At 47.5% G+C, this 115,343-nt stretch carries 100 protein-coding genes and 1 tRNA gene (2 of these 101 running past the window's edge); 46 read left to right on the top strand and 55 right to left on the bottom strand.

All coding sequences use genetic code 11. The features are described 5' to 3' along the window. From RQM65_RS12870 to RQM65_RS12860, 3 genes are all read right to left on the bottom strand, one after another. A protein-coding gene (locus tag RQM65_RS12870) for an acyltransferase family protein (RefSeq protein ID WP_314015572.1) crosses the window boundary here: on the bottom strand, positions 1-484 show its 5' portion. It extends 617 nt beyond the left edge of the window; only the first 484 of its 1,101 coding nucleotides appear in the window; it begins with the start codon at positions 482-484; its stop codon lies beyond the left edge, outside the window. Between the two features lie 22 nt (positions 485-506). Continuing rightward, a complete protein-coding gene (locus tag RQM65_RS12865; RefSeq protein WP_314015570.1) occupies positions 507-1,157 on the bottom strand; it encodes an ankyrin repeat domain-containing protein in 651 nt (216 codons plus the stop codon). Positions 1,158-1,324: 167 nt separating this feature from the next. Next, on the bottom strand, positions 1,325-1,459 hold the full coding sequence (locus RQM65_RS12860) for a hypothetical protein (protein WP_314015568.1): 135 nt from the start codon (positions 1,457-1,459) through the stop codon (positions 1,325-1,327). A gap of 389 nt (positions 1,460-1,848) precedes the next feature. Here RQM65_RS12860 and RQM65_RS12855 point away from each other — a divergent pair, with 389 nt between their 5' ends. Both RQM65_RS12855 and RQM65_RS12850 read left to right on the top strand, forming a co-directional pair. After that, positions 1,849-3,894, top strand: a complete 2,046-nt coding sequence (locus RQM65_RS12855) for a helix-turn-helix domain-containing protein (RefSeq protein WP_314015566.1) — start codon at positions 1,849-1,851, stop codon at positions 3,892-3,894. A gap of 263 nt (positions 3,895-4,157) precedes the next feature. Continuing rightward, entirely contained in the window at positions 4,158-6,056 is a 1,899-nt protein-coding gene (locus RQM65_RS12850; protein ID WP_314015564.1) for a tetratricopeptide repeat protein, read from the top strand. A gap of 63 nt (positions 6,057-6,119) precedes the next feature. Here the strand turns inward: RQM65_RS12850 and RQM65_RS12845 are convergent, their stop codons facing one another. Further along, the gene (locus tag RQM65_RS12845) at positions 6,120-7,697 is read right to left on the bottom strand and encodes a thiol-activated cytolysin family protein (protein WP_314015562.1); all 1,578 of its coding nucleotides are present in this window, start codon (positions 7,695-7,697) and stop codon (positions 6,120-6,122) included. Between the two features lie 1,000 nt (positions 7,698-8,697). Between RQM65_RS12845 and RQM65_RS12840 the strand changes: the two genes are divergently transcribed. The 5 genes from RQM65_RS12840 to RQM65_RS12820 all read left to right on the top strand — a co-directional run bounded on the left by RQM65_RS12840 (position 8,698) and on the right by RQM65_RS12820 (position 12,757). Further along, positions 8,698-8,832, top strand: a complete 135-nt coding sequence (locus RQM65_RS12840; protein WP_314015561.1) for a hypothetical protein — start codon at positions 8,698-8,700, stop codon at positions 8,830-8,832. Positions 8,833-9,260: 428 nt separating this feature from the next. Further along, a complete protein-coding gene (locus RQM65_RS12835; RefSeq protein ID WP_314015558.1) occupies positions 9,261-10,064 on the top strand; it encodes a helix-turn-helix domain-containing protein in 804 nt (267 codons plus the stop codon). A gap of 84 nt (positions 10,065-10,148) precedes the next feature. Continuing rightward, positions 10,149-10,694 carry a cupin domain-containing protein gene (locus RQM65_RS12830; RefSeq protein ID WP_314015557.1) on the top strand — a complete coding sequence of 182 codons (546 nt, stop codon included), beginning with the start codon at positions 10,149-10,151 and terminating at the stop codon, positions 10,692-10,694. A 159-nt stretch (positions 10,695-10,853) separates the two neighbouring features. Then, positions 10,854-11,492: a SanA/YdcF family protein gene (locus tag RQM65_RS12825; protein ID WP_314015556.1), complete on the top strand. Its 639-nt coding sequence runs from the start codon at positions 10,854-10,856 to the stop codon at positions 11,490-11,492. An 11-nt stretch (positions 11,493-11,503) separates the two neighbouring features. Next, positions 11,504-12,757, top strand: coding sequence for an NRAMP family divalent metal transporter (locus RQM65_RS12820; RefSeq protein ID WP_314015554.1), 1,254 nt, complete (start codon positions 11,504-11,506; stop codon positions 12,755-12,757). Between the two features lie 146 nt (positions 12,758-12,903). Here RQM65_RS12820 and RQM65_RS12815 read toward each other — a convergent pair whose 3' ends face one another. The 6 genes from RQM65_RS12815 to RQM65_RS12790 form a co-directional block, all read right to left on the bottom strand. Continuing rightward, complete coding sequence (locus tag RQM65_RS12815; RefSeq protein ID WP_314015553.1) at positions 12,904-14,841, bottom strand: OmpA family protein; 1,938 nt, start codon at positions 14,839-14,841, stop codon at positions 12,904-12,906. After that, positions 14,842-15,825, bottom strand: a complete 984-nt coding sequence (locus RQM65_RS12810; RefSeq protein ID WP_314015552.1) for a PorP/SprF family type IX secretion system membrane protein — start codon at positions 15,823-15,825, stop codon at positions 14,842-14,844. A 43-nt stretch (positions 15,826-15,868) separates the two neighbouring features. Next, the gene (locus RQM65_RS12805) at positions 15,869-19,945 is read right to left on the bottom strand and encodes a T9SS type B sorting domain-containing protein (RefSeq protein ID WP_314015551.1); all 4,077 of its coding nucleotides are present in this window, start codon (positions 19,943-19,945) and stop codon (positions 15,869-15,871) included. 155 nt (positions 19,946-20,100) lie between these two features. Then, positions 20,101-20,988 (bottom strand): ACP S-malonyltransferase, encoded by an 888-nt coding sequence (gene fabD / locus RQM65_RS12800; protein WP_314015549.1) that lies wholly within the window; start codon positions 20,986-20,988, stop codon positions 20,101-20,103. 45 nt (positions 20,989-21,033) lie between these two features. After that, a complete protein-coding gene (locus RQM65_RS12795; RefSeq protein ID WP_314015547.1) occupies positions 21,034-21,549 on the bottom strand; it encodes a gamma carbonic anhydrase family protein in 516 nt (171 codons plus the stop codon). A 178-nt stretch (positions 21,550-21,727) separates the two neighbouring features. Then, positions 21,728-22,738 carry a PorP/SprF family type IX secretion system membrane protein gene (locus tag RQM65_RS12790; protein WP_314015545.1) on the bottom strand — a complete coding sequence of 337 codons (1,011 nt, stop codon included), beginning with the start codon at positions 22,736-22,738 and terminating at the stop codon, positions 21,728-21,730. Between the two features lie 118 nt (positions 22,739-22,856). On the opposite strand from RQM65_RS12790, the gene RQM65_RS12785 reads away from it, so the two are divergent. The 4 genes from RQM65_RS12785 (at position 22,857) to RQM65_RS12770 (ending at position 27,406) form a co-directional block, all read left to right on the top strand. Continuing rightward, positions 22,857-23,759, top strand: coding sequence for a NifU family protein (locus tag RQM65_RS12785; protein ID WP_314015543.1), 903 nt, complete (start codon positions 22,857-22,859; stop codon positions 23,757-23,759). Between the two features lie 257 nt (positions 23,760-24,016). Next, positions 24,017-24,217 carry a dodecin family protein gene (locus RQM65_RS12780; protein ID WP_314015541.1) on the top strand — a complete coding sequence of 67 codons (201 nt, stop codon included), beginning with the start codon at positions 24,017-24,019 and terminating at the stop codon, positions 24,215-24,217. Between the two features lie 111 nt (positions 24,218-24,328). Next, positions 24,329-26,377, top strand: a complete 2,049-nt coding sequence (locus tag RQM65_RS12775; protein ID WP_314015539.1) for a thioredoxin domain-containing protein — start codon at positions 24,329-24,331, stop codon at positions 26,375-26,377. Positions 26,378-26,557: 180 nt separating this feature from the next. Further along, a complete protein-coding gene (locus RQM65_RS12770) occupies positions 26,558-27,406 on the top strand; it encodes a mechanosensitive ion channel family protein (protein ID WP_314015538.1) in 849 nt (282 codons plus the stop codon). A gap of 39 nt (positions 27,407-27,445) precedes the next feature. On the opposite strand, the gene tsaB is transcribed toward RQM65_RS12770, so the two are convergent. The 27 genes from tsaB to ruvB form a co-directional block, all read right to left on the bottom strand. Then, complete coding sequence (gene tsaB / locus RQM65_RS12765) at positions 27,446-28,117, bottom strand: tRNA (adenosine(37)-N6)-threonylcarbamoyltransferase complex dimerization subunit type 1 TsaB (RefSeq protein ID WP_314015537.1); 672 nt, start codon at positions 28,115-28,117, stop codon at positions 27,446-27,448. A 129-nt stretch (positions 28,118-28,246) separates the two neighbouring features. Beyond that, the gene (locus RQM65_RS12760; RefSeq protein WP_314015536.1) at positions 28,247-29,602 is read right to left on the bottom strand and encodes a TolC family protein; all 1,356 of its coding nucleotides are present in this window, start codon (positions 29,600-29,602) and stop codon (positions 28,247-28,249) included. A gap of 76 nt (positions 29,603-29,678) precedes the next feature. Then, positions 29,679-30,824 (bottom strand): efflux RND transporter periplasmic adaptor subunit, encoded by a 1,146-nt coding sequence (locus RQM65_RS12755; protein ID WP_314015534.1) that lies wholly within the window; start codon positions 30,822-30,824, stop codon positions 29,679-29,681. Positions 30,825-31,008: 184 nt separating this feature from the next. Then, positions 31,009-32,271, bottom strand: coding sequence for an ABC transporter permease (locus RQM65_RS12750; protein ID WP_314015532.1), 1,263 nt, complete (start codon positions 32,269-32,271; stop codon positions 31,009-31,011). A gap of 1 nt (position 32,272) precedes the next feature. Next, a complete protein-coding gene (locus RQM65_RS12745; RefSeq protein WP_314015530.1) occupies positions 32,273-33,502 on the bottom strand; it encodes an ABC transporter permease in 1,230 nt (409 codons plus the stop codon). Further along, complete coding sequence (locus tag RQM65_RS12740) at positions 33,495-34,196, bottom strand: ABC transporter ATP-binding protein (protein WP_314015528.1); 702 nt, start codon at positions 34,194-34,196, stop codon at positions 33,495-33,497. Before RQM65_RS12740 ends, RQM65_RS12745 begins: the two co-directional genes overlap by 8 nt. 123 nt (positions 34,197-34,319) lie before the next feature. Continuing rightward, entirely contained in the window at positions 34,320-35,429 is a 1,110-nt protein-coding gene (locus RQM65_RS12735) for an efflux RND transporter periplasmic adaptor subunit (protein ID WP_314015526.1), read from the bottom strand. A gap of 79 nt (positions 35,430-35,508) precedes the next feature. Continuing rightward, positions 35,509-36,765, bottom strand: a complete 1,257-nt coding sequence (locus RQM65_RS12730) for an ABC transporter permease (RefSeq protein ID WP_314015524.1) — start codon at positions 36,763-36,765, stop codon at positions 35,509-35,511. Between the two features lie 177 nt (positions 36,766-36,942). Further along, positions 36,943-38,190, bottom strand: a complete 1,248-nt coding sequence (locus RQM65_RS12725; protein WP_314015522.1) for an ABC transporter permease — start codon at positions 38,188-38,190, stop codon at positions 36,943-36,945. A gap of 132 nt (positions 38,191-38,322) precedes the next feature. Continuing rightward, entirely contained in the window at positions 38,323-38,556 is a 234-nt protein-coding gene (locus RQM65_RS12720) for a hypothetical protein (protein ID WP_314015520.1), read from the bottom strand. A 93-nt stretch (positions 38,557-38,649) separates the two neighbouring features. Then, positions 38,650-39,183 (bottom strand): DUF420 domain-containing protein, encoded by a 534-nt coding sequence (locus RQM65_RS12715; RefSeq protein ID WP_314015518.1) that lies wholly within the window; start codon positions 39,181-39,183, stop codon positions 38,650-38,652. Further along, the gene (locus RQM65_RS12710) at positions 39,183-39,908 is read right to left on the bottom strand and encodes an SCO family protein (protein WP_314015516.1); all 726 of its coding nucleotides are present in this window, start codon (positions 39,906-39,908) and stop codon (positions 39,183-39,185) included. Before RQM65_RS12710 ends, RQM65_RS12715 begins: the two co-directional genes overlap by 1 nt. A 2-nt stretch (positions 39,909-39,910) precedes the next feature. Then, positions 39,911-40,537 (bottom strand): hypothetical protein, encoded by a 627-nt coding sequence (locus tag RQM65_RS12705; protein ID WP_314015514.1) that lies wholly within the window; start codon positions 40,535-40,537, stop codon positions 39,911-39,913. A 359-nt stretch (positions 40,538-40,896) separates the two neighbouring features. After that, entirely contained in the window at positions 40,897-41,280 is a 384-nt protein-coding gene (locus RQM65_RS12700; protein WP_314015512.1) for a cytochrome C oxidase subunit IV family protein, read from the bottom strand. 98 nt (positions 41,281-41,378) lie between these two features. Then, positions 41,379-42,365 (bottom strand): cytochrome c oxidase subunit 3, encoded by a 987-nt coding sequence (locus RQM65_RS12695; RefSeq protein ID WP_314015510.1) that lies wholly within the window; start codon positions 42,363-42,365, stop codon positions 41,379-41,381. A gap of 108 nt (positions 42,366-42,473) precedes the next feature. Further along, positions 42,474-43,055: a cytochrome c oxidase subunit 3 gene (locus tag RQM65_RS12690; protein WP_314015508.1), complete on the bottom strand. Its 582-nt coding sequence runs from the start codon at positions 43,053-43,055 to the stop codon at positions 42,474-42,476. A 98-nt stretch (positions 43,056-43,153) separates the two neighbouring features. Beyond that, complete coding sequence (gene cyoE, locus RQM65_RS12685; protein ID WP_314015507.1) at positions 43,154-44,059, bottom strand: heme o synthase; 906 nt, start codon at positions 44,057-44,059, stop codon at positions 43,154-43,156. A gap of 162 nt (positions 44,060-44,221) precedes the next feature. Continuing rightward, positions 44,222-44,926 carry an energy transducer TonB gene (locus RQM65_RS12680; protein ID WP_314015505.1) on the bottom strand — a complete coding sequence of 235 codons (705 nt, stop codon included), beginning with the start codon at positions 44,924-44,926 and terminating at the stop codon, positions 44,222-44,224. 53 nt (positions 44,927-44,979) lie between these two features. Then, on the bottom strand, positions 44,980-45,381 hold the full coding sequence (locus RQM65_RS12675; RefSeq protein ID WP_314015503.1) for a VanZ family protein: 402 nt from the start codon (positions 45,379-45,381) through the stop codon (positions 44,980-44,982). After that, complete coding sequence (gene gcvH / locus RQM65_RS12670; protein WP_314015501.1) at positions 45,374-45,754, bottom strand: glycine cleavage system protein GcvH; 381 nt, start codon at positions 45,752-45,754, stop codon at positions 45,374-45,376. Before gcvH ends, RQM65_RS12675 begins: the two co-directional genes overlap by 8 nt. A gap of 141 nt (positions 45,755-45,895) precedes the next feature. Further along, positions 45,896-53,110 carry a T9SS outer membrane translocon Sov/SprA gene (gene sov, locus RQM65_RS12665; RefSeq protein ID WP_314015499.1) on the bottom strand — a complete coding sequence of 2,405 codons (7,215 nt, stop codon included), beginning with the start codon at positions 53,108-53,110 and terminating at the stop codon, positions 45,896-45,898. Between the two features lie 181 nt (positions 53,111-53,291). Continuing rightward, positions 53,292-53,873 (bottom strand): Holliday junction branch migration protein RuvA, encoded by a 582-nt coding sequence (gene ruvA, locus RQM65_RS12660; RefSeq protein WP_314015497.1) that lies wholly within the window; start codon positions 53,871-53,873, stop codon positions 53,292-53,294. 231 nt (positions 53,874-54,104) lie between these two features. Further along, positions 54,105-56,399 (bottom strand): NADP-dependent malic enzyme, encoded by a 2,295-nt coding sequence (locus tag RQM65_RS12655; RefSeq protein WP_314015495.1) that lies wholly within the window; start codon positions 56,397-56,399, stop codon positions 54,105-54,107. Positions 56,400-56,671: 272 nt separating this feature from the next. Then, on the bottom strand, positions 56,672-57,589 hold the full coding sequence (gene queG, locus RQM65_RS12650) for a tRNA epoxyqueuosine(34) reductase QueG (protein WP_314015493.1): 918 nt from the start codon (positions 57,587-57,589) through the stop codon (positions 56,672-56,674). 23 nt (positions 57,590-57,612) lie between these two features. After that, positions 57,613-58,989 carry a cytochrome P450 gene (locus tag RQM65_RS12645; RefSeq protein WP_314015491.1) on the bottom strand — a complete coding sequence of 459 codons (1,377 nt, stop codon included), beginning with the start codon at positions 58,987-58,989 and terminating at the stop codon, positions 57,613-57,615. A 172-nt stretch (positions 58,990-59,161) separates the two neighbouring features. Further along, positions 59,162-59,263 carry a DUF433 domain-containing protein gene (locus tag RQM65_RS18940; protein WP_432279848.1) on the bottom strand — a complete coding sequence of 34 codons (102 nt, stop codon included), beginning with the start codon at positions 59,261-59,263 and terminating at the stop codon, positions 59,162-59,164. Between the two features lie 76 nt (positions 59,264-59,339). Beyond that, positions 59,340-60,362, bottom strand: a complete 1,023-nt coding sequence (ruvB, locus tag RQM65_RS12640; RefSeq protein ID WP_314015489.1) for a Holliday junction branch migration DNA helicase RuvB — start codon at positions 60,360-60,362, stop codon at positions 59,340-59,342. Between the two features lie 129 nt (positions 60,363-60,491). Here ruvB and RQM65_RS12635 point away from each other — a divergent pair, with 129 nt between their 5' ends. Further along, the gene (locus RQM65_RS12635; protein ID WP_314015487.1) at positions 60,492-62,792 is read left to right on the top strand and encodes an acyl-CoA dehydrogenase family protein; all 2,301 of its coding nucleotides are present in this window, start codon (positions 60,492-60,494) and stop codon (positions 62,790-62,792) included. Between the two features lie 120 nt (positions 62,793-62,912). Here the strand turns inward: RQM65_RS12635 and RQM65_RS12630 are convergent, their stop codons facing one another. The 5 genes from RQM65_RS12630 to rplM all read right to left on the bottom strand — a co-directional run bounded on the left by RQM65_RS12630 (position 62,913) and on the right by rplM (position 67,387). After that, positions 62,913-63,734 (bottom strand): GIN domain-containing protein, encoded by an 822-nt coding sequence (locus RQM65_RS12630; RefSeq protein WP_314015485.1) that lies wholly within the window; start codon positions 63,732-63,734, stop codon positions 62,913-62,915. A 203-nt stretch (positions 63,735-63,937) separates the two neighbouring features. Then, a complete protein-coding gene (tsf, locus tag RQM65_RS12625; protein WP_314015483.1) occupies positions 63,938-64,762 on the bottom strand; it encodes a translation elongation factor Ts in 825 nt (274 codons plus the stop codon). A gap of 196 nt (positions 64,763-64,958) precedes the next feature. Next, positions 64,959-66,269 carry a 30S ribosomal protein S2 gene (gene rpsB / locus RQM65_RS12620; RefSeq protein ID WP_314015481.1) on the bottom strand — a complete coding sequence of 437 codons (1,311 nt, stop codon included), beginning with the start codon at positions 66,267-66,269 and terminating at the stop codon, positions 64,959-64,961. 276 nt (positions 66,270-66,545) lie between these two features. Continuing rightward, positions 66,546-66,932 (bottom strand): 30S ribosomal protein S9, encoded by a 387-nt coding sequence (gene rpsI / locus RQM65_RS12615; protein ID WP_314015480.1) that lies wholly within the window; start codon positions 66,930-66,932, stop codon positions 66,546-66,548. Then, positions 66,932-67,387, bottom strand: coding sequence for a 50S ribosomal protein L13 (gene rplM / locus RQM65_RS12610; protein ID WP_314015478.1), 456 nt, complete (start codon positions 67,385-67,387; stop codon positions 66,932-66,934). The genes rpsI and rplM overlap by 1 nt, the downstream gene beginning before the upstream one ends. Before the next feature lie 237 nt (positions 67,388-67,624). Between rplM and RQM65_RS12605 the strand changes: the two genes are divergently transcribed. Then, on the top strand, positions 67,625-68,113 hold the full coding sequence (locus tag RQM65_RS12605; RefSeq protein ID WP_314015476.1) for a hypothetical protein: 489 nt from the start codon (positions 67,625-67,627) through the stop codon (positions 68,111-68,113). 83 nt (positions 68,114-68,196) lie between these two features. Here RQM65_RS12605 and RQM65_RS12600 read toward each other — a convergent pair whose 3' ends face one another. The 3 genes from RQM65_RS12600 to RQM65_RS12590 all read right to left on the bottom strand — a co-directional run bounded on the left by RQM65_RS12600 (position 68,197) and on the right by RQM65_RS12590 (position 72,771). Continuing rightward, complete coding sequence (locus RQM65_RS12600; protein ID WP_314015474.1) at positions 68,197-68,544, bottom strand: T9SS type A sorting domain-containing protein; 348 nt, start codon at positions 68,542-68,544, stop codon at positions 68,197-68,199. A 229-nt stretch (positions 68,545-68,773) separates the two neighbouring features. Further along, positions 68,774-71,611, bottom strand: coding sequence for a DNA polymerase I (polA, locus tag RQM65_RS12595; protein ID WP_314015473.1), 2,838 nt, complete (start codon positions 71,609-71,611; stop codon positions 68,774-68,776). A 170-nt stretch (positions 71,612-71,781) separates the two neighbouring features. Next, positions 71,782-72,771 carry an isoaspartyl peptidase/L-asparaginase family protein gene (locus RQM65_RS12590; RefSeq protein WP_314015471.1) on the bottom strand — a complete coding sequence of 330 codons (990 nt, stop codon included), beginning with the start codon at positions 72,769-72,771 and terminating at the stop codon, positions 71,782-71,784. Between the two features lie 38 nt (positions 72,772-72,809). On the opposite strand from RQM65_RS12590, the gene RQM65_RS12585 reads away from it, so the two are divergent. The 3 genes from RQM65_RS12585 to RQM65_RS12575 all read left to right on the top strand — a co-directional run bounded on the left by RQM65_RS12585 (position 72,810) and on the right by RQM65_RS12575 (position 75,243). Continuing rightward, a complete protein-coding gene (locus RQM65_RS12585; RefSeq protein ID WP_314015470.1) occupies positions 72,810-73,532 on the top strand; it encodes a copper homeostasis protein CutC in 723 nt (240 codons plus the stop codon). A 48-nt stretch (positions 73,533-73,580) separates the two neighbouring features. Next, on the top strand, positions 73,581-74,804 hold the full coding sequence (locus tag RQM65_RS12580; RefSeq protein WP_314015469.1) for a metallophosphoesterase: 1,224 nt from the start codon (positions 73,581-73,583) through the stop codon (positions 74,802-74,804). 142 nt (positions 74,805-74,946) lie between these two features. Then, a complete protein-coding gene (locus RQM65_RS12575) occupies positions 74,947-75,243 on the top strand; it encodes a thioredoxin family protein (RefSeq protein ID WP_314015468.1) in 297 nt (98 codons plus the stop codon). Between the two features lie 342 nt (positions 75,244-75,585). On the opposite strand, the gene RQM65_RS12570 is transcribed toward RQM65_RS12575, so the two are convergent. Further along, positions 75,586-78,972, bottom strand: a complete 3,387-nt coding sequence (locus RQM65_RS12570) for a protein O-mannosyl-transferase family (RefSeq protein ID WP_314015466.1) — start codon at positions 78,970-78,972, stop codon at positions 75,586-75,588. 390 nt (positions 78,973-79,362) lie between these two features. Between RQM65_RS12570 and RQM65_RS12565 the strand changes: the two genes are divergently transcribed. Beyond that, positions 79,363-79,434, top strand: a tRNA-Gln gene (locus RQM65_RS12565). Between the two features lie 781 nt (positions 79,435-80,215). Here RQM65_RS12565 and RQM65_RS12560 read toward each other — a convergent pair. Then, the gene (locus tag RQM65_RS12560; protein WP_314015465.1) at positions 80,216-80,845 is read right to left on the bottom strand and encodes a DUF998 domain-containing protein; all 630 of its coding nucleotides are present in this window, start codon (positions 80,843-80,845) and stop codon (positions 80,216-80,218) included. A gap of 632 nt (positions 80,846-81,477) precedes the next feature. Here RQM65_RS12560 and RQM65_RS12555 point away from each other — a divergent pair. Genes RQM65_RS12555 through RQM65_RS12545 form a run of 3 tightly spaced genes read left to right on the top strand, consistent with a single transcriptional unit; the run spans position 81,478 to position 87,982 of the window. Beyond that, the gene (locus RQM65_RS12555; RefSeq protein WP_314015463.1) at positions 81,478-82,017 is read left to right on the top strand and encodes a DUF4347 domain-containing protein; all 540 of its coding nucleotides are present in this window, start codon (positions 81,478-81,480) and stop codon (positions 82,015-82,017) included. 11 nt (positions 82,018-82,028) lie between these two features. Next, entirely contained in the window at positions 82,029-87,077 is a 5,049-nt protein-coding gene (locus RQM65_RS12550) for a T9SS type B sorting domain-containing protein (protein WP_314015461.1), read from the top strand. Positions 87,078-87,094: 17 nt separating this feature from the next. After that, entirely contained in the window at positions 87,095-87,982 is an 888-nt protein-coding gene (locus RQM65_RS12545; protein ID WP_314015460.1) for a PorP/SprF family type IX secretion system membrane protein, read from the top strand. 114 nt (positions 87,983-88,096) lie between these two features. Here the strand turns inward: RQM65_RS12545 and RQM65_RS12540 are convergent, their stop codons facing one another. From RQM65_RS12540 to RQM65_RS12530, 3 genes are all read right to left on the bottom strand, one after another. Beyond that, positions 88,097-89,272 carry a uracil-DNA glycosylase family protein gene (locus RQM65_RS12540; RefSeq protein ID WP_314015458.1) on the bottom strand — a complete coding sequence of 392 codons (1,176 nt, stop codon included), beginning with the start codon at positions 89,270-89,272 and terminating at the stop codon, positions 88,097-88,099. Positions 89,273-89,339: 67 nt separating this feature from the next. After that, positions 89,340-90,218, bottom strand: coding sequence for a pirin family protein (locus RQM65_RS12535; RefSeq protein ID WP_314015457.1), 879 nt, complete (start codon positions 90,216-90,218; stop codon positions 89,340-89,342). A 200-nt stretch (positions 90,219-90,418) separates the two neighbouring features. After that, positions 90,419-90,625: a hypervirulence associated TUDOR domain-containing protein gene (locus RQM65_RS12530; RefSeq protein ID WP_314015455.1), complete on the bottom strand. Its 207-nt coding sequence runs from the start codon at positions 90,623-90,625 to the stop codon at positions 90,419-90,421. A gap of 148 nt (positions 90,626-90,773) precedes the next feature. On the opposite strand from RQM65_RS12530, the gene RQM65_RS12525 reads away from it, so the two are divergent. From RQM65_RS12525 to lplA, 14 genes are all read left to right on the top strand, one after another. Then, a complete protein-coding gene (locus tag RQM65_RS12525) occupies positions 90,774-91,208 on the top strand; it encodes an RrF2 family transcriptional regulator (protein WP_314015453.1) in 435 nt (144 codons plus the stop codon). Between the two features lie 153 nt (positions 91,209-91,361). After that, entirely contained in the window at positions 91,362-93,167 is a 1,806-nt protein-coding gene (locus tag RQM65_RS12520; RefSeq protein WP_314015451.1) for a cbb3-type cytochrome c oxidase subunit I, read from the top strand. 12 nt (positions 93,168-93,179) lie between these two features. Continuing rightward, complete coding sequence (locus tag RQM65_RS12515; RefSeq protein WP_314015449.1) at positions 93,180-94,193, top strand: cbb3-type cytochrome c oxidase subunit II; 1,014 nt, start codon at positions 93,180-93,182, stop codon at positions 94,191-94,193. 273 nt (positions 94,194-94,466) lie between these two features. Next, positions 94,467-94,751, top strand: a complete 285-nt coding sequence (locus tag RQM65_RS12510; protein WP_314015448.1) for a hypothetical protein — start codon at positions 94,467-94,469, stop codon at positions 94,749-94,751. Next, positions 94,738-95,160 carry a cytochrome C gene (locus RQM65_RS12505; RefSeq protein WP_314015447.1) on the top strand — a complete coding sequence of 141 codons (423 nt, stop codon included), beginning with the start codon at positions 94,738-94,740 and terminating at the stop codon, positions 95,158-95,160. Before RQM65_RS12510 ends, RQM65_RS12505 begins: the two co-directional genes overlap by 14 nt. Next, positions 95,160-95,549 carry a group III truncated hemoglobin gene (locus tag RQM65_RS12500; RefSeq protein ID WP_314015446.1) on the top strand — a complete coding sequence of 130 codons (390 nt, stop codon included), beginning with the start codon at positions 95,160-95,162 and terminating at the stop codon, positions 95,547-95,549. Before RQM65_RS12505 ends, RQM65_RS12500 begins: the two co-directional genes overlap by 1 nt. Beyond that, complete coding sequence (locus RQM65_RS12495; RefSeq protein ID WP_314015444.1) at positions 95,546-95,983, top strand: hypothetical protein; 438 nt, start codon at positions 95,546-95,548, stop codon at positions 95,981-95,983. The genes RQM65_RS12500 and RQM65_RS12495 overlap by 4 nt, the downstream gene beginning before the upstream one ends. A gap of 3 nt (positions 95,984-95,986) precedes the next feature. Further along, on the top strand, positions 95,987-96,898 hold the full coding sequence (locus RQM65_RS12490) for a tryptophan 2,3-dioxygenase family protein (RefSeq protein ID WP_314015442.1): 912 nt from the start codon (positions 95,987-95,989) through the stop codon (positions 96,896-96,898). 1,162 nt (positions 96,899-98,060) lie between these two features. Then, complete coding sequence (locus tag RQM65_RS12485; RefSeq protein WP_314015440.1) at positions 98,061-98,249, top strand: hypothetical protein; 189 nt, start codon at positions 98,061-98,063, stop codon at positions 98,247-98,249. A 23-nt stretch (positions 98,250-98,272) separates the two neighbouring features. After that, complete coding sequence (locus tag RQM65_RS12480; protein WP_314016833.1) at positions 98,273-98,587, top strand: type II toxin-antitoxin system death-on-curing family toxin; 315 nt, start codon at positions 98,273-98,275, stop codon at positions 98,585-98,587. A gap of 166 nt (positions 98,588-98,753) precedes the next feature. After that, the gene (gene trhA / locus RQM65_RS12475) at positions 98,754-99,392 is read left to right on the top strand and encodes a PAQR family membrane homeostasis protein TrhA (RefSeq protein ID WP_314015438.1); all 639 of its coding nucleotides are present in this window, start codon (positions 98,754-98,756) and stop codon (positions 99,390-99,392) included. Between the two features lie 301 nt (positions 99,393-99,693). Next, a complete protein-coding gene (locus RQM65_RS12470; protein WP_314015436.1) occupies positions 99,694-100,005 on the top strand; it encodes a cupin domain-containing protein in 312 nt (103 codons plus the stop codon). 135 nt (positions 100,006-100,140) lie between these two features. After that, on the top strand, positions 100,141-100,866 hold the full coding sequence (ric, locus tag RQM65_RS12465; RefSeq protein WP_314015434.1) for an iron-sulfur cluster repair di-iron protein: 726 nt from the start codon (positions 100,141-100,143) through the stop codon (positions 100,864-100,866). A 237-nt stretch (positions 100,867-101,103) separates the two neighbouring features. Then, entirely contained in the window at positions 101,104-102,120 is a 1,017-nt protein-coding gene (lplA, locus tag RQM65_RS12460; RefSeq protein WP_314015432.1) for a lipoate--protein ligase, read from the top strand. Positions 102,121-102,132: 12 nt separating this feature from the next. Here lplA and RQM65_RS12455 read toward each other — a convergent pair whose 3' ends face one another. Next, positions 102,133-102,450 (bottom strand): hypothetical protein, encoded by a 318-nt coding sequence (locus RQM65_RS12455; protein ID WP_314015431.1) that lies wholly within the window; start codon positions 102,448-102,450, stop codon positions 102,133-102,135. A 182-nt stretch (positions 102,451-102,632) separates the two neighbouring features. Further along, positions 102,633-103,397: an exodeoxyribonuclease III gene (locus RQM65_RS12450; RefSeq protein ID WP_314015429.1), complete on the bottom strand. Its 765-nt coding sequence runs from the start codon at positions 103,395-103,397 to the stop codon at positions 102,633-102,635. A gap of 444 nt (positions 103,398-103,841) precedes the next feature. Between RQM65_RS12450 and RQM65_RS12445 the strand changes: the two genes are divergently transcribed. The 7 genes from RQM65_RS12445 (at position 103,842) to RQM65_RS12415 (ending at position 107,034) form a co-directional block, all read left to right on the top strand. Beyond that, the gene (locus tag RQM65_RS12445) at positions 103,842-104,189 is read left to right on the top strand and encodes a cupin domain-containing protein (protein WP_314015427.1); all 348 of its coding nucleotides are present in this window, start codon (positions 103,842-103,844) and stop codon (positions 104,187-104,189) included. 164 nt (positions 104,190-104,353) lie between these two features. Further along, entirely contained in the window at positions 104,354-104,770 is a 417-nt protein-coding gene (locus RQM65_RS12440) for an OsmC family protein (RefSeq protein ID WP_314015426.1), read from the top strand. A 22-nt stretch (positions 104,771-104,792) separates the two neighbouring features. Next, positions 104,793-105,101, top strand: coding sequence for a carboxymuconolactone decarboxylase family protein (locus RQM65_RS12435; protein ID WP_314015425.1), 309 nt, complete (start codon positions 104,793-104,795; stop codon positions 105,099-105,101). An 11-nt stretch (positions 105,102-105,112) separates the two neighbouring features. Then, positions 105,113-105,577: a hemerythrin domain-containing protein gene (locus RQM65_RS12430; RefSeq protein ID WP_314015424.1), complete on the top strand. Its 465-nt coding sequence runs from the start codon at positions 105,113-105,115 to the stop codon at positions 105,575-105,577. A 43-nt stretch (positions 105,578-105,620) separates the two neighbouring features. Continuing rightward, entirely contained in the window at positions 105,621-105,884 is a 264-nt protein-coding gene (locus RQM65_RS12425) for a hypothetical protein (protein ID WP_314015422.1), read from the top strand. Positions 105,885-105,917: 33 nt separating this feature from the next. Beyond that, positions 105,918-106,244, top strand: coding sequence for a 2Fe-2S iron-sulfur cluster-binding protein (locus RQM65_RS12420; protein WP_314015421.1), 327 nt, complete (start codon positions 105,918-105,920; stop codon positions 106,242-106,244). 244 nt (positions 106,245-106,488) lie between these two features. Next, positions 106,489-107,034, top strand: coding sequence for a DUF488 domain-containing protein (locus RQM65_RS12415; protein ID WP_314015420.1), 546 nt, complete (start codon positions 106,489-106,491; stop codon positions 107,032-107,034). Between the two features lie 42 nt (positions 107,035-107,076). Here RQM65_RS12415 and RQM65_RS12410 read toward each other — a convergent pair whose 3' ends face one another. Next, on the bottom strand, positions 107,077-107,517 hold the full coding sequence (locus tag RQM65_RS12410; RefSeq protein WP_314015419.1) for a DoxX family protein: 441 nt from the start codon (positions 107,515-107,517) through the stop codon (positions 107,077-107,079). A 41-nt stretch (positions 107,518-107,558) separates the two neighbouring features. After that, the gene (locus RQM65_RS12405; protein WP_314015418.1) at positions 107,559-108,230 is read right to left on the bottom strand and encodes an RNA polymerase sigma factor; all 672 of its coding nucleotides are present in this window, start codon (positions 108,228-108,230) and stop codon (positions 107,559-107,561) included. A gap of 134 nt (positions 108,231-108,364) precedes the next feature. Between RQM65_RS12405 and RQM65_RS12400 the strand changes: the two genes are divergently transcribed. The 4 genes from RQM65_RS12400 to infB all read left to right on the top strand — a co-directional run bounded on the left by RQM65_RS12400 (position 108,365) and on the right by infB (position 113,654). Beyond that, positions 108,365-108,757 carry a hypothetical protein gene (locus RQM65_RS12400; RefSeq protein WP_314015417.1) on the top strand — a complete coding sequence of 131 codons (393 nt, stop codon included), beginning with the start codon at positions 108,365-108,367 and terminating at the stop codon, positions 108,755-108,757. 344 nt (positions 108,758-109,101) lie between these two features. Next, positions 109,102-109,563 carry a ribosome assembly cofactor RimP gene (rimP, locus tag RQM65_RS12395; protein ID WP_314015415.1) on the top strand — a complete coding sequence of 154 codons (462 nt, stop codon included), beginning with the start codon at positions 109,102-109,104 and terminating at the stop codon, positions 109,561-109,563. Between the two features lie 13 nt (positions 109,564-109,576). Further along, positions 109,577-110,809 carry a transcription termination factor NusA gene (gene nusA, locus RQM65_RS12390; RefSeq protein ID WP_314015414.1) on the top strand — a complete coding sequence of 411 codons (1,233 nt, stop codon included), beginning with the start codon at positions 109,577-109,579 and terminating at the stop codon, positions 110,807-110,809. A 94-nt stretch (positions 110,810-110,903) separates the two neighbouring features. After that, on the top strand, positions 110,904-113,654 hold the full coding sequence (gene infB / locus RQM65_RS12385; protein ID WP_314015413.1) for a translation initiation factor IF-2: 2,751 nt from the start codon (positions 110,904-110,906) through the stop codon (positions 113,652-113,654). A 157-nt stretch (positions 113,655-113,811) separates the two neighbouring features. Here the strand turns inward: infB and RQM65_RS12380 are convergent, their stop codons facing one another. Beyond that, positions 113,812-114,183: an SPOR domain-containing protein gene (locus RQM65_RS12380; RefSeq protein ID WP_314015411.1), complete on the bottom strand. Its 372-nt coding sequence runs from the start codon at positions 114,181-114,183 to the stop codon at positions 113,812-113,814. 238 nt (positions 114,184-114,421) lie between these two features. Here RQM65_RS12380 and RQM65_RS12375 point away from each other — a divergent pair, with 238 nt between their 5' ends. Further along, positions 114,422-115,343, top strand: partial view of a cytochrome c3 family protein gene (locus RQM65_RS12375; RefSeq protein WP_314015409.1) — the 5' portion only. Its footprint extends 464 nt past the window's final position; only the first 922 of its 1,386 coding nucleotides appear in the window; the start codon lies at positions 114,422-114,424; the stop codon falls past the right edge of the window.

The following is a 115,343-nucleotide window of genomic DNA, read 5'->3' as shown; positions in this document are numbered from 1 at the left end:
ATGCGGACAACCCTTTTTTAAACCTTCCGTTCTCGTTTTTTTTTAGATAAAAAAACAACGGTAGTAAGAGCAGTACGTATGCAAAAATATTCCCCAAAAACCATAAATGCCCCGCATGCGGAAAATAGCCCAAGGGTATATCGTAATAGATCTGAAAAATAAACATATGTAAGGTGGTTATGGCCACAACGCCAAAGGCGAAGGGTAAAAGGATCCGCTTTGTTCTTTCTACAAGCAATTGCTTCCAGTTTCTTTTGCGCATGGCAAAATAGAGCCCCATACCGGATACATAGAACAATAACGGAATTCGCCAGACGTTGAGCATGGTCATGGGTTTCCATAAACCCTCTAGAAATTCATCACTCCTGATAAAGCCAATGAACATGGCCCACGGCTGAAAAGTTATGGCTATATGATAAATGAGTAGCAGACCAATGGCAATAACCCTGAGCCAATCGATATCATGTCTTCGTTCCGTTGTCATGGGAATATGGTTTTAAAAATTATTACTCCAACATCATTGCAATGACCGGTCTGGTTTTTTCGATTTCGTTCAGATCGATTTGCAAGCCCATGGGCCGTAATTGTTGCTGAAGCATTTCATAGATGGGCTTGATATCCGCAAAGGGTCCCATTACGGATTCCCGAGCCGTTGCACCAAAATTGTTCCGCGCGGATTTATCAACATTTGCGTCAATGAGCATTTGGACGATTTCAACCCTGCAAAAGAATGCAGCGGTATGTAAGGCTGTGGCCCCGTCATTATTTTTGGCGGTTAAATCCGCACCGGCATCGATTAGTTCTTGGGCCATCTTAATTTTTCCGAAACTTGCCGCGGTGATCAACGGTGTAGAACCGCTCATAGCATCTTTTTTATCAAGGTCGGTACCTGCCTTAATGTGTTGTTTCACGGCTTCAAGATTATCCGACAATATTGCCGCTTGGATGTCCATTTCTGGCCTATCGACTACCGACTTGGCTTCGGTACTACTATTTGCCTGTTCTTTTGTCTTAGTACCGGACTGCCCGCAAGCAGCTGCGAGTAAAAGAAGAACGAGTGACATGTTTGCTACTATTCTCATTGAATTAATTCTAGATGTTTTACTCAAGGCTTTGTTATTTAATTTTAACAAGTATTCGTGAATCTTCGATTTCATGATTTAAATTTTGAAATGATTTGTTATAATTATTGTTATTTCATGGGTTTTAAAAAACTTAAGGCAACCCGCTTGAACTATGCGGAAAACTATGTAAGTTGCTCTACATAGAAGGGATAGACTTTGATGAGGGCCTACCCCTTTCTCTCATCAGATGAAGTAAGATCTTAATGAAGGTAATTTCTGGATTCCGCCCAACGGATTCTCTTGCTGTCCTTCAAGTGGGTAAAAAAAGTGAACCTTCTAGATTCCGTTGGCGATTGCCCTGCCTGTCCGGTAGGCAGGTTGATGAATGGTTTCATGACTGTGATTTTTGATTAATTTTTATTTTAAACTGTGATTAGCGGTTAAAGTTTCTGTACTGCGCCCATTGGGTTCTCTTGCAATTCCTAAAGGATGAGAAGTACTGTCCTGTTTTAGATTCCGTTACTGTTGTTGTAATCGATGCTTTCATGATTTTTAATTTTAAATTGTTTTGTTATGATTTTTTGATGATACAAAGGTGCTGCATAGCTTGATGCAACACCTATGAGCTATGCAGCGGCCTATGTAAACTTTCAGGAGGGTATGAAAACTATGATGCAGGGATATAAATTATGGTGCAAACGATGAGTTTCGTGCAAAATATGAACCCGTTGACATAGCGGCTATTTCTTTATAATTATCTAATTTAGAGCCAGTAGAAAACATCATGTCCAACAGGTCAACCTTTATTGAACAAGCTGAGGCCATAATTCTTGAAAATTTGGCCAGTGAGCAATTTGGGGTATCCGAACTTGCGGACGCCATGCATATGAGCCGGTCTAACCTGCTTCGGAAAATCAAGAAACGGACACAGCTTTCTGCAAGCCAGTTCATTCGTAAAGTCCGTCTTCAAGAAGCAATGGCCTTGCTCAAGGAAACTTCCTCGACGGTTTCGGAAATCTCATATCAAGTAGGCTTTGGAAGTACTTCCTATTTCATCAAATGTTTTCGGGAACAATATGGATATCCGCCCGGAGAGGTTGGCAAAGCTGCTATAGAAGAAAAAACCGAACAGGTTAAGCCGAACTATTTGAAGATATACCGATGGCCTATTATCGCTGGCACATCCATAATATTGCTGATTATTGCATTTTTGCCTTTCCGTAAAAAGGATGCCGTACAGGAGCTGGAAGTTGAAAAATCCATCGCCGTGTTGCCCTTTAAAAATGAGAGTGCCGATTCCACCAATCTGTATTTTGTGAATGGGTTGATGGAATCCGCATTGAACAACCTTCAGAAAATTGAAGACCTGAGAGTAATCAGTAGAACCTCGGTAGAGAAGTACAGAAAGACCGACAAAGGCATCCCTGAGATAGCCGAAGAACTTCATGTGAATTACTTGGTAGAAGGTAGTGGCCAGCGCGTTGGCAATCAGGTTTTACTCAATGTTCAATTGATCGAAGCTTCATCGGATACACCCATTTGGGTGGAACAGTACAGTCAGGAAGTAACGGACGTCTTTGCTTTGCAAAACGATGTCGCAAAGAAAATTGCCAAGGCCATTAAGGCGGTCGTGACTCCGGCCGAATTGGAGCAAATCGAAAAAAGGCCTACTGAAAATCTGGTGGCCTATGATTATTACCTACAAGCACTTGATCTTCTTTATTCCCAGACTACCGAAGGCTTGGAAAAAGCCATTCCTTTATTTCAAAAGGCCGTGGAACAGGATCCAGAATTTGCGCTCGCCTATGCCAATCTTGCCATATCATATTATTACCTTGATATACACCGGAAACAGAAACGATACACAGATCTTATAAATAATTATTCGGATAAGGCCTTGCTATATGATTCCAAAAATGACGTTAGCCTAATCTCTAGGGCATTGTATTATATGCACACCGAGGAATACAGACTGGCATTGCCCCATTTGGAGAAGGCCCTAGAGTACAATCCCAATTCGGCCGATGTTGTTCAAGTACTTTCTATTTTGTATTACCGTTATATTCCTGATACCGCCGAGTATTTGAAGTATGCGTTATTGGGTATTCAGCTAGATATTGCCGCCAACGACTCGATTGCCAAAGGCTATATTTATTTAACCTTAAGCAACGCGCTGGCCCAAACGGGTTTTGTCAATGAGGCTTTTGAATACATTAACAAGTCGCTTGATTATGACTCAGCGAACGCTTTTGCGCCCTATTTGAAAGCCTACATCCAATACGCAAAGAATGGGGATATTGAGCAGACCAAAAATTCATTAATAAAAGAATTGGAAAAGGATACTACCCGTTTGGATATCTTGCAGGAAGTGGCAAAAATGCACTATTTTCAAGAGGACTACGATGGCGCTTTTAAGTACTACAAGAAATTTGTGGAAACCAGGAAAGACCGTAGCCTGAATATTTATCCCGAGGAAGACGGAAAGATCGCTCTGGTCTATGAGAAAATGGGGCTTAAAGAACAAGCAGCTGATTTTTTCAAGAGGTACGCTGAATATTGCGAACGAGACGAGTCTATTTATAAGAGCGCTAGCATGGCTCTCAAGTATGCATATGAGGGAAAGGTTGACCAAGGCATTGAGCAGCTCAACCATTTTGCTGTACAAGATCATTTTCAGTATTGGATACTGTTGTTCATTGAAATGGACCCCTTGATCAAACCTTTGAAAAAGCATCCGGAATATTCAGTGACTATCCAAAAAATCAAAGATAGGTTTTGGGAAAATCAAGCTAAGCTGAAAACGTCTCTAGAGGAGGAAGGGCTGCTATAATCCAATTACCCTCGCCACCAATTCTTTGTTTAAAGGATTTCAATATAAAAATTGGCCGAAATCCCCATCATTGATTGGAACTTCCAATAATAGGATACAAATCCTATTGCAGGCAAAGGATAAATACCTTGGGCTTTCAAGAGGGGACATCGATTACGACATGGTCATATAGAGAACTAACTGAAAACGTTTTCCAATCCTCCGAACCCGCAAAAAAATAGTACTTTAGACCTCACCCCTCCCCACTAACAAACCAAACCGAGATGAAAATCATTGTCAATGCATCGATTTGCCTTATCGTTCTTTTTCCTTTTTGTGGTTTATCCCAAAATTATAAGTACACCAAGTCCATAGACAGCCTTATTGAGATAACCAATAAAAGACCTGATGATTCGTTGAAGGTGGCTGGTTACGGCACGCTATATGAACAATTGATGTTCAGGGACCCCGACATGTCTTTTATCTATGCAAAAAAAGAATACGCACTATCGAAAAAAATAGGATATAAGCCGGGTATCGCAGCAGGGCAGTTACATTTTGCGGATTATTTTAAGGACAGAGGAAAGATAGACTCCGCCCGATATTATTATTTACAATCGATACAGGGATATACCGCTCTTAATAGTACCATCGGAATATTATTTGTGAACCATTCACTGGCATCTTTCGAAAAAAGTCTAGGGAATTACGATAGCGCTTTAGCTCTTGTGAACAGGAACATCGAAATTTATAAAAATCGCGATACTGTTTTTACCCAACATGGTGGAGCCTTCAATTTAATAGGTGCAGAATACGAACTTCTTGGCGGAATCCATCAAGAAATGGGAAATTATAGAATAGCTTTAAAAGAAACGCTGAATGCACTTAAGTTCTTTGAAGAAGAAAAAGACACGCTGAGACAGGCGGATGCATTGATGCAAATTGGGGCATTGGAACGAAATCTAGAAAATTTTGAATCAGCCTTGACACATACCAAAAAAGCGTATCATATTTATGGAAATTTTGAAGATAAACAATATAAATGTTATGCAGCCAACGGAATAGGTGACACCTATCTCAATCTGGGTAAACCGGAAGAAGCGCTCAACTATTTTGAGGATGCCCTAAAATTATCCCAAGAAATCAAAAATAGGGACATCGAGGGCAATTCATTGGTCAACCTGGGAATGGCCAATTCGGCAATTGGGAAAATAAATCGGGCTATCGACTTTTTTCTGAAAGGACTGACCATTCACGAGGAGCTCGGTTACCAAAAGGTAATTTCCATGGATCTCAATGGTTTGGCGGAGGCCCAAACAAAAGCGGGCAACTTTAAAGCGGCCCTTGATAATCTAAGTCGGTCCATCTCAATTGCCAAAGAAATAGGGGCCAAAGATAACCTTAGCGAAGCCTATAGTTTACGATATGCCGTGAACAAATCCTTGGGAAGCCTAGAGGATGCCCTAGCAGATCACGAAATGTTCAAAGCGGTCAACGATAGTATTTTCAACACGACAAAATCCCAGCAAATTCAGGAATTACGTACCATCTATGAAACGGAGAAAAAGGAACAGCAAATTGCCCTTCAAGAGAATGAAATAGTGTTATTGGAAGAAAAGCAACGAGCGGCGACACTTCAAAATACGTTACTCATTGTTGGGATTATAGCCATACTAAGTCTTTTTGGGTTGTTGTACTACGGTATCCGCCAAAAAATGAAGCGTAATAAAGTAGAAAAAGAAAAGGTAGATGCAGAACTGGCCTTCAAAAAGAAAGAATTGACCACCCACGCCTTGAACCTTGCCCGTAAGAACGAGACTTTGGAAAATCTTAAACTTAAAGCACAGGAATTTAAGGAAAAGGAAAATACGAGGGCTGGATACAATCAACTGATCCGTTCGATCAATTTCGATTTACAGGACGATAACAATTGGCAAAACTTCTCTCGTTATTTTGAAGAGGTACATAAAAATTTTAACAGAAATGTCAAGACAAAATATCCTAAAGTCACCTCAAACGAACTTCGTCTTCTGGCCCTTTTGAAAATGAATTTATCATCAAAGGAAATTGCCAGTATTTTGAATATTTCGGCTGAAGGAATCAAAAAAGCGAGGTATCGTCTTCGGAAAAAACTCAATATCACCACCGAAGATTCTTTGCAAGACCTGGTGCTAGGTCTATAAAATTAAAAGACCGAAATTTCTTCCGGTCTTAATATTATTCTCCACTAAAACGTTGTTACAATCTTACTTCAAGCGTTTTAAATAATACCCAACTTTAACCTCTCCGAAATCTACAATAAAAGTATTTCCTTCAAATGGGATATTCTTTAAAAGAATCTTGTCCGGAGTCGATCCAAAATCATCGTTGGCATCTGGCCAAACATCGTCTTCTTCCAATCTTCCACCAATAGCCACATGATCGGCATTATAATCCGGTCTATACAATTCTATCGGAGGTACCGTGAGGTTAACAAACCTTTTTTCATTTTTCTTAAGTTGAAACGTTGCACCTTCCTTGTAATCCCAAGCTACCTTACCTCCTTTTTGTGTTCCGTTACTAAACAATGTGGCCGTGAGCCTTCCAAAAAGTTCAGCTTCGCTTCCATCGCCATCTTGGCATCCTGTACATTCTAAATAATCAAGCTCAATACTAAAAACTGGGAACGCCAGATCACACTGTCTAACAGGATACTCCGAAGATAAAACCACCCGTGCGACAGGTGTACCTTGCTTAAGGTATCTTAATTTATAGGACAAGGGCGCCCCTGGAGAGTCTTTCGAGTAATCGCCACCGTTGGAAATATATTGATATACATCCGCAGGACCGTTAACCGTTTGGGCTGCATCACTGCCAGAGCCTCCGATTACAAGTGCTTCCACCTTAGACTCTGAAATAACATTTTCATATTCGGTATCAACACTTCCCTCATTTCCTGGGTCAAGCGCAGCCTTGAAAGCAGTATCGATTTCAGTTATTGAATAATTTGACTCTATGGTATAAATAACCATTCTTCCATAAGTGACCGTTGCAACATAAACCGGACTTGTGCTACCCAGCGAATTAATATCCGGTACACTGGTAAATAAATCACTTGGATTTTTGGGCGGGTCCATATCTATAGTATAATAAACTTGAAAATACTTAAGCACAAACTTATGTTGGTATGTAGATTTAGAAAAATCAAATGACCCCGAAACTTTTTGTACTGCTGATCTATAATTGACCCCGATTGCCAATTTTAAGTGTTCTTCACTATATACTTCAGAAATGGAAAAATTCACTTTTGCTGCCGTTGCACCGGTAACCTCTTGATCTAAAATTTGCGTTTTTATTCCTTCACGAACAGTTGACAATTTAGGATCTGTAATTTGTACAACTGGACTACCGCTAATATTGGTCAGCGATGCCGAAAGGGTTATTGGTGCCCTGTCAGCTACAATAGGAACGTACTCCCCTGTCGGAATAGTCTCGCCTTTCAAAATTGCTCCTGGAAAAATTACGTCAGTAGTGGGATCTAAGGCTAACATTTCATCAAATCCAGGAGCTGCCTTATAGTAATTTGTATAACACTCTAACGACGAGTCTTGTTCATCTTGAGCCGGTGGGATTGCTTTTTCTTCAACCTCCACTGGTTCGGAAACTTCTTCCGGTTGGGTGAAAGATGGCCTATTTGCCATTAGCACATTAAATTCATCGGCCTCTCCACCCGTAATAGATTGGGTGGGATCGGATATGTCATCTTTTTGACAGGAAAAAGTAACAAGCAGTACTATCGCGAACATACATGTTCTCCATAACATTTTAAAATCAAAAGTTTTCATAGTGCTATATTTTGTGGTTAAAATTTGTATTCGCTTTGAATGACCCACTCGGAAACGGTCTGCAGCCCTAACCGAGCAAGACACCACAAAACGGTTTGTCAACTTAATGACACAACAAACCTAAGCCACAGTTTCATAGAACAAAAAAAAGTATGGTGGACAAAAGGTGGACAGTGGCAAAATAATTAGCCAGGCGATATTCCTTTTTTCAGGGTCGATCTGCTATAAATCTATTGTTTATTATGCATCGCTGCCCTGACGATGTGTTGTACATAACAGGCATTTGCCCTTTCTATTATTGCCACAACCTATCATCATGAATCAAAGTGGCCATCCAACGGATCAAAAACCGATTTTGGGAAAATCAGTCCAAGTTAAGTCTATCCCCCGGAGGAGAAGGGACTTGTTTAACGGAACAAATTTATCGCTAACCACATCCGGAAAGCATTGCAAATTACTATGCCCGATAGTTGAAAATGTTGCGCTACTACCCTTTTCCAAGAATCCGTCAGCCTTCAGAATAGTATAATTCGAACCGGTACAGTTCAGGTTGCCAAAGCGGTGTAAATGTTAAATATGGCTTAAAACAGTACCTTTTTATACATAGTACTGTAGCAAAATGATTTATTTGTCGTCTGCTTGGTATAACATCATTTGGACCAATAATAAAATCACATTCAAAACTAGAAGTCATGAAAGCATCGATCAGCAGAACAGCAACGGAATCAAAAACGGGACAGTTTTTTTCAACCTTTAGCGTTAGTAAAAGAGGCCAATGGGCGCAGTACCGAAATTTTAACCGCTAATCACGGAGGATCAACAAGTAACTTTTAAATCCATATAAATGAGCATCAATCAGTGGAACGGCAACAGAATCAAAAACGGGACAGTACTTCCCGGCCTTCGTAGGCAGTAAGAGGGTCGAATGGTCACAGTTCAGAGACTTCAATCGCTAATCACGATCGTAAAGAAAAAATTATTAATCATTAAAACAGCAGTCATGAAAACTTTTATCAACCTGACTACCGGACAGGCAGGTCAATCGCCAACGGAATCAAGTAGGTTCGCTTTCTTCACTAATTTTAAGGATAGTAAGCGCATCCGTTGGGCGGAATCACGGCAATACCTCCACTAAAATTCCGATTTTTAACCGGATGGGGAAAGGGGATGGACTCTAATCGGAGTCTATCCCTTATTATTATGAACGGTACCCTCAAGGATCGGGTTCTCTGGCAATCAAAAAATTAATCCTCTTTACTGATGTCTCAATTCGTAAATCAGCGAATAAAATTCGCGTGATAGTTTAACGGCGTTGTAGCGCACTGAAATCGATGTAGTTTTTTTCAGTTGTTGCAGCGACATGGCATCCCTTGGAAAACCAATAAAAAGAAGTGGCAAATTTCTTGTTCCGCATTTTATCCCCTTTCATTTTGAAAAATAGCGTAACTTCGGACACCTCGCTGTTAGATTATGGACTTCCCTCGGGTTCTTTCTTGAAACTGGGCGCCTACGCAATCAAATATGGCCCTAGCTAAACCAGCTATAGCGTAAAACCCGATAACTATGAAATCCGAATCCGTCAAAATATCACCGATTCTTAAAAACATTTCGTCTGCCAAGAACTCGACTTGTTTTACGGTGTGCTGGATCAAAAGTACCGTTGCAACGATCGAAATCGACCGGACACCTTATTCCAACGTATCAAATACCATTTTTTTTCTGGATCCGAAGTTTCATTGGTCCATCTCTAAAAAAGACAATAATGGCTCCTCAGGTTACCTCTTGAGCTTGCCCCGCACGCTTCTAAATAACCCTATTTTAAGTAAGCTTCACATCAATACAGTACGGGTTTTCAGTTCGGGAGAAATTCCCTTGTTTAAATTGAGTCCGACTATTGAGAAAAGGACCCAGGCGATACTGGAGATGATCGATGAGCTTTTGGGATCGGACCTAAATCATAAGGATGATGCCATTTTGGCCCTTTTAAAAACCTTTTTCGTTTACTGTGATGGACAATGCAACATAAAATCAAACCTTTCCAATGAGAATGCGAAAGCCAACCTGGTCTATAAATTCAAGCAACTCGTAAACAAATATCTATTCGAACATCACGATGTAACCTCCTATGCCAACCTCCTTCATGTTTCACCGAGATACCTTAACGAATGTGTTCAAGACATACTGACCGTAAGCGCAAAAGCTATCATTATCGAGCAGCTGATGATGCGATCAAGACATGCATTGAAATTTTCGGACAAAACCCTTAAGGAAATCAGTTTTGAACTCGGTTTCTCATCCCCTGATTATTTCAGTCAATTTTTTAAGACCCATACCGGATTTGCTCCATCCACTCTCAGAAAAGGATAACAGTTCCCAAAATCTAAGCTTTTACCGTATTTTTCGTAGAATTCGGCGCTATCTGTCGTTGTACATTGCGGTAAAACTATAACCATGGACAGAACAAGATTTTTAAGAACTTCGGGGTTCGGATTAGGCTTCGCCCTGTTTCCCGGCATGGTACAATGCCAATCTTCTTCCGATAACGGGTACGCTGTAGGAAAAGTCGATCCAAAAATCGTCGGAGATACCGAGGGTGCAATTTTGAACGTAATCGGCGATATTCAGACGCATAAGTTGACCGGTACTGATACGGGAAACCAGGTTGTCGAATGGGTAGATGATGTTGAGCCCGGCGTAGGGATACCACCCCATGTCCATACCAGTGAAGATGAAATATTCAGGGTAATCAGGGGGCAGATAGAAATTATGATAGCCGGGAAGACAACTATCCTTAATGAAGGAGATATTGCCTTTGCTCCCAAAGAAGTACCACACTCATGGAAAGTGGTCGGAACCGAAAAGGCCAAGATGATTACCTCCGCTTTCCCCGCAGGTATCGAAAACATGTTCTATGAATTGGCCGACCTTCCGCCCGGGCCGCCCGATTTTGAAAAGGTAGCAAAAATCTGTGGCAATTACGGGGTCAGATTCGTGTAATGACCAAATCAACTGATCAAGAGCCAGTATGCTCCTCGAAACAGGTCGTGTGTCTTACTCGACAGGGCAATTACCTTTCCCATTACTCATTTTGTCTTAGGTGCTCCCCGTGGCGGACAACTATATTTCATTACCTTTACTCTGCCTAGCCAAACCAAAATGAAAAAAAAGCACCTCAAGATATTGGGATTGCTTATCGGTATTCCGTTGCTGTTGATAGCTGCGTGCAGTTTTATCATAAGTTCTGCGGCAAAAGGGAAAATCTTTTCCCAAACCAACAAAATACCCAAAAACAAGGTCGGTCTGGTTTTGGGCACCTCGAAAAAGTTGATCGGAGGATTGCCGAATCCCTACTATGCTTACCGAATAGAGGCGGCCCTTAAACTTTATCAAGCCAATAAAGTGGACTTCATTTTAGTAAGTGGGGACAACAGCACTACTTATTACAACGAGCCCCAGACCTTTAAAAATGATCTGGTAAAAGGCGGTATTCCCCGAGACCGAATCTTTTTAGATTATGCCGGTTTTCGCACCTTGGACTCGATGGTGCGCGCCAAGGAAGTTTTTGGACTGGACCGGGTTACCGTTATTTCCCAACAATTCCACAATGAACGGGCCATCTATTTGGCGGAAAAAAAAGGACTTGAGGCCATCGGGTTCAATGCGGAGGACATCTCCATGAAACACGGACTTAAAGTGCAGCTACGGGAATACTTGGCCCGGGTGAAGGTCTTTATCGACCTGCTTTTCAATACCGAGCCCAAGTTTTACGGCGAACGGGTAAAGATCGAATGCTGAAACGTACGATGATGTCCAAATTAAAGGTTTTATTGAAAAATTTAGGGCCGGGACTGCTGTTTGCCAGTACGGCCATCGGCACATCGCACCTGGTATTATCGACCAAGGCTGGAGCGCAATACGGATGGGTCATGATTTTTCCCATCGTATTGGCGAACCTCTTTAAATATCCTTTTTTCGAATTCGGGGTACGGTACACCAATGTCGCCGGAAAGACCTTGATCGAGGGGTATCGGAATCGCGGCAAGGGATACCTGTGGTTCTACGCCTTGATCACCTTGGTCTCGACCTTTACTATATTGGCTGCCCTCTACACGGTGACCGCCGGTCTGTTCAGCACTCTTTTTGACCTGTCAAGCGTGTCAACGGCCTACATTGCACTGGGACTTTTCATCGGGATCAGCCTGATATTGATCATCGGCCGCTATTCTTTTTTGGAGACTTCGCTCAAGTTCGTTATCGCCATTTTGTTCACCGCCCTGATCATCACTACGGCCTTGGTTATTATCAAGGGTCCCGTGGCACACGTTCCAGATTTTAGTCCCCCTACCGTGTTCAACGATGCAGGCATACTTTTTCTGATCAGTCTTATGGGATGGATGCCTACCACAGTTGAGGCATCGAGCTGGGTCAGTCTTTGGAGCATCACAAAATGGAAAGACGAGAAGCACAAACCTTCCCTTAGGGAATCCCTACAGGAATTTAATTTTGGATACCTCTCCACCGCCGTGCTGGCCGTATTTTTTATGATTATAGGATGGTTTACCCTGTACGGCACCCACGCCGAACTCAGTGGCAATGCTGTGACCTTTGCCGATCAGATCGTACGGCTTTTCACCGTACACATCGGGCCGTGGGCCTATCTTTTAATCGCCGTTTCTGCCTTCGCGACCCTTTTCAGTAGCTGCATGAGCGCCCACGATGCCATCACCCGGGTCAGCTTGGATATCATCGACCTGCTCTTGCCCAAATATACGCTTGCCGGCCAGAGAAGATTTTACGCAATAGGCATCATTCTACTGGCCATCATCAATTTTACGGTAGTGACGGCGTTCAGCGCCAACATGGGGCAATTGGTCGCCCTGGCCACTTTTGTATCTTTCGTGGTCGCGCCGATTATCGGTTTCATGAACCTGAAGAATGTAATGAGTTCGGAACTGCCCCCACACCAACGCCCCGGACGGGGATTACAGGGACTCACCTATGCCGGAATTCTTTTTCTTTCTGTTTTCTCCATCTATTATTTTTGGATGGTGATTTTCTAACATAGGGTGATAATCTCCTTTTCGCTTTCGACCGGACCGAGAAGTTCTCGACTTTAGTTTATCTTGAGCACTTCAACTTCGCTCAGCATGAACCGTAGTCGAAAGGCTCGAACGGACATCTCGTGTTTTTTACTGCTGTACGCCGACTACTGGCTCAGCTTGTCATAATTCTCCACCACGAAAAGCGTTCGCAGGTTCTGTTGGTGAAGAAATTCAAGACAATAGACCCCGTCCGAGCAATCGTTGACAATTTTATCCTCGCCGAAGCCCCTTACCTGGGTTATGTTATCCGAAGAAACCCCGTTTTTCAGAAGATAGTCCGCAATGGCGGCCGATCGCTGCTCCGAAATTCTTTGGTTTGAGCTTCTGCCCCCACGACTGTCGGTATGGGTTTCTATGGAGAATTTTAAATTGGGGAACTTTTTTACAGCATCGACAACCTTGTCGATTTCCATAGTAATTTCCGGCGTAAGATTGCTTTGACCCGTCGCGAAAAAGAATTTGTTTATATCCAGCACCATTTTTCCTTCCGCTTCCTTTACGATATCCGCTATGGAGGTCAGTTCTATTTTTAACGGAGATTGGCCTAAGTTTTCCAATTCCTCTGAATAGTAGGTTTTGCTAAACGTTGAAAAGAAGGGTTTTGACACCTCCAAGGTCACCTCGGAATTATGAGGTATTTCCAGTTGGTACCCTCCATTGGTACCAGAAGAATCTTCTTTGAGCGTATTACCTTCGGCATCTAGAATTTTGATAGATGCATCGGCAATCCATTGATCGTAGGGGGCCTCGACCACCCTTCCCTTAAAGAGTAAGGTGCGGAGCCCCGGTTTTTCACTGATCTTAAATCCATATATATCGTCGCTTCCCTTCCCGCCAGGCTTGTTCGAGGAGAAATAGCCCATGAAGCCGCCTTCCGGATTTTCTTTGATGATAAATCCGAATTCATCGTTTATGGTATTGATGTCCCGGCCCAAATTCACGGGGATACTAAAACCGTTGTCCGACATAATATTGGAGCGGTAGATATCCATCCCCCCTATTCCGTAAAATACATCCGAGGAAAAATAAAGGCTGTTATCAAAGATATAGGGCGCGATTTCATTGCCGGGGGAATTGATGCGCGGCCCGAGGTTGATAGGTTCTGACATGACCTGTCCGCCGTTCATATCGACATAATAGATGTCGGTACCTCCGTAGCTGTCCTTAAAATTGGCAGAAAAATAGAGTCTTCCTGTATTTTCGTCATAAAAGGGATAGTAGAACGACGTACTTAAATCTTTCAACAGGAAACGAAAGCTGCCGTTCTCATTGACCATTCCAATGGCCAAGGCATTCTTACCTCTATCGTCGAAGGCAAGCTCATCATCTTCGGTATTCGACAATACGTAGTAAACGTTGCCGGTGCTCTCGGAATAATGGGGCGTTGACTTATGGAATTTGGAGCTTGGGATTCGGCTCAAGGGTTCGATTTCGGTCAAGGCTCCGCTGTCAGCATTGGCCGCCTTGTAGATATCGAGATAAGCTTCGCCCGAGGGACCATATATCTTTTTTGAACGCGTCTTTCGGCTGCTACTGAACAACAGACCGTTCGGGTAAAAAGCCGGCGATATATCGGCTTGGGGACTGTTACCGTTCAGAGTGAGGATAGCAAATTCGGCGGCTCCCGAACCATCCGCTTGCATTGCACCGTCGTTGAATTCGGCATTTTCGAGAAGTTCGCCCTTAAACGAGTTGTCTCCTGATTGCAACAAGGTCACTACTTTGTCATGCTCCGAGATTTTATCGAGACTCTGCAGCATTTTGTTAAAGCGATGATCGGACATGATGGAATCATTCTTTTCCACATCCAGGTAAATTTTTGCCGCCTTCTTGTAATCCCTGGTCTGAAAATAGGCATCGGCGAGGTTTAGGCGTTGATAGTTGTTCAACGATTCCCCCCGCTGCATCTGTTTTTGATAGGCCCTGATGGCGTCTTCGTAGGCGTAGGCATAGAAGTACTTGTCGCCTTGCGACTCGATTTCTTGCGCAAGACCGAACCCAATGCCGATAAAAAAGAACGCTATGATAAGTCTCGATTTCATTTAAAAAAATCTAGGTGTATCGATCTGTTTTGGCTTGCCCCTTAATTTTTTGTCGTTGCCTTGGATGCTACCCTCCCTGCCCAGGTAAAACTTCAGGATGACCTCGTGAGAACCCTTACTGAACTCGCCCAGCGGGTTTGTATTGTAATCATAGGAATAGCCGATAAATGTACTGTTGGTAACCTGAAAGCCCGCCAGACCGCTAACGGCATTGCCAAACCGGTAGGAAGCCCCCAAGGTAAACCGCTCGTTGATCAGAAAGTTGGTAGAAACATTCGTGTTTACTGGTGCTCCACTGACCAAATTGACCAAGAAGGCCGGTTTGAACTTTAAGGTTTCGGACAGCTCGAACACATATCCCCCGATAAAGTTGAACTGTAATTTGTCGTCAACAATGGTCGCTACCTCATCGTTGTAAACGCCATCGGTCAGAAAATTAGGTACCGAAGCTCCAAGGTACCAAATATCATCTTCGTACAGAAAGAAACCTGCCCCAACGGTCGGATAGAACTCCTTTATGATTTCGCCTTGCAGAATCGGTTCCCCGGGGTTCTCAAAAGTGCCCTTCGAAAAATCGACATTCAAGAAAGAGCCGCCAACGTCCATCCCAAATGAAAGTTTGGTATTGTCAGTTACATTGAATTGGTAGGAATAGGCCAGCTCCACGTAGGTTTGGGTCGATGGACCCAATTGGTCGCTGATGATGTTAAAGCCGAGCCCCATGGTTTCGTTGGACAGCGGATAGTTTGCCCCAAAGCGTAAGGTTCGTGGCGATCCTTCAACATCGAGCCATTGCGCCCGGTAGAGTCCCGTAATCTCAGGGGTCGGGGTCGTGCCCACATAGCCTGGGTTGAAACTGCCGATATTGTACATGTATTGGGTGTACTGGGGTTCTTTCTGTGCACGGCCCACGGTAACGATACCCAATAACAATAGCAGGGGGAAAATCTTTATAACGATGGAATGTAGTGTTCTATGCTGCATTATCCGTACTATCTTATCGATCGGGCTTCAAATCAAACCTAAATTATCTGATCAACTGAATCCATCCTTTTTCTGTCGTATTGGTAACGACACCTAATTCTTCGTTTACTGTCAGGTCGAGCACGTAAAAATAGGTGCCGTCAGGTACGTCTTCCCCTTTTCTGGTTCCGTCCCAAATGACCTCGTCGGTGAGCTGGTTCCCTTCGAAGACCAAACTTCCGTATCTATTGAAAATTTTGATGGAATACCGTAAATCGACCTCATCGCCCAAGCTGCCGTCATCGTTGGTCCGTCTTTTGTTTATTTTAAGCTTATCGTTCACCCCATCGTTATTGGGAGAGAACTGGTTGAAAATAATGCCGAATTCGACCTCGTTCGGTTCGGATACCCTTACTGCAACTGTGGCTGTATTATTGTCGTATTTGCCCTCACTATCGACCGGAGACGATCGGTCGATTTCCGCTGTATTCACATAGGTACCCAAGCTATCGACGGTCACGCGAAACTCCAACTCGGCAAACTCGCCCTTGGGAAGTTCCCCTGCTACCCATTGCAATATTCGCGTTTCGGAATTGAATTGAACGATAGAGTCCAATTCCGGAGCAAACCTCGGCTCAGAAAAAGCTCGCGACAAGCTATCGCGTATCACGATGCTGGAAACCGTATCTCTTTCCGATTCATTGGTCACCTTAAGCTTAAAAATAACTTCCTGTCCTGACAAAGGATTGATCTGCCCCGATTGAAAAGCGGCTACGGCAAGCGAATCTTGGGAGTCTACAATGGCCGCGGATTTCTCCAGCACGAGGTCTATGCCCTCCGGCAGGTCGATGTTCAGGGTAATCGTTGCCGTATTGTTATCGGGAGTGCCGTCTTCGGGTATGGAGGACAGGAGTTCGGCCGTGTTTTCATAGGGGCCCCCTTCCAAAATCCGAACCGGGACGGTCAAGGTCTCCGACCCCATGGCCGGTATTTCGGGAACGTTCCACATTCCGGTTTCGACATCGTATTCCCCTGCGGTTGCTACGGCGGTACTATCGGCTCCGGCTGCCCCAAGTGCAAATCCGGTTTCCAATAGATCTCCTACCACGACCTTAAGCGCCTTTCTGTCGGACAGGTTGTTCACCGTAACGGTAAACACCACCTCGTCATTGACCAAAGCATCCTTCCGATCGACCTCTTTTGTCACTTGAAGGTCAATGGGTTCGGCGCAACTTGGAGTTTCATTGGGGCTGCAGGGGTCGTCGGGGTCGGTACCGTCTTCCCTTTCTTGAAGGTCGGATATTCCATCGCCATCGGTATCGCATGCCCCGTTAAACCTTTCGGGCACACATGGATTTTCATTGGCGGGATCTTGTTGGTCGTTGATTCCGTCCCCATCGGAATCGAGGATGTTGGAGTCCAACGCATCGATAATTCCGTCTCCATCTTCATCAAGCGGATTTTCGTAATCGTCTCCCACTTCGACCCCGTCGTCTATCCCGTCACCATCGGTATCGGGGTCATTGGGATCCGTACCCAGAATAGCTTCTATCCCCCCTAACAGTCCGTCATCATCATCATCGGTATCACAGCTGCTGACGGAAATCGTTATGGTAGCGGAAGCGTCCTCGCAGGGTTGCTCGGCTCCTGTCGTCGTGTACGTAAAGGTATAGTCTCCATTGGCACTCCCTTGAAAATCGACTACGTTTTCCGAGTTCAGGGTTATGGCCGAAGGTCCGTCGGTAAACGACCAGGTGCCCGCGTCGGGCGTCCCAGAAAAAGTGCTGTCAAGGTCGAGTACGGTAGTCCCGAATTCGGCGGCATTACAGGAAGATGTGTTTTGGGGTGCTCCTGCCGAGGGCTGGGGAATTATCGTGGCAATGACCTCCGTGCGGGGGGAGATACACCCGTTGGCCTCCGCTTCTACATAATAGGCAGTAGTTTGAGTGAGCTCAGGGGTAGTGAATTGTGAGCCTTCGGCAAGTTCCTCACCGCCGGTGGCCGTCGTGAACCATCGTAGTGTCGCGTCGAGACTTCCAATTGCGCTCAGCTGTAAAGTGCCGGGACCACAGCTAGAACTTCCGGTGGAATCCGTAATGTCTGGGATATCGTTCTGAACGATACTCACGGTCAAAGCCGGACTTGTACAGTCATTGAGCGCGTCATAAAAAACAGCGTAATAGTCGCCCGCTAAAAAGTTGTTGATCTGATCGGCAGTCAAATGTGCGCTGGTGTCGGTAAAGTCCTCGGAGTTGGTCGTCCAGACCAAGGTTGTTCCCGCAGGAGCGGAGCTCGAAGTGAAATCGTTAAGGCTCGCGGTATCGGGAATAGGGCCGCAAAAGGTGTCGCTTTGTCCAGCTGCCAATATGGGGGCGACCCCGCCGGCGACACAGGGGTCGCAATCGCTTACGGTGAGCGTAAGCACCAAGGTGTCTTCTGTACAGGGAGCAGTGGCGGAGTTGGTCGTATAGGTAAACTCGTAAGTGCCCTCAGCCTCCCCTTCAAAGTCCACCTCCGTACCATCTAAATTTTCTCCTAGATCGGGACCCCCGGTCTGTACCCAGGTACCCGCATCCTGTCCTGTAATATAATCATCAAGGTCGATTTCGTTGGGTCCGAATTCGTCGGTATCGTTATTGCAGACGGCGGTAGGTTCGCTTGGGACCAGCGTTCCTGCAGTCGGAGATATATTTTGGGTAATGACCAACTCGGTCACCGGGCTGTTGCAATTGTCGACCTCATCCCAGAAAAAGGCGAAATAGGAACCGGGTTCGGCAATGACGCTTGCGCCAGTCCTTGGCGCCCAATCGTCCTGATTTAAAGGATCTGCCCCATTTTCCGTCCATATCAGTGCGGTTCCGTTGGGCCGCGTCCCGGTATAATAGGTGTCGAGACCGACGGAAAAATCATCGCAGAACGTATCCTCATTTTGGGTCAATACCGGTGCCTCGGTACCAGCGGCGCAGTCATCATCTAGAATCGTAACCGTGCGTTGTGCTTCGGGTTCGGGCGTGTAAGAAAACTTGGTAGGGTCACTTGGTGTACCTAGCACCAAGATTACAGTCTCGTCGTCTTCGGGAAGCGCATCGTTTATAGGTGTGATTACAAGCTCAATGGCATCTTGTCCGTCCGGAAATGAAAGGGGGGTTGGGGGCGTTATCGTAAAATCGTCTCCTTGGCTGGCGGTCCCGCCCAACGTATAGGGAACGGTAACGGGGGTGCCCGTACCGTTTGAATTATCCAGACTTATTAAAAACCGGCCTTGATCCTGTCCCTCTTCGGCCGCATCGGCGTCTATAGTTTCCACGGAAAAGGTGCCGGTATCGTTATCCGCAATAGTTATCGTCCGATTGGTGGCAGGTACTTGATCTACCGTACCCGCGTCCGGGGTGCCCAAGTTCAGCACCACCGTTTCATCGTTTTCGACGATGTCATCGTCAACGGGGGTAATCGTAATGACCTGCGACAAGGAGGCTTCATCATCGGTAAAAGTCAGGGTGTTCTGCTGCCCTCCGACGGTATAATCAGTGACATCGGCATTACCCCCAAAGGTGTAAGGCAATGAAACCGTAACTCCAGGGGCGACGGGTTTGTCCAGGGTTACGGTAAAGCTTCCCGGCACTGCCCCTTCTTCGGCAGCTTCGCCCACCGTCGTTACCGTAAAGACCCCATCGTTATCGTCAAGGCTCAAGGTAACTTCGCTCTGTGTCGGGTCTAGTGTACCATTATCCACGGTCTCTAAAGTAACTACGATAGTTTCGGGGCCCTCAACAAGATCGTCATTGACAATATTATCGATGGTCACCGTGAGGGAAGTTTGAAACGGGGATAGCTCAACGGTGTTCTCTCCCGGTGCGGAGGGGGTGGCTGGCACGGCATAATCGAATCCGGCTTCGGCGGTACCCGCGAAAGAATAGGTTACCGTTGTATTATAAATGTTAAAGGCGCCTCTGGATATCGTAAAACTAAGCGTTCCATCGGTTCCGACCCCCCCCTCAGTGGCGTTATCGTTGGCAGATGTTATCGACACGACCTGGGCCTGCCCAAAAAAACCCGTGGCCATCAACAGAAGAAGCATCCATCCTCTAACAACAGGACCGGAATTCCCCAAAAAGGCAACGTTCTCTCTCTTCGATTTCATAAACTGTCTTATGAATCCATATCGATCCAACACTCAGTAAGACCGTGCGGTTAAGTAGAAATGGGGCCAATATTACTAAAAAATTCATCCCTAGACCCTAATTATAGGCTCAAATCAAGGTTTTATGGATGAACCACACTATATACGCAAAAAGGTCAATCAGGGATTTCGGCCGAGCGAGTTTCTACATCCGAAGCTATTTTTCGCACTAATCCCTGCAGCACTTTCCCGGGCCCTACTTCAATAAACGTGCTGGCCCCGTCGTTCACCATATTCCGTACACTTTGCGTCCACTTTACGGGCGCCGTCAATTGGGAGATCAGGTTTTTCTTGATTTCGGCGGAGTCACTTACGGCGCGGGCGGTAACATTTTGATACACGGGACAGGTCACCTTTCCGAAATCGGTATTTTCGATGGCCGATGCAAGCTCTTCCCGGGCCGGCTCCATCAAGGGGGAGTGAAAGGCTCCGCCAACAGGCAGGACCAAGGCCCTACGGGCACCGGATTCCTTCATATTTTTACAGGCGGTATCGATCGCCTCGACCTCCCCGGAGATTACCAATTGGCCGGGGCAGTTGTAGTTGGCCGCTACCACGGTTCCGGGCGTTTCCCTACAGACCCGCTCCACGACCTCATCTTCCAATCCCAGAACGGCGGCCATGGTACTCGGCTGCAGTTCACAGGCTTTTTGCATCGCCATCGCCCGCTGGGAAACCAATCTTAGCCCATCTTCAAAATTCAGCGCGCCATTGGCGACCAGGGCAGAGAATTCTCCCAGTGAATGCCCCGCTACGCAATCGGGCCGAAACCCGTCCCCCAGGATCTTTCCCAAAATCACGGAATGAAGAAAAATAGCGGGTTGGGTGACCTTGGTCTGCTTTAAGTCCTCTGCCGTTCCTTCGAACATGATATCGGTTATGGAAAAGCCCAAAATCTCGTTCGCACTTTCAAAAAGTTTCTGTGCTAATGGAAATTTCTCGTATAGGTCAAGGCCCATTCCTACAAATTGGGCACCCTGGCCCGGAAATATATATGCGTTCATCTTTAAAAGTTTTAAGGAATGACGAATGTAAGAAAAAAGCGCAAGCTACGAACCTTCCTTAAACCATCCGGAGTACATCACATAGTTGTTCGCGATCCGGTCGATTTCCCCGGAAGTGAGCTCGGCACTGATATCCTTGATTTTCTTGGCGGGCATCCCGGCAAAGATAGTCCCCGATGGTACCCGGGTGCCTTTGGTAACGACCGCCCCGGCCGCGATGATACTGTTGCTTTCGATGACGCAATCGTCCATGATGATACTGCCCATGCCGATCAAGACGTTATCTTCTACGGTACAGCCGTGAACGATGGCATTGTGGCCGATAGACACGTTGTTTCCAATCTGGGTCGGATGTTTTTGATAGGTGCAATGGATGACGGCACCATCTTGTACGTTCACCTTGTCGCCCATTTTTATATAATGCACATCGCCCCTGATGACGGCATTGAACCATACGCTACATTGGTTGCCCATCTCCACCTCCCCTACAATAGTCGCGTTTTCGGCGATATAGCAGTCGTTGCCGATCTGAGGGGATTTTCCGTTTACCGATTTAATCATATGTACAGCGTTTGAGAAAGTCAAGCGCAGGCCGTAGCCATGACGCACTCTGTAAGCAAAGATATGAAGATGGAAATAAAGGGATGGGACAGGGGGGGCGTTGACCTCAAAAGATTTGAACCTTAGTTCTGTTCGGAACTAAAGCGCTATGTCTAAAAAATAAAACCTAGAAAGAAAATTATTGGGCCGCCGGGCAATAGCAGTCGTAGCGCCGTTCGTTCTGTCCGAAGTTATATCCCAGGGTTATTTGATGGAAACCGCCACTGTCAAAACGGAAATCCCCGGTCTGGTACGAGTAGTTATAGGAGACCATAAAGTTGCCGATATTGGCTCCGACAATGGGCGTTATCAACTGCAAACGTTGGTTCCCGGAACCCTCATTGGTCACATATTCAATACCTTCAAAACTGCGCCGGTAGGAGAGTCCGCCCCACAACCGGCCGAAATCGACATCCTTATAGACCTTGGCGTTGATATCGATGGTCTTTTCCTTGGTGAAATCGGTCATCTGGAACAGTACCGAAGGCTCCAGCTGCCATTCCTGCCGTCCGAAGATATATCCGGCGGAAACCAGATACCGTCGCAGGTTGTCGATGACCCCTACTTGCGCTTCGTTACGCTGTTTATAGTATACATTTCTTCTGCTTTCCAGCACATTTAGTACACCAACATGGGCATAAAACTCCATCAGGTTATATGAAAATCCCAAATCGACGTTGAAATACCCATCACTGACCTTAATTCCGGCAATAGCAGGGTCTCCCGTTTCGTAAAAGTCCGATTCGTCGAGACTGCTCTGAAGATAGGTGGGACTTATCCCGAATGAAAGCTGGTTCAAACTGCGCCCATCGCCTCCGAGCCTGAGGTGATGGGCATAGGTAAGCTTGAGTCCCGTTTGGGCGTGATATCCATTGGCATCGTTGAAAACAATCACTCCTATTCCAGAGTTGGTTTCCCCGATTCGGGAGTGTACATTGACCGTCTGCAGATTGGGGGCATTCTCGACACTGAACCACTGCATCCGGGCCGTAGCCCTGATCTTCGTTCCCTCGCCAATGCCCGCCATGGAGGGGTAGACCAGATAGTAGTTATCGGACAAATAATCAAAATACACGGGGATACCTTCCTGAGCGTACGACTGAACGCCAAAGATAAAAGAGGTAAAAAGGAGCAGCAGGCGATGTTTCATCGGTCTTATTATCGGCGATACGTCAAAATCAACCTAAATAGCGATTGAATATTAAAGTATAACGGTCGAAAGGTAACAATATTATATGTCGTAACTTTGCACCAAACTAAGAACTGCGATGAAAGAGTATAATATCACCGTTTCAAAGACCAACAATCCGGCTATTTTAAAATTCGAGACGAACCACTTTTTGACCAAGGGTAAAAACTACGAGTTCAAGAACATCGATGAGGCCAAAAGTTCCCCCTTGGCGCAGCAGTTGTTCCATCTTCCCTTTATCAAGACCGTTTACGTCTCGGGCAATTTTATAGGTCTCGAGCGTTTCGACATCGTCGAATGGGACGATGTTAAGGACGAGGTGGCCCAGCAATTGGTCGAATATCTGAACGCGGGCGAGCCGGTGATTCATGATGAGCGGCCGGTGCAACAGGTGGCGGTCACGGTGTACGCCGAGGTTACACCAAACCCGTCTGTCATGAAATTCGTGGCCAATAAAGCGATTGTTCCTCGGGCCTTCGAATTCAAGAACATTGACGAGGCCCAGAACTCCGAGTTAGCCAAGCAGCTTTTTCACTTTCCTTTCGTTAAAGAGATCTTTATCGACCTGAACTATATCTCGGTCGGCAAATACGATATGGCGGAATGGGAGGATATTACATTGGAACTGCGGGAATTTATTCGCGACTATCTGGCCGCCGGGAAATCCGTGGTCTCCGAAGAGGCCGTTCAGCGGTCGACGCAGAAAGAGAATTCAGCTACTCCGGAAACACTTGACCTCGACGACACTTCCCAGCAAATCGTGGATATTCTGGAGGAATATGTAAAGCCGGCAGTGGCCAGTGACGGCGGTAACATCCTTTTTCAATCCTACGAATCGGACAGTAGAACGGTCAGCGTGATTCTACAGGGGGCCTGTAGCGGCTGCCCCTCCTCTACCTTTACGCTGAAAAACGGAATCGAGACCATGCTCAAGAATATGATGGGCGATAAGGTGAACGAAGTGGTGGCGATCAATGGATGATGGGTTCAAGGCTGTCTACCGACAGATGCGAGGGATAATTCAGGTGGAAGTGCTGGTTCAAGTTCCAGTCCCCGCCGCAGGAGTTGGCTAAAGCCGATTCACCCGGGATGATTCGGGAGTTTCGGAAACCATTCGCGACCAACAGGCTGGGGTCCATCATTTTCCCAATATGGAATGAGTCCTTTTTATACGGCTTACCACTCTTATTTCCCCATTTATTTTTGTTATATTGGGTCGAACCTAAAAACAAACACATTATGGCAGTTTTAAAAGTTATTGAAGTATTGGCAAATTCGGAAAAAAGTTGGGAAGACGCCGCCAAAAATGCGGTGGCCCACGCCTCAAAATCCGTCAAGAACATCAAGTCGGTTTATATCAACGAGCAGAGCGCTACCGTTGAGAATGGGAATATGGTGAATTACCGGGTGAACGTAAAGATAACCTTCGAAGTCGACTAGGGTCCGTTATCCCTTTTCCTGTAACAAGATATAGCATCCCTGTTTATGCCGGGATGCTTTTTTTTGTCCTAAATTTAATCTCCCTGCATTTTAATCCAACAAATAAAGCCCATGGAACCCGAATTTACCAACGCCCTGATTGACGAAACGAGTCCCTATCTCCTGCAACATGCCCATAATCCGGTAGATTGGGAGGCATGGCATCCCGAAGTTTTGGCACGGGCGGAGAAAGAAAACAAACTCTTGTTGATCAGTATCGGCTATGCGGCCTGCCATTGGTGCCACGTTATGGAGCGTGAATGTTTTGAGGATTCCGAGGTCGCCCGGACCATGAATGAAAACTTTATCAACATTAAGGTGGATCGCGAGGAACGGCCCGATGTGGACCACATCTATATGGATGCCCTTCAGATGATGACCGGACAAGGGGGCTGGCCCCTGAACATCGCCGCACTGCCGGACGGACGGCCCTTCTGGGGCGCGACCTATGTAAAGAAAGAGAATTGGACGCAAGTTTTGCAGCAATTATCGGACCTGTACCGCGATGACCCTGCCAAGGTCGAGGGGTACGCACAAAAATTGGCCGACGGCATCAAGGCCATTAATTTGGTGGAACTTGCCGACGCGCCGGATAGTTTTGATTCCGCCGAAATGGAAGCGGCCGTTGCCGGATGGTCCCGTTATTTTGATAACGAAATGGGTGGGTACAATCGGGCCCCTAAGTTTATGTTGCCCGTCAACCTCAACTTTTTGCTCCATTATGGTACGGCCCGAAAAGACGGCCCTATAATGGATTATGTCAACACCTCGTTGACCAAAATGGCCTGGGGCGGCGTTTTCGATCAGGTCGGCGGGGGATTTTCCCGCTACTCCGTGGACACCAAATGGCACGTACCCCATTTTGAAAAGATGCTTTACGACAACGGCCAATTGGTCAGCCTCTACGCGCAAGCCTATGCCGAGACCGGAAACGACCTCTTCCGGGAAACGGTGGAAAAGACGATTGCCTTCGTTCAACGGGAACTGATGTCGGAGGATTTCGGACTTTATTCCTCTTTGGATGCGGATAGCCAGACCGAAAACGGCGCGCTTGAAGAGGGTGCCTTTTACGTCTGGCGAGAAGACGAACTGCAACAACTTTTAGGAAGCCGTTTCGCCATTTTTAAGGAGGTCTATAACATCAATGACTACGGCCATTGGGAGAATGGCAATTTCGTGCTGATCCGAAACGCGTCCCGAGAGAAAATTGCCGAAAAACATGCAATCGACCTTGAAGAGCTCAAAGAAACCATGGAGGAGTGTCTCAAAATTCTTTACACGGAGCGCCAAAAAAGGGATAGACCCCGATTGGACGATAAAATTCTCACCTCTTGGAACGGCCTCATGCTAAAAGGGCTTACCGACGCCTATCGCTACCTCCAAAATCCTGATTATTTGGACCTCGCCTTAAAGAATGCGGACTTCATCCTAAAAAATATGGGGACGCCCGACGGAGGACTATTCCACAATCACAAGAATGGTAAAAGCAGCATCAACGGCTACCTTGAGGATTATGCTTCCGTTATCGATGCCTATATCGGCCTCTATGAAACCACGTATGACATCAACTGGTTAAAACGGGCCAAGTCATTGGTGGAATATTGTCAAGCGCACTTTCACGACCCCCGCAGCGGGATGTTCTTCTTTACTTCCGATACGGACGATTTTGTTATCCGAAGAACCATCGAGACCGTTGACAATGTGATACCGGCATCGAATTCCATCATGGCAAAAAACCTCTTTAAGCTGTCCCGGTTTTTTCCGGAGTACGATTATGCCTCCAGTGCCATGCAGCTCCTGAAAAACATGCAGGAAAATTTTGAGAAAAGTGCTCAGAACCACGCCAATTGGTTAGATCTGGCCCTGTATTTTCAACGGCCCTTTTATGAAATCGCCATCGTCGGGGACCGATATGGGGAGAAAGCAAAATCGATTGGAAGCCAATATCTGCCTAACAGCATTTTGGCGGCTTCGGATAAACAGGAAGGCATAGCGCTGTTTCGGGATAGATATGTCGAAGGGCAGACCCTGTTCCATGTATGCGAAGAGGGTGCATGCCAGCGGCCTACTGCGCGATTGGAAGAAGTTCTGGCGCAAATAAGATTCGATTCCCGCCCTTAACCATAGTTTATTGGAATTATATTTGACTTCGAAGACCATTTTTACTAGGTTGCGTCCTTAATTTCGGCAGGCTTTGTCTAGCGATAATAGCACCGCCAAACCCTTAAACTTTTTTTCAAAAACTACCGTAAGTTCCATGTCCATCGTAGTGGAATTTCGGATATACTAAAAATCCTTTTTATGAACGAAATTTCAGAGTATCAAGAACATATGGACAAGGCCATCGATTGGGCCTGGGAAGTATTGCCCACCATGGCAATTAATATCGTTGTCGCCGTTATTACCCTTTTAGTCGGCCTATGGCTGATTCGGATCATCAACCGGATGGTGCGCAAGTTTTTTGAGAAAAAGGATTACGATCTCGCTTTGGAGTCCTTCCTCCAGAGTTTCATAGGTATAGCCCTGAAGGTGTTGTTGTTCGTACTCGTCATCACCCAATTAGGGGTGCAATCATCTACGCTTATCGCCGCGGTCGGTGCCGCCGGGTTGGCTATCGGACTTGCCTTACAGGGATCGCTTTCCAATTTTGCCGGGGGCGTGTTAATCCTTATTTTCAAGCCCTTTAAGGTCGGGGATTGGATTTCGGCACAGGGGGTCGATGGATCGGTAAAGGAAATTACCATCTTTTACACGAAAATCACCACCTTCGGCAATCAAGTGGCCATTGTGCCAAACGGACAATTATCCAATGACAATATCGTCAACTACAACGCCTTATCAGAACGAAGGGATAACATAAAAATCGGTATCGGCTACGGTTCCAATATTAAAAAAGCCAAGGATATCCTGTTGCAGATTTGCGCCGATAACGAAAATATCTCCAAAGACCCGGCCCCGGAAGTCCACGTAGACGGTCTTGGGGACAGTTCGGTGGACCTTACCCTACGCTTTTGGGCGGATACCAGTGTCTTCTGGCCGGCACATTTTCACGTCATCGAGGAGGCGAAGAACCGGTTCGATGCGGCGGATATCGAGATACCCTTTCCACAGCGTGATGTTCACATGAAAGGGAAGGCCCTAGAGGCTTAAAAGTCCGGTCCTCAAAAATGGCATTTGGCAAAGCCCTGATTACTTTTTCCTTTGGATTAAAAAATCCTTTAAGTAATAAGGTTCGAAGTAGGCGAAATCTTCAAAATCGCCTACTTCGAATTTTCTATGGGACAACGTGACCATTTGCTTAGCGGAAGGCACTACGGAGGTGTCGAAACGAAAATTGGGGTGTTGCAGAATTTCCCTGCATTTTTGCGCCCCGCTGCCGAGCAGCAGCATCGTTCCACTTTCCACGTACTCGGCAAAGGATTTCCCGTCGATGATTTCGGCCCTGGTTTCCCTGATCTGACTTTTGTGGGCGTCGAAGACGGCGGAATAGACTTCCATACGTCGGGCATCCAATACAGGTACGATAAAATCGATATCCTCCCCTTGTGCTTGATGGGCCATGCTCGCCAAGGTGGACAGTGCAATCAGGGGCACATCCAAGGAAAAACACAAACCCTTTGCGGCGGAAACGCCGATACGCAGTCCGGTATAGGATCCCGGCCCCTTACTGACGGCGACCGCTTCGAGGTCGGACAATGCGAGCCCGGCATCCTTTAAAACGTCCTGAACAAAAACATGCAGCTGTTCGGAATGGGAATAGTTGGGGGTATCGTGTTCCTTGAGCGCCAGAAGATTCCCGTCTTTGGCAACACTTACCGAGCAGTTGGTGGTCGCTGTTTCTAAGTTTAAGATGATGGCCATTGAGTAAGATAAGGTACTTCCAATTGAACAAATGAAGTGTGTCGATAACGCCCCCCTCAGAAATTATGGGGCGGGGGCGGCCGGAGCGTTAGGTTAGGCTGTCGAACACCATGGCAAGGCTTTGGGTCGTTACGATCCGTTCAGCAACAACGGGACCCCGAAATAGAATTCCAGCACCTTGATCCTAAAAATATAGTCGTATTTAGTACGTACGACCTCGGCCTCGGCGTCTTCGACCCGGGACTGTGCTTGACTATAATCGAAGGCGTTCATCAGCCCAACATCGTAGCGTTCCTTGGAATACTCGTACGCCAATCTTCTGGCTTCCGCCGTTTTTTGGGCGGCGTAGTACGCCTTGGCAAAGCTCTTGACATCGACGTAGGCCTGGTTGATATTGGTTTCCAGATCAAGTTTATCCTGTTCCAGCTGCACTTCCGCTTTCTGTACATTGATCTGCGCCCGCTTAATATTGTTTCTAACGCTGAACCCATTAAAGATAGGGATATTCAACTGGGCACCATAGGAAATCCCGTCGTTCATCCATAACTGGTCGCCAAAACTTTGTGTTTCCAAAACCCCGGTTATATTATTAAAGCGAGCTTGATCGGAATAACGGGTGTTGTAGTTGAAGAAAGCGCCCAAGGTCGGATATTTGGCTCCTTTTGCGATGGCCAGATCCTTAACCGCCAAATCGATATTGGCTCTAGAGAATTCGATATCATTTCTGAAGGTTAGGGCCTCCGCAAAGATTTCCTTGGCCGATTTGTTGAGGATATCCGATGGTGGCACTTCATAATCGGCCTCCGCAATGTCGAAATTCTCATAGTCGGTAATCTGTAGCAGTTGGGCCAGGTTTATTTTTGAGATCAAAACCTGGTTTTCGGTGTTTACGATCTGCTGCTCCAGATTCGCGGCGGTGGCCTCGACCTCTAGCAGGTCGCCCTCGGGGACGACCCCGGCGTTTACCAGCTCTTTGGTGCGTTTCAAATCCTGTTCGGTCACCGCGTACTGGGCCTGAAAGACAATAAGCGTTTCTTTGTTCGACAAGATCTGCAAATAGGCATTGGCCACACTAAGCCGGATGTCGTCTTTCAGATCGTCTAACCGGTACTGTTGTGCAATGGCGTTCAGTTTGGCCCGATTGAGCCGGTGAATGTTGCGGAGACCGTCAAATAGGGTTACCGAAGACGTGACTCCACCTGTAGCCGTAAAGATTGTGGTCGTTACCGGTTGGTTGTTGGTAGGATCAAATGAAAGTCCCGTATTGCCCGAGGCGCTCACCGACGCATTGGCATCGGGCAGCAATGCTCCCACGGCATCGGACTTATCGATCATTGCATTTTGCAGATCTAATTCGTATTGTTCGACAGTAAGGTTATGTTCGACGGCGTATTCGACGCATTCCTGTAGCGTCCATTTCTTTTGCTGCGCAGTGATGGCACTCAGCGAACACAAGAGCAGTAAAGCAGTCAGTTTAAAGTTCATTCTTGATTGTTTTTGACCCGTCCGGGACAGGGGCGGGTTATTGATTTTGATTGATGTTCTTGATGGATGTTAGCGCTTAGCTAGTCTCCTCTTCTGTTTCTTCGTCCTCGCCCTTTTTGATAGGTTCGGTCTTGTTCCACACCTTGACCTTGTCCGATTCCGTAAGTCCCGATACGATTTCTACGTTCACCCCGTCCGAGATTCCGATCTCCACGTCCTTCCGCTCAAACTGCTGGTTCTCTACCGGCCCTTCCGCAATTTCTACATAGGGTTCGTCGGTCTCCTTGTCGAATTGCAGCAAAGCTTCGGGAATGACCAAAATGCTATCTTTTTTCTCGAGCACCAACGACGCATTGGCACTATAACCGGCCCGGATAAAAACATCGTCCTTCACTTCCACATCGCCCTCTATCTTAAACTGTACGGCCCCCGTTTCCTCGATGCCCTTAGGAGCGATAAATCGGAGTACGGCATCGAGCTCCTCTCCTTCGACCGCCCCGAGATTAATTTTTAAGGGCGTACCGACTTCAAGTTTGGCGACTTCACCCTCGTCGACCTTGCCTTCAAAGATCATACTGCTCATATCGGCTATGGTCGCAATGGTCGTACCCTCGTTAAAATTGTTGGTTTCGATGACCTGGTCGCCCTCCCGTACCGGAATTTCTAGGATGGTGCCCTCTACAGTGGCCCTGATGTTGGTGTTGGCACTTGAGGAACCGCCTGCGGAGCCCCTGCGTATAATCTGGTAGTCCGCCTGGGCATTCTCCAGCTCTTGGGCGGCTTGATCGTACTGAAGTTTGAGTTCATTGAAATCCTGGCTCGAGATAACACCTTTGTCGAACAGGGCCTTGTTGCGCTCAAACTCAACCTTGGTATTGTTCAACGCCAATTCGGCGTTCCTGACCCGGCCCCGTGCCTGGTTCAGGGACTGCTCGTTCGGCACGACCTTTATCATAGCGATCAAATCTCCCGATTTTACCTCATCGCCTTCTTCTTTATATATCTTTTCGATGATACCGGAAATCTGCGGCTTGATCTCGATTTCGTCTTCTGGAATCAACTTGCCGGTAGCCACCGTTTTCTTTTCGATATTCGATATAAACGGATTTTGAACCTCATAGGTTATGGCCGATTTACTGTTGGTCTTGATGAAAAAGGCGGCGGCCCAGAGCGCACCGAGCACCAGGATCCCGATGAGAATGTATTTAACGATTTTGTTCATTACTGTGAATCTTTATGTTTAGTTGTTTAGGATTTGGTGGTGATTCCGGATTGAATGCTTCGAGTTCAAAGTTTGGGCTGAACTCCGTTTACTTATCTTGGCCGGATTGGGATTGTATTTCAAAGCTTTCTCTTTTTGATTTTATATTAGAACTTTCTCTTAGTTTTGAACTTGAGCTTAAATTTTACTCCTCCCGCAGCGCATCGATCGGCTTTATGCTTACGGCGCGTTGAGCCGGGATGAGTCCGATTAACGTCCCCAATACGACCATAATGACCAAGGCCCCCAATACATAGGGAATCGGAACGGTCGGGTTCGTATAGGGGAAATCGATGTCTTCGGTAAAGCTGTTTATCATCGACAGGGTCGCCGCACCGATGATGATACCCATAATGCCCGCAATTACCGTCAAGAATACCGATTCAAGAATGATCTGGTTCCGTACTTCCGCGGGCGTAGCTCCTAGAGCCCTTCGTACTCCGAGCTCTTTGGTGCGTTCCTTAACGGATATCAATAGAATGTTTCCGATGCCGATTACCCCGGCCAAGATAGTCGCGATACCGACCACGAGGGACAGGAATGTGATGCCATCGGCAAATCCGACAATTTTATTGAACTGCTCCCCGAGGTTAAAGGAACCGAAGGCGCGGTCGTCATCCGGATGGACGCTATGGATGTTCTTCAAGAGATTCTTGATATTGCGTTCGACCGCCACTACATCGGCATCGTCGTAGGCCGCAATGGAAAACCAACCTACATTATCCCCTGTATTGTATAATTTTTTAAATGTGCTAAAAGGAATAAAGATGTCGCCATCACCGCCAAAACCCCCACTCTGCTCGAACTTGTGGACCCCGATAACCTGAAAAAAGACCCCATCGACCTTGATGTATCCTCCAATCGGATCTTCGTCGCTCTCAAAAAGTTCCGTTTGGGTTCGTTCGCCGATTACGGCAACCTTTCTGGCCTGTTCGATATCCTCGTCGTTTATAAAGCGTCCACCATCGTAAATCTTCTTAGGGGCTATTTTAGTAAACTCGGGGAAATCGCCATACAGGGTATAACTTCCCGTCTTGTTTTTACGGCCGATGGTGGCCGGAGGCGATCCGAAAAATCCCATAACGTTTCGTGGGGCGATGAATTCGACTTGGGGAATACGGTTCTCTATCATCGTGGCGTCACCCAGTTTTAGTTGCATCTGCCTTCCGGTCTTAAAGCCCTCATAGGGCATGCTGGTACTTTGTGCCCAGACGAACATACTGTTTTTGGCAATGGTCTCGAACATGCTCTCAAATCCGTTGTCCATTCCTTTTGCGGCTCCAGAAAGGGCGATATAGATAAAGATGCCCCACAGCACGCCTATTACCGTAATGACCGTACGGGTCTTGTTCTTGCTGATGGAGCCGAAAATCTCTTGCCAGGTATTTCTATCAAATAAAAATCGCATATTATTCGTCCCTTAATGCTACAATGGGTTTGATACGTGCCGCCTTTCTCGCGGGAATATAGCCGGCAATTGCCCCGAAAATAATCAGCAATACGGTTGCAAAAACGGCTGTACCCGAATCGATAAAGGGATCGGTAATAAAAAAATCCTTCAGCTTTTGGCCCATGGAACCCAAAATGGCCATGCCGATGACCATACCGGTAAAACCCGAAACCGTAGTGATAAAAATGGATTCCAGTAAGATGGTACCGATTACGGATCTGGGGGTAGCGCCCAAGGCCTTTCGGATACCGAGCTCTTTGGTGCGTTCCTTGACCACAAAGACCATGATATTGCTGATACCGATGATACCGGCGATAATAGTACCGAAAGCTACAAAACCAACGATCATCTGTAACACTCTGGCAAATTGTTGGTTCTGTTTCAGTTGATCGGCTACATTGCGAATAAAGATGCCGTTTTGATCTTGGGGACTTATGAATTTCTTTTCGCGTAAGAACTTATCGACCCCCTGATCTAGGGCCATCGCCCCCGCGTAACCTACTTCGGGTTTGAAACCGAGCACGATAGCGTCGATTTTATCGGTATTCTTCTCCAACAGTTGCTTGGTGGTATAGGGAATAAAAATGTTCCTCTCTTCGCGATCGCCGCCCTCGTCCTGAAAAACACCAACGACTTTGAACGCTATCCCCCCGATATCGATATACTTGCCCACGGAATTCTTTGTTCCGAAAAGATCCTGTTCCACCAGCCTACCGATGACCGCATTCTTGGTCTTATCCCTGATATCCAACTCGTTCAGATAGCGACCTTTCATCATGATGGTCTTTTCGGCGTACTGATGCGAAGGTGCTACGGCCCAAGTGGAGTAGCTATTGGATTCGTTTTTGTATTTGACGGTATCCGGTCGGATAATTCTCGGAGAGACATATTCGAGGTAAAAAGGGAAGTTTTTTTTAATATCCTCGAGGTCGGAGTTATCGAATTCGATCGTCCGGTTCGATTTATAGCCCTTGTACGGCATGGTCGTCCTTCCCGTGAAGACAAAAAGGACATTGGTCGCATCATCCCCAAAAAAATCATCAAAGGTATTGATGAGCCCGTTGCCAAAGCCGAAAAGCACCACGAAGATAAGAATGCCCAAGGCCACGGTAAACCCCGACAGAAAGGTCCGTAGCTTGTTCTTTCGTATGGTCTGGAAGATTTCCTTCCAATTGTCCCTACTAAACATATTGTGATGCTCTTACCTGTTCGACCTTTTTATCCTCGACGATTACCCCATCCTTTAATTGCACGATACGCTTGCACATATGGGCGATATCTTCTTCATGGGTCACTACCAAAATCGTGTTGCCGTTATCGTTGATTTTTTGGATAAGATCCATGACCTCATAAGAGGTTGTGCTGTCCAACGCACCGGTAGGCTCATCGGCCAGCAACACCTTGGGCTCCGCGGCCATGGCGCGGGCGATCGCGACCCGCTGTTTTTGCCCCCCCGACAGTTCGTTCGGCAGATGGGTCGCCCATTCTTTCAAACCGACCTGGGCCAAGTATTTCAAGGCTTTTTCTTCCCGCTCTTTTCTCGGTACTTTTTGATAGTACAGTGGCAGGGACACGTTTTCCATGGCACTTTTGTAGTTGATCAGATTGAAGGACTGAAAGACGAATCCTAAAAACTTGTTCCGATACTTTGCGGCCTTGGTCTCGTTCAGGTTCTTGATGGGAACGCCATCCAAGGTGTACGAACCTTCATCAAGCTCGTCCAACATTCCCAAAATGTTCAATAGTGTAGATTTTCCCGATCCCGAAGACCCCATGATGGCGACGAGCTCGCCTTCTGCAATATTAAAGTTCAATCCTTTTAAGACGTGAAGGGAGTTGGTACCCATCTTATAGGATTTATGAAGGTTTTTAATTTCGATCATAAAGGCTCGATTTTACGTTTGGGTGGTTTACCTTACAGCAGACAACAACACGACGGGTAAGTTCCTTAATTGTTACAAGCAACCCTCTAAATGTTTTGTTAAATTAATTTTGGGGCATTCCTTTTACGCGTCTTCTTCTTTTTCAAGAGCGTTCCAGACCTTAATGTGGTCTTCTTCGTTTATGCCGGACTTTATTTCTACGAATATACCATCGCTGATGCCGAGTTCGACATCCCTGCGCTCGAATTTTTGGCCGCCGTTCTCGATTTCTACGAATGGCTTTTTGGTTTCATCGTCAAACTGCACCAAGGCTTCCTTGATGGCCAGCACACTATCGGCCTTCGCCAGTATCACCGAAGCGTTGGCGCTCAGTCCGGCCCGAATGAAAACGGAATCCTGCTTCTTCATTGTGCCCTTGATCTCGAATTGAACGGCTCCGTTCTCCTTTTTCCCTTTGGGTGCAATATAGTCCAGAACAGCTTGAAAAACTTTTCCTTCCAAGGCGCCTACCGTTATTTCGAGGGGTAGGTCTTCCTTGATCTTCCCGACCTCCGATTCATCCACTTTCCCCTCGAATATCATTTTCTCGACGTCGGCAATAGCGGCGATGGTAGTGCCTTCGTTAAAGGTATTGCTTTCAATGACCTGATTGCCCACCTCTACCGGCACTTCCAGCACCATACCGCTGACCGTCGCCCTGATTTGGGTATTGGCCGAATTGCTGAACCCTTTTGTGGTTCCGGTCTTGACAATGTCATAGTTTTTATTGGCGGCAGCGTAGGTCTGCTTCGCCTGATCGTAATTCACCTGCGCCCGTTCCAGATCTACCTTGGAGACCACCCCCTTATCGAACAGTCCCTTTTGTCGCTGCAGGTTGCGACGTTGGTCGTCCAGGGCGATTTTGGACTCGTCAATTGCGTTGCGGGCATCGTTCAGGGCGTTCAGGTTGGGCACTACCTTGATACGGCAAAGCAGGTCACCCGATTGCACGTAATCGCCGCCTTCGACAAAGATTTCCTCGATTACCCCCGAGATATTCGGTTTGATCAACACTTCTTCCAAAGGCAGGATACTACCCGTCGCTACGGTCTTCTTGACGATATTCTTTTTAGAGGGTTTTTCGGTCTCATAAACCACGGGGTCTTCCGCATTTTTCTGATAGAGATAATACATCGCCCCCCCGAAGGTCAAGACGATGAGGACCAAAATGATTCGCGTGATTGATTTTTTCATTTGTTTAGTTTTCTTTTATGTGATTACCGCACTTGGACTTCGCTCAACATTAGCTTAGGCGGAAATTTTTAGATTGATGTTATTCCGTCCGCAGCGCATCTATCGGCCTTACCTTAATGGCACTTTGGGCGGGGATAAAACCGGCCAACAAACCCGATACGACCAAAATGGTCAATGCCCCGATGACGACGCCCAAGCTGACACTGGGATTTAAAAACATATCTACCGGGCCGTTCATCTCTAGCAAGGTATTGATGGCATAGATGACCAAGGCCCCAAAACTGATTCCGGCCATGCCTGAAATGGTAGTCAAGAAAACCGATTCCATCAGCACCTGCAATTTGATGGACCATGGATTTTCGCCCAAGGCTCTACGAATACCGATTTCCTTAGTCCGTTCCTTGACGACTATGAGCATGATATTGCTCACCCCTATAATTCCAGAGAGCAAGACCAAAATTCCCACAAAATAAGCGATAAACTTGATCGCCCAGAACAGGCTTTGCACTCGGTTGAACTGTTCGTACAGATCAAAGTATCCAATGGCGCGGTTGTCATCGGGATGTATCTTACGGTTTTTTTTCAAAATGGAGACAACGGTTTCCTTCAGATCGGTAATTGAAGCGCCGTCATTGGCTGTTATGGCCATCCACCCTACATCGTTGGCGCGGTTAAAGGCTTGGGAAAACGTGGTAAAGGGTACGAAAATCTGCTTCTGTCCCTGTTCCCCGTTGTTATCGTCCAATCTTTTATAGGTGCCGATGACCATAAAATTGACCCCTTGAATCTTGATGTAGCTACCCAACGGATTCTCACCTTTATCGTACAGTTCTTTTTTGACCCCGTTCCCGATGACGGCCACCTTTCGTTTTTCCCCGATATCAGATTGGTTGATGAACCGGCCCGAGGTTATACCCAAGGGATCTTGCTTGATTATCTGTGGATAATCCCCAAACACATTATACGCCCCCGTTTTGATTCCGCGTATTACGTTACTGCCCCCGCCAAAGCCCCCGAGACGGTTTCTGGGGGATACGTACCTCAGGTCGGGCATGCTGCTGTTCAGGGTCGCTACATCTTCCAGCTTGAATTCGAACTCCCGCCCCTTGGGCAAGCCTTGGTATTCTTTGGAAGTGGCTTGGGTCCAAATAAACATGGTATTGGTGGCGATATCGCCAAAATCGGCCATGATGCCGTTCTGCATACCTTTTCCCGCTGCCAATAGAATCAAAAGGATAAAAATTCCCCAGAAGACCCCAAAAGCGGTCAGTACCGTCCGGAACCAATTACCGGTCAGCACTTCCATAATCTCTTTCCAACGGTCTCTATTAAACATAGTTCACTGCGTGAAAAATTACAAAAGTCAAAATTCAAATTCCAATTTGGAATTCTGAGAATATAAGGTTCCGTTCTGCCGTTGACAGGTTCAATGTTTAGGATCCAATATAAGAAGCAACTTTGAACCTAGAAATTTGTTGCTGCCTACCGCGACTGCCAACTGCTACTCTCAATATCACTCGTCTCTCAGGGCGTCGATTACGTGAATGTTCGCGGCCCGCCACGCAGGGAAAAATCCCGCTATGGCACCGGCGAATACCAGCACGAAAACCGTAGCCAATGCCACGTTGAAATTTACGGACGGGTTCAATACATAGTCCACCTCGATATGCGGACCAACAAGCTCCAAAAGCCCCATACTAAAAATGAGTCCCGCAAAGCCGGACATCGCGGTTATAAAAACGGATTCATGGAGGATCATACCGACGATTTCCAAGGGTCTGGCCCCGAGTGCCTTTCGGATGCCGATCTCACGGGTACGTTCCTTCACCACGATCAGCATGATGTTGCTGACGCCTACTACCCCGGCGATTATGGTACAGATACCTACGAACCAAAAGAAAAGCTTCATATTGTTCGATAGGGTATAGAAACGTTTGGCCTCTTCCATGGGGTTCCATATACCTACGGCACTTTCATCATCGGGGGCCACGGTGTGGGCGGCGTTCAGATAGTCGCGCAACTCGTTCTTAAAGGTTACGGATTGGGCTACGGCATCCTCGAAATTCTCCCGGGGCGGCAGCATATAGATCAAGTTGCCCAAGCGATCGCCGCCGTTAAAAATGAGCTGGGCAGTGGTATAGGGAATAAAGATGCGGTCTTCTTCCTGCTCGCCCGCCCTATCGGCGAAGACACCGACAATCTTGAACGGTACTCCCCCAATTTCGATAGTTTCACCGATGGGCGTATCGACCTTGTCAAAAACATCCTTTTTAATGACCTTGCCAATGACGGCGACCTTATTGCGCCTCTCTTCGTCGAGATAATTCAAAAACCGTCCCTCGTGGATAGCAGCGTTTTCTATGGGTTGCAACTCGGCGGAAGTACCTAAAACCTGATAGATCAAGGCCTCGTCGCCATAAGTGGTAGTCGCACTATCGATGTAGGCGAACTGGGAGGCGTGCTCGATACCGGTACCCAGTTGGTTCACTACGGCCTTGTAGTCCCGATTTCGAAACTGTATCCGCCGGCCGGGATTCAGGCCTTTGTATTCCTTGGATGTGGTACCCGCCCAGACCCAAACACTGGTCGCGGCGTCGCTCTCAAATTCCTCCGCAATACCATTACGCATGCCTTGACCGAAACCTAGTAATATAACCAAGATAAAAATACCGGAGGCTACGGAAAGGCCGGTGAGGAAGGTCCGTAGTTTATTTTTACGGATGGTGTCGAAAATTTCTTGCCACCTTTCGATGTCGAACATGGATCGATACTTATCGAACCTGGGGCAGGTTCATTGATTGATGAATATAGTAGGACTACTACGGTGGGGAAGCCGTCTCTAAACAGACGGGATTAAGAAGGAATTGTTACGACGGAAGCTCTTAAAATAAACTTAAATTTCCTGGCCGGCCTTGGGTCTCATCTTTTTGAACACAAAAAAGCCCAATAAGGCTATCGCGATGTAGGGAAAAGCCATCAGATAGACAATACCGTTGTTGATACCTTCGGCAGTAGAAGTATCGCCCTCACTTTCAAGTACGGCACGGCACATAGAACACTGGGCTTCCGATACTAAAGGGAGCAAAAGAAGCACAACCATCAAAATAAAAACGACATTTCTTTTCATCTGTTTATTTTCACTGCTTTTTATCGGTCAAATGTAATTCGCCAACAATCATCTCAGTCTGTATCAAGATTTGTTATGGCTCATTTCATAGCATCAACTTACATAATAAGGGGATATCATCAAATAGACCACCACCCCTGAAACTGCCACGTACAGCCAAATGGGAAAAGTGACCTTGGCCCACTTGCGGTGTTTCTTAAAATTTTTCAGATAGGCAAAGCTATAGGTTTTAAGCACCAAGGGAATTATAATAATGGATAAAACAATATGCGAGACCAAGATAAAAAAATAGACGTACCGCACAGCACCCTCCCCCCCGTAAGAGGTCGAATCCGAAGTCATGTGATAGGCAATGTACATGGTCAAAAACAAGACGGACAACCCTATGCATGTGGTCATCAAATTGTGGTGCAAGCGCTTTTTCCCATTAATAATCGCCCACAGGCCAATGACCAGAATAAATGCCGTGAGCGCGTTTATGGAGGCGTATATCGGGGGTAGGAACCCGAGCCGTTCCACATTCGGGATCTTCACCCCGAACAATATTGCGACCACCACGGGCACTACGATCGAAACGATGGTGATCAAGGTATTCAATTTTTTTTCTTTTCTCCCGGCACCGTCCATTATTCCTGCAATAGTTTTTCTATATCCTTTTTTAAGATGGATATCTGTTCTTTTTCGCCATGGTCGTTCTCCCCTTGGTCTTCGGTAATAGCGCCCCGGTAGTAGATAATGGGATTGCCATATCCATCCGTCCTCGACCGGATATACCCCTCCCTATCAATCAGGGCGAACAGGCCCGAATGCTCAAACCCCCCGGGGGCATCGGGATTTTCCGCGGCGAAGATGTTAAAACCATCATTGGCCAGACTGTAGATCTTTTCCTTATCCCCGGTCATAAAATGCCAGTCCATATTCTCGACCCCGTGCTTCTCGGCATACTGCTTCAGCACCCTGGGGGTATCGTACTCAGGGGTAATCGAAAACGAGGCAATCCCAAAGTCCTCTTCTTCTTCGAATTCTTCTTGTAGTGCCACTAAATTTTCGGTCATTATGGGACATATTGCGGGGCATCTCGTAAAAAAGAACTCCACGACGTACACCTTTCCGAGGTAGTCTTTGTCGGATATCAAAAGACTGTCCTGATTGATTAGCTCAAAGGGCGGCACCTTGCGCTTTTCGCCGTCATAGGTAACATAGGCCAGCGGGGCCGACTTGTCGGCAATGGCCATTCTATCGTTCTCCACAATCGTACCCCGCTTTATACGGTCGATGATGGTCGGAATCACGATGATTCCAAAAATCAAAATAATCAAAGAGACCCAAACATATGTGTGTTTCTTGTTCATGGTTATCGGTCTGCATTATTTTTTTTCAACGCCATTCGATATTCTGCCAGGATTATCTTCACGTCATCCACCATTTTGTTGTTCAGGTCCGCAACCGAGGCCGTGTTAAACCCGAATGTATTACCTTGGTTGTCGTCGTTCTTCCTGCCCCTTAGACCCATATCCTTGTCGATAATGAAAACGTACGGGGTGGCCAAATTTTGGTCTAGGGACAGGTCCGTATCCAATCCCGCAAAAAAGTGCTCGATATCTTGGTCATCGCCATAGACAAAAAACCATTTGCTTATATCGACCAGATGGCCCAACTCTTTTTTAAGTTCGGCAACTTTCGACTCGCTGCCCTTTGGAACGACCATGACGAACTGAAGGTCGTTGAACTCATAAAAGCGCTTGTAGATTTTTTGATTGAGGTTAAAGGCATTGCCTTTCTTGTGTTCGATGTCGCTCCCCAAAAATCCGAGAATGGTAATCTTATCCCTTAAAGTCAAGGATTCATCCATTTTCGATACATCGTTCACTGCATCGGTCAGCACAGGAAGCTTTCCGAAATTGGTCACCCCCGAGGCAAAAAACAGGTATGCCACGATAGGAAAGACAAAAAGAATGACGAGAACAACCGTCTTTTTCATACGTTTCAAACTTTTACTCACTTGCCCCACCTAACCTTTTCGCCCCAGGCCGAACGGCACGAAATAAGATTCCTTTAGATGGACGGTCTAAAAGAATCTATTGGGACAGTCCGCCGCAACATGCTATTCGGGGAGGCCCACTCAAATTAATTGTTCGAAAAGGTCTATTGGAACAGGTTTTTCGTGCAACATCCTAATTTCATAAGGTACTATAACAAGACCTTTTAATTCCGAATAACAGGTACGGAATGTGCCTCCCACAAACCTTACAAAAATAAAAAAGACGGCTTTAAAACCGTCTTAGTAAGCTGTTAATTTAAAGCCTCGTCCCCGTTGTTTTCTTTAAATACCGACAGGGTCTAAAAATTCCATTTGACAAATCCCTCCCCTAAGACATTGTAGATATAATCGGCTTCGAAGAGCAAGATAAAGATCAAATAGGATATCAGGAACAGAGGCGTCCATACGGCTGCCCTTCGCAAGGAACTTTTTTCGTCACGAAGATGCATAAAGTCCCATGCAATATAATAGGCTTTGACAAGGGTTAGAATTATGAAAATCCAATTTAGGGCTTTCATTCCCAATATATAGGAGTGGGTAAGGACATAGGGCTTGTAGATACCCAAGATTACCTCGATAGCGGTTACGATGGTCAAGAATATAAGCACGCCCCAAATTTTTGAGACATTGCTCTTAAACTTCAGGGCTCCCCTAAAAATTGCCAGTTTATGTTCGTGTGCCATTTTTTATAATGGATTATTGATTAGTAATTATTTAGTAACGAGCATCCTCTGCGTTTTAAGATTCAATGAACGCGCGGCCCTTCGGCCCGGTTTCAAAATCAGACCAGATAAAAGAACGTGAATACAAATACCCAGACCAAATCTACAAAGTGCCAGTACAAGCCCACCTTTTCGACCATTTCGTAATGTCCCCTTCGTTCGTAGGTGCCGAGTACCACATTAAAAAAGATAATAATATTAATGATGACCCCCACGGACACGTGAAAACCATGAAAACCCGTTATAAAGAAAAAGTAGTCGGCGAATAGGCGGGACCCGTATTCGTTGTGAATAAGATTGGCGCCCTCTACCACCTGAACCCCTTGCTTAATCTTTTCAAGGGACTCCTCGCGGGTGAGCACGGTCTTTTGTCCTTCTAGATCGCCTTCCTGAATAATAGCCTCGGTACGGATAACGATATTCGGATTGGCTTTGAAACCCTCGGTCACCTCGGTCAGTGAATAGCTGGGTACATAAGGCTCCGCCTCATACCAGACCCCTATGGCCTCATCGTGTACTCGGCGTTCGGAAGGTATTGTCTTTGCGAAATCGGCCAGTGCGACCCGCTCCCCGGATGCATCCTGAAACTGCAAAATCCTGCCGCCCTTGGTCTCTACCGCACCATAATCGCCTTGAATGAAGGTAGCCCATTCCCATGCCTGTGAGCCTACGAATATAGCACCACCGATAACGGTAAGAAACATATACCAAATAACGGAGTTTTGTTTCATTTTATGCCCTGCATCTACCGCCAACACCATGGTTACGGAAGACATGATCAATATAAACGTCATGAACGCCACATAGATCATGGGGTAGCTGCCATGGAAAAAAGGAACGTGGGTAAATACTTCATCGGCTATCGGCCAGGATTCGATGAATTTAAATCTCGAAAAACCGTAAGCGGCCAAAAACCCGGAAAAGGTCAGGGCATCCGAAACGATGAAGAACCACATCATCAGCTTACCGTAACTGGCACCCAAAGGCCGGTTACCACCGCCCCAAACGTTTGTTTCCCCCGTTTTCGTAGTTACCGTTGTATCCATATAATTAAAGTGTAGTATGGTTAAAATTTACACAAAAATAGAGTTTTCTTATTTGAAACGAAAGCCGAACTATATGAAAACCGACATTATTTTCAATTGTACGCGGTATTATCCTACGAAATACATAAAGCCCAACAAATAAAGCCATAGAATATCCAAAAAATGCCAAAAAGTAGCCCCTAGGGATAGTCCCAAATATTCTTGGGAGGAGTATTTTCGCTTAATTTGATTGTAAAGCACGACGGAGAGCGAAATGATGCCCGCCGCAACGTGCACGATATGCACGGCGGCGATCAAGAAAACATACGATAGCTTAATGCTACTGGTGGGGCCGGTAAAATAATAGCCCTGCGCCACCATTTCTGAAAACCCCCTAAACTGGAAAACGATAAATGCGAAACCTAGGGCCAAGGTAGCCCACAGCCACTGGCTGCACCTATTGTGGTCATCTATCTTAATGGCTCTTTTGGCCAGGATATAGGTGAGACTACTCAATATGATGATTCCCGTACTGATAAAAAACGACTGGGGAAGCTGCAGGTCGCTGACCCAATCGTCGCGCGAGCTACTTACGATGTAGGCGCTGGTCCACCCCGCAAAGCCCATCACGAGGCTGACCATCCCGAACCAGAGCATCATTTTTTTTGCCCTATCGTTCTTTTCCTTGTTCGTGTTTTGTGTTAGATCCATGGATATATGAGCTTGTAGGTTCGTGGGGTAGTGGATTCGTGAGCCAGTAGATTCGTGCGCCGGGGATTTTTATTCTCCTTGGTTTCATCCCCATCGCTTCAGAAACTAATAAACCTGTCGACTACGTACACTATTTGCATCAAAGTTATATAGCTTACGCTGGCAAGCATCAGTTTTCTAGCGGTGGTGTTGTTGCGTTTTTCATAGAGCAGAAAGGCGAATGCCAGCATGACCATGCCCATGGCGAAAATTAAGATAGCTGCGGGAATGGAAAGCTGAAGTCTTCCCGTAATCCCAAAGGCCGGAATTACCGAAATGACCAACATCCAAATGGTGTACATAATAATCTGCAGGGCCGTTCCCTTGTCCTTTTTCCCCGTTGGCAGCATTTTGAAACCGCCTTTCTTATAATCTTTATGCAACATCCATCCCAGAGCCCAAAAATGGGGAAATTGCCAAAAAAACTGAATCATAAAAAGGGTGCCGGCCTCGATACCGAAATCACCGGTAGCCGCTACCCAGCCAAGCATAAAGGGAATGGCACCGGGAAACGCACCCACGAATACCGCAAGGGGCGTTTTCGTCTTCAAAGGCGTATATACACTGGTATAGAGAAATATGGAAATTGCCCCGAACATCGCCGTCTTGGGGTTCAGGACGTACAGGGCGATAACCCCGAGGGCGGTCAAAGTAATCGCGATACCCATGGCTTTGTTGACCGACATACGCCCCGCGGGTATCGGCCGGTTTCGGGTTCGGTTCATCAGGGCATCGAGATCCCGTTCTATAACTTGATTGAAGGCATTCGATGCACCGACCATGCAGTAGCCACCGAATGCAAGGAGCAAAATGGATGTAAAGTCGATTTGATAGGCACCGAGAAGATAACCGGCAACGGAAGAAAAGACCACACTGACCGCCAGTCTGACCTTTGTAATTTCCTTAAAGTCGGCAAAAGTCAATGCCGTAGTAGCATTTGTCGCCGTGTCGACCGCGGTCTTCATACATCTTCTTTTCGGTCTGCAAAGATAACGAGGTGCCGTGTCGTTTGCAATGAAATGCCTGAATTTTAATAATCGTCTAATATAAAAATCCCGCCCTATACAGAAGGGCGGGATTTATAATCTAGTATCAAGCGGCTCCCGAACTTTTCGAGAAGCCAGTGGTTATTGCAGCTTAAACGTAATCGGGATACTAAAGGGAACCCTCACGGCCCTGCCTCTTTGTTTTCCCGGAGTCATTTTAGGTAACTTACTTATAATACGGGCCGCTTCCTTCTCCAAATTTTTATCCGGACCCCTCATCCTTACATTACCGATGCTTCCATCTTTTTGGATAGTGAACATCACCGATACCCTACCTTGAACTCCCATCTCCTGGGCGATTTCGGGATAGCGGAAATTCTTGCTGATATGCTTTTGCATCATCTCTTGAAAACAGGCTCTTTTGTCGGGGGCATTCTCACACCCTGGAAATACGGGAACATCTTCGATAACCGCGAAGGGTACATCAACATCTTCGACCTCTTCCTCGACCTCGACATCCTCGACCTCGATGATCTCCTCCTCTTGGCTGGTTTCGGTAGATTCGATAATCGTTTCCTCCACTTCTTCCTCATCTTCGACTACTTCGATAACCTCCGGGGCGGCTGGGGGCGGTGGGGGCGGCGGAGTTTTTATTTGCTCGGTCATCGGCACCTCTTCTTCAAGGTCATCATCGACGTTCATCGAAATATCATAATCCTTAACCTCATCATAGGTTTTCCATTCAAATGCACCATATATAACGGCCAAGGTTACTGCCAGTCCTATAACAAAGTACAGCCCGCTGTTTCGACCAACATCCGCTTTCGGGTTCTTTTTCGGTTCCATGTTCTTGCGTTTTAGTGTGTGCTAATTTAGTTAAATATTCTCTAAACAAGCAATTATTTTTTCCATTTTAATCCCTTCGGACTTGAAAATAGCTTATTTAGTACCCATACCCCAATGATTGCGCCTAAGCTATTCGCTACGACATCGAAAATATCGGCCTGTCGATCGACCGTCAAGATATGTTGTAATACCTCAATAATTATACCATAAATAATGGTGCCCAAGGCCACATAGATCAGCGTTCTAGTGAGCGGGGGCGAATCGTGCATTGCTTCGCGGACATAAAGGGTGCCCAAAACGGCGGCGCCAAAATAAAAGCCGAAATGGACCAGCTTATCAAAATGGGGGATACCCAGATCGGGAGTGTCCTCTTCAGGAAAAGTGGCAAGGCTGGCCCAGGTAACCAAACCCATCCAGACCAAAAAAGCAATGCGGTACTTCTGGGTCTTAAGCACCGACGACCTCCTTGTATTCCGATGCGGACAACAATGCGTCGACCTCCGATGTATCGCTTATTTTGATCTTGACCATCCATCCTTCGCCGTAAGGGTCGGAATTGACCTTTTCGGGAGCATCTTCCAAAGCTTCGTTAAACTCGATAATCTCGCCGCTCAATGGCAAGAACAGATCCGATACGGTCTTCACCGCTTCGACGGTTCCAAAGACCTCATCCTTGTCCAAGGTCTCGTCAAGGGTTTCGACTTCGACATAAACGATGTCCCCAAGTTCGCCCTGGGCAAAATCGGTAATGCCCACCGTGGCGATATCGCCCTCAAGCTTGATCCATTCGTGGTCTTTGGTGTACTTTAATTCTGATGGTAGATTCATGCCCTATTTTTTTGTGTAATGGCAAATGTAACGGATTCCGACTCGATTTTCAAGGAAAAACGACAATGTCGATTTTTGGAAGTTTATTGCGGGGAGCGGAACGAAGATGGACTTCAGGGGAAATTGCAAGCACCGAGACCATTAGTTCCCAAAATTATAACGGAGGGTGAATCCTGCATTGATCGTAGTCTGAGGGAAGGCGGTGGAGACCGCGAATTGGGAGAAGGAATGGTCGTAGAAGAACAGGGCGTTCAATTGTTTGGTCAAGGCGTAATCGGCAGTAAACTTGATCGACAGCAAATTTTGCCCTGAAGTGATTTGGTTATTGTCGATATCGAGGTTTCTAATGATAGTAATATTGTCGCGCAGGGTAACGTCGGCCTTGAGGTTCAGGTCGCCTTTCAAGCGGGTCTTGTTGCCCCCGATGTTCGTAACAAACTGAACATCCTTAAAACGATAGCCCATTCCCAAGGTATATTCCTTTCCGTTGACCTCGGTCATCAGGTTGTTGTCGAAACTCAATGCCAAGGTACGGTTCGACCGCATTTCGGCCAAAATGCTGACAGAGTTTTTCATCTCGAAATCGACCCGCATCAGGGGATTGAACTCGTCGTTCAATACCACGTTGTTCAGGATCAGGTCGGATAGTAGGTCGCCGGACTCCGGGTCGGTTGCCGGCAAACCGTCGTTCTGCAACTGTGCTTTCTCCAGATTGGTCTGAAAGGAATTAATACTGTAAGCCGCCCGATATCCATGGCTTAGGGAAAAACGCTGGAACTTCTCTTTAAACCAGTTGTTGCGCATCAGGCCCGTGTACTTGATATTCCAATTGGGGATGGGAACCTGCCGAAAAGCATCCAGATTTACCCGCGCGGCGTCCTGGCCGGTATAGGCGGCGAAAAACGCCGGCAACAGTACGTCCTGCTGCGTCTTTCCGTAAAGCTGTGGGAACCCGTCCTCATCCAAATCTCCGGGAGACTGCCCCCGGTCGGTGACCAAGCGGTTCGCAATAGTGATGCGATTCTGTTTGAACTGCTGGAAGTTATCGGAAGTGAACTCGTCGCTCTTACTGAAAAAGGTGCCTATCATCATCGTGGAGATACTGAAATTGCCGTAGTCGTTGCCCAACTGCACGAGATACCGGTTGTCTTCGGAAATATCGAAACTCTCTTGATAGCTGCTTGAAAATTGCCGGTCCGCGGTTAGATCGATGGTCAGGTCCCTGATCGGTACGGCCGTGGCCGTGATGTTCAGTTGTTTGTTCGTATTCTCGATATATTGTTCGTTGAACTCGCCAAAACTGGTCAGCCAGCCCTTTCGTGCCGCATTAAAACGGACGTCGGACTGGCTACCGAAGACAAAGCCCAGTGAAGGACGCAACGAGCCGACAAAGCCGACGGATTGGGTGTAGCCTGGAAGTACCTTGCCATTATTCTCACTGTAGTTTACATTGACCCTTTTGACCATGGTCAGGATGTCAACCGCGGTATTGAATAGGCCGCTGGTCTTCTTTTTTATTCTTTCGGCACCCCCTTCGGAGTTTCCCGCATTGGTCCTACTAGCCGGTGCGGCATCCTTGCCTCCGCCCCTTCGCTTTTTGAGTCCGATCAGGTTATAGAACCTGTCCATCGTCAGATTGGCCGTCAGGTTGTGGGTACTGGCATTCTGCACGGTATTGATATCCTGTCCGGCGACCTCGCGGAGTGCATCGCCCCCGCGCTGCCAGTCGAAATTGCTGGTATAGCTATATTGCGCGTTGATGAAATCGAGGGCGGGGATTTTACTGAAGGGAATTTCGTAGTTGAGTTCCAACTGCTGGGCATGCCGGTTGGGTTCGCCCAGGTTCCAGAAACCGTCCCAAAGTCCTAAAGTCTCATCGATTCTTTGTCGTCGGATGCCCTCATCGTCCGTAAAATCCTCATAATAATTTCGCACGATGTGATTGTTGCTGGCAGTCAGGTTCAGGCGCAGCGATTTGGTCAGGGCGTAATTCACTGCATACTGCCAGTTGAACAGGTAGTTGCGCTGACGTAGGGTCGGGAGGTCCAACTTATCGACCCCCTCTTCTACCACGTCTCGGAAACGCTGTTGGTTAAACTGCCGATTGAAATTGGAGTTGACCGATACCGTGGTCGGCAGCAGATTCAGGTTCAAATCTTTGAGCCATTGCCAGTAGGCTCCGGTGAACAGGGAGTCTTTTTTGGCGAAAGGCGCCACTTCAAGGGGTTCGAACGCATGGTTGTAAACAAAACCCGTCTTGAGGTCTTTATCGGTAAGGGCGGCAATCTCAAAATCGCGGTGGTTGGTCTCATTGTAGGAATAATTAAAGGTAAAGTTCTCGATGTCGTAGAAATTGGCCTCGGCCTCTTCCCCCCTGTCCTTACGGACCCCGATAAAGTTGATGCTGGTGCGTTTGGTGTAGTCCTCCGCCTGTTCCTTAATGTCGTCGGGATCTTGATTGCTATCGGGACTTTCCGCGGCGGCAATGCGATCGTCCAATTTAAGGTCGTCGTAGACCGGATCGAATTCAGGGGTAATGATCTGTTCGGATATACCATAATTAAAGGGAATCTGGATGTTCCATTTCGGGGGAAGCAACTGGCCCACGTTCACATTGGTGACCAGGTCGTAGGAAATCGCATCCTCCCGGGCCCGTTCATTGGGCATTTGATCGATGGCTCCGAAACCTGAGGTACTGGTGCTTCCCGTGGCGGAAATATCGGCAAAATCGGCGATATTGGCATCCACGGCGGCAATAGCGGCCCATCCACCTTCATTGTCCAGCCCTACCAAACGAAGTTCGTTGAACCAGACCTCGCCCCGTGCCGGTACATTGGAGGCGTTCTTTACCCCGACCATCATACTCCGAATGCTTCCCAATGAAGGGTTTCCCTTGATCCCGATCCGCAAGCGTCCGGGCGTACGCGGGGAGAACTCGTCCACCGCGACCACTTCTCCCCCGTTCACCTCAAAATAACGGATTTCACTAAGGTCGTCCCCCGCGATCCAAACGGACTTTACCTTGTTCAAGTGGTCGAGAACGACCTCCATTTCGTTATTGCTGGGCCAAACAGCCTCCGCAGAACGGGAATTGAAGGCGGTGAATTCCAAGGGCAGTTCCAGTTGGTAGAAATTTTGCGAAAAATCGGTACCTATCCTCAGAAAACCGACCAAAGGGTTTTCGATATTGTAAATGTCGCCTTCCAGGATTTTTTCGGCGTGGATGAACATCTTCAATTTTTCATACTGCCGCAAATCGATGTTCAGGTTCTTGAACACTCCGCGCGCATCTTGAGGCTCGAGATTTTCGACGACCAGGGAAAGGGCCTGCTCGTTTTGCTGGATGATCGTATTGTTGTTGTTCAGTTGCTCTCGGCGAACACCGGGGGGAAGCACATAGGGAATCGGAACACGGTTCTCGTTCTCCTGGATGTTGACGGCATTGACATCCAACGTGGTACCATCGTCGTTCGGGTTCGGATCGTCCGTTTCGAGGGATTTCACATACGTGCGCCAATCGCCGCGTACCAGATCAAGGGTAGCGAAGCGCAGCACCACGTCGCTGTTAAAACCCGTCATGTACATACGCATCGTGCTGATCGAACGAAAATCGGCAATGCCCCCGACGGCGTCATTAAAGTCGCTCAAGGGAATCTTGTACTGTATCCAACGGGTACGTACCGTACTGCCATCGGGAATGCGATTGCCCGAAAGCACCAGCGAGTCGCGGATGTCTGTAACGTACTTATCGTTGATGTTCGTATTCGGTTTTATAGGGATGCGGTATTCGTAGTAACTGTTTACCGTGTTCATGGTAAGGTTGCGATCGATGTCCTCCACGTCGGGAAGGGTGGTAGAACCCCGATTGTCGTTATCGACCTGTACGGGAGAGTTGCCTTGGGTATTGTTGTAGTTCAGGTAGCGGTTCAGGATATTGCCCTCGCGCTGTAGGAAGTATTCATAATTATCGGATGCGGGATCCGGTCCTTCGCCATAGATGGCCGCCTCTTCCGCATCGTCAAGGCCGTCGAGACCCAGATCTTGCTGGGCACGGCCCGCCTCATCGACATCAAAAGCGTAAATCAAAGCTTGGGTCGCAGGTACCGGACCCCAAATGGGATCGGCGGGCTTCACGCCTCCCTCCCCATCGATTGGCAACCCATTTTCGTACTGTTTCAGACCGTCGGCCAGGATGTCCTCGGTAATATTGCCCATATTAAGCACAAGTTCCCCCGCGGTGGTGGCCGTGCCTTCAAGATAAGGATCCATCACCCAGAACTGTACGAACTCCACGTTCGCCTGCTCGAAATTGGTACTGCTCAGGGAGCGCATGATACCTCCCCATTTTTGGTCAGGAGACACCCCTTCAAAATTTTCATTGGCATTATAGGGGCCCTTGGCATTGGGGTAGTACGCCAAGTCGAGCGTGGTCTGCTGCCGGGTCTGGCCCTGGGCCACCTCGACCTTGGGGAATACCTCGTCGATAAAAATGCGTCTGGTGGCGTTGGTAGAGATATCGCTGTCACTAATGCTCGATGGCCGCTGGTTGGAATAGAATACGGGATCAATGGTGTACCAGGCCAATTTGGCCCTTTGAAACCCCGTTTCAAGGCCTTGTTGATCGGGACTGTCCAAAAATTCCAAGGGCGTACTGGCCATGGCCCAACCCAGGGAAGAACGGATGTCTATTAAGGCCTGGGCTCCCTCGAAATCGTCGAGATAGGTCGTGGTTTCGCCCTGAAAGTCCGCATTCTTGGGGGAACCCGGCTTTAAAAGGGCCACCTCGCCGCGTACTGAAACGTTGGAGGGCACGTCAGTGTCGATGTTGGGCAATTTATTGACCATTCGGGTCAGAAAGGGGACCTCGGTGGAAAAAATACCGTTCATACCGAATACCGTATTGTTGACCGGCTCGACCCCGAAGTTGGATTTCTGGGTCAGGGGCCGTTCGTTCAGGTTCAACAGCGTAGCGCCCAATACAAAGTTCTTGTTGAATTGGTGCTCGACGTTCACGCCGGTAAATCGCCGGGTCTGTTGTCCGAATACCGCGTTGTTCTCAACGGAAATATTGATCGGCGTGTTCGAGGCTTCCAGACTGGGATCCAAAATCTGCACCGTACCAGCCTGGTAATTAACGGTATAATCGATTCCTTCCTGTAGTTGCCTACCCCCCGCCGTCACGCGTACCGACCCGCGCGGTACGTTAAAAGCCCCGATGGGGATTCCGCCACTTCCTTCGGACTTGTACCTTCCCTTTAAAATAAACTTATCTTTCTCGGGATCCTGCAGCGCTGCCGATTTGGTCAGCTCGTACATATCGCGGAACACATATTTTTCCTGATTGGGATTGTAGGAGCTCTCGTCGCTATAATCCCCATCGCCCAAGCGTCCGAAGAGGTATTCGCCAAAGGGCTCGACCTTGGTAAATATGATCTGTCCGTTCTGGGTATCGACCGTGATCCCGGGGATAAAATCAAAAAAACCATCCCCGCCGGGCTGTATGTCATTGTAGGCGTTCAACCGGTCAAAATTGAAGACCTCGAGAAGAATGCGCTCTTCCAAGGGTTTTCCACCATCAGTCTGTTCGGGGAAGTCGGTAACGGGAGTAATGTAGTTTCTGGGGGTGGGATTGCTATAGAGAATGTTCATCTTGAAATCCTCTTGGCTCAACCGGTATGCCCCGGTAGCATAGATGTTCTTCATCATCAGATCCCAGATCGGATCGGAGACATTGGTGATATTGCTTTTCAGGAGCTTAAGGACCAGCGTGTTGTTATTGATTACCGGATTATCAAGGTCGCCTCCGGTAACGGTCACCGCATCGATACCCCCATTGGCGAACTCCCCTACCTGATAGACCTGGCCGTTATAGGTATATTGAAAGGCCACGGCCAATACCTCGTCGTTGCTCAGCCGCTGGTTCAACGACAGATAGCCCAATTGGGAGTCAAAGGTAAAGTCTCTTCCCTGCTCCAATTTGCGGGCATATTCGAGATAGGCATAATCGAAGCCCTGGTTGGGCTGGTATCCGGTCACGTCAAAACCCTGTTTGACGGTCGAGACATCGCGGATGGCCGGGGTCAAGGCACCCCCATTTCCAATCAAGGCGGGATCATAATCGTTGGCACTGTTTCTGGGCAGCGCGTTCGGGAAACCTCCCGTATTCGCGTTAAAGAAATCGGCGGTGACACCGGCGGGGGCCGAGGTACCGATACGGGTAGGGTTTTGCCCCCCTGCGGTCAGGGGGTCGTATTCCCCCAAATCTTGAATTCCGACAATATTCCGCACATTTAAGGTCTGTTGGCTGCGATTGGTCACCCAGACCTCAAGCCGTGTAACCTGCACCTGGCTTCTTATGTAGGGATAGTTGACCAGGGCATCATCGTAATTATCCCTAAAATACTGGGCGAGAAAAAAATGTTTGTCCTCATCATAGTTCAAGGCCGTCACCGAAAAGTCATTGATGGTCCCACCGCCCTGCGCCACGACGGTGTTGGATTGGGATTGCTGTTCCGAAAAAACTGCCGTCACCTTGGTCTTCCCGAACTGCAGCTGTGTTTTTACCCCGAAAAGGCTTTGGGCCCCGGTAATCAGAGAGCTGTTGAGCGGCATGTTTACGTTCCCGACCTCGATGGACTGAATGATATCGTCTTCGGTGGGGGTATAATCCAATTTAACGATGTTCTGAAAGTCGAAGGTGGCCTCGGTATCGTAATTGGCAGTTACCTGTAGGCGTTCGCCGATTTTACCCAACATACTAAGGCTGATACGCTGGTCGAAATCAAAAGACGTGTTGGTCCGGTTCCGGGGGGATAAAGCGGGATTGTCATTTTTCTGCCAGATGACGCCTAAATCCATTGCCACCGAGCCTTGGGGAATGATCTCAATGGCGTTGCCGCCGAAAACGGACTGAAACCAGTCTTTGTTCACATAAAAATTGGGGAGCAGATTTTTCCGCGCCTCCTCACTACCTTCCTTTTTTCCCGAAAACGCATCCGATTTTTCCTTGAAATATTCTTTGATGCCCTCTTGGCGCACCAGTTCGAAGTACTGTTCAGGGGTTAGGATGATGGGATATCCGATATCGAAATCGCCTACTTTTTCGGAGTAAACGTACATGTCGAGTTTCTCGTCGTATATGTATTTAGAAACAATACTCTCGGGATTTTCCATCTTAAGCCTTCCCAGCGAAAAGCCCGTCTTCACGGAGTCGACCTGAACAGAATCGACCTCCTGTCCGTTCGCTTTCCCTTTTTCCCCTTCGTCCGTCTCCTGAGCCAGGGATACTCCGGCTACCATGACGAAAAATAGGGACAGGAAGGTACGCTTAAATAAAGATTTAAGATTTGAACTCATTTAGGGTCATTGTTTGGAACCGAGAATTTCGGCTGTCGTGCCCTAATGAAGTCTTTTTTGAGCAGCATAGCAATAGCTACGATGGGAGAAAAAGGCAAAATTAGGGTGCAAAATGCGGAATTCGCAGGTAAAAGAAAAACTCTAAATGAGTTCACAAGTTTGGCCCCGGTTTTCAAACGTGTTACAGATTTTTGAGCGCGAATTTTATGATATTCTCCACGCTTAGCGAAGGCTCTTGGCGTAGTACTTTGTCCACCACCTTTTCGGCAGAACGTCGAGCAAAGCCAAGCACCTCTAAAGCAGATAACGCTTCTTCTTTATTTGTATTGTTCGCAGCAGCGGAAACTTCGTCAATATCGAAGACTTTGAGAATTTTATCACGCAGGTCGAGAATGACCCGTTGCGCCGTTTTGGCCCCTATGCCCTTAACGGATTGAATCGTAGCCGCGTCGCCCCCGGCAATCGCATCGCGGACCTGCGCGGGGGAAAGGGACGAAAGCATGGTTCGGGCGGTACTGGAACCGATACCTGAAACGGATAGCAATAGCCGAAAAATCTGTCGTTCGGCCCTTTCGGCGAACCCGAACAGGGTGTGGGAATCTTCCTTGACCTGTAAATGGGTAAAAATACTGACGTTTTCGCTGTCGGTCAGTTTCGAGAACGTATGCAGGGAGATGTTCACAAAATAGCCCACCCCTGCACATTCGATGATGATGTGAGTGGGGTTTTTTTCTACGAGCTTGCCTTTTAGGTGGTGGATCATTGTTTAAAGTTAAAGTGTCAGGCTTAAGTTCAGGTGTCAGGTTCAAGTGCAAGGTCAAAATTCAGGGGACCCCGGATTGGCTCATAGTATACGCCGGGCTTCGACCGGTTCAAAGTGTGAGATCATCCTTGAACCTTGAACAGCTATGAAATAGCGATTGAACCTTAAATTTCCGGTGCGTACCACATAAACCGGGCCGCTGCTACAGCTCCCGACCGCAACTGCCACCTGCTATTGTCCGCTCCGCGCTTTTCTCCGCTTCTCCCGTTCTTGGGCATCGATGACCGCTACAGCGGCCATATTGACCATTTCATCAACACTGGCGCCCAATTGTACCACGTGCACCGGCTTTCGGAGCCCTAACATTATGGGGCCGATGGATTCAGAGGCATTGACTTCCTTTAAGAGTTTGTACGTAATATTGGCGGATTCCAAATTCGGAAAAATCAAGGTGTTCACTTTCCTCCCCGCCAATTTGGAAAACGGAAACTGCCTCTGCAGCATCTCTTTGTTCAGGGCGAAGTCCATTTGAATTTCCCCGTCCGCTACCAATTCCGGATGGCGATCGTGTAAAATCTTGACCGCATCGCGGACCTTTTTGGCATCCGGATGGCTCGAGGACCCGAAATTCGCGTACGACAATAGGGCGAGAACGGGATCAAAGCCAAAGGCCTTGGCCAGATTTGCTGTCATCTGGGCGATTTCCGCTATTTCTTCCGCATTGGGATCGATATTGATCGAGGTATCGGCTACGAAAATCGGGCCCCTATCGGTGATCATAATGTTTACGGCAGCCGCCTTTTTGACGCTGGATGACTTCCCGATAACCTCAAAAATAGGCTTTACTACGGTGGGGTATGCCCTGGAGTATCCCGAAATCATACCATCGACATCGCCTTCCAGCACCATCATAGCGCCAAAATAATTGCGTTCCCGCATTTTTATACGTGCGCTATAGAGGGTAGAGCCTTTGCGTTGCCGAAGTTTGGCATACTTATTTGCGTACTGGTTGCGCCTATCGTTAAAGGCCTCATCGTTGGGATCGACTATTTCTATGTCATCATCGAATTCAAGCTCCTTTTTCAGTTCGGAGATAATTTCTTTGTTCCCCAAAAGCACGGGAACGGCAATTCCCTCTTCGTGTACAATTTGGGCGGCTTTTAACACATCGAGATGATCGGCCTCCGCAAAAACGATTTTTTTGACATTGCTCTTGGCCCGGCTGTGCAACAGGCGTACCACTTTATTATCGTTACCCGAACGAAGCATCAGCTCTTCGCGATATTTGTCCCAATCCTCGATGGCTTTACGGGCCACCCCGCTTTCCATAGCAGCTTTTGCCACGGCTGGGGGAATCTCGTGGATCAGGCGCTGATCGAATGGTTTCGGGATGATATAATCGCGGCCGAAGGTCAACCGGGTCTCGCCGTAAGCAATATTGACCTGTTCCGGAACGGACTCCTTGGCGAGATTGGCCAATGCCTTGACCGCTGCCATTTTCATTTCTTCATTAATGGCAGTAGCTCGGACATCGAGGGCCCCGCGAAAAATAAAGGGAAAGCCCAATACATTGTTCACCTGGTTCGGGTGATCCGATCGACCGGTGGCCATGATAATATCCGTGCGCGTATTCATGGCAAGATCGTAATCGATTTCAGGATTGGGATTGGCCATGGCAAATACAATCGGGTTTTCCGCCATGGAATTTAGCATCGCCGGAGTGAAGATATCGGCAATGGACAATCCGATAAAGACATCGGCATTTTCGACGGCCTCGGCCAGGGTGTCAATTTTTCGATCCGTCGCGAATTCCGTTTTTGCCTTAGACAGGTTTTCGGCATCCTTTCGTATCACTCCTTTGCTGTCGAGCATGACGATGTTTTCGGCCTTGGCACCGAAGGCTTTGTACAACTTGGTACAGGAGACCGCGGCCGCTCCCGCCCCACTGATCACGATTTTTACATCTTCCATTTTCTTGCCCGCCAGCTCCAGCGCGTTCAATAGGGCCGCCGAAGAAATGATGGCCGTGCCATGTTGATCGTCGTGCATCACAGGGATGTCGAGCTCCTCTTTCAAACGTCGTTCGATCTCGAAGGCTTCCGGAGCCTTGATGTCCTCCAAATTGATTCCGCCAAATGTCGGCGCGATCATTTTTACGGTCTGTACGAACTCATCGACATCCTCGGTATCGACCTCTATGTCCATTCCGTCGATATCGGCAAAAATCTTAAAAAGTAGGCCCTTCCCCTCCATCACCGGCTTCGACGCCTCGGGACCAATATTACCTAAGCCCAACACCGCCGTTCCATTGGAAATTACGGCCACCAGATTCCCTTTTGAGGTGTACTTGTAAGCGTTGTCCTTATCCTTTTCTATTTCAAGGCAAGGTTCGGCCACCCCGGGGGAATAGGCCAGTGCCAGGTCACGCTGGGTGGCATAGGGCTTGGTGGGTACGATCTTGATTTTGCCCGGTTGGGGTTTGGCGTGGTAGACTAAGGCTTCCCGGCGTTGTTTCTGTTTGCTCATGGAGTTCAGGTGTTGGGTTCAAAAAAACAAATTTAGGGGAAAAGGTTCAAGGTTCAAGGTTTAATGTCCAGTTTGCAGACCAAAAGTGTACGGGATGTCTAAAAAACGAGGTTCATATTGAAAAAATGGTGGCCCCTTAAAATAGGTTTGCCCGGATTCATAGTGAAGTTTGCTGCACAATATTCAGGGTAAGGTGCAGGTAGCCGAGGTCGTTTGTTCCGCTTAGCTCTCGGTGAGGTTTGGTCGGTTAGGCCCTCTTTATGGTTCCGGAATCATTTCAAAAAATCGATATTTCGTTTTAATCCCGAAAACTTCGTCCGTTTGACGGCGGATTTCTTGAATATTTTCCGAAAGACATCCTCTGTGATTTCTTCCCAATCTTTTTTGGTCATATCCAGCAATTCGGGATGGGGATTGAAAAGGGGTTCGGAATGTGGTTTCGAAAAACGGTTCCAAGGGCAGACGTCTTGGCAGATGTCACATCCAAAGGCCCAGTCATGGAACTTGCCCTCGAACTCGGCGGGTATTTCGTCTTTCAGTTCGATGGTGAAATAAGAGATACATCTACTGCCATCGACCACATAGGGTTCAACGATGGCATCCGTGGGGCAGGCATCGATACAGGCGGTACAGGTACCGCAGTGGTCGGTAACGGGTGCATCGTATTCCAGTTCAAGGTCAACGATCAGTTCGGCGATAAAATAGAACGAACCCACCTGTTGGCTAAGCAGATTACTGTTCTTTCCGATCCATCCCAGTCCGCTTTTGGCCGCCCAGGCCTTGTCCAAAACCGGGGCGGAATCGACAAATGCCCGACCGCTGACCTCCCCGATCTCCTCGGAGATATATTCCTGCAATAGGCGTAATTTAGATTTGATGACGTGATGGTAATCGTGCCCGTAAGCGTATTTAGAGATTTTATAAGTATCGGACCGCTGGGTTTCTTCGGGATAGTAGTTCAGGAGCAGGGAAATAACGGATTTCGCCCCATCGACCAACAACCGGGGGTCCAGGCGTTTGTCGAAATAATTTTCCATGTAGCCCATCTTACCGTTCATATCGTTTTTGAGCCAGGCTTCGAGGCGTGGGGCCTCTTTCTCTAAAAAATCGGCCTTGGAAATACCACAGGACAAAAAACCGAGGCGCTTGGCTTCGGATTTGATCAATTCGGCACGGTGCTGTACTCCCATAATTCGAAGGTAAACAAACCGCGTTAACGGGCAACGAACCGCAGTATTAAGTTTTTCGGCCTCAGCGACACCAGCGGGTCGAGTTGCAGCTCGTCCATGTCCGCCTCGAGACTGTATTTTTTTAGGATGCTCGCCACGGCCATGACCATCTCGTACATGGCAAAATTATTGCCTACGCACATGCGCGGGCCGGCCCCGAAGGGATAATAGTGGTCGGAATGGTTCTTTTTAAGCTCCGCTGCAAAGCGTTCGGGTATAAAATCCTCGGGACTCTCCCAGTATTCCGAACGGTGCAGCTCATACATCGACAGCAGCCAAGTGGTGCGCTTTCCAAATTGGCGTCCGTCGATTTCGTCCTGCTTTAAGCTCACGCGGTCGATGATATACACCGGTGGATAAAGCCGCATGGCCTCTTCGATACATTGTTGGGTGTAGGATAATCGGGACAGTTTTCCCATGATATCGTTCCCTATGAAATTGACCTCCGCAGCTTCCCGATAGGCCTTTTGCTGTATCTCGGGATGCTTGGCCAACAAATACAGGGTAAAGCTCAGGGCGTTGGCCGTGGTCTCATGCCCGGCCGTAAACAAGATGAGCAATTCGTCGAGCAGTTGTTGGCGCGGCATTGACGTACCATCCTCATACTTGGCCTGTAACAGCATGTCGAGCAGGTCGTCATTTTCTTCCCCACCGGCCAAGCGTTCCTCGACGATTTGGTCCAAAATCGCACCGGCATCCTTGGAAAGCTGTAAATGCCGCTTAATATCCCCGTTCAGATAAAACCACCATTTCAGGTAGGGCCTGCGCATTTCCTTGATCAGCATTTTTTGGTTCAATACGGTAATCCGCTGTAGTTTTTGCATCCGCTCGCGAATATCCTCCGCGCTGAACAAAGACTTGGCCACGACCTGAAAGGCGAGGTCGCCCATCATCGGCAGTACGTTTTGGACCTTGCCCGGTTCGATACGCCCGATTTCATCATGTACGGCAGACCACATCACATCGAGCAGCCCTACCAGCTTTTTCTTATGAAAGGCCGGCTGTACCATTCTCCGATGTTTGCGCCAGTGCTCCCCGTTCGAGGTCAAGAGTCCCTGCCCGATGTATTTGCCCAGGTCTTTGGTCTGAAAAGGGGACTTATGATAGTTTTTATGGTTTTTTTGGAGGATGTATTTAATGGTATCGGCATTGCGTGTAAAGATAACTTTGTACCCCGCGCCCAATTTCACCATAAAGGTGTCGCCCAGTTGTTCAAAATTCTCATGGTGGAAGGGCAAAGGATTCCGGAAAATGGAATTTTGATGTTTGAGGATGTCTATTTGAGAGACCGAAGGAACAGGATCCTTTGAGGAAGCGGAGGATTTTCTGGGAGCGGTTTTGTTATCTGTCATCTTTTGCATAGGTGCCCTGTTAAAATCTAAAGTATTGTTCTAGTTTTGGCAAAATCAAAAATCTCCAATATGCCTAAGTGTTCCGTGGTTTCGAGCTTCATTACCTGCTCTTGATGCTCTTCCAGCAATTTAGCTACCTCACGGGTAGATTGGTTTCCTGGTACGTCATACCGGATGCCAGCTATTGAAGAATATCGGAGACGGCAATGCGTATTTCATTTATACAGGGCTTTCCAAATCGTATTTCGGGGGTTAATGATATAAGTTGTTTAAACGCTTCCATGTACCTGTTTCTTTTAAGCAAAGAGAATGAAGTGATGTAAACTTTTCCCTTACCTGTGATTTTCACAGTTTGCACCTTAAAAAAGCCCCGGTTGCGCCCCGCCCTTGATTCGCCCCAGGTGTTTGTAGGCCAGTTCGGTAACCTCACGGCCTCGTGGCGTTCGCATGATAAAGCCCTGTTGGATCAAAAAGGGTTCGTACACTTCTTCGATGGTCTCGGCACTTTCCGATACGGCGGTGGCCAAGGTCGTAAGCCCTACCGGGCCGCCCTTGAACTTATCGATGATGGTGGTCAGTATCTTATTGTCCATTTCATCGAGGCCATAGGCATCGACGTTCAACGCCTTTAGGCTGAACTGTGAGATATCCATATCGATACTGCCGTTACCCTTGATCTGGGCAAAATCACGGACTCGTCGTAAAAGCGCGTTGCATATTCGTGGGGTACCACGGCTACGGCCGGCAATCTCGATCGAGGCGTCGTTGCTTATGGGTACGTTCAGGATATCGGCACTGCGCTGAACGATGGTCGATAACAATTCGGTATCGTAATATTCCAATCGGCTGGTAATGCCGAACCGGGCCCTCATGGGGGCGGTCAACAATCCCGATCGCGTGGTGGCGCCGATTAGGGTAAAGGGACTCAAATTGATCTGAACCGATCGGGCGTTGGGTCCGGTCTCGATCATGATATCGATGCGGTAATCTTCCATGGCGGAATAGAGGTATTCCTCTACAATGGGACTCAGCCGGTGGATCTCGTCGATAAACAGCACGTCGCGTTCCCCGAGGTTCGTCAGAAGTCCGGCCAAATCCCCCGGCTTGTCCAACACCGGGCCGGATGTGATTTTGATGCCCACCCCGAGCTCGTTGGCCAGTATATGCGCCAACGTCGTCTTCCCAAGTCCCGGAGGGCCGTGGAAAAGGGTGTGATCCAAGGCCTCTCCCCTTCGATTGGCGGCCTCGACAAAAATCTTGAGGTTTTCCAAGACCTGCGCTTGGCCCGTAAAATCGTCGAAACTGATAGGCCGTAACGCCCTTTCGATATCGAGTTCGGTGTCGGAGAGGTTTTCTCCGGTCGGGTCTAGGTATTCGTTCATAGGATAGCAAAGATAGGGAAAAAGTGACGAGACCGCTGCGCAGAGCGGACCGCTAATTTTAGGAAACCCAACCGTTCCGGTTCAGGCCGGTAGGAATTATTATTTCCAATAAAATCGTAATTTCATCCCATGCAAAGACAATCCTATCCCCCTGAAATTCTTCAGTACATCCCCTTTTTCTACGTCATCTGGTCCGACGACCTGATTACCGCCTCGGAAATCAACGTGGTAAAATATGCCATCAATTCCGATAACAGCCTTAACGCGGCACACCGCGAGCTACTCCTGTCATGGTCCAAGCCTGAAAATCCACCGGAAAACAGCCTTTTGAAAGAATGGAAGCAAACGATTTCGAGTTCACGGGTCAAACTGGTCGAAAGCGACACCTACCCCCTAACCTCTTTTAGCCAAAATCTGGTCTGTCTTTACCATGAGGCCTGCCCCTTTAACGATCAGCTCAAGCATATCGAGACGAACCTGGGCATTCAGCCGAACCACTACGGACACCTTTTCGAGGTGGACATTCAGCGTTCGAGTGAGTCCAAATACTACAGCGCTTCGGAACTGGACGGCATCCTTAAAGGGGAACACGCCGAGCTGGTGGACGGCTTCCGCTCGGTAACAAAGGATGCTATTTTTGAGTGGAACATCCATAGAAACAAGTCCGAATTCCGGGATATCGTACTGGAACAAGTGAAATTTTTGGCGGACAAGGGCTACGGGACGACCGCTTACCCGGAAGCCGTTGGCGGGCAGAACGATATGGAGGGCTACGCGCACATCTTTGAAAACCTGATGTACGTCGATGGCAGCCTGACCATTAAATTCGGGGTGCAATTCGGACTCTTCGGGGGCAGTATCGAAAAATTGGGTACAAAAAGACACCATGAGAAATACCTTAGGGATATCGGCTCTGCCGAACTTCTCGGCTGTTTTGCCATGACGGAAACGGGACACGGATCGAACGTGCGCGGTATCAAGACGACCGCCACGTACGACCGGGCCTCCGATAACCTCATCATACATACCCCCGGAAAAAACGATAATAAGGAATATATTGGCAACGGCCTGCACGGTACCATGGCCACTGTGTTCGCCCAACTCATCGTCAACGGAAAAAACGAGGGCGTACACGCTATTTTAGTCCGATTGCGCGACGAGCAGCAGCAACTGATGGAGGGAGTAAAGATTGAGGACTGCGGGTATAAATTAGGACTGAACGGCGTCGATAATGTTAAAATTTGGTTCGATCAGGTTTCCGTACCCCGCGAAAACCTGCTAAATAAGCATGGCGAAATTACCACCGAAGGCCAGTACCGTTCGAAAATCGAAAATCCCAATAAGCGCTTCTTCACCATGCTGGGCACGCTGGTAGGGGGCCGTATCTGCGTGGCCCGGGCGGGGTTGGGCGGGGCGAAATTTGCCTTGGCCGTTGCCGTAAACCACGCTTTAAGGCGACGACAGTTCAACGATAGCGTCAAGGTGCAGGAAGACCTTTTGATGGACTACCCCACCCATCAACTACGGTTGACGCCCTTGGTTGCAAGCGCCTACGTCTATCACATCACCTTGGACAAAATGATGGCGTCGTACTGCGACGACGCCCGGCCCGACAAACGGGTCATCGAGACCAAGGTAGCCGGACTGAAAGCCATCATCACCTGGTACGCCAACGATTGTATTCAGGAATGTCGCGAGGCCTGCGGCGGCAAGGGATATCTGTTGGAGAACCGGATAGCGGACCTTAAGGGCGACGTCGATATTTTTACCACCTTCGAGGGCGACAACACGGTACTCAGCCTGCTGGCCGCCAAAGGGGTACTCTCCGATTTCCGTTCGGAATTTAATAGCGCGGGATTTACGGCAGTGCTGAAAATACTGGGCATACAGATCAGCGACACGCTAACTACCATCGACCCCAGGTATAGCAACAAGGTGGATGCGGATCATCTGTACAATCCGAAATTCCATAAACACGCCTTTAATTATCGTACGCAACGCCTGACCTACACTTTGGCCATGCGTATTCGCGATTACATTAAAAAGGGAATGCCTCCGTACCAAGCTTTCTTAAAGGTACAGACCCATTTGCTGGCTCTGGGAAAGGCATTTAGTAAAGAATTGGCCTACAATGCCTTTGCCGATTTCGTCAACGAAATGCCGGAAGGGAAGAACAGGGGGCTTTTCGAAAAATTGGGTGCGCTCTACGCCCTGCACGAAATCCGCCGGGATGCCGAGTGGTACTTGGAACAAGGCTATCTGGGAGGCACGAAATCGAAGGCCATACGACAGCGGGTCGAACGTCTCTGCACCGAGCTTAGGCCGCATATCGGGGTTTTGGTATCCGGCTTCGGAATTCCAGCGCATTTGATGACCGCACCGATCGCATCGGAGGATTGGAAAATAGACTTTAGACTTAATGTTCCTTAATAATCGGCCGGGCCAACGGTCTCACGTCCCAGTCTTATGTCTTTTTTGAAGAGGTTGGCAACGGGCGGACAAGCAAGGCGCAAAATAAAATAAGGAGTCTTTGGCCACCGGTACTTAATACTACTTCTCCCGGTGTAGTTCCGAGGTGTCCGAAAATTCGACGAGTTCTATTTCCCCGTCGCCATGCACGTAAGTTTTGGAAGAGCCGCTGGCGGTAAGTTCGATTTTTGAATTCACCTGTACCTTTGCCGAAGCGGAGTTCTGCACCTTCAAGAACACCATGTCCGCTTCCAGGCGTTCGCCCTTCAGACTCGTATTATCCAAGAGGGTCGCGTTGAAGGTATCTACAGTGCCTTCCATTATTGCCCCCGCATTCCTGTATATCTTTAGGTCGTTGGTTCCACTTATTGTATAGATGCGCGCATCTGCCCGACCGTTCAGAACAAAATCCATCGTGTCCCCGGTCAAGGTAAAATCCCCGGAACTTTTGCCGTCCATGGTAATCTCAATCCGGTTTGCCTCGGCATTCAGCTGCAGTTTGGCGGCATCTGCCATTTTCACCTTGAGTTCGTCGGTCACGACGGGCCCGTCCATACGGATGTCGCCATTAGAAAGATTCAGGGCGTCGATATCGGTATAGTTTACGGTAATGTCCAATTTCTTCTTACCGGTAATGGTATAAAAGGAACTGATGACCAAAACGCTATCCTTTACCTCAAACTTTAATACATCGATCAGGTTGTCGTCAGCGGTAATCGCGTAGCCCGGTTGTGGCGCCTTGCGAAGCCGAACTTCAATGTCGTCGTTCAGTTCGATGGTATGGAAGGGAGATAGATTTTGCTGGACATCGGTAACTATTCTGCTTCCCTTGATCTTTGGTTTTCGCTGGGCAGACAGTTGAAAACAAATAATAAATGCGGTAAAAAAAAGGATATTCTTCATGTATGTATCTCTATTTGTAATTCGTTGGAAGAAAAGTCTATCGCTATGTCTTGAGGATGCCTCGCCATTGGTGGATATTACTTACGGTGCCACAAAAATAGAACAAAAAAACCACCCGACTTTTCGACGGATGGTTTTTACAATTCTTACGGTAAAGGATTAGGATGCTTATTATAAAGCAGCGCCTAGGATATATTTATGGATTATCCCAAAGCTACCCTCTTGAAGCCGGTTACCTCAAGATCAGAATCGACGGATTTCACATATTGGGCAACACTTTGCTTGCTGTCCTTAATAAAATCTTGGTTGACCAAGGTATTATCCTTAAAGAAACGCTTTATTTTCCCCTTGGAAATTTTGTCGAGCATTTCCTCCGGTTTTCCTTCTTGACGCAATTGGTCTTTGGCTATTTCTACTTCCTTATCAATAATGGATTGATCGACCCCCTCTTCGTTCAAGGCTACCGGATTCATCGCAGCGGCCTGCATGGCCACATCCTTAGCGACCGTCTCGGCCCCATTGACCGCAGCGGAAAGACCTACTAGCGTAGCAATCTTGTTTCCGGCGTGAATATAGCTTCCGACAAACGGCGCGCTTAATTTCTCGAAACCACCGATCTCGATTTTCTCTCCGATGACACCCGTCTGCTCCGTCAATTTATCCTGAACGCTCATGCCCTTGAAATCCGCGGCGAGAAAGTTCTCTTTAGTGTCATAGCCCATCGCTAAGTCAGCCAACTCGTTGGCCAAGGTGACGAAGTCGTCGTTTTTGGCGACGAAATCGGTTTCGCAGTTCAGGGAAATGATTACGCCCTCGGTATTGTCGGAATTCACCTTTGCAATGGCCGCACCTTCCGAAGAATCGCGATCCGCTCTTTTTGCGGCCACTTTCTGGCCCTTTTTACGGAGTATTTCGATGGCCTTGTCAAAATCACCCTCGGCCTCGACCAAAGCTTTTTTGCAGTCCATCATACCTGCGCCTGTCGTCTTTCTCAATTTATTTACTTCTGCGGCTGTAATTTTTGCCATAACTGTCTTGTTTTATTGTAGTTTTCGTTCCAAGTCATCGTTCAGGATGAACTCGTCCGAAAAATTTATTGTTCATTTTATCGCCGCTATATCGCTCCGGTAAATGGACGTACGTTGCCGTAATATTGGAATCGTCTCCAAAACCTCAGGAATACAGGGCCGTTAACTCGAGTCTTCTTGTTGGGGGGCTGTCCAATTACTTGACCCCGCCTTTGACCTTGTCTTGCCACTCTTGCAGTTCGTCCCATTTACCGTCGGCGGCCAACTCCGCTTGCTCGGACCATGTGCCGGGGTCTAGGTGTGCCATTCTTGAGCTGGATTCGGTCAATACTTCCTTGATATGATCTGCATCGGCCTTGGCCAACTTGGCGTAGGTATCGATTCCAGCTCCGGTCATCGCTTCTGCAGCTTTGGGCCCAACGCCCTCGATTTTGGTAAGGTCATCGGTCTTTTCGGCTGTTGCCTCGGCGTCTTTGGTCTCATTTTTCGAAGCTTCCTTTTTGGGAGCTTCTTCCTTGGATGTCTTGTCCTCTTCTTCGGCAACCGCCTCTTGGGTAGCCGCTACATCAACTTCCGGCTTGGGTGTCTTGGCCACTACGGGAGAAGCTTTGGTATCTACCGCCTCGGGTGATGGTTTTGGCTCTTCTTTGCCTTCCGCGACTACGGGCGCCTCCTCGATTTCCTTCGTACTATCTTTGCCTGCAGGCTTTGGTTGCTTCGCCTCGGGGGTCACCTCGGAAGGTTTCGCGGCGATACGTTTTTTCTTCTTCGGTGCGGCATCCGTGTCATCGCCACCTTCATTATCGGAACGCTTCTCCGATTTTCTTTCCGACAGCCCTTCGGCTACGGCATCGGTAACTTGCGTCATGATGATATCAATGGATTTAGAGGCATCATCGTTGGACGGGATCAAATAATCCACATCCCTGGGATTGCAATTGGTATCGACCATCGCAAATATCGGGATATTCAGTTTCTGGGCCTCCTTCACCGCGATATGCTCGCGCATGGTATCGACCACGAAAAGGGCCCCTGGTAAGCGGCTCATCTCGGAAATCGAACCTAGGTTCTTCTCCAATTTGGCACGCAGCCGGTTGACCTGTAAGCGCTCTTTTTTGGATAGGGTATCGAAAGTACCGTCTTTTTTCATCCGGTCGATGGAAGCCATTTTCTTGACCGCCTTACGGATCGTTACGAAGTTGGTCAACATCCCACCGGGCCACCTTTCGGTGATATAGGGCATGTTCACATTTTTCACTTTTTCGGCTACGATATCCTTCGCCTGTTTTTTGGTGGCGACAAAAAGGATTTTTCGTCCCGACGCGGCAATTTTTTTCAAGGCCTCATTGGCCTCGTCCAATTTTGCTACGGTTTTGTAGAGATTGATAACGTGAATTCCGTTGCGCTCCATGTAGATGTAGGGCGCCATATTAGGATTCCACTTTCGAGTGAGGTGGCCAAAATGCACCCCTGCTTCCAATAATTGTTTTACTTCGACTTTCGCCATTTCTGCTTTAGTTTACGTTCTCTTGAATAGGCAATGCTAAAGTGGTATCACCAGCGTGTGAAGCCTCCAGCATTTAGATGCTAAACTAACGGTAAGCGCCCCGAAGCCAAATGCTCGAGACTACCGGAAAACCATCCTCGATTGGAGAAGACGATTTTTAATTTATCCGTATCCCAAGAACTTCGCTGGGGTCGGGACTTTCAATGAACTAGGTTAATTAATAAATATAAAAAAGGCATCCATCCCCAAAAAACTTGAAGATGGATGCCCGTACACTTAACGTTTAGAGAACTGGAATTTCTTACGGGCCTTCTTCTGACCGTATTTCTTACGTTCCACCATTCTTGGATCCCGGGTCAAGAGTCCTTCGGGCTTGAGCACGGAACGGTTTTCAGCATCCACTTCGCACATCACCCTGGAGAGCGCCAAACGGATGGCCTCCGCCTGTCCGGTCGTTCCCCCGCCATAAACATTTACCTTTACGTCGTAGGTGTCTTCGCTATCGGTCAACGAAAGCGCCTGCTTTACCTTATACCGCAATACCCCGGTAGAAAAATAATCTTCGAGGTTCCTATCGTTTACCGTAATATCCCCTTTTCCCTCAGAGACATAGACACGGGCGACCGCCGTTTTCCTTCTTCCTATTTTGTGAATGGTCTCCATTACTTAAATTCTTTTAAATTGATAACCGTTGGTTTTTGGGCCTCGTGGTTGTGTTCGGAACCTACAACGACCTTAAGGTTTCTGAAAAGTTCGGCACCCAGTTTGTTTTTCGGGAGCATTCCCTTGACCGCTTTTTCCACGATCCGTTCAGGATGTTTGGCCAAGACCTCCATGGCCGACCTTGACCGTTGCCCGCCGGGATAGCCCGTGTAGCGCAGATACACCTTGTCTTCCCATTTATTGCCGGTCATATCGACCTTTTCGGCATTGATCACGATCACGTTATCACCACAATCGACATGAGGTGTAAAATTCGGCTTGTGCTTTCCCCTGAGCATTTTGGCGACTTTAGAGGCCATACGCCCCAAGGTCTCTCCTTCTGCATCGACTAACACCCACTGCTTGTCAACAGTTTTTCTGTTGGCCGAAACGGTCTTATAACTTAATGTATCCACTGCGGTTACTTTTTGATTAAATCTATCTGTCCCGAATGCTTCTATTCCATAAAACGGGCTGCAAATGTACATTAATAAACTTAATTTACAAACCCTGTTATCCGAATATTTTTAGAAATAAAATAAGGATAAAAAAGGAATGGGAAAGAGGGATTGCCGTCCGTTGTAGCGTCAAAGATAGGAACACAATTCCCGGTTGCGTCAAGAAATTGTATTTTTGCCCAAAACCGGACAAAGATGAAATTTAAGCTATCAGCAATGGCCCTGCTCATCGCAGCGGTCTTTTCGTGTTCTTCGGACAAGGAGGACGGCCCCGACTATACCGATACGACTGCTATCACGGGCACGTGGGATGCTACCCAGCTGGAGACCGAAGACCCCGGCGCTGTCTTACAGAAACAGATCTTGGCCCATCTGAGCGAGAGGGACTGTTATATACTGACGTTCACCTTCAACGAAGATCTGAGCCTGCTTGCGGAAAACGGGGTGAATTATCTTGAGGTCAATGCCACGGAAGACGGATTGGATATTCCCTGTCCCGAAGAAAGAAATAGCGACACCGGCACCTACACCTATGATGGAGAAATACTGAAGATCGAGGATTTGGACGGACCGCCCTTGAACGCGGAAGTGACCATCGAAGGCAGTAGGATGACCATCGATGCAAAAAATCTCGACATCCCTAACTTCGATTACACCGGGAAATTGATTTTCAGGAAGCGGTAAAAATGATTTCAAGTTCTGTTAGTACAGGCCCCTCTGAGCGACCCGAAGGAGCTTTTTATTGACGGAACTTTTTACATTTACCTTTATTTCTTGTAAAACTTGATCCGAATCCGCTGCTGTTCCGAAACGATACTTACAATATAGGCCCCGGGCTCAAGACTGGAAATCGGAATGTTCACTGCGTTGCGCCGAATGGCCCAATGGTAGGCAGAAACGGTGTTGCCGTAAATATCAAAAATTTCGATAGCCGCCCTTGCCGTGTTTTTCAACCCTAATATATTGACCAGATTGGTCGCAGGGTTGGGAAACACCTTGACCTTCGCCGAGTATTGTTCCGTGACCTCCGGTCCGTCATTCCTTAGGTCGGGGGTCTGCGCAGTAGCCAGAAGACCTGCCGATAATAATAAAAAGGAAAGGAAATACTTTTTCATGGCATGGTTCCGTTTGAAACGAAGTTTGCCGTAAAAGTAGCTGCTTCTGCTCCCTAGCAAAAAAAAATGTTGTGAAGCCGGGTTTTATGTGTGCGAGCATCGTTTTTTGGGAAAACATTAAGGAAGGCCGGTGAACACTGCTCCTAAAAAGTAGCTCTTTAAAACCCTAATAAAAGGAGAAGAGGACAGCGGGGGGACCTTTGATAATTCTCTTTTAGTGAGCCGCTCCCTAATGGGCTTCCAACCAGTTGTCACCGATTCCCAGTTCGACGTCCAAGGGCACCATAAGCTTATAGGCGTTTTCCATTTCAGATTTGATCAACGGCTTCAGCGCTTCCAATTCGGATTTGTGGATGTCGAACACCAGTTCATCGTGTACCTGTAACAACATCTTACTTTTATAGTTCTTTTCGGATAGTTTTTTATGGATGGCGATCATGGCGATCTTGATGATATCGGCCGCACTGCCCTGTATCGGTGCATTGACGGCGTTACGCTCGGCAGCGCCACGCACAACGGCGTTTCTACCGTTAATATCCTTCAAATACCTGCGCCGTCCCAGAATAGTCTGAACGTAGCCGTGCTCCCGGGCGAAATCGATCTGTTCGCTGATATAGTTACGGAGTTTTGGATAGGTCTTGTAATAGGTATCGATCAGTTCTTTGGCTTCCGTTCGCGAGAGGTCGGTCTGATTGCTAAGGCCGAAGGCCGATACCCCGTAGATAATTCCAAAATTGACCGTCTTGGCATTGGCGCGCTGCTCTCGGGTCACCTCTTCGAGGGGCACATCGAACACTTTCGAGGCGGTGGAAGCGTGGATGTCCTCGCCGTTCTTAAAGGCCTCGATCATGGTGGTCTCCTCGCTCAGGGCAGCGATGATCCGGAGCTCGATCTGGGAGTAATCCGCTGCCAGCAGGGTGTAATTTTCGTCTCGGGGCACGAACGCCTTGCGAACCTGCCGCCCGCGTTCGGTACGGATCGGAATGTTCTGCAAATTGGGATTGTTACTGCTCAAGCGGCCCGTAGCCGCAACTGTCTGCATATAATCGGTATGTACCCTTCCGGTGGACGCCTCGATCTGTTCCGGAAGCGCCGCGATATAGGTGCTTTTCAGTTTGCTCAGTCCCCGAAAGTCGAGTACCTGTTGGATGATTTCATGGTCCTTTGCGAGATACGACAGTACATCTTCGGCGGTGGAATACTGTCCGGTCCTCGTTTTTTTGGGCTTGTCGACCAGTTTCATCTTGTCAAACAGGATTTCCCCCAGCTGCTTGGGCGATTCGATGTTGAATTCCTCCCCGGCTTCCTTATAGATTTTCTGTTCCAGTTGCTTGATGTCATCGTCCAGCGCCTCGGCAAGGGAGTCCAAGAACTTTTTATCCAGATTTATTCCCTCCAGCTCCATATCCGCCAGCACGTGCAACAGGGGAATCTCGATATCATTGAAGAGTTTATCGGTCTTGGCCTCGGCCAGTTCGGGACTGAAATGCTGCGCCAACTGAAAGGTGATATCGGCATCTTCGACAGCGTATTCTGTCTGTTTTTCCAACGGCACCTCGCGCATGCTCAATTGGTTCTTGCCCTTCTTGCCGATCAGCTCGGTAATGGAAAGCGGAGTATAGTTGAGATAGGTTTCGGCCAGCACGTCCATATTATGCCGCATATCGGGATTGATGAGATAATGCGCGATCATCGTGTCGAAAAAGCGTCCCTTTATCTTGATATCATATTTGTCGAGTACCTTAATATCGTATTTCAGGTTTTGGCCGACCTTTTCGATGTCTTCGCTTTCAAAGAAGGGCCGCAACTTTTCGATCAGCTCTTGGGCCTCCTCTTTTTTTTCGGGAAAGGGAACATAGAAACCCTTGGTCGGCTCCCAGGAAAAAGCGATGCCCACAAGTTCTGCCGTCAGCGGATTCAGTCCCGTGGTCTCGGTATCGAAACAGACTGAAGTTTGCTTCAATAAATTTTTCAAGAAAAGTTCCATGGCCATTCCCTCGGAGACGCTTTGGTAAATATGGGGAACGTCTTCTATGGTCTTGCGGCTATTGTGCTCTGTGATGGTCTCGCCGGATGCCCCCGGATCGGCACCGAACAATGAAAATTGTCCGCCACCGGCTTCCTTGGCATGGGCCTTTGCGGTCTTTGTGCTGGTCACTTGGGCTTGCTGCGTGTCGTCTTCCCCGGAGAATATTTTAATAAATTGGTCTCTCAAACGGCGGAACTCCAGTTCTTCGAACAGTTTCTGTACTTTTTCACTGTCCGGTTGGGAGAGCTCATAGTCCTTGGCATCGAAGGTGACCTCGCACTCTGTAAAAATGGTGGCTAGCTGCTTGGAAAGCCGACCCTGTTCGGCGTTCGCGATGACCTTCTCCTTCATCTTGCCCTTGAGCTGGTCGGTATTGTCGAGCAGTCCCTCGAGGGAGTCGAATTGTTTGATAAATTTCTTGGCCGTTTTATCACCGACACCTGGCAGACCAGGAATATTGTCGCTGGCATCGCCCATCATTCCAAGGTAATCGATGACCTGCTCGGGCCGTTCGACCCCAAAGCGTTTCTGTACCTCGGGAATGCCCCATATTTCGATACCGTTGCCCATTCGGGAGGGTCGGTACATAAAGATATTTTCGGTAACGAGTTGGGCAAAATCTTTGTCCGGGGTCACCATAAAAACTTTGTAATCCTCTTTTTCGGCCTGTTTGGCCAACGTACCGATAATGTCGTCGGCCTCCAGGCCGGACAGTTCGATACTGGGAATATGCATGGCCTTTAGAATAACCTGGATCCAAGGGATGGCCGTTCTGATAGCGTCGGGGGTCTCGTCGCGATTGGCCTTGTAGTCGGGATAGAGCTCGGTGCGTTCGGCACTGCCATCCTTATCGAAACAGACGGCGAGATGGTCGGGCTTCTCCCGTTTGATGACATCGAAGAGGGAATTCATAAAACCCATGATGGCAGAGGTATCCATTCCCTTTGAATTGATGCGCGGGTTTTTGATCAGGGCGTAGTAGCCACGAAAGATAAGGGCGTAGGCGTCGAGAAGAAAAAGGCGTTTTTGTGTTGACATTTTTTGATGTGAGATTTTAGTCTTGAGATGTTGGACTGAGATGTGGATGTGAGGTTTTTAGTTTTTAAGGTATTGGGTCGCAAGTTCGAAACTATAGGCCTACAATGAAAATACGAAATTAAGGCTTTTCGGGACTTGGGGGCGTAATGCTCGCCGTGCTTCCGATATCGTTACGATTCGAGATAGGATTTTGAGGGATTGTTCACGTGCCCGGCTTCCGAGTAGGTGCGGTACGAAAACCCGGGATGGATGCAATAGCCTCCAGTCTCTCCTTTCTTGTTGATAGCGATAAAGCCGATCTGAAAATCCTGCTTGTCCTTGTTCTTGGCGATGATGCGTTTCACGCCTTCCTCGCAGGCATCTTGTGGCGACTTGCCCTGCCGCATCAGCTCAACGATCAGAAAGCTGCCCACGGTGCGGACCACTTCCTCCCCTACCCCCGTGGCCGTAGCCCCGCCGATTTCGTTATCCACAAAGAGTCCGGCCCCGATAATTGGCGAATCCCCAACGCGCCCGGCCATCTTGTAGGCCATCCCGCTAGTAGTACAGGCCCCAGAAATATCACCATCTTGATCGAGTGCCAACATCCCGATGGTATCGTGGTTCTCAATATTGATGACAGGTTCGTACTTCGAGGTCTTCTTCCATTCAAGCCATTCCTGTTTCGAGCGCTGCGTAAGCAGATCGGTTTTTTTGAAGCCCATTGCGTAGGCAAACTGTTCCGCCCCTTTTCCGGCCAGCATCACATGGGGAGTTTCTTCCATCACCTTGCGCGCCACCGAGACGGGATGGGCAATGTTCTGCATCGCCAAGACCGCCCCACAGTTGCCGTCCTTATCCATGATACAGGCATCCAAGGTCACGTTCCCATCCCGGTCGGGGCGGCCGCCGACGCCTACGGTCTGGTTATCGGGGTCGGCCTCTTCGACCTTGACGCCTTGCTCCACGGCATCGAGGGCATTTCCTCCATCTTTTAAAACCTCCCACGCCTTTGCCGAGGCCTTGTGAAAATCCCAGGTACAGATGACAAGGGGACGAACAGCCTTAACAGAGTCCTTCAAGGTGGGACCCGCCTGCCCCGCCGACGATGCCAACAAGGGCCCCGAAATCAGCCCCGCGGTCGCCGCAGTGGAATGCCGTATAAATTTTCTTCGTTCCATAATTACTCTTTACATTTAGCGCAGATAAATATAAGGATATGTTGATAGAAGTCTGTGCCAATTCACTGCAATCTGCCCTAAACGCCGAAAAGGCGGGTGCCCATCGTATCGAACTCTGCTCGGAGCTTGCCGTGGGGGGCATCACTCCCTCATATGGACTCTTGAAAGCGGTCCGGGAAAAGGTTGGGATTCCCGTACACGTGCTGATACGGCCCCGTAGCGGCGATTTCACCTATTCCGACGGGGAGTTCGAGATCATGAGAGCCGATATCGCCATCTGTAGGGATTTGGGTTTCGACGGCATCGTCTCCGGCGTTCTAAAAAAGGATTATTCATTGGATGTAAAACGGACAAAAACCTTGATCGAGGCCTCGGGAAAACTTAAATTCACGTTTCACCGAGGATTCGATTGGGTCAAAGACCCTATGGAAGTTTTAAGGGAATTGGAAAACCTGGGGGCGGACTGTATTTTGACTTCAGGTCAAGAAAAGTCGGCCGTTGTGGGTATCTCCCTCCTGGAAAAACTCCAGCAAAATGCATCCAGCCTCGTAATTATGCCCGGCGGAGGCGTTAAACCGGAAAACATCGACGTTTTTAAGGATAAAGGATTCCGTGCCGCCCATCTTTCGGGAAGCCAATTCGTTCGCACCTTGCCAAACACTCCGCGAATTTCCATGAATTCCCCATCTTTTCTAAAAAATGACGAAATAACGGTCTCTAGTGTGGAAACTATCCAAAAAGTAGTCCATGCGGTTAAATAAATTCTAAATGGCATAGGGGAACGGGTATTTAAAAATATCTTTGCAGCCATGTTACGATGGATTGTTTTTGCCATAGTTTATATAGTTGTGGGCCTTTACGCCCTGCAAGCCTTGAAAACGGCCACCCGATATCCCTGGGTGTACTATCTTTTTATCGCCGTATCGTTACTGGTCTTGGGCAATTTTGTGTATCAGTTTACATGGGGTGCCGCGCCGGGGCGGGTCTTAAGCCGTCCGAAAAGCTATGCCTTCGGTCTGATGCTCGCCTTTTTTACCTTTCAGTTGATTACCATTCTTTTTCTTTTCTCCGAGGATATTTTCCGGGTGGTCTCGGCCCTGTACCATAAACTAACCGGCAACACCCGGACCTTTGCCCTTCCCGAGCGCCGGAAATTTTTGAGCTTGCTCGGCCTAGGGATTGCCGCATTGCCGTTCGGCGCCCTACTCTACGGCATGTACAAGGGCAAGTATAATTTTCAGGTGCTGAACTATGAACTGGAATTCGAAGACCTGCCCGATGCCTTCGACGGCTACCGCATCACCCAACTCTCCGATATTCACAGCGGAAGCCTCGACGACCGCAAAAAAGTTGAATATGCCGTCAATCTGGTCAACGAACAAGAGAGCGATGTCATTTTATTTACAGGGGACCTGGTGAACAACCTGGCCACGGAAATGGCACCTTGGAAGGACCTCTTCTCGACCCTCAAGGCCAAAGACGGCAAATTCTCCGTCTTGGGAAACCATGATTATGGCGATTACGTGGATTGGGAGACCGAAGCCTCAAAACGTCAAAATCTCGAGGACCTTAAACTGATCCAACGCGACATCGGTTTCGACCTCATGTTGAACGAAAGCCGATATCTACAAAAGGGGAACGATAAAGTTGCGTTGGTCGGCGTAGAAAACTGGGGCCGCGGCGGATTTAAAAAGGCCGGCAATCTCAAAAAGGCCGCAGCTACCATCGATAAGAACGATTTTAAGATTTTGCTGAGCCACGACCCTTCGCATTGGGAAGATGTGGTGCTCTTTGATGACACCCACTATCACCTGACCCTTAGCGGCCACACCCACGGCATGCAGTTCGGTATCGAAATCCCCGGATGGGTCAAATGGAGTCCCGCACGCTGGCGCTACAAATATTGGGCGGGCATCTATAAGGAAAAGGGACAGTTCATCAATGTCAACCGTGGTCTGGGCTTTTTGGGGTATCCGGGGCGCGTCGGCATCTGGCCTGAAATCAGTGTCATTACCCTCAAAAAGAAGGCCTAGTTACCAAGCTCCCCAGTCAAGGGACTTTTTTAAAATTGTCTCTAACAAGATTTTAACGCGGGCCGCGTACCATAAAACCTCGGGGGCGGGCCTTGATTTCACAAATTTTCTTACTTTTGGCGCATAACGCAAAGCAACAAACATGTCAAAATTTGGTGATCTTATAGATTTGAAAATCCCCGTACTGTTGGATTTCTATGCGGAATGGAACGAACAGTCCACCGCAATGCACTCCGTTCTCCGCGACGTTGCCGCGGCGTTGGGCGATAAGGGCAAGGTCATCAAAATAGATGTGGACAAAAACAAGGAGCTTTCCAGTGCTTTGCGTGTCAAAGGCCTTCCGACCTTAATGATCTACAAAAAAGGAGAAATGGTATGGCGCCAAAGTGGCGAGCAGGATGCCAAGACCCTTATCGGAATTCTCAAAGAATACGTGTGAGAGAAGAATTTGTACATTCCACTGGCACCTTCGTTTCCTCGTATGAACTCCTGAAATTTAGGCACAATCTTATCGGCCCGTACTTGCTTTGTTTTCCGGGGAGGGATTACGCATATTTAGAATTCTTTTGCAGTCTGCGGTATGGCTTCGATCATATCGGAAAGTGCGATATCAGATCGAGAAAATAGCGCTGCAAAACTACGCTCCAGGACAGACTGCCGAATCATATATCAATTAAAAGGACGCGATTTACGTTCTTTTATTCCGTTCGAAATCACTGATTTCGGTAACGCGGAGACACCCATTCCTATTAATAATCCTAAATTCAATCCGGCCACGAGATCAGTTTTGGTCCTTGACCCCTATTCGCTCAAGTAATTCTTCATCGGTTTCGGTGGCGTCCCGGTTCTTGGTATCGGAAACGGGCATCGTATCGACCATATCCGGATCCTGCCCCTGTATCGGAAGTTCATCCCCCGGGATGTTGTTCTCATAAAAATGCTCGAACTTGTCGATGTATTCGTTAAAGATCAAGGTTTCCTTTTCGGCCTTCTCCCGGTCGTTGTTCGTGATTAAAATATCGATGTTTCTGCGATAGCCCTCCATGTCACCGATAATCTCGTCGATGTTATCGTACTGCTCATCCAACGGAACTCCTGCGTAATATTCCAAACGCTGCTGATAGATGGTTTTCAGTTTTTCGAAAAGCGCCCTGGCCTTTTCGGTCTCCCCTACCTTGTAATATCCATCTACGAAAGGCTCGACGAACGTGTAGTATTGATAGTACTCGACCGGTAGCTTCTCCATGGTCATATCGATAATAGTCTTGGCCTTTTCGATTTTCCCCTCCTCGATCAGTTTTTCGGTCAATCGGGCCAGGTTGCTTCGGTACGACAGCCCTTGTATACGCGTCTGGGGGTCGTGGTACACATCGGGACTTCCCGAATTACCCCAGTACCAATTCGTAACGATATCGTACATCATATCGGTATCGATCCTACCCATTTCAAAAGATGATTTTGTACGTGGGGTATTGATCGGTACGAGCTTGTAGGCCATCCCATCCAATTGCAAGTAATCTTTCATCCAAATAAATTCAGCGTCGTCAAAACTTCCCCCCGAAAAATAAAGTGGGCGTTTCCAATCATTGTTGGCCAACATGTCCAACATCATCATATTCTTCTTGGTGATTGCCGATTGGGGAATGTCAATATCGATATAATCGACGATCTGGGCGGAATCTTTTTCCTTGACGAGTCCGCTCTCCAGTACGTTTTTCTTGTTTACCGGAATACGAAGATGCGTAGTGGGATAATAGACAATGTTCAGACTATTTTCGGAATAGGCATCAAGATCCGCTCCCCGCTTTTCGAGAATAAACTTCAACTTGGTCTGGGGTTCATCACTGTCGATCCATTTAATAAAGTCCTGCACGGACCACCGACTTTCAGAAAGTTTTCTATTGAAAATATCATCAACATTGTAATGATAGAGCACATCTCGAGATCCCCATCGATATTTATCGTGGGTAATCTGCGAAGGTATCGGCTCGCTGTCATAGGCCTTGCGCTTCATTTGATCGATATACCAGTCCGTTTCGAACAGGCTGGTACAAACAATGCGGACATCGGTACGATACCCCTCGATCTCTTGGGCGTACCAAAGCGGAAAGGTATCGTTGTCACCTATCGTAAAGAGTATCGCGCCTGCATCTTCTTGGCACGAGTCGAGATAGGCCTTTGCCGATGCGTTGGCGGTAAAGCGGTTCGACCGATCGTGGTCGTCCCAATTTTGTACGGCCATTACCGTGGGCACGGCAAGGAGACAGACCACGGTAATCACCGGAGCCAGTATTTTTGGGGAAAGCAGTTTTCTCAGCTCGTCGAAAAGTCCGTACACCCCGAGGCCTATCCACAACGAGAAGACATAGAACGAACCTACAAGGGAATAGTCCCGCTCCCGAGGTTGGAAGATATAGGGATTGGTATAGAACTGAATGGCAATCCCGGTAAACAAGAAGAACACCAACAGCACCCAGAACTGTTTCGGGTTTTTGGATACCTGAAAAAGAATGCCGATAATGCCCAAAATCAAGGGCAGAAAATAATAAGTATTCCGTGCTTTATCGTCCAGCACATCATCGGGCAGGTTATCTTGGCTGCCGAGCCGCATGCTATCGATAAAATTCAAACCGCTCAACCATTCTCCGTTGCCGTTGTACCTGCCCTGAACGTCATTGTTCTTTCCGGTAAAATTCCACATAAAATACCGCCAGTACATGTACCCGAACTGAAATTGCATCATGTATTGGATGTTTTGCCAGACCGAGGGAGGTTCCACTTCAAGATACTCGCCGAACCGCCGTAAAAATCCGATGTACTGCTCGGCGTCAATTTCCCCCTTGGCATAGCCTTCCTTCACCTGCTTGACCGCGGCGCGCAATTCTTCGTTCGACTGCTTCATCTTAAAGTCGAGCGGCCCGAAATAACGCATGTAGTTCTCTGCATGCTGGGTGCTCCACATTCGGGGTAGAACTCCGACATGCTTGGGATCGTCACCGGGAACTGCGTTCTTATAGTGGTTTACGATCACGTATTTACCGGTCTCCTCATTTTTTTCATACTTGGGGGCCTCGTCTTTCTCTTCCCCGCCACTGCCAAATGTACTGGAGTAGTACGCCCCGTACACGGGACTATCGACCCCGGGGTATTGCTCCCTATTGTAATACGCCAATAGGGCACGCGCATCTTCGGGATTATTCTCGTTGATCACCACCTGGGCGTTGGCCCGGATCGGCAGCATCAACCAGGTCGAAAACCCGAGAAAAATGAACATTACACTCAGTATAATGGTATTCGCCGTTCTGTAATTGTTCTTTCGGGTGTAGCTGAGGCCAAAATAAAAGGCCGCTGCAAAAATCAACCCCATTATGATGGTGCCCGAGTTAAATGGCAGCCCGATACTGTTGATAAAGAATACCTCGCTCCATCCGAAGAGTTTCAGCACGTAGGTCAATGAAAACTGGTAGACCAGCATGAGAATGGCAACGACCGCTACATTGGCAATCAAAAAATTCTTGACCGTGGTTTGCTTGTATTTCTTAAAGTAGTAGAGCAATCCGATCGAGGGAATGGCCAAAAAACCCATAAACTGGACCCCAAAGGTAAGGCCGACAACAAAGGAAATCAGTACCAGCCATTTATTGCCGCGGGGCGTATCGAGATTGTCCGTCCATTTTAGACCGAGCCAAAGCAGCAGGGCCATGATCAAACTGGCACTGGCGTAGACTTCGGTCTCCGTGGCGTTGAACCAAAAGCTATCGGAAAACGTAAAGGCCAAAGCACCTACAAGACCGCTTCCCAGAATGGCAATGGCCTTGCTATCCGTCATCACCTCACCTTTCTTTCGAACGAGTTTTTGGACGAGGTTGGTAATCGTCCAGAACATAAACAGGATGGTGAACGCGCTCGATACCCCGGAAACATAGTTCACCATTCGGGCCACTTCGGTGGGATCGGGCGCAAACATGGCAAAAAACGCCCCTAACATCTGCAATAGCGGTGCTCCCGGGGGGTGGCCCACCTGTAGTTTGGCCGAGGTGGCAATGTATTCGCCCGCATCCCAAAAGCTGTTGGTCGGTTCGACGGTGATAGCGTAAACGATAAGAGCTATAAAAAAAACACCCCATCCGGCCAGGGTGTTCCATTTTTCGAAGTTTTTTGAAAACATGTATGTGTCTTGGGTTAAGCCGTTCTGAACGGGCTAAAATCTTTGGCACAACGTTTTTGCCGTGTTGCGGCGAAATTACTAATTTTAATTATTTTGGTTCGGTAAACTTTTGTGAAAGTTCTAGTAACCGCCGAAAACACAGTAGCCTTCGAGAGTCGAGACCATTGTTGTATTGGTCGGAAGAAAACCGCAGTTCCAAAGGCTTAAAATCACACGTTTCTTAGGCCATACGGTGGGCAAAAGTTGGTTCTTGTATCGGACGCTAAGGTTTTTGGATTATTGTTTTCCAAAATATTTGTGCAAACCAAACTTTGTTTTAAATTTGCACGCTCTTATGCGGGTCAGGTCCGACGTTCTGAATGTCGGCGGCCCCAGTATAAAATTTGACACTGGCCTATGGTGTAATTGGCAACACAGCTGGTTTTGGTCCAGTCGTTCTAGGTTCGAGTCCTAGTAGGCCAACTCTTGAATCCCCTGATTTCATTGATATCAGGGGATTTTTAGATTTTAGGTAGAACATCGGCTCCCTCATCGGGAGCGGTAGTTATGATGCTGTTAATTTACTGAAATCTAAAATTTATCTTGGGGCAGGCCATCTCCAAATCTTTGTAAGGTTATGCTATTTGAACTCTAAATGTACCAACGCCTCCACCCCCGAAATTGATTAAGACTTTCTAGTAACTGTTTATCCCGGTTTCGCCAGCCCTTCTTAGGTTGCTCTCCGCATCTTAAGCACGAGGCACTTGTCTCCTCCGAACGACATGCCCACTTCTTGGAAGCCGAGCGTTTTGTAAAATTTTTGACCACCGGCGTTCGATTTCATGGGGTCATCAAAGCATCGCTTCAGCACAAGCTGCATTATCTCCGTGCCATACCCTTTTCCCAAATTTGCTTCTTCACCGATCTAGATATCGATGGCCCTTTTGTTTTTTCCAACCTCTCCCCAATATGGGTTTCCTCAAGAAAGGGGTCAATGATTTGGACAAATCCGATCGGAAGGTCATTGAGCTCCGCTACCAGTTGCTCCCTCCATTTTGGGGTCCGGGCATGTTCAATTTCGCAATTCCAGTCATCAATCGGGTTAGAATCGATTACATGCTTTTTGGTATTCAATATTTAAGGAGTTTCAAGTCTTCTATTGTCACATGTCTGATTCTATCATCCCGGAATTGATGGTTGAAATATTTTGGGGTTCTGGAAGATTGTGATCAGCTAAAGCGGAATGCTAAATCTTGCGAATCGTTTACCAATCTTTATTGATGTCATATATAGAGCTTCCAATAATCGTTGTCCAAAGGAAAATCGTCAATAAAAGTAATCGCTGCCAAATTCCAGTGAGTGCCCGTGACTCGAAAGAATCTATCATGATGACCAATAATATTGCTGCAACAATTCCTGATAGTATGGAATAATTCCGGAGCTTTTTAAAGGGGGTCGAACTTTTAAATGATATGCCCAATAAGACAATGCCAAAAATTGCTGAAATAAAGGTCACTGCAGAAATCTGATCGTGGATTGTAGTTTCCGGAGAACCATGGGGCGGACAGCCCGGATCGCAAGAGTATATTCCCGCCAAGGCCATACCGAGGCCGAAGACTATAAGCAAAATCGTTCCTGCCTTTGCTAGGGTCGTTCTTGCATAAAATAACAATAAGGAAATGGCAAAAAGGACGAAAAGCAATCCCGAAGGGATAAAACCGATAAAATTCATTATATCAGCGTTTGGGGTATCGGTTGCCCCTAGTTCACTGATAAAATTATCCAGATGACTGTACTCAGGACGCATATATGCGCCAACCAAAGTTACACTTGAAAAAAGTATCGGAGCCAAAGCTCCTCCTAGACCCAGTACGCTTAATTTCGGACTTCCCATTTTGCAACTATTGACATCGGCCGGGGGAAAGCGAATAATTCAGTATCGTGGATTCAAATTGTCCCGCTAAGTTAATCAATTAAGACATAGGGTTTTCAGCACATTGGGAACTCATCGTTTATCTGGACTCTGTTTATTGGCTTGGCTTCTCAAGCCAGTTGTCTTTCATGGCCATTACAGTCACTTTGCTTCTTAATTAAATAGATGGTGAACAATGGTGTTGTCAGGAATGACTGCACGCCACAACGGCTTTTAACTTTGGAATTTGGTATATCCACTTAGGAAATAGCCACTGCCCCGTGGTTCTGGATATATGGGTGGTGGATGCGCCGGGTTATGTCGATCCTTCTTCTCCTACCCGTTGCGTTATCATGTTTTTCGGGTTCGTTGCGATCGCAAGCGCTTAAAGCCTTTTATGTTCCAGGCCGCAAATCATTCCCCCCTTTCCCGCTCGATACGGTAGGATTATAAGCCTCCGGGAAAAGCTGCCGGTAGCCCACAAAAAACCAGCGGTTCACAACATCTAATATGACTTTCGCAACAAGCGTTGGATGTACTTAAATATTTCCGAATTACTCTCGTTAAACAGTAAATAAAATCAGTTTAACGGTAATCTATACACCATGCTCCCTATGCACCTCTTCAAAAAAAATCGGATTCCAATCTTCATTTTCCTTCTTACAGCTTCATTCACCTACGCCCAATCCAAGGACCTGGTAGTAATCGATTCCGAATACGCCGAGAAAGGAAAAGTGCTGGCCCTACTCCCCGGATCGGAAGTACTAGAACTAAACTCCAATTCCAATCCCTGGGAAAAAATACGTGTAGGCCTCGAAAACAATAAAAACTTGAATACGGTTCACCTTTTCGTGGAATCGAGCTATAACGCCATATTAATGGGAGGCACCTCCTATAGTATTGAAACGCTCAATAACGAGTTCGAATTGAGCATGATGGAAGGTCTGTATAGCGGCACGAACTACCAACTGCTGATATACTCCTGTAATTTGGCCTCTAACGAAGAAGGAATCGAACTATTGAACTACATCGGCCAGCGGGCCTATATGAATGTAGCCTCCGGTGCGGATTGCTCATCGGTATTCGATGCCGGTTTCGCCTTCAATTTCCAATCCCTCGACAGCTCATTGTCCCCTTCCATATTCCAAAATTAAAAACCCCTCGAATGAAAAACCTGGTCCACCTATCCATTATTTGGATATTACTACTATTTACAAGTTTGACCGTGGCACAGACCGTGGATATGAAGGTTCAACAAGGACCCAACATCGACGTTATGGTAACCGTCGGTTCAGCGCAACTTGATTTGAGCACCTTCGAAAACGACCTTGAACAAGCCCTTACCAACAAGGGACTTCCTTTAGGAAAACTGCGGGTAGAGGCCTTTCAACGAAGCACTATCTCTTCCGATCAGGCCGATGCCAGCGACATTTTTAACAGCTGGAATAAAATGGACTTTAACGGTGCCGAACCTCCCAACCCCCATAATTATCTTGGCAGTGCAGGAGGAGGGCCTTATAACGGACCCTATTTCACCTTTGACAACGGCACCAACCAGATTTTAGCGGACCCTGTAGCCAGGAACTCAGGCAATTATGGAGTAGCAGTGTACGATCCTACGGGAGACGTATCGGACGGTAGTGTTTCCGCCACATTTGGTCTCTCTGGTGACCCATATACCCATGCAGAAGTAGGTTTTATTTTTCGGAAAGTAGATAACGACAATTTCTACGCCTATATCATCGATAACCATACAGCCTGTGGAAATCTAATGAATTATGCTCCTGGAGATGGTTTTCCTGCGGAAGCAATTTTAAAAAGAGAAAACGGGGTGACCACAATTCTAGCCGTAAACACGAATAGCGGAAGGACTGGAACAGCTACTTATGGATGGGACGAGAACAGAGCCGATATGTTTGGCGCCTTTTACAACGGTCAGAAAATCGATTTCAAAATTGACATGTCCGACACTAACATAAAAATCTCCCGTAGAGGAGGCGGTGGCAGTGCCGGTAGCGGTTGGATCGAGTCTTTTAATATTAACGATAACACATTTGCCTCCGGAAGTTATGGCTTCTACGTTCACGAACAACAAAACGCGTATTTCAAAGATATTGAAATAGAGAAACTGGAACTCAGGGCGTTCAAAGACGTACTACGCGAGCCCCAATGGCGAAACAGTGCCCTACGGTTTAACGTCAACCTGGATGATCTCGAAGTGGCCGATTTCAATAACGATTCGGACCTATCGGAGATTTTAATGCGAACGATAAACGAAGACATCCACTACATCGGGTGGGGCGTGGATGGAAACAAAACCCAATTCGAAAGATTTGTATCCCAAAACAATAGTAAGGGTACTTTCATCAACAGAAGTAATGGCAGCTATAGCGGATGGATAGGGGATATGGCCCAATACATCCATGATCAATATCAATTCGGCACCGTAACCGCCGGAAATTATTTTATTGCCGGCACCTCGGTAGAAATAGATGTAACCCCGCCCGAACTCAAGACCAATACGGTGAATGCCAGCTATCCCAGTGGGAGATGGAAGATCACCCATGATGAAACCTTCTTTTCCAACAACAGCGGAAAAGTCTCTTGGAACGGACTCTATTTAGAAGACGTACCTGAATACTATGAAAAAACCGGTAAGTATGACTTCACCTTCGAAGACCTGCCTACGGCTCCGACCACCCTCTTTTTTCACAGAAAACCTTTGGCAAGCTTCACTTATAGTCCGGGTTCCGGAACCATCAACAACACCTCTTATGATCTAGATGGTGGGGCCAACAATGGCATTGCCCAGTCAGAATGGAAGTGGAAGCCCGTAGATGCGCAGGCCGCTAACGATTGGACCGATGGTCAGTTCGACCCCTTCTCGGTAGCCAATGGTCAATACCTCATCATGTTAAGAGTTCAGGACCATCAGGGAACATGGAGTAAACCCGCAAGTGTCTATGTGGAAAAATCAGGAAATTCCGCAGGCAACGAGGATCTGCCGCTGGCGCAGTTCAATATTCTACCGGACGTGCTCTCTACCTACACGGGCAACATGGACATTACCATAGACAACAACTCTTCCGACCCTTACGGAAGAACCCTGACGACGGAAGAATGGATCGTTACAAAAAGAGTTTACGATAATGACGGGAACCCCATAAATACCGAAATCCATAATTCGGGAACCCCTTTGACCGATTTTTCGTCCTACAACAATGAAAGTGCGGAATACATCATCAGTTTACGAACACAGACCGATACTGGAGTGTGGTCATTACCGTTCTATAGAACCTTGACCATTATCGATGATGACGTAAGTCCGACGATAAATGCGTCCCCTGCCGGTGGCAGTATTACGACAGACGACAGCATTCAGCTGACCTTTCAGGATGAGGCTTCGGGTAGCGGTTTTGATGTGCAAAAGTATGTACTGCTTCAAAACGCTACGCCACCAGCAAATGAAGACCCCAGCTGGAGCTCCTGGAGCAATAGCCAATCAAAGTCGGTGTCTTTCTCCTCCGGTGGAAGTGGTTGGTATATCCATTCAAGGGCCAAAGACAATGCGGGCAACGAAGAAACCACTTCATTCGGACCCTATGCGCTCACTTTGGTCGTATCGGCCGAAGATGACCTCGCCCTTACGGATGAAGATACCGCATCAGATCCTATAGATGTACTGTTCAACGACAAGTATGATAAAATCAACACCCCGGTCGTAACTATTACCGCTCAGGGCACAAAAGGTACTGCCGCCGTAGAACTTGATAATACCATTGTATATACCCCTGCAGAGAATGAAACCGGTACCGACCGTATCACCTACGAACTAGACGATAATGGGACCACGGCCACAGCCGAAATTACGATTTCCATTCAAGCGGTAGATGACCTTCCGGTGGCCGTTGGCGAAAGTTTCGATCTCGATGAAAATGCGACCTTGAATCAAGACGTATCGACCAATGACATAGAAGTCGATGGCGACGCCAGAACCTATTACGAAATGGACGGTCCCTCGCACGCAAGTTCATTTACCTTTAATACTGACGGGACATTCACCTATATACATAACGGGGACGAGGTCGCGACGGATAGTTTCACCTATCGTTTTGAGGATGCAAATTCATTTTCGAATACAGTTACCGCAACGCTGAACATCACCTTGTTGAACGATGCCCCTGAAGGTGGGAATGCATCACTGGAAGTAATCGAAGATGTAGCTTTCGGTTTTTCGGCGTCCGATTTTACCTTCACCGACGATGACCTCAACGATGCCTTCAACGGTATCCAGATCTTTAGTCTTCCTGCGAAAGGCAGCTTGATGTACGACGGGGCACCAGTTTCGGCCAATGACATGATCAACGATGTCACCAAGTTATACTTTACGACCGCCAATGGAGAATTCGGAGCAAACTATTCCAGCTTTTTATTTAAGGTAAAGGACCTTTCCGACGCGGTCAGCGCAACCGCTTATAGCGCGGCCATCTCCGCGCTGGAAGATTTCGACGGTGACGGAGTACCTGACAGGGATGACGATGACGAAGATGGGGACGGTACCCCGAATGCCGAGGACGACTTCCCAAGAGACCCTAGTGAGGATACCGATACCGACGGGGACGGCACCGGCGACAACGAGGATACCGACGACGACGACGACGGAACGCCCGACAGTGAGGACGCATTTCCGAAGGACCCCAACGAGGTAACCGACACGGACGGCGACGGCACCGGCGACAACGAGGATACCGATGACGACGGCGACGGAACGCCCGACAGGGAGGACGCATTTCCGAAGGACCCCAACGAGGATACCGATACCGACGGGGACGGCACCGGCGACAACGAGGATACCGATGACGACGGCGACGGAACGCCCGACAGTGAGGATGCCTTCCCCAAGGATTCCAGCGAGGATACCGACACGGACGGGGACGGCACCGGTGACAACGAGGATACCGATGACGACGGCGATGGAACGCCCGACAATGAGGATGCCTTTCCCAAGGACTCCAGCGAGGACACCGATACCGACGGGGACGGCACCGGCGACAACGAGGATACCGATGATGACGGCGACGGAACGCCAGACAGCGAGGACGCCTTCCCCAAGGATTCCAGCGAGGATACCGACACCGACGGGGACGGCACCGGCGACAACGAGGATACCGATGACGACGGCGACGGAACGCCCGATAGTGAGGACGCCTTCCCAAAAAATCCAGATGAGGATACCGATACCGATGGGGACGGAACCGGCGACAACGAGGATACCGACGACGACGGCGACGGAACGCCCGATAGCGAGGACGCCTTCCCAAAAAATCCAGATGAGGATACCGATACCGATGGGGACGGCACCGGCGACAACGAGGATACCGATGACGACGGCGACGGTACGCCCGACAGCGAGGACGCCTTCCCCAAGGATTCCAGCGAGGATACCGACACGGACGGCGACGGCACCGGCGATAACGAGGATACCGATGACGACGGCGACGGAACGCCAGACAGCGAGGACGCCTTCCCCAAGGATTCCGACGAATCTAAAGACAGTGATGGAGATGGCATAGGTGACAACTTCGATACCGACGATGATAACGATGGCCAAGAAGATATCGATTCCGATGGCGACGGTACCGGCGATACAGTCGATGACGATGACGACAATGATGGTATCGTCGACAGCGAAGATGCATTTCCGTTGAATCCCGACGAGTCCACCGATACGGACGGTGACGGAATCGGGGACAACAGTGATGAAGACGACGATAACGATGGATATCCCGATGAGGTAGAGGTTCAGCAGGGCACTGATTCCAAAGATTCGAACAGTAACCCTATGGACACCGATGGCGATGGAATACCGGATGCCATTGATGAAGATGATGATAATGACGGCGTGGCCGATAGCGACGATGATTTCCCTACTGACGACAAGCCCGTATTAAAACCTGCGGAAGCGTTCACGCCCAACGGCGATGGCAACAACGATACATGGATGGTTCCCGGTATCGATAATTATCCCAATGCCAAGGTAACGGTTTATAATCGATGGGGACACGAGGTCTTTACCGCGGTCAATTACAGAAACGACTGGAACGGCAACCGGGGCTCAAGTTCTAAATTGCTACCGCCGGGCTCTTACCTCTACACCATTGAGTTGGGCAACGGAAGCAAACCCCATAGAGGTTGGATATTCATCAATTATTAACAGCAAAATAGAATAAAATGAAGATTACTAATATATACGCCGCCTTGTTGCTGTTATCTATAATATCGATAGGCACGCTTTCGGCACAACAAGACCCTAACTATACCTTCTACCGCTATAACATGAACCTGATCAACCCGGCTTTCGCCGGAGCTTCGGGGGGTACCGATATTGGACTGAACGTCAGGAGCCAGTGGGCCGGCATAGAAGGAGCGCCTGAAACCCAAAGCCTCGTTTTCGGAACGCCCGCGGGTAAAAATGTAGGTCTGGGTGTTTCCATTGTGAACGATAAGACCTTTATTGAGACCCAAACCTCGATATCGGCCGATTTTTCCTATAAACTGGCACTGAGCGAGGATACCGACCTATACTTGGGACTCAAAGGTGGTTTCACTTCCTACGATGTCAATACCCAAGGCCTTGTGACCTATGGCATTCAGCAAGACATGTCATTGATGGACATCGATGGTCGGTTCACTCCCAATTTTGGAGCAGGGGCCTATTTGAAGCATGAAAGCTATTTTATTTCGTTCTCCGTACCTAAGATCCTGACCCCGAAGCGTCTTGAACGAAATGACGGAGAGGCCAGATTGGGAGCCGATAAGGTGCATCTCTATCTGGCCGGCGGATACGACTTTCCCCTGAACGAGAACTTGGTGCTGAAGCCAAGCACGCTCCTGAAATATGTGAGCACGTCTCCCCTATCCTTCGATTTGACGACCCTTCTAGAGATTAAGGAAAAATTCGGACTCGGGGCCGCCTACCGGTTGAGCGAAAGTGTCAGCGGACTGTTCATCTACAAATTGAATTGGGTGGATCTGGGATATGCCTACGAAATCCCGTTGGAGAGCCAGGTCCGTGATGGCGGCGGCACCCATGAGATTATGATGCACTTGAAATTCTAATCGCCAAACAATGCCATGCCCATGTCGAAAACACTCCTGAACTCATAGGCCCGCACGGTCCAAACTCCGGATAACGTGCACCATTCCGCCGATATCAGACCATGAATTTTCGCTTCAAGTCAACTCTCGCAGGTAACGGGCAAGGTAGTCTTGCTTGTATTTGGACTTATATTGTACGATATATCTTGGATGGTCAAAAGCTACAATGGAATCAAAAAACTGCATCTCGTCATTGATGAGGGTGAGGAATTGGGCGTTTTTCTTGCCCAGCACGTAGCAGGTCCCCGTGTCGATTCCGAAATCGATCTGCGTTCGAAGGCTGGATATGATAAACTCCTTGAGGGCTAGAAAAAGCGACTTATAGTCATAGTAATTGCAATTGACCCAATTGCCTTTTTTGTTCTCTTGCACAAAACCAAGCGGACAAACGGAGTTGATGTAGTACCGGCCGTAGAATTTCTCGGGACCCCCGTACTTTTCGATCAGGTCGTAAATGAATACGGAAGAAGGTTCATGCGTGGTCAAGGTTTCCATTTTTATACCACATATTTCGGATAGCCTTTTGGTATCGGTAAAGGGAATGCCCGTTACCCCCGCCCCCAATCGTCCAGGATTGATTCCGAGAATCAATTTCCTTGGGTTCCGGTCATCGTAGAATTTTCTATAAAAAGTAAAGAGAATGCTTAGGACTTCCTCGTTTTCCTGAAAGGGATTCAGCACTTTTATCTCCTTGGGAAGACTTTTGGTCAAGCGCAAGTGAGAATGAAAATCAATGACCTGGTTTGCAAAGGATTTTTCGATGTCAGCTATCGTTTGGATAATGTCTTGTGCCTCTCTGGACGGCTTCTTGACAGCAGTTACCGAATCCGACCTATGTAGTTGTCTTAGTTGCGCGCCCAGACCCGCCAACATCCAAAAACGGTCTTGATCGTTGGGATAGGATATTTTATAGGTATCGTTATTCGACAATTCCTTATTTTTCTTAAGGTATCGGGGAGAATGCACCACGGCGTAAACATAGTCCAAGATATCTTGACGCTGAAACGTCTCCCTGTACTCATCGCGGACTTCTGGGCTGCGGGCCAGACACACGTTTCCGGCCTCCCCATTTTCTGGAACAAAGGTCAGTCCCAAATTTTTCTCGATATTTCTAATGGTTTCGGCATCGAGGTCAACACAATTTTTTCTGTGTTCTTGCGAAGGTTCCCCCGATCGAAGGAGCACGCTCTTGGCCGCCGAGAAGGTTTCCTTCGGACGTGACGAGCGGTCATGGAGATGGTTTCGTTTCAAAATTAATTCGATTAACGTTCTTGCTGCCGTCCCATATTATAGGGGACTGTTTTGGGCTTTTTGAAGCTCATCCCTCCAAATACCCGAACTTTCCGGTATTGAAATCGTTGAAGGCCTGTTTCAGCTCTTCCCGGGTGTTCATGACAAAGGGCCCTTGCGCGGCAACGGGCTCGTCGATGGGTTCCCCGCTCAATACCAACACTACGGCATCGTCCGTAGCTTCTATGTCAAAGCTTTCACCATCGTTGGCCATTAAAGCCAAATGGTCCGTGGGCACCGCCGACTCTCCGTTGACCTTAACACTTCCCTCGAGCGCCAACAGCAGCGTATTGTATTCGGACGGAAACTGAAAATCAGCTTTTCCTCCCTTGTTCAATTTGGCATTGAACATATGGATCGGCGTGAACGTACTGGCGGAGCCTTTGACCCCTTGGTACTCACCGGCGATGACCTCAATATTCCCTGCTTCGTCGGCCAGTTCGTAACGGTTGATGTCCGCGTATTTTATGGCCTGATATTTTGGATCGGATTTCTTATCCTCAGCGGGAAGGTTGACCCAAAGCTGTACCATTTGAAAATCGCCGCCCGTCTTGCTCCATTCCTCTTCATGATATTCTTTGTGCAGCACTCCTTTTGCCGCGGTCATCCATTGCACGTCGCCTTCCCCAATGACACCTCCGCCACCACTGCTATCGTGATGGGCAACCTTGCCCTTGTATGCTATGGTCACGGTCTCGAAGCCTTTATGTGGATGTACCCCGACTCCCCTCGGAGTATCGGAAGGCGGGAATTCGTAGGTTGAATTATAGTCCAACATAATAAAAGGGTTCATGCGCTGCATGTCCATCCGAAATCCGCTTGGAATAAAGTTGTGTACCCTAAACCCGTCGCCGACAAAATGCGGCGTTTTCGGGGCTGCTACCAATTCTACTGTTTTTGTTTTCATGTTCTCATAATTTTATTAGGAACAAAACTATCCCAATAAAATCGACATTCATTACTATATAATAAGAACTGCCGACCCATGGTTTTTTTCCGCTAGCTCCCGACGGACACGGCTCAGACTTTCAGGGGCGATGCCCGAATAGGATGTCTGCCGCCATTCCCTGTGATACGTGCAGCATGACATCGGGATAAAGTCGGGCATCATACCTTTGAAAGGGCCGAGCCCTTGTGCGCGGCTATATGGTCTGATTTGTCACTTTTTATCTCGTATTGCGGGTCATCTTCACTGGCCCGGTGGGTATGTCCCTTATAATCGAAATCCGAATGATGCACCTTGATGATCTTGCCCGATACCTCTCCGGCTTCCGAGTTCCACTGCACGTGGTCGCCTTTCTTGAAAAGTTTCATGATCGTTTTGTTTGGTTTTTTCCATTTCTTGTGCAATCTTGCACACCCTACGAATTTAACGGTAAAGATCCAACGCTGCAAAATATAATTCGGATAAATTTATCCGAATTATATTAAAATCCTATCTTTGTCCAAAAGCTGTTAACGAATGTTTTCCAAAGCCTGCGAATATGGGATTAAAGCTGCCATCTACATCGCCATGCAATCCTTGCAAGGCAGAAGGGTCAGTTTAAAAGAAATCGCAGAGAAGGTAGATTCTCCCGTAGCTTTTACAGCAAAGATCTTGCACCAATTGGCCAAAAACGACCTTCTTGTCTCCACCAAAGGTCCCACTGGCGGATTCGAGATCGAAAAGGAAAGAATTGATCAAATAAAATTGGCCGACATTGTGTTTGCCATCGATGGGGACTCCATTTACGAAGGGTGTGGACTTGGGCTCAAAAAATGCAATGCGGAAAAACCTTGCCCCGTGCATGATAAATTTGTGATCGTTCGTGACGAATTAAAACTTATGCTGCAAAATACCAGTCTGTACGAATTGGCAACCGGACTTGAAGTAGGACTGACATTCCTTAAGAGGTAAGTTTTTTTACGCCTATTTAAGATAAAAAGGTGATAATATAAATAATTAACGCTCCAAAGTAATTATTGCAGGCTGTGCCACACCATATCGCTTAAATTACTTTTAGGAAAGGCTCAAACTGAAACACCAAGCATGACAAACGGGTCAAACAAAATGAAAAAAGCTGCGATATCCTTAGGACTGTCGATTGCGCTATTCCCCGCTTCAGGATGGGCACAGGCAGAACCCATCTCCTCGGATAATTGGATTTCAAGTCCGGGGATAATCGGCACCTTTATCCTGATATTTATCGTGCTCTTCGTTGCGGCGATTATCTTTTTGGCCAAACTCAATTCATACGTCGATACGTTAAAGTACAGACAGTTCGATAAGAAAAAAATGGAGTTCGATGAAGAATTGATGGCGCTGGAACCAGGGGAGATCGACGACATTCTCGATAAACGAAAAAGAGCATTGAGATACAAATTGACCGGTACGGAACTGGGCGGCAACGAACGGGTGGTGGATGAAAAGGGCCTGGTAAACCGGGTCACTCACGAACCGGAGAATCCGCTGGTCGATGAGAAGAAGAAAACACCCATTGAAATCGAGACCCCGGAACAGCTCAAGAAAATCGTGATCTATTACTTGGGCGCCGCCGTGTTTTGGCTCGTTTTCGGCACATTGGTAGGTCAATACGTGGGCATGAAGTTCGTCTGGCCCGAGATGGACAGCGTGTCATGGCTCTCTTTTGGCCGCCTCCGCCCCGTGCATACCAATGCCGTTTTTTGGGGATGGACATCCTTGGCCATGATCGGACTAGGCTATTTCGTGATCGCACGGACTTCCAATACCAAAATCTATAGTTATAAGGCAGCTTCCTGGGCCTGGATATTGATCAATCTGACCGTGCTTTTGGGTACCATAAGCCTTATGGCGGGCATCAACAATGGTGGAGGGGAATACCGGGAGTACATTTGGCCGGTCATGCTGCTTTTCGCCGTCGGCCTCGTCATTACGTTCTGGAATTTCTACAAAACCGTGGCCACCCGGACGATATCGGACATCTACGTGTCCAACTGGTACATCCTCGCGGCCTTGATCTGGACCATCGTATTGTGGGCGATCGGGTATATGCCTTTCTTTCAGAACGGTCTCGGCGAGACTGTAATCCAAGGCTACTATATGCACCAAGGGGTGGGCATGTGGTTTATGACCTTTACTCTCGGCCTGATCTATTATTACTTGCCCTCGGCCTTGAATAAGCCGATTTATTCCTATTCGTTGGGCGTACTGGCGTTTTGGACGCAAATGTTGTTCTATACCATGATCGGTACGCACCATTTCGTGTTCAGTCCCCTCCCCTGGTGGCTGCAGACGACCGCGATCGTTTTCAGTGCGGGCATGTTCATTCCGGTAGTGGCGGGTACCACCAACTTTTTGATGACCATGAAGGGCAGTTGGAGCCATATTTCGAAAAGCTACGTACTTCCCTTTTTTTTGGTGGGTGTCATCTTCTATTTTGTCGGTTCGACACAAGGTAGTTTGCAAGCCTTCCGGTTTACCAACTACGTTTGGCATTTTACCGATTTTAATGTGGCGCATTCGCACATGACCATGTACGGAATTATTGCTTTTGTACTTTGGGCCTGTTTTTATACCATTTTACCCAAGTTGACCGGCAAAGAGCCTCCCCAGATTTTCGTAGGCGCACATTTTTGGATGGCATTTCTCGGTCTTTTTGCCTATATGGTATCCCTTATGGCCGGTGGTACTTACAAGGGATTGAGCTGGATAGACGGAAACGCGTTCATCGAATCGGTTATTTTGATGAAGCCCTACTGGGTCTGGCGTGCCATCGGGGGATCGGCCATGTTTATTTCCCACCTGATATTCGCCTATAATTTTTACTATATGGTGAGCAGTAAGAAGCCCATAAAATCTTTGGATGCCCCAGTACTTGAACAGGCAAACCCTTAAAACCTAAACGGAATGTTCGATTTTCATAAAAATCATAGACTGCTGGTCTTGGCTGCTTTCTTGGGGTTTGTCACCTTGAGCTTTATCGTGGCCGTATTTCCCGCTTATCAGATGCAAGATGTAGCGCCTTTGCCCGATCAGCCCGCATTGACAGCCGACGAGCGCGAGGGATTGCACGTGTATATCGACCAAGGTTGTGTGGCCTGCCATACCCAGCAGGTACGGAATATAGAAATGGACAATGTATGGGGCAATCGACCTTCCATTCCCTCGGATTATTATTACAGTAAGGAGCGGATGGATGTTTGGCGGCAGTCGCCTTCCCTCTTGGGAAGTGAGCGCACCGGACCCGACCTCACCGATATCGGGCGACGGCAATCCAGTCAGGACTGGCATTTGTTACATCTTTTTAACCCGCGGTCGGTGGTCGGCGAATCGGTGATGCCGTCGTATCCGTGGCTGTTCGAGGTGGTAGACAGTAGCTCGGTAAGGGAAGACGATGTGGTGGTCAACCTACCGGACGCCTTTGCGGCCCCGTCAGGGCAAGCGGTCGTTGCCAAAGAGGAGGCCATGCAACTGGTCGCCTACCTACAATCGTTAAAGCAAACCGAACTGCCCGATGGCCGTACGGAGGAATTCATCCCAGCCTTGCGAAAAATACAGACGCAGGGAATGGGCGACGAGGGAAAAAGTATGGGACTGGATGGTGGGAGTCTCTACAAGCAGGCCTGCGCGGTCTGCCATCAAGATAATGGGAAAGGGGTGGCCGGCGCGTTCCCTCCCTTGGCAGGCAGCGAGATCGTCAATGACGAAGATCCCGAATTAATGATCAAGATCATATTGCAGGGGTACGATGCCCGAAGCGAATATTCCGTGATGCAGGCCTTCGCCGACCAGCTTTCCGACGCGGAAATTGCAGCCATCGCCACACATGAACGCAGCAGCTGGGGCAACAGTGCTTCCGAAGTCACGGAAGAAGACGTCAAAAAGATCAGGGACTTTATCGAACAGGGAGCGACGCAATAATGAATAGGGAACTACCATGAAAGCTGTAGGGGCAACCCCGAAAATGGACTTGACTTAAGACTTTAGGACATAGGATACAAGGATGTAGGATGTAGGATGTAGGATGTAGGAATGAAAATAATGATCGTGAAAAACAATCCTCGGCCATGTAGCCGTATTGCAATAGAACAGCTTGTGCAGATCGGGTCATAAGATGGCACCTTGTCTTGCGTCACGCCTTAACAGTAGCACTTTATTCCCACGGGAATCGTGGGAGCACTAAAAAATAGGAATATGAACAAACAGATTATCACAACGCTGTTCCTCTTGGCCTATGGTCCGGTGGCATTGGCCTGCGATCTCTGCAAGGAGAACCAGCCCAGGGGATTGGAAAATATTACCCACGGAGCGGGCCCTTCGGGAAATATGGACTATATCATTACCTGGTCGGCGGTCGTTATCGTGGCATTCACCTTGTTTTTCAGCGTCAAATATCTGGTGCGGCCCAAAGAGAACGATCCCGACCACATCAAGAACATCGTATGGGACAAAAATTACGGCGATCATGGAGGACAATAGGATCATAAAAGTTTACTTGGACGATGAGCCCCGACCCTTTGCGGAATTCTCGCCTCCGGTCAAGTTCGTGCTAGACACGACCAAGATACCCGATGGCAAACATTCCCTTAAGATCGTAGCCCGATCCTCGAGCAATGTCGAGGGCATTCGGATTATTCCCTTTGAAGTGCGAAACGGTCCCGAGATTTCGGTAGTAGGCCTGAAGAAAAACGAGGTAATCGATACCCAAGTTCCCATTACTATAAACGCCTACGGCAGTGAGACCAAAGACTCGTTCGTAATCAAGGGGTCGGAAACCCCGCAGGCCATTCCCGCCTGGGTGTGGGCCTTGATTATCGCCTTTGGCGGATTTGCCCTCTTTTACGTTATTATGTACTGGGACCCCGATCTCTACAAATCCTTTTTCTGATGAAGCGTGACATACAAGAGTTCGAAGATGTGAAGCTTTTAGTGGATTCGTTCTATGCCAAGATACGGAAAGACGAACTGTTAGGCCCTATCTTTAATGATATTATCCAAGATCGATGGCCGGTACATCTGGAAAAAATGTACACCTTCTGGCAAACCGTCCTGCTGGGCGAACATACGTATTACGGAAACCCCTTTATGCCCCACGCAGACCTGCCCGTGGAGAAACAACATTTTGATCGATGGCTCGATCTGTTCTATCAAACCCTACTGCAGCATTTCGAGGGCGAAAAAGCGGACGAGGCCAAATGGCGCGCATCGAAGATGGCGGAAATGTTCCAAATTAAAATAGCAAATTTCAGAAGTTCCGGCTCAAGACCTTTAATATGACGACGTCCGTAAAATTGCCCTTGGCATCGGCATCGGTTTTTCTATGGCTCGGCTTCGTAGGGGCCATCAGTTTTTTGGAGGCCTGGCTTAAGTTTCTCGCGCCCGGCATCACCATTCCTCTAGGCCTCGGCATAGGCCGATTGGTCTTTAATGCCCTGAACGCGGTCGAATGGGTGTTGGCCGTAGTGATCTTGACCGATATGATTCGGGCCGGCAGACGATTGTTTTCCTCCAAAAATGGATTGTATTTTGTTCCATTTGTGGTTTTGGCAGTACAAACGTTCTGGTTGTTGCCCCAACTTGATGCCCGGGCAGAAATTTTAATCCAAGGATATGAACTGGAAGCTTCAAATCTTCATTTTTACTATGTGGGGATGGAAATTGTAAAAGTGGTTTGCCTTCTTATCTTTGGCATCAAACTTTTTAAAACCTGAACCATGTCCGATACCGGGGAAAACATCAAGAAAAAATACGAAAGCCTGGGCGAAAACCCGGAAACCTACCTAGAAGGCCTGTTACACGCCAAGCCCATTACCTATTGGGACTATATTGAGGTCGACACCCTACTTTCCCTTCAAAGGCCCCGTACCCATTTTAAAGACGAGACCATCTTTATCATGTACCACCAGGTCACGGAGCTGTTGCTTAAAATGATGCGGCACGAACTGGAACAGATCGTCGAATCAGAAAATATCAGTGAGGAATTTTTACTGACCAAGATCGGAAGGGCCAACCGCTATACCACCATGCTCATCACTTCCTTCGATATCATGAAAGACGGGATGGATTATGATGACTATAATGAATTCCGGAAAACCCTTACTCCTGCCAGTGGCTTCCAAAGCGCCCAGTTCCGGTATATCGAAATTCTATGCACCCGCTTGAAAAACCTGGTCAACGATGCGGGCAAGAAAAGGCTTCCCTCCCAACCCACCGTGGCACAATACTTCGAACATATTTATTGGCAGGATGCGGGACTGGACCGAAAAACCGGTAAAAAGACCCTGACCATGCGACAGTTTGAAGAAAAATATCTCGAAAGTTTTATCGGTCTTGCCAAAAAGGTGACCGGAAAGACCGTCGAAGATCGGATTTCGGAAGTTGAGAATCCTTCCCCGGCGCTTATCGAAAAATTAAAGGAATTCGATAGGTTGTACAATATCGAATGGCCGCTGGTTCACCTGCGTACCGCCGATCATTACCTGAACAGCAAGGGCGAGAACAAAGCCGCGACCGGAGGATCCCACTGGAAAAAATACCTGCACCCAAAATACCAACAACGTAAATTCTTTCCCAATTTATGGACGGAAAGCGAAAAGGAAAATTGGGGAAAGCAAGCTCCTATATAAAATAGAAAATAGCTCTCACCCCGGTTAGAAGACCAACATGCCCACCATAACTCAATAAATAAGAAATCCGACCCTTAATTTAAGTTAGGTTCGGGTAGTGACCCGACATCCAAATCATTAATCAGTGTTCCAAAAACGTCAAGTATCGCACCCGCTAAAAACGACCAAGAAGGGAACACTTTGGCAGCAACAAAGCGGCATTGAACGAACCATCACGCAAAGCGGCTGATTTATAAAACTATTTATGGGCAGCGGTACGCATGGCTTATCTTTGTACGGCATTCCATACCTTAAAGAAACTCCATAAAACTCCTAAGCTAACGAGCGATACATTTGTCGGAAAATTACACTAAAATCAACCGTCAGACATAATTAATATAGCATGCAGAAAATAGATCATGGTGATGTAAACAAGTTTTTAGTTTCAATTGGAACTGTTTTAATTGGATTAGCATTATTGATTCTTTAACTCTATTTGAAAGAAGATTTTGGTCTTTATTTATCAAATGAACAGATTTCAGAGTTTGAAAAACCTATTCAATCTTTGATATCAAATAAGCAAGCCCAAGTTTCCAAAATTCAAAAATTAATCCCTTGGACATCTTGGTCTTTTAGTCTTAGGGCTCACCTCATGTAGTATTGGATTGGTTCGTTGGTTTAAAAAACAATCGAATGGATGGCTCTGCCACCAATTGACGGAGTGCACCCACACCACCATAAGTACGGACCTCGTATACCGCGGGTTCGCAGTCCATCTTTCCGATTGCTCTTTACACCGATCGGAACTATTCCGTACTTTTTCATAAGGCTACTGATTGTCTTGGGAATCGGTCACCCAATTAAGGAAAATCAATGTTTCCATCGTAATTTCCAGAAGGTCTGCGTTAGGTCCGTTCCCAGTTGTGAGACCTGAGCGGTTTTTGCAACTCGCTTCGTGTAGATAACAAGAAACGAAAGTTTTGTTAGTAAAAGTTTTAGTCCCAAATCCGCCGCAACTTTTATACTCAACCTTAGGGAACATTACCTTGTCTTAAACCCACTATCGATTTCTTTAACCGACTACCACCGATCAGAAGAATTTAAAACCAAAAAAATAGCTGCCGACCGGAATTGAAAACTTGAATCTTAAAATTTCCCGCATCTTTATAGTAAAAATTTGAATATGACGACCGGACAGATTAAATCCCGAATTAAGGAGGTCATCGAGAACATTCCCGATAACGCCCTCGAAGAAATCTTGAACTATCTGGAAGAAATCAAGGGAAAAGCCGAGGACGACATCCTAATGTCCCAAAGACTAAGAAAAATTCTTACCGAAGACAAGGAACTGCTCGAAAAGCTCGCTCGATGATCGATATTGAGCAGGCCTTGTAAATCCATGAGGTTCTAATCGAAAAATTCAGGGGTACGAACGGACTTAAAGATCGGCGCGATCTCGAATCATCATTGAACAGACCCTATACTACTTTCGACCAAAAGGAACTTTATCCGAGTCCAATTGATAAGGCCGCGGCTATTTTAGAGAGTATTTTGATAAATCATCCCTTTGTCGATGGCAACAAACGGACAGGTTATGTATTGATGAGACTAACCCTAATGAACGATGGACTTGACATCGAGGCGACACAAAATGATAAATATGACTTTGTGATCAAGTCGCAAAGGGCGAAATCGATATCGATAAGATAAAACAATGGATTTCAAGCCGAACCAAAAATTAATGTGCCCTAGTCGAGTGGATGGCTACGCCTTTGAATGACGGAGTCCACCCCTCACACCACTCTTTCCATTTACCCGAATATCGGTAACTTTACAAAAAAATCCGGTATATCTTCCTACGGCTTGATCCTTCTTTATGAAAGTCCCTGATCGCGAAACACAAATTCAGATAGAGCTCGTCAATGGCATCGTTCATGGCTTCGGGATTATTTTGGGGATCGTGGGCATTCCGATCTTGATCGCGTTCGCCATTAAAAGCGATAACACCCCGGGGGTCATCGGGGCGGCCATATACGGATTCTGTTTTTTACAGCTTTTTACCTTCTCTACGCTCTATCATAGTTTTCAACATGCCGGAGCCAAGCGTATCTTTGAGATTTTGGACCACATCAGTATCTATTTCCTGATAGCGGGCACCTACACTCCTTTTTTGCTGATCTACATGAACAATGCCTTTGGGATCACCCTGCTGTCGGTATTATGGGGACTCACCGCATTGGGAATCGTTTTCAAGATTTTCTTTACCGGCAAATGGAATGTCGTCTCCACCCTGTTCTACATCGCCATGGGATGCATTCTGGTTGTTGGCGGTCGCACTTTCTTCGAGGCCATTCCAACAACCATAATGACCATGATCGTAATAGGGGGCGTACTCTATCTTTTAGGCGTTATTTTCTACTTGTGGGAAAAATACCCGTACAACCACGCGATTTGGCATTTTTTTGTCCTGGCCGCGGCTGTCTGCCACTATGTGGCCATTCTACTTGCCGTTTAAGTAGGAATGACAGGTGCTTCCGAAAACCGATACGCAATTTTAGCCTGTATTTCTTCCTTGAAACTGCCACGGATCCCCATTTTGCCGATGGGAAATTATGAGATATAATTAAACGGAATTTTAATTCTGATAAATTTGTCCGAATTAAAACTATGTTTTACCTTTACCATCTCAATAAAGAACCAGCCATCCAAATACCAATATTAAAATAAATGATAAAACTATCTTATTACCATCAATAAATATTGAAATCAATTCCATTACAACGAAAAAAGGCATAATCCTACACAAACAGCACCTTATGGAAGTAATAAGCAAACCCGAACTGACCCCGCTGATCGTGGGCGATTCGATAAAAACAATGCTGATCGAGGGTCTGGCCGGAACGACAATGCCCCCGCACCATAGCACCAAAGAAGCCGTAATCGTGGTGCATGAGGGCCAGGCCCTTTTAAAAATGCCGGACAGCGAGCATTTACTGGAAAAGGAATCCGTCTTTGTCATTCCCGCCGGCAAGGAACACGCACTCAGCATCAGAAAAGACTTTAAGGCCATAGCCATAATGGCCTTGGACTCGGAAATCGAATTCATATCAACTAAAATAATCCCTTAATTTTTTAACGTATTATCCAAACCTCCCTATAGACTGACCAAGTCTCCATAAAGTCCACAATTTTTGACGTACCGGAGCGAGAGTCGCAGATTACGCTTAGGAAGTTAACGGTAATGCAACCCTAAACTACATATCATGGAAGAAACACTCGAAAAAACAATCGGCCAAATTGTCGCCGACGATTACAGAAGCGCAGCGGTATTCGAAAAATTCGGTATCGATTTTTGCTGCAACGGTAACCGGGGCATCGATCAGGCCTGCGGAGAAAAAGGTCTTGACGCCGATAAACTTCGAAAAGAACTTGACGTAGCTCTGACCGACGCCCCTGCCGAAACAACGGACTACAAATCTTGGCCGTTGGACCTATTGGCCGACTATATCGAAAAAAAACACCACCGATACGTCGAGGAACGGATTCCGGTGCTCAAGCAATACCTGAACAAGATTAATAAGGTACATGGTGCCAGACATCCCGAACTAGGAGAGATACACGATCTTTTTGTCGCCAGTGCCCGCGAACTCGCCATGCACATGAAAAAAGAGGAACTTGTTCTTTTCCCCTATATCCGCAAAATGGTCAAGGTAAAACAAAACGGCGAAAAGCTGGATGAGCCCGGTTTCGGTACCGTCAAAAACCCTATCCAGACGATGATGCACGAACACGATAACGAGGGGGAACGGTTCCGGCAGATCGAGAGATTGAGTAGTGACTACACTCCTCCCCAGGACGCCTGCAACACCTATAAAGTGGCCTTCGCCCTGCTGAAGGAGTTTCAAGACGACCTACACCTGCACATCCATTTAGAAAACAACATTCTCTTCCCCAAAGCGGAGGAAATGGAATGTCAGCTGAAGGCATAAGAATTATAAGTGCGACTATAAAAGCAAACAAGCCCCCCGGGGCCGAACCAAGCTTAATCCCCCGGCGGTTCGACCTGGGGGCTATTGTTGGCAATCCCCATCGATTCCTCACTTCTCAGGACCGAGCACCAAAGGGACTTCCAATCGATTTTCAGATGACGCTCAGATCGGGCCATTCAAAAATCGGGACATCCAAAAGTTTCAATTATCCTTACCTTTATCCGTTAAAAGGTAGAAATGATTTTTATAGACAACAACGGCCATACCGACCCACGTCTGAACCTTGCCCTCGAAGAATATGTGCTTCGAAACTTTAGTCCCACGCAAGATTATTTGATGTTCTATATTAACGAGCCCTCCATTATCATAGGACGAAACCAAAACACACTCGAAGAAATCAACCACCAGTACGTAGAAGACCACAACATTCACGTGGTGCGCAGAATATCCGGAGGGGGGGCGGTATATCACGATTTCGGCAATCTCAATTTTAGTTTTATCACCAAGCACGACGGAACGCGCCTGAGCAATTTCGAGAAATTTACGGCGCCGGTGATCCGCGTACTCCGAAACTTAGGCCTAGATGCCGCACTTAAGGGCCGTAACGATATTCAGGTGGTCGAGAAAAAAATTTCGGGTACCGCGCAGTTCTCTACCGGAAAGCGGATGGTCAGCCATGGCACCCTGCTTTACGATACCGACCTCGGGGAAGTGGTCAACGCGCTGAACGTGAAAATGTCCAAAATTCAAAGTAAAGGCCATAAATCGGTACGCAGCAGGGTGGCCAACATTTCTGACTATCTAGAGCGTTCGCTCAGCATTGAGGATTTTCGAAAATTGCTGCTCGAGGGGCTGTATGAAGGCAACGAACCCTTCGAAGAATACCGACTTACCGCTGAAGAGTGGCAGGGCGTGCGGGAACTGAAGCAAGAAAAATACGATACGTGGGATTGGAATTATGGCCGCTCGCCCAGGTTCAATATCCAGAGAACCAAACGCTTTCCCTTGGGGGAAGTGGACCTACGGATCTTTGTTGAAAAAGGACGTATCAAGGATTTTAAAATCTATGGGGATTTCTTCGGAAAAGAACCTTTGGAAGACCTGGAAAAACTCTTTCTTGGAATCCGATATATAAAAGAGGATATTTCCAGCGTACTTCAGGAGATTTATATCACCCCCTATTTCGGCAGCCTCCCTAAAAACGATTTTATCGATTTGATCTATGGCGAAGACGAGGAGGGTGTTAAGATTTGAGCGCGCCGCGACTTAGAGCACGACTCCTAATTCCTTTTTCAAGGCGTGACGTCCGTTGTCGGTGACGATAAGTTCCCGGGAAGATTCTATCTTCTCGAACCAATCTTTTTCCAACATTTTCTCCAACAGCGCACTTCCTATCGGACCGGCCAAGTGCGGCCTTCGTTCCGTACGATCAAGACATCGACGCGCCAGCGGACGACGTTTACCATAGTCAATCTGGCAAACGTCGAATTGGGAAAGCCAATGCCAACCTTTTTCTGTGATTGAATAGCTAGTTTTCGACTTTTTCAAAAAATCACGTTCTTCCATCGCTTCGGTAATTGCCACTCCGACATATCCTGCCCTTTCATATTTACAAATTGATACTAGTGTTCACAGAGGGCATACTGGTGTACAACCCCATCTTTGCCTAGATTTTTCTTGCCCGCTACAATAAGGAATGCCTGAAAAAATGTCGGCTTTTTGTTTCAATAAAGCTAGCGGGCGGCCTGCCTTGGGGACAGTTGAAATTATAGATCAATTTCAATTCCAATAGGGCAGTGATCCGACCCAAAAATATCGGAATGAATCGTGACCGACTTCAATTTTTCGACCAAAGCCTCACTGATCAAAAAATAATCGATACGCCAGCCGGTATTACGCTCCCTTGCCTTGAACCGGTAGCTCCAATAGGTATAGGCGACCTCATCGGGGTGCAACAGCCGGAAGGAATCGACGAACTGAGTATCCAAAAATCGATCCATTCCGTCGATTTCGGTTTGGGTATAGCCTGCAACCTTATTATAATTGGCCTTATCGTTTTTAAGGTCGATGGGCCGATGCGCCACGTTAAAATCCCCGCAGGCTATTACTGGCTTGGTTTTTTCAAGATTCTTCAAATAGGCCAAAAAATCCTTATCCCATTTTTGACGATAGTCCAAACGGACCAGCTCCCGGCCGGAGTTAGGCACGTACACGTTGACCAGGAAAAAGTTATCGTACTCGGCACATTGAACCCTTCCTTCCATATCATGCTCCGCAACCCCCATATCGTTGGTAAAGGAAACGGGCCTTTCCTTGCTCAGAATCGCAGTACCGGCATACCCCTTTCTATCCGCCGCATTTAAGTGAGTGTTGAAGTTTTCCAGTGGTTCCAGCGCGGTCGCCGTCTCTTCGTTCTGGGCCTTTGTTTCTTGCAGACAAAGAATATCGGGCCGCAGCTTTTCGATGGATTGAAAAAAATCTTTTTTAACGATGGCGCGGATGCCGTTTACGTTCCACGATACGATACGCATAACTTATTCCATTTGATTTGGTATTGAAAAATGCTGTACTTCACAAGCCGATGGGGGCAAAACAAGACATGATGGTCCGCAAATGAAAAATGGGAGCTACACCGTGACATACCCTGGAAAGCCTTTAAGGTTTAAGCGAATTCGCTAAAGGTAACGCAATTAATCCGCATGACAAATCTGAGATTGGCGATAGGGAGCCCACCATAGAGCTGGTTAAAATTCGACCCTGCCCTACCTTGACCATAGCCGAAAGGCGGTCTTTTCTATATTCCGCAAGCTCGATGAAATAGAAATTTTTTTATTTCGGATAGATTTGTCCGAATTAAAAAAAACGCCTACCTTCGTAGTAGGCAATTGAGGCAGTATAAGGCTTCCCGCCCTGACGATTTGAAAACAACAGGCAATACATCGGATTGATATTTTTTAATCCACAAAAAGATTTAAATGAAAATAGCATCCTTAAGCAATAATATTGAGTACCACGAAAGCCGACCTACGATTCAAGTTTTACTGGAATCGGAATCAGGAAAGGAACTCCGGATCGCCTTTAAGGAAGGGCAAGTAATGAAGAGACATAGAACGCCTTTTCCCATTGTGGTCGAAATATTTGACGGCTGCATCGATTTCGGAGTCAACGGAGACGTCCACACGCTCAAAAAAGGGGACCTGATCGCCCTGGACGGCGGCGTCCCCCACGACCTGACCGCCACCGTGGACAGTATCGTGAGGTTGAGCCTAAACCGTGGCGATACCGCTAAACGCGTAGAAGATGTCGCGAAAACATCCCAGTGAAATATAAAAGCATCGATGAGGAAATCCGCGTTGAGCCCTTACCGAATTGAAAAAGAAGTACGACGGCCCGAGGGCAAGGACCTCACCATTAAAATTATCGTGGAACTGAATATCAGCGCTGGGGACTAGGTCGAATAATTAAATACCAATTTAAAGCACGTACAATGAAACATACAGCAGACGCCGTTTGGAACGGCTCATTAAAAGAAGGAGAAGGAAAAATAACGACAAAAAGCAAGGTCTTGAACGATTCGCAATACTGCTTCAATTCCCGGTTCGGCGATGGCAAAAGTACCAACCCCGATGAGTTGTTGGCAGCTGCTCACGCCAGCTGCTTCGCCATGGCCCTGAGCCTATTTTTGGGCGAAGCAGGGTTCACTGCCAAATCCATCGACGTTACCGCAACGGTTACTATGGATGCGGATGAGCTCGAACTTACCGGGTCGCACTTAACGCTGAAAGCCAAAATCCCAAAAATCGATAGAAGCGAATTCTTGGACTGTGCCAACGCCGCCAAAAAAAACTGTCCGGTCAGCAAAGCCTTGAGCTTTGAAATTACTATGGATGCACAACTTATATAGACAATAACATAAACTCAACCCCATGGACAACGAAAAAGAATTGGCGAAGAAAAAGGCGGACTTGGCACCCAAACAGATAGAGGCCTGGCGCAACTTCAGCAGAACGGTTTTCAAGGAAGGGGTGTTGGACGAAAAGACAAAACAACTGATCGCCGTAGCCGTGGCTCACGTTACCCAATGCCCATGGTGCATTAAGGCCCATACCCCGATGGCGCTGCGAAAAGGGGCAAGCAAGGAAGAAATCATGGAGGCCATCTGGGTAGCGGCGGAGATGAGGGCCGGGGCTGCCTACTCCCACGCCACCATTGCCATGGAGGAAATGGAAAAATAAAAGTAAAACGGATGGAAGCAAAAAAACCGATCAAAAGAAACAAAAATTTACAGCCGCTAAGTCGCGACCACCACCATACCCTCTTGTTGTGCTGGAAAATCAGAACGGGCTTTTCGAAAAGTGTGGAGCCAGAAAGGATCAAGCGCTATGCCGATTGGTTTTTCGAGCATCATATCCGCCCCCACTTCGATATGGAAGAAAAATACCTGTTTCCCATCTTGGGCAACGACAACGAACTGGTCAAAAGGGCGCTTGCGGAACATCGTAGACTGGGCAGGCTCTTTCGCGATACCGATACGATTTCAAAATCACTCAGTCTGATCGAGGAAGAATTGGAAAAACACGTCCGCTTCGAAGAGCGTGTCCTATTTGGCGAAATCCAAAAAATGGCCACCGAGGCACAATTAGAAACAATCTCAAAAATACATACCGATGAAAAATTCAGAGACAATACAAATGACACATTCTGGGAGTAAAGACAGCAACGGGAATAGATTCACACAAACGTACGACAGATTGTTGTCTGAATATAAGAGTAAGGAATACGGGTACGCCACGTTGGCTATTTTGGGGCAGAGCTGCCTCGGGGGAATAGCCGCCATGCTCATTCTTTCGGTCGATAGCTCCTTCGGACTCAAAATTGCCCAACTTTTTCTAGTAACCTTATTGACCATGGGCTACAACGCAGCGGTGCTGGCACAACTAAAGTCAAAGACCGCTTTTGCCATACTGCTATTAAGTGTCGTATTCAGCAGTATCGTAATAATTGCCCATTTATTTTGATCAGTGGAAAAATCGCCATTCGATACGTAGCCCATGGCTCCAAAAACCTATAGTCTTTCCTACTTTAACGAGTTCGACGAAGAATGCGATGCTTCGTTCATAATCAATGAATACCATAGCCTAATGGAGCTGCTCTTCGACAAATATATCGAGGATTGGGGCGACTGCAAGGGTCGGGCATGGTGCGGCACTTGCCATATACAGATTATCGAAGGCAACCTGTCAGAGAAAATGGACGTTGATGAAAGACATACGCTTTCAAAAATCGGGAACGCAACCGAGACCAGCCGCTTGGCCTGTCAGATTCCCGTGAATGCCGAACTGCACAATCTGGTATTCAAAATGATGGGGCGCTCTTAGAATTTTAACGTACACTTAACCAGTATGCACTCAGGTATTAAGTTAAATTCCCTATTTTTAATCATAGGAGTTTTGACGAACAAAGCAAAAAAACGATTATGAAGCGGCAATTGGCCCATTTGAAGGTCAATGAGGATTTGATCGTCAAGGAGGCGTTTTAATTCCTGCATATGGTCGGCAACCCCCCGGCTACCGGCACTGGCGGTAAGAGCCTCAGCGAGTTCTATTGATAAAACAACTACAATTGAATATAGTGGAGCCCGAGCAAAAAGAAAAAACTATATGGACAATAGGGCACTCGACCCATAGTCTTGATGAGTTCATCCAAATGCTACAGTCCTCTCAAATAGAACTTGTAGCCGATGTCAGAAGGTTTCCCGGTTCAAGAAAATACCCTCATTTTAACCAAGAGGCCCTGCAAGGTTCATTGCGAGAAAACGCTATTGAATATAGGCATTTCGAAGCTCTGGGCGGTCGGAGGAAGGCGCGGCCAAATTCGAAAAACACGGTTTGGCGCAACGCATCTTTTCAAGGTTATGCGGATTATATGGAAACCCCCGCTTTCAAAGACGCTATATCCGAACTCGAAACTGTCGCATCGAAACGGCGCACCGCTTACCTGTGTTCCGAAGCGGTATGGTGGCGCTGTCACCGCTCCATGATTTCCGACCTCCTAAAATATCAGGGGTGGGAAGTAAACCACATCATGGGAGTCGGTAAGGAGACCGAACACCCCTATACCGGTCCGGCAAACATTAAAGGGAAACGGCTGACGTATGAAGCGGGATAGGAAGAACCTCTTTTTTGTGCCATAGGTTATTATCGAGGTCTGTCAGTTGATATTGGAATCGTCAGGATGGAACAAGCTATCTACTTCCATATATTTCTCTTTCATGAGGCTTAAGGCAAATGCCGCTGCGGAAGCGCTGAAGACCGAATAATCAAAAGCACTTTTTGCCCCTGTCGAAAATGTCATCGACAGCGCAAAAATCAACAAAAGAAATCCGCTCAATTTAGCAATCAGTTCCGTTTTAAAGCCGACTAAGAGAAGAGTCGCAAAGATAACCTCGGCAACGGTAGCCACTCCTGCCAGAATCGGAATCATAAAATCGGGCCCCCACGTAGTTAGCAATGCGGTATATTCTACAAAACTGTCCCAGTTGCCCCAAGCTGACACCTTGGCGCCCCATAGTCCGAATCTATCGGCAACCGCCGACAGAAATCCTATGGAAAGGGCAAGTCTTAAAAATAGTTTTACTGCCTTGGCATACATAATTCTATTGTCATAATCGAGCTTAATAAAGATGGCAAGCGCTATATACTTGCCATCACGTTTTCGGTGAGCCTGTCACACCGCTCAAAACCGAATTCAAAAATACTTTTGTCGACCGATAACGCGTACAGTTTTTCCTTTAGCATCGCCTTGGCACGGTGTACCCGAACTTTCACGTTCGAAACCGTCAGATCAAGTACTTCGGCAATCTCTCGATATCGCATTCCTTCTACTTCCTTAAGTATATAGACGGTTTTATATTTTATTTCCAATTGATCAACGGCATTTTCCAAAAGTTGCTTGGCTTCGCTCATGATAATTCTTTTCTGCGGATTCATTTGGTTTTTGGGCTGAATTTCAAAAACGAGGGCATCTTCGGAATTCCAACCTTGTTCGCTCATATTGAACATTTTTCCTTTCTCCCTTAAACGTAACAAGGCCTCATTGATTCCAATGCGTATAAGCCATGTGGAGAAAGTGGAGTTATGGTTGAACTGGTACAGCTTTTCAAAGGCTTTGAGATACGTATTCTGCATAGCATCCTCTATTTCAGCCTCTTCCTTAAGATAGCTTCTGACCACCCGGTACAATTTTTGGTTGTTCCGTCGGATTAAAAGCTCATACAGCTCTTTCTCACCCCCCAAAACACGCCGTATCACTTCAGACTCCTCTATTTTTCCATTATTGAAATCGTTGATTTGTATGGCCTCCATGTTATTGCTTTTCCTTTGGATGGTAAAACTTGAAAAAAGTTACAGAGGTCTGTAACCTTTTTAAAAGTTCCGCATCCAAAGCGTAGTGAAATGATTTCAGTAACAAAATGTCTAACAAATTAAAAGATACGATTATGAATGCGAACGTACAACTAGTAAAGACTCTTTTGAAGTACACCTTCGGATTGGTACCGATTGTAGCGGGATTGGATAAATTCACGAATATCTTGACCGATTGGAGTCATTATGTGTCATCCGGGCTTGCCGAAATGCTTCCCTTTGAGCCGGGCACCTTTATGATGATCGTTGGAATTATCGAGATCGTGGCGGGTATCTTGGTGTTCTCTAAAACAAGGATAGGGGCCAATGTGGTTTCTGCTTGGCTCGTGGCCATCGCGTTAAGCCTTATTTTTAGCTGGAGCTATGTGGATGTGGCCGTCAGGGATCTTGTCATGGCTATAGCTGCCTTCTGCTTGGCAAAACTTTCTGAGAACCCCCTGGACACCAAGACCGTAAATCTATCATAAAAAAAGTAAAGGCCAGTGCGAAAAACCGCATGGTGACCGTTTCGTCACCATGCGGTTTTTTTATTCGCCTACACGTCTAGCAATGAGTATCGATAAGAGCCACCCCACGGAATCAGAACCAAGACACCCCGACTGCAACGATATATACTGTTAAATCATTGCATAAACCAAAAAAGTTGTATATTTGCGCCACTGAAAGAATATCGAAAGTATTCATGAGGGGACAATTATGGTCCTCTTTTTTATTTCCGAAACTTTCGCGCTGCTTTGAAAATAATACCTCTGCTTTGTGATAATTCGGACAGTCCCGATGCTATCGGTATTTGGTGAAAACGGTTTTTTATATGTTCAAAGATAGGGTAAAAGCACTTTTAGAGGAGGCCTTAGACGACAATGATTCCTTATTTTTAATTGACTTTTCGGTATCCCCCGACAATTCGATAAAGGTCGTTTTGGACGGTGATTCAGGCGTCACCCTTGAAGATTGCATGAAAATCAGTAGAGCCATCGAACATAATTTGGATCGAGACGCCCATGATTTTTCCCTTGAAGTAACCTCCGCAGGTGCTGCAACACCCCTGACCCTAGCCCGACAGTATCCTAAAAATATCGGCCGTAAATTGAAAGTCAAGACGGCCTCGGAGACCATGGAGGGAAACCTGACCGAAGTGACCGATACCGGCATCAACCTAGAGTGGAAAACAAGAGAACCGAAACCCGTCGGAAAAGGGAAGGTCACGGTCCGAAAAAAAGCGGAAATCGATTTTTCGGATATTGTGGAAGCAAAAGTTATAGTAACAATTTAATGCTAATAGCCTAATGGAAAATATTGCGCTCATTGAGTCTTTTTCAGAGTTTAAGGATGATAAGTTTATTGACAGGGTTACATTGATGGCCATTTTGGAAGATGTATTCCGTAGCGCCCTCAAAAAGAAATTTGGATCTGACGATAACTTTGATATCATCATCAACCCAGACAAGGGCGACCTGGAAATTTGGCGTAATCGAACGGTCGTACCCGATGGCGAAGTCGAAGAACCCAATGAAGAGATTTCCTTGACGGAAGCCCAGAAAATCGAACCCGATTTCGAGGTGGGCGAAGATGTATCGGAAGAGGTAAAACTGATCAACTTGGGAAGAAGGGCGATTTTGGCCCTCCGCCAGAACTTGATCTCCAAAATACACGAGCACGATAACACGACCATATACAAGCATTTTAAAGAGCTCGAGGGCGAAATTTACACCGCTGAGGTACACCATATTCGCCACAAGGCCATCATTCTGCTTGACGACGAAGGCAATGAGATCATCCTTCCGAAGGACAGGCAGATTCCCTCTGACTTTTTTAGAAAAGGGGATAACGTACGCGGTATCATCGAAACGGTCGAACTGAAGGGAACCAAGCCCACCATAATTATGTCGCGGGCATCCCCAAAATTTTTGGAGGCTTTGTTTTTTCAGGAGATTCCCGAGGTCTATGATGGTCTTATCACCATTAAAAAGGCGGTGCGCATTCCGGGCGAAAAGGCAAAGGTCGCCGTTGACTCCTATGATGACCGTATCGACCCTGTTGGTGCGTGCGTAGGCATGAAAGGATCTCGAATACACGGCATCGTGCGCGAATTGGGCAATGAAAATATCGATGTGATCAATTGGACTGGGAATCCGCAGCTCATGGTCACCCGTGCCTTGAGTCCGGCTAGGGTTACCAGTGTTAAATTGAACGATGAGAACATGACCGCACAGGTGTACCTGCGGCCCGAAGAAGTCTCGAAGGCCATTGGTCGTGGCGGACATAATATTCGCTTGGCCGGACAACTGACCGGTTACGAAATAGACGTATTCCGCGAAGGCGTCGAAGAAGATGTAGAGCTTTCCGAATTTAGGGACGAAATCGATGCGTGGATCATTGAAGAGTTCAAGAAAATTGGACTTGACACAGCTCGAAGCATCCTAGACCAGGATGTCGACGACTTGATAAAGCGTACCGATCTTGAGGAAGAAACCATTAAGGAGGTCGTACGCATACTCAAAGACGAATTGGAAGAATAGCGAGGAACAGGTCTCGGGAACCCTTAATTTTAGTAAAAACCCGAACTAAGTTCTATATTCGCAACGATTATAAGGTTTAAGGAGAACAGTATTTATGGCAGACACTGCAAAAATTAGGCTTAACAAGGTCCTCAAGGAATTCAACATTTCTTTGGATAGGGCGGTAGATTTTTTGTCCTCAAAGGGACATAAAATCGATTCCAGACCTACTACAAAGATTTCCAACGAGGTATATCAAGTGCTTCAAGACGAGTTTCAGACCGACAAGAGCAAGAAGGTAGCTTCCAAAGAGGTCGGCGAAGAAAAGCGCAAGGAAAAAGAGGCCCTGCGCCTACAGTTGGAAAAAGAGCAGGAAGAGAAAAGGTTAGCCCGGGAACGACGGGCCGAAGCTGCCTCCGCCGCCGAAGAGAAAATTGTCGGCAAGGTGGAGCTGTCAGGACTGAAAACCGTTGGTAAAATCGACCTTGACGCGGATAAGAAGAAAGCCGCTTCCCCGAAAAAAGAGGAGCCGAAACCCGAAGAGAAGGCCGAAACCACTGCTCCGGCAGAAACTCAAAAAGCAAAGGAAGAGCCAAAATCCGAGGAAAAGGTACAAGAGAAGAAAACCGAGGAAAAAAAGGAAGATTCCGAAGCGGAAAAAACAGTCGAACCATCAGCAGATACCGATAAGCCGGCCGCGGACACCGAAAAGGAGGACGATGAGGTGCTGAAAACCAATTATAAAAAATTATCGGGACCTACGATTACCGATAAAATCGATCTATCGCAATTCAAAAAAGCGAAGAAAAAGAAAGAAGACTCGGCACCCTCGACCGAACGTGGCGGAAGAAAGAAACGCCGCAAACGCATCGTTAGCAAGGCCGGTGGAGCATCAGCCCGAGGCAGAAACTTTAAAAAGGGAGGTCGGAAATCCGCGGCTGCCAGGGCAGAGCCTACCGAAGAAGATGTACAGAAAAAAATAGCCGAAACCCTCGAAAAACTACAAGGGAAATCCAAGAAAGGAAAAGGCGCCAAATACAGAAGAAGTAAACGTGATCAGCACCGTGAGCAGACCGAAAGGGATGTCGAAGCGCAAGAACTTGAAAATAAGACCTTGAAGGTAACGGAGTTCGTTACCGTGGGCGAGATTGCCACTATGATGGACGTTTCCACCACCGACATTATCTCGGCCTGTATGTCGCTCGGTATCATGGTAACCATGAATCAGCGCCTAGACGCTGAAACCTTGACCATTGTAGCCGATGAATTCGGTTATGATGTCGAATTCGTGACCGCCGACATCGAGGATTCCATCAAAATAGAAAAGGACGCAGAAGAAGATCTGGAACCACGCGCCCCTATAGTTACCGTAATGGGCCATGTCGACCACGGTAAGACCTCGTTGTTGGACTACGTACGGGAAACTAACGTAATCGCCGGCGAAAGCGGAGGGATTACCCAGCACATTGGCGCTTATAGCGTAAGTCTAAAAGATGATCAAAAACTCACCTTCCTCGACACCCCGGGGCACGAGGCCTTTACGGCCATGCGGGCCAGGGGAGCACAGGTTACCGATGTTGCCGTTATCGTAATCGCGGCCGATGATGATATTATGCCGCAGACTAAGGAAGCAATCAGCCATGCCCAAGCGGCAGGTGTTCCGATCGTATTCGCAATTAACAAGATCGACCGCCCGACGGCCAACCCCGATAAAATCAAGGAGGGTCTATCGCAAATGAACCTTTTGGTCGAGGACTGGGGCGGAAAAATACAGTCCCAAGATATTTCGGCGAAGACCGGAGAAGGTGTCGAAGACCTATTGGAAAAGGTCTTACTTGAAGCAGAACTCCTGGAACTGACCGCCAATCCCGACAAGATGGCGAACGGCACTGTCGTAGAAGCTTTCTTGGACAAAGGTCGTGGTTATGTCTCCACGATCCTGGTCCAGGGAGGTACCCTTGAAATCGGAGATTATGTATTGGCAGGGACCCATAGCGGTAAGGTTAAGGCCATGCAGGACGAACGCGGAAACGACGTTCCGAAGGCGGGGCCAGCCACTCCTGTTTCCATTTTAGGCCTCGACGGCGCCCCGCAAGCGGGTGATAAGTTCCATGTATTGCTAGATGAGCGCGAAGCCAAACAAATAGCTACTAAACGATCTCAACTTCAGCGCGAACAAACCGTACGTACCCAACGCCACATTACCCTGGATGAAATCGGAAGACGTATAGCTTTGGGAGACTTTAAAGAGCTGAACATCATTCTTAAAGGGGACGTTGACGGTTCGGTGGAAGCTTTGACGGACTCCTTCCAAAAACTGTCCACCGAAGAAATTCAAGTAAACATCATTCACAAGGGTGTAGGCGCAATTACCGAATCGGACGTTTTGTTGGCTTCGGCATCGGATGCCATCATCATCGGCTTCAATGTCAGACCGATGGGCAATGCTAGGAGCGTGGCAGAGAAAGAGGAAATCGACATAAGGATGTATTCGATCATCTATGATGCGATCAACGATCTCAAGGACGCGATGGAAGGGATGCTATCGCCCGAAATCAAGGAAGAAATCACGGGTACCGCGGAAATTCGTGAGACCTTTAAAATATCGAAGGTCGGAACCATTGCCGGGTGTATGGTCACCAGTGGCAAGATTTTCCGCAATTCGAACATACGGCTTATCCGCGATGGCGTAGTGGTGTTCACCGGGGAGCTGGCCTCCCTGAAACGGTTCAAGGACGATGTTAAGGAAGTGGCCAAAGGCTATGACTGCGGTATGCAGATTAAGAACTACAACGACATCAAAGAAGAGGATATCGTAGAAGCCTTCCAAGAAGTAGCAGTGAAAAAGAAACTGAAATCCAAATAAACGGGAAAATTCAAATTTGCCTTCCGAAAGGCAGGTCCCCAATTAAAAAAAATCGACCCATAGCGGTCGATTTTTATTTTAGGGCTGTCTGGTTTTATAGCTAAGCCCTAGGGGCATCCTACAGCCGATATCCGCTGTAGTACCAAGCCGGGATGTTTTATCGCGATGATTTTTTAGGCTGTAATAACATGGCATCGGGATACTTCTTACGCACTTCCCTGAACTTGCGCTCCGCATCGAGCTTATCCCTAAAACGGCCTACCCGTACCCGATAGGTAGGGGAATCAAAATCAATATGGGAAGAAAGGTTTGGAAAGTCTATCTCGACTTTCGATTTAATCTCCTGGGCCCTATCGTGTGAACCAAAGCCGACCTGAATGCGATAATAAGCAGCACTTTCGTTAGCCGTTTTGTAAATCGCCAACAAATCGGATATTTTTTGATCTTGTGCGATATTGACCTCTCCCTTTTGCGCTTGGACAAAAGCGGCGGACGCCGCAAAGTACAGAAGGCATACAATTCTTTTCATAATTTGCAATTAATTGGTGGTAAAAGCATTATACAAAAGTAGATTTTTAAACCACAGGGATGATGAAAAAGCAACTATTTAGAACAGTTATAAATTAAGTGTTATCAATCCATTAACATTTACAAACCAAAGTCTAATCCTTACTTTTGCACTTGATTTTGGCATGGATTAAACCTAGTAAAGCGTTCTACAAGCTTGTAAAAATCGTGCCAAAAGTTAAGATAGAAATCAAGTCCATATGCAAAAGCTTTCGTACTGTTCTCGAATTCCCAGAGTTTTAGGTGTAGGTGTACTATTTTTCCTTCTCTTTACAGCTTCCATTAGCGCGCAGGAAGAGGCCGAGGCCGATGACGTCGCGGCTACGGAATCGGCCGAAGGCGGTGAGGAAGCCACGGCCGAACTTGACGGGGACCCGGCTGCCGGGAAACAGCTGTTCAACCAAAACTGCGCTGCCTGTCACGCCCTGAACCGTAAAATGACCGGGCCCGCCCTGGCCAACATCGAGTCGAAGCTGCAGGAAGAAGAGGGATTGGGCAAGGACTGGCTCTATGAATGGATTAAAAACAGTCCGGGGATGATTGCCGATGGCGACCCCTATGCCAATGAAATTTACGAGGAGTACAACCAGGCGGCAATGACTCCCTTCCCGACCCTGAGCAACGAAGATATCGACAATATTTTGGCCTATACCGCTGCGCCCCCTACAACCGCTGCAAAGACGGACGACGCGGCAGCCGCAGGCGGGGCTGGAGGTGATGGATCTTCCGGTGGCGTCTCCAACGAAATTATTTTGGGGGCGTTGACCCTGGTCTTCGGCCTTTTGGTAGTCATGCTTTTCTTGGTGAACAAGACTTTAAAGCGCATTGCCGCTGCCAATGGAATCGCGGTCGAAAAAGAAAGGACCGAAAAGCGACTTCCCATTTGGAAGGCCTTCGCAAAAAATCAATTCCTTGTTTTCGTTTCCGTGATATTCTTGCTGTTGGCCGGAGCCTATTACGCTTACGGATGGATGATGCAGATCGGGGTGGATCAAGGCTACGAACCGATTCAGCCTATCCATTTCTCACATCGTATCCATGCGGGAGAAGACAAGGTCGATTGTAAATTTTGCCACTCATCGGCACGGGTCTCAAAACATTCCGGAATTCCGTCCTTGAACG

It is taken from the genome of Pricia mediterranea, from assembly GCF_032248455.1.
Taxonomy (GTDB): domain Bacteria; phylum Bacteroidota; class Bacteroidia; order Flavobacteriales; family Flavobacteriaceae; genus Pricia; species Pricia mediterranea.
This window is presented reverse-complemented; position numbering and strand designations above follow the sequence as displayed.

What these genes read in the sequence shown, in the direction of transcription:
- lplA (WP_314015432.1), top strand. Translation starts at nt 101,104, where the DNA reads ATGATTTTTATAGACAACAACGGCCATACCGACCCACGTCTGAACCTT.
- RQM65_RS12865 (WP_314015570.1), bottom strand. Translation starts at nt 1,157, where the DNA reads ATGAAATCGAAGATTCACGAATACTTGTTAAAATTAAATAACAAAGCC.
- RQM65_RS12785 (WP_314015543.1), top strand. Translation starts at nt 22,857, where the DNA reads ATGAAAGAGTATAATATCACCGTTTCAAAGACCAACAATCCGGCTATT.
- RQM65_RS12380 (WP_314015411.1), bottom strand. Translation starts at nt 114,183, where the DNA reads ATGAAAAGAATTGTATGCCTTCTGTACTTTGCGGCGTCCGCCGCTTTT.
- RQM65_RS12495 (WP_314015444.1), top strand. Translation starts at nt 95,546, where the DNA reads ATGACGACGTCCGTAAAATTGCCCTTGGCATCGGCATCGGTTTTTCTA.
- RQM65_RS12635 (WP_314015487.1), top strand. Translation starts at nt 60,492, where the DNA reads ATGCAAAGACAATCCTATCCCCCTGAAATTCTTCAGTACATCCCCTTT.
- RQM65_RS12630 (WP_314015485.1), bottom strand. Translation starts at nt 63,734, where the DNA reads ATGAAGAATATCCTTTTTTTTACCGCATTTATTATTTGTTTTCAACTG.
- fabD (WP_314015549.1), bottom strand. Translation starts at nt 20,988, where the DNA reads ATGAACGCATATATATTTCCGGGCCAGGGTGCCCAATTTGTAGGAATG.
- RQM65_RS12745 (WP_314015530.1), bottom strand. Translation starts at nt 33,502, where the DNA reads ATGTTTAGTAGGGACAATTGGAAGGAAATCTTCCAGACCATACGAAAG.
- RQM65_RS12520 (WP_314015451.1), top strand. Translation starts at nt 91,362, where the DNA reads ATGAAAAAAGCTGCGATATCCTTAGGACTGTCGATTGCGCTATTCCCC.
- RQM65_RS12840 (WP_314015561.1), top strand. Translation starts at nt 8,698, where the DNA reads ATGAAAACTTTTATCAACCTGACTACCGGACAGGCAGGTCAATCGCCA.
- RQM65_RS12590 (WP_314015471.1), bottom strand. Translation starts at nt 72,771, where the DNA reads ATGGAACGAAGAAAATTTATACGGCATTCCACTGCGGCGACCGCGGGG.
- RQM65_RS12510 (WP_314015448.1), top strand. Translation starts at nt 94,467, where the DNA reads ATGAACAAACAGATTATCACAACGCTGTTCCTCTTGGCCTATGGTCCG.
- RQM65_RS12500 (WP_314015446.1), top strand. Translation starts at nt 95,160, where the DNA reads ATGAAGCGTGACATACAAGAGTTCGAAGATGTGAAGCTTTTAGTGGAT.
- RQM65_RS12575 (WP_314015468.1), top strand. Translation starts at nt 74,947, where the DNA reads ATGTCAAAATTTGGTGATCTTATAGATTTGAAAATCCCCGTACTGTTG.
- RQM65_RS12485 (WP_314015440.1), top strand. Translation starts at nt 98,061, where the DNA reads ATGACGACCGGACAGATTAAATCCCGAATTAAGGAGGTCATCGAGAAC.
- RQM65_RS12760 (WP_314015536.1), bottom strand. Translation starts at nt 29,602, where the DNA reads ATGAACTTTAAACTGACTGCTTTACTGCTCTTGTGTTCGCTGAGTGCC.
- RQM65_RS12735 (WP_314015526.1), bottom strand. Translation starts at nt 35,429, where the DNA reads ATGAAAAAATCAATCACGCGAATCATTTTGGTCCTCATCGTCTTGACC.
- RQM65_RS12720 (WP_314015520.1), bottom strand. Translation starts at nt 38,556, where the DNA reads ATGAAAAGAAATGTCGTTTTTATTTTGATGGTTGTGCTTCTTTTGCTC.
- RQM65_RS12755 (WP_314015534.1), bottom strand. Translation starts at nt 30,824, where the DNA reads ATGAACAAAATCGTTAAATACATTCTCATCGGGATCCTGGTGCTCGGT.
- RQM65_RS12770 (WP_314015538.1), top strand. Translation starts at nt 26,558, where the DNA reads ATGAACGAAATTTCAGAGTATCAAGAACATATGGACAAGGCCATCGAT.
- infB (WP_314015413.1), top strand. Translation starts at nt 110,904, where the DNA reads ATGGCAGACACTGCAAAAATTAGGCTTAACAAGGTCCTCAAGGAATTC.
- rimP (WP_314015415.1), top strand. Translation starts at nt 109,102, where the DNA reads ATGTTCAAAGATAGGGTAAAAGCACTTTTAGAGGAGGCCTTAGACGAC.
- RQM65_RS12470 (WP_314015436.1), top strand. Translation starts at nt 99,694, where the DNA reads ATGGAAGTAATAAGCAAACCCGAACTGACCCCGCTGATCGTGGGCGAT.
- RQM65_RS12845 (WP_314015562.1), bottom strand. Translation starts at nt 7,697, where the DNA reads ATGAAAACTTTTGATTTTAAAATGTTATGGAGAACATGTATGTTCGCG.
- RQM65_RS12730 (WP_314015524.1), bottom strand. Translation starts at nt 36,765, where the DNA reads ATGTTTAATAGAGACCGTTGGAAAGAGATTATGGAAGTGCTGACCGGT.
- RQM65_RS12850 (WP_314015564.1), top strand. Translation starts at nt 4,158, where the DNA reads ATGAAAATCATTGTCAATGCATCGATTTGCCTTATCGTTCTTTTTCCT.
- RQM65_RS12490 (WP_314015442.1), top strand. Translation starts at nt 95,987, where the DNA reads ATGTCCGATACCGGGGAAAACATCAAGAAAAAATACGAAAGCCTGGGC.
- RQM65_RS12420 (WP_314015421.1), top strand. Translation starts at nt 105,918, where the DNA reads ATGGCTCCAAAAACCTATAGTCTTTCCTACTTTAACGAGTTCGACGAA.
- RQM65_RS12440 (WP_314015426.1), top strand. Translation starts at nt 104,354, where the DNA reads ATGAAACATACAGCAGACGCCGTTTGGAACGGCTCATTAAAAGAAGGA.
- RQM65_RS12830 (WP_314015557.1), top strand. Translation starts at nt 10,149, where the DNA reads ATGGACAGAACAAGATTTTTAAGAACTTCGGGGTTCGGATTAGGCTTC.
- RQM65_RS12725 (WP_314015522.1), bottom strand. Translation starts at nt 38,190, where the DNA reads ATGTTCGACATCGAAAGGTGGCAAGAAATTTTCGACACCATCCGTAAA.
- sov (WP_314015499.1), bottom strand. Translation starts at nt 53,110, where the DNA reads ATGAGTTCAAATCTTAAATCTTTATTTAAGCGTACCTTCCTGTCCCTA.
- RQM65_RS12810 (WP_314015552.1), bottom strand. Translation starts at nt 15,825, where the DNA reads ATGCAGCATAGAACACTACATTCCATCGTTATAAAGATTTTCCCCCTG.
- RQM65_RS12450 (WP_314015429.1), bottom strand. Translation starts at nt 103,397, where the DNA reads ATGCGTATCGTATCGTGGAACGTAAACGGCATCCGCGCCATCGTTAAA.
- RQM65_RS12585 (WP_314015470.1), top strand. Translation starts at nt 72,810, where the DNA reads ATGTTGATAGAAGTCTGTGCCAATTCACTGCAATCTGCCCTAAACGCC.
- RQM65_RS12700 (WP_314015512.1), bottom strand. Translation starts at nt 41,280, where the DNA reads ATGGCACACGAACATAAACTGGCAATTTTTAGGGGAGCCCTGAAGTTT.
- gcvH (WP_314015501.1), bottom strand. Translation starts at nt 45,754, where the DNA reads ATGAATCTACCATCAGAATTAAAGTACACCAAAGACCACGAATGGATC.
- RQM65_RS12430 (WP_314015424.1), top strand. Translation starts at nt 105,113, where the DNA reads ATGGAAGCAAAAAAACCGATCAAAAGAAACAAAAATTTACAGCCGCTA.
- RQM65_RS12820 (WP_314015554.1), top strand. Translation starts at nt 11,504, where the DNA reads ATGTCCAAATTAAAGGTTTTATTGAAAAATTTAGGGCCGGGACTGCTG.
- RQM65_RS12710 (WP_314015516.1), bottom strand. Translation starts at nt 39,908, where the DNA reads ATGAACAAGAAACACACATATGTTTGGGTCTCTTTGATTATTTTGATT.
- RQM65_RS12405 (WP_314015418.1), bottom strand. Translation starts at nt 108,230, where the DNA reads ATGGAGGCCATACAAATCAACGATTTCAATAATGGAAAAATAGAGGAG.
- ric (WP_314015434.1), top strand. Translation starts at nt 100,141, where the DNA reads ATGGAAGAAACACTCGAAAAAACAATCGGCCAAATTGTCGCCGACGAT.
- RQM65_RS12780 (WP_314015541.1), top strand. Translation starts at nt 24,017, where the DNA reads ATGGCAGTTTTAAAAGTTATTGAAGTATTGGCAAATTCGGAAAAAAGT.
- nusA (WP_314015414.1), top strand. Translation starts at nt 109,577, where the DNA reads ATGGAAAATATTGCGCTCATTGAGTCTTTTTCAGAGTTTAAGGATGAT.
- RQM65_RS12400 (WP_314015417.1), top strand. Translation starts at nt 108,365, where the DNA reads ATGAATGCGAACGTACAACTAGTAAAGACTCTTTTGAAGTACACCTTC.
- RQM65_RS12645 (WP_314015491.1), bottom strand. Translation starts at nt 58,989, where the DNA reads ATGCAAAAGATGACAGATAACAAAACCGCTCCCAGAAAATCCTCCGCT.
- RQM65_RS12740 (WP_314015528.1), bottom strand. Translation starts at nt 34,196, where the DNA reads ATGATCGAAATTAAAAACCTTCATAAATCCTATAAGATGGGTACCAAC.
- RQM65_RS12560 (WP_314015465.1), bottom strand. Translation starts at nt 80,845, where the DNA reads ATGGGAAGTCCGAAATTAAGCGTACTGGGTCTAGGAGGAGCTTTGGCT.
- RQM65_RS12655 (WP_314015495.1), bottom strand. Translation starts at nt 56,399, where the DNA reads ATGAGCAAACAGAAACAACGCCGGGAAGCCTTAGTCTACCACGCCAAA.
- cyoE (WP_314015507.1), bottom strand. Translation starts at nt 44,059, where the DNA reads ATGAAGACCGCGGTCGACACGGCGACAAATGCTACTACGGCATTGACT.
- RQM65_RS12555 (WP_314015463.1), top strand. Translation starts at nt 81,478, where the DNA reads ATGCACCTCTTCAAAAAAAATCGGATTCCAATCTTCATTTTCCTTCTT.
- tsf (WP_314015483.1), bottom strand. Translation starts at nt 64,762, where the DNA reads ATGGCAAAAATTACAGCCGCAGAAGTAAATAAATTGAGAAAGACGACA.
- tsaB (WP_314015537.1), bottom strand. Translation starts at nt 28,117, where the DNA reads ATGGCCATCATCTTAAACTTAGAAACAGCGACCACCAACTGCTCGGTA.
- RQM65_RS12550 (WP_314015461.1), top strand. Translation starts at nt 82,029, where the DNA reads ATGAAAAACCTGGTCCACCTATCCATTATTTGGATATTACTACTATTT.
- RQM65_RS12680 (WP_314015505.1), bottom strand. Translation starts at nt 44,926, where the DNA reads ATGGAACCGAAAAAGAACCCGAAAGCGGATGTTGGTCGAAACAGCGGG.
- RQM65_RS12535 (WP_314015457.1), bottom strand. Translation starts at nt 90,218, where the DNA reads ATGAAAACAAAAACAGTAGAATTGGTAGCAGCCCCGAAAACGCCGCAT.
- RQM65_RS12805 (WP_314015551.1), bottom strand. Translation starts at nt 19,945, where the DNA reads ATGAAATCGAAGAGAGAGAACGTTGCCTTTTTGGGGAATTCCGGTCCT.
- rpsI (WP_314015480.1), bottom strand. Translation starts at nt 66,932, where the DNA reads ATGGAGACCATTCACAAAATAGGAAGAAGGAAAACGGCGGTCGCCCGT.
- RQM65_RS12525 (WP_314015453.1), top strand. Translation starts at nt 90,774, where the DNA reads ATGTTTTCCAAAGCCTGCGAATATGGGATTAAAGCTGCCATCTACATC.
- trhA (WP_314015438.1), top strand. Translation starts at nt 98,754, where the DNA reads ATGAAAGTCCCTGATCGCGAAACACAAATTCAGATAGAGCTCGTCAAT.
- RQM65_RS12825 (WP_314015556.1), top strand. Translation starts at nt 10,854, where the DNA reads ATGAAAAAAAAGCACCTCAAGATATTGGGATTGCTTATCGGTATTCCG.
- RQM65_RS12410 (WP_314015419.1), bottom strand. Translation starts at nt 107,517, where the DNA reads ATGTATGCCAAGGCAGTAAAACTATTTTTAAGACTTGCCCTTTCCATA.
- RQM65_RS12690 (WP_314015508.1), bottom strand. Translation starts at nt 43,055, where the DNA reads ATGGATCTAACACAAAACACGAACAAGGAAAAGAACGATAGGGCAAAA.
- rpsB (WP_314015481.1), bottom strand. Translation starts at nt 66,269, where the DNA reads ATGGCGAAAGTCGAAGTAAAACAATTATTGGAAGCAGGGGTGCATTTT.
- RQM65_RS12715 (WP_314015518.1), bottom strand. Translation starts at nt 39,183, where the DNA reads ATGGACGGTGCCGGGAGAAAAGAAAAAAAATTGAATACCTTGATCACC.
- RQM65_RS12435 (WP_314015425.1), top strand. Translation starts at nt 104,793, where the DNA reads ATGGACAACGAAAAAGAATTGGCGAAGAAAAAGGCGGACTTGGCACCC.
- RQM65_RS12705 (WP_314015514.1), bottom strand. Translation starts at nt 40,537, where the DNA reads ATGAAAAAGACGGTTGTTCTCGTCATTCTTTTTGTCTTTCCTATCGTG.
- ruvB (WP_314015489.1), bottom strand. Translation starts at nt 60,362, where the DNA reads ATGAACGAATACCTAGACCCGACCGGAGAAAACCTCTCCGACACCGAA.
- RQM65_RS12750 (WP_314015532.1), bottom strand. Translation starts at nt 32,271, where the DNA reads ATGCGATTTTTATTTGATAGAAATACCTGGCAAGAGATTTTCGGCTCC.
- RQM65_RS12545 (WP_314015460.1), top strand. Translation starts at nt 87,095, where the DNA reads ATGAAGATTACTAATATATACGCCGCCTTGTTGCTGTTATCTATAATA.
- RQM65_RS12505 (WP_314015447.1), top strand. Translation starts at nt 94,738, where the DNA reads ATGGAGGACAATAGGATCATAAAAGTTTACTTGGACGATGAGCCCCGA.
- RQM65_RS12695 (WP_314015510.1), bottom strand. Translation starts at nt 42,365, where the DNA reads ATGGATACAACGGTAACTACGAAAACGGGGGAAACAAACGTTTGGGGC.
- RQM65_RS12815 (WP_314015553.1), bottom strand. Translation starts at nt 14,841, where the DNA reads ATGAAATCGAGACTTATCATAGCGTTCTTTTTTATCGGCATTGGGTTC.
- RQM65_RS12570 (WP_314015466.1), bottom strand. Translation starts at nt 78,972, where the DNA reads ATGTTTTCAAAAAACTTCGAAAAATGGAACACCCTGGCCGGATGGGGT.
- RQM65_RS12795 (WP_314015547.1), bottom strand. Translation starts at nt 21,549, where the DNA reads ATGATTAAATCGGTAAACGGAAAATCCCCTCAGATCGGCAACGACTGC.
- RQM65_RS18940 (WP_432279848.1), bottom strand. Translation starts at nt 59,263, where the DNA reads ATGGAAGCGTTTAAACAACTTATATCATTAACCCCCGAAATACGATTT.
- RQM65_RS12835 (WP_314015558.1), top strand. Translation starts at nt 9,261, where the DNA reads ATGAAATCCGAATCCGTCAAAATATCACCGATTCTTAAAAACATTTCG.
- RQM65_RS12790 (WP_314015545.1), bottom strand. Translation starts at nt 22,738, where the DNA reads ATGAAACATCGCCTGCTGCTCCTTTTTACCTCTTTTATCTTTGGCGTT.
- RQM65_RS12855 (WP_314015566.1), top strand. Translation starts at nt 1,849, where the DNA reads ATGTCCAACAGGTCAACCTTTATTGAACAAGCTGAGGCCATAATTCTT.
- RQM65_RS12515 (WP_314015449.1), top strand. Translation starts at nt 93,180, where the DNA reads ATGTTCGATTTTCATAAAAATCATAGACTGCTGGTCTTGGCTGCTTTC.
- RQM65_RS12445 (WP_314015427.1), top strand. Translation starts at nt 103,842, where the DNA reads ATGAAAATAGCATCCTTAAGCAATAATATTGAGTACCACGAAAGCCGA.
- RQM65_RS12600 (WP_314015474.1), bottom strand. Translation starts at nt 68,544, where the DNA reads ATGAAAAAGTATTTCCTTTCCTTTTTATTATTATCGGCAGGTCTTCTG.
- queG (WP_314015493.1), bottom strand. Translation starts at nt 57,589, where the DNA reads ATGGGAGTACAGCACCGTGCCGAATTGATCAAATCCGAAGCCAAGCGC.
- RQM65_RS12860 (WP_314015568.1), bottom strand. Translation starts at nt 1,459, where the DNA reads ATGAAACCATTCATCAACCTGCCTACCGGACAGGCAGGGCAATCGCCA.
- polA (WP_314015473.1), bottom strand. Translation starts at nt 71,611, where the DNA reads ATGTCAACACAAAAACGCCTTTTTCTTCTCGACGCCTACGCCCTTATC.
- RQM65_RS12775 (WP_314015539.1), top strand. Translation starts at nt 24,329, where the DNA reads ATGGAACCCGAATTTACCAACGCCCTGATTGACGAAACGAGTCCCTAT.
- RQM65_RS12530 (WP_314015455.1), bottom strand. Translation starts at nt 90,625, where the DNA reads ATGAAACTTTTCAAGAAAGGCGACCACGTGCAGTGGAACTCGGAAGCC.
- ruvA (WP_314015497.1), bottom strand. Translation starts at nt 53,873, where the DNA reads ATGATCCACCACCTAAAAGGCAAGCTCGTAGAAAAAAACCCCACTCAC.
- RQM65_RS12605 (WP_314015476.1), top strand. Translation starts at nt 67,625, where the DNA reads ATGAAATTTAAGCTATCAGCAATGGCCCTGCTCATCGCAGCGGTCTTT.
- RQM65_RS12580 (WP_314015469.1), top strand. Translation starts at nt 73,581, where the DNA reads ATGTTACGATGGATTGTTTTTGCCATAGTTTATATAGTTGTGGGCCTT.